The sequence below is a fragment of the Pantoea sp. DY-17 genome, from assembly GCF_019795975.1.
Classification (GTDB): domain Bacteria; phylum Pseudomonadota; class Gammaproteobacteria; order Enterobacterales; family Enterobacteriaceae; genus Pantoea; species Pantoea leporis.
Genome location: NZ_JAIMIG010000001.1, coordinates 1715526 through 1830868, shown reverse-complemented (window position 1 = coordinate 1830868; position 115343 = coordinate 1715526). Strand labels below are relative to the sequence as shown.

The following is a 115343-nucleotide window of genomic DNA, read 5'->3' as shown; positions in this document are numbered from 1 at the left end:
CTGGGTGGCTTGTTCAAATCCAGCCAGAACACGCGTCAGGAGTTTTTGCGCGCGGTTCGTCACAGCTAATCTGTTTGGGCAACAGCCTGTTGCCCGATTTCCTCTCTCCGTCAGGGCACTCGATGCAACGCTATCTCGCGCTGGATTTCATTCGTGGTTGCGCCATTCTCGGCATCTTGCTGCTGAACATTGTCGGCTTTGCGTTGCCATCGGCCGCCTATCTCAATCCGGCGTGGCGCGGCGAGGCTGCTACGTCTGATGCCTGGACGTGGGCGATCATGGATGGCCTGGCGCAGCTGAAATTCCTCACGCTGTTTGCCTTGCTGTTTGGTGCCGGTCTTTATATGCAGGCGCCGCGCGGCAGCCGCTGGATGTCGGCGCGTCTGACGCTGCTAGTGCTGCTCGGATTTATCCACGGCATCTTTTTCTGGGAAGGCGACATCCTGCTGGATTATGGCCTGATTGGGCTGATTATCTGGCGCATGCTGCGTGATGTGCCTTCCGACCGCGCGTTGTTACAAACCGGCGCATTACTCTATCTGGTCGGCTGCGGCGTGCTGCTGATTTTCGGCGCGGTCTCCAGCCCCAATCCCACGCGATCCTGGCTGCCGGGTGCGGCGGACCTGCAGTATGAAAGCTACTGGAAACTGCTCGGCGGTTGGGAAGCGGTGCAGAACCGGCTGGATCATCTGTCATCAGGCCTGATGGCACTGGCGTCACAATATGGCTGGCAACTGGCGGGTTTGATGCTGATTGGTGCGGCATTGATGCGCAGCGGCTGGCTCAGCGGGCAATTTAGCGTGCAGCACTATCGCCGTTCGGCGGCGCTGCTGCTGACTATCGGCTGGCTGATCGCCATTCCCGGCATCGCCGCGCAGTGGATGATTGGCTGGGAATTCCGCTGGACCGGCTTTTTCCTGCAGGTGCCGCGCGATCTCGCCAGTCCGTTCATCAGCCTCGGTTATGCCGCACTTTGCCTGGGATTCTGGCCGCAAATTGCGTCAACGCGCGTCAGCTACGCCATTCAATGCGTTGGCCGCATGGCCTTGAGCAATTACCTGTTACAGACGCTGATTTGCACCACGCTGTTCTACCGCTTTGATCTGTTCCTCAGGTTCGATCGCCTGCAGCTGCTGGCCTTTGTACCGGCTATCTGGCTGGTTAATATCCTGTTTTCCGTGCTGTGGCTGCGCGTCTTCCCGCAAGGCCCAATGGAGTGGATCTGGCGCAAACTGACACGTCTTGCCGCAGGAAAGGCTGATCCTTCCTCCTCGCTCAGATAATGATATTCATCACAAAGGTTGCAGAATTGTATGTAACCGTTTTCATTGCTGTGACGTGATTCACGTAGTCGTTTCACATGCCCTGACAGAATAGCGCCGTTACGCGCTTGTCGCGCATTTTCAGCCTCTGTGGAACAGCTGCATGATAACGATTCGTGATGTCGCCCGTCAGGCCGGTGTGTCAGTAGCCACCGTGTCGCGTGTGCTCAACAACAGCAGTGCAGTCACCGCCGATACCCGGGAAGCCGTGCTGGCTGCCGTTGATGCGTTAGGCTATCGCCCGAACGCCAACGCGCAGGCGCTGGCTACGCAAATCAGTGACACCATCGGCGTGGTGGTGATGGATGTTTCCGATCCCTTCTTTGGCGCGCTGGTGAAAGCGGTGGATACCGTGGCGCAGCGCGTGCATAAACACGTGTTAATCAGCAACTCCTGGCATCAGGAAGAGAAGGAACGTCACGCAATTGAGGTGCTGATACGTCAACGATGTAACGCATTGGTGGTGCACGCGAAAACGCTTTCAGACGCCGAACTGATGCAGTTTATGGATCAGGTTCCCGGTATGGTATTGATTAACCGTACAATTCCCGGTTACGAACACCGCTGCGTCTGCCTGGATAACGTTACCGGCGCTCAGGTAGCCACGCGCATGTTGTTACAACAGGGACATCAACGCATCGGCTTTCTTAGCTCCAGCCACCCGATTGAGGATGTAACGCAACGACGTGAAGGCTGGCTGCAGGCCTTGTCAGAACAGGGAATCCGCCCGCAGGAGTCATGGATTGCGCATGCTGAACCTGATATGCAAGGCGGCGAAGCAGCGATGGTGGAGTTACTGGGTCGTAACTTACATTTAACCGCGGTGTTTTCCTACAATGACGGCATGGCGGCGGGTGCATTGACCGCTTTAAAGGACAACGGCATCCAGGTTCCGCAGCATTTCTCTGTCATTGGCTTTGATGATATTCCCATCTCCCGCTATACCGATCCGCAGTTAACCACGGTCCGTTATCCTATTGTTTCTATGGCGAAACTCGCCACGGAGTTAGCGCTTAAAGGTGCCGCAGGCGAGCTGGATCAGCTGGCTATACACTGCTTTATGCCAACGCTGGTGCGTCGCCATTCTGTCGCCCAGCGGCAAATTGTGGAGTCGGTCACTAATTCAGGCGATAGCGCAGTGTAACCGTTTCCAATCTGTGATTGCATTCACAGTTAATTAACATGCCGCTCACTATGATGGCAGCGTCTTACCGGACTGAAACATCATGTAACGCTGGGAAATCCTCTTCCCAGCCGGTTTCAGTAGCCGATTGAAATAGTTCACAACACTCTTCAGGAAGCGTTTACCTACAGGGAAGTCAGGATTGCGATGGTGGCCCGGCTTTGCGTTACGCGTCCGCCCATTATCAGGTTTACAACCGACGGCGCTGTTTGCCCGCAGGCAAATAGCGCAATGAAATGCCCTACATAAAAACCGGAGATACCATGAATAAGAAGGTTTTCACGCTCACAGCACTGGTTGCCAGCATGATGTTTGGTGCAACTGCGCACGCCGCCGATACCCGCATTGGCGTGACCATCTACAAATACGACGACAACTTCATGTCGATGGTGCGTAAGGACATTGAGAAAGAAGCAAAATCATTGGGCGGCATTCAGCTGTTGATGAATGACTCCCAGAACGACCAGTCTAAACAGAACGACCAGATTGACGTGCTGATGGCGAAAGGCGTGAAAGCGCTGGCCATCAACCTGGTGGATCCGGCTGCTGCGGCAGTGGTGATTGATAAAGCGCGTGGCAACGATGTGCCGGTGGTGTTCTTCAACAAAGAACCTAACGCCAAAGTGCTGGCCAGCTACCCGAAAGCGTATTACGTCGGTACCGACTCTAAAGAGTCAGGCATCATCCAGGGTCAGCTGATTGAGAAGCACTGGAAAGCCACGCCAGCCTGGGATCTGAACAAAGACGGTACCATCCAGTTCGTGCTGCTGAAAGGCGAGCCGGGCCATCCGGATGCCGAAGCGCGTACCAAATACGTGATCGATACCCTGAACAAAGACGGCCTGAAAACGCAGCAGCTGGCGATGGATACCGCGATGTGGGATACCGCACAGGCAAAAGACAAAGTTGACGCCTGGCTCTCTGGCCCGAACGCCAACAAAATTGAAGTGATCATCGCTAATAACGATGCGATGGCGATGGGTGCGGTTGAAGCGCTGAAAGCGCACAACAAAACCAGCATTCCGGTGTTTGGTGTCGATGCACTGCCAGAAGCGCTGGCGCTGGTGAAATCAGGCGCGCTGGCCGGCACCGTGTTGAACGATGCGGAAAACCAGGCGAAAGCGACGCTGGATATTGCTAACAATCTGGCCAATGGCAAAGAGCCAACTGCAGGCACTAACTTCAAGATGGACAACAAAATCGTACGTGTTCCTTACGTACCAGTAGATAAAGAAAATCTGTCGCAGTTTGTGAAGTAATTCATCCTGGGCGCGGCATTTCGCCGCGCCTTATTGCATCTGACCAACGCTTTATTTAGCCAGGTAAATTATGGCCAGTGAGAATCCGACCACACAGCGTGAATATCTGCTGGAGATGACGAATGTCTCGAAATCATTTCCAGGGGTTAAAGCCTTAGATAATGTGAATTTAAAAGTGCGGCCGCACTCTGTTCATGCATTAATGGGCGAAAACGGCGCCGGGAAATCTACATTATTAAAATGTCTGTTTGGGATTTATAAAAAGGATACGGGGAGCATCCTGTTTCAGGGTGAGGAAATTGATTATAAGAGCTCCAAAGAAGCGCTGGAAAATGGCGTTTCCATGGTGCATCAGGAATTAAACCTGGTTCTGCAACGCAACGTCATGGATAACATGTGGCTTGGCCGTTATCCACGTAAGGGCGTGTTTGTCGATCAGGATAAAATGTATCGCGATACTAAAGCGATCTTTGATGAATTAGATATTGATATCGATCCGCGCGATAAAGTTGCCACCTTATCGGTGTCGCAGATGCAGATGATCGAAATCGCCAAAGCCTTCTCCTATGACGCCAAAATCGTCATTATGGATGAGCCGACATCATCGCTGACCGAAAAAGAAGTGAACCACTTGTTCACGATTATTCGTAAGCTGAAAGATCGTGGCTGCGGCATTGTGTATATCTCGCACAAGATGGAAGAGATATTCCAGCTGTGTGATGAGATCACCATTTTGCGTGACGGACAGTGGATCGCCACCCAGCCGCTGGAAGGTCTGGACATGGACAAAATCATCTCGATGATGGTTGGCCGTTCATTGAACCAGCGCTTCCCGGATAAAACCAACGTGCCGGGGGAAACCATTCTTGAGGTGCGTCATTTAACCTCACTGCGTCAGCCGTCGATTCGTGATATCTCGTTCGATCTGCGTAAAGGTGAAATTCTTGGTATTGCCGGTTTGGTGGGCGCCAAGCGTACCGACATCGTCGAAACCCTGTTTGGCATTCGCGAGAAGTCAGGCGGTACGATTAAGCTGCACGGCAAGAGTATTAATAACCACAGCGCCAACGAAGCCATTAACCACGGCTTTGCGCTGGTGACGGAAGAGCGTCGCTCCACCGGTATTTATGCGTATCTGGATATAGGCTTTAACTCGCTTATCTCCAATATTAAAAAGTATAAATCCAGCATGGGGCTGCTCGATAATAAACGCATGAAAAGCGATACCCAATGGGTCATTGATTCGATGCGCGTGAAAACGCCGGGTCATCATACGCAAATTGGTTCGCTTTCCGGTGGTAACCAACAGAAAGTGATTATTGGTCGCTGGTTATTAACGCAGCCGGAAATATTGATGCTTGATGAACCGACGCGCGGGATTGATGTGGGCGCGAAATTCGAAATCTACCAACTTATTGCCGAGTTGGCGAAGAAAGAGAAGGGCATCATTATTATCTCTTCTGAAATGCCAGAGCTGTTGGGTATTACCGATCGTATTTTAGTGATGAGTAATGGCCAGGTAGCAGGCATTGTTGATACCAAAACGACCTCGCAGAATGAAATCCTGCGTTTAGCGTCATTACACCTTTAATGAAGCAAGGGCTTTAACATGAAAGCGACTACTAAAAAGAATGCGCTAACCTGGTTAAAAGAGGGCGGCATTTACGTTGTCCTGTTTGTACTGCTGGCAATTATTATTTTCCAGGATCCAACGTTCTTAAGTTTAATGAACCTGAGTAACATTCTGACCCAATCTTCGGTGCGTATTATTATCGCACTCGGCGTGGCCGGTTTGATTGTCACCCAGGGTACGGACCTTTCAGCGGGTCGCCAGGTTGGCTTAGCGGCGGTGGTGGCAGCCACGCTGCTGCAGGCAATGGATAACGCGAATAAGGTGTTCCCGCATCTGGATACCGTGCCAATTCCGGTGGTTATCCTGATCGTGTGCATCATCGGCGGTGTGATTGGTCTGGTGAACGGGGTGATCATCGCTTACCTCAAGGTAACGCCATTTATCACCACGTTGGGCACCATGATTATCGTTTACGGTATCAACTCACTCTATTACGACTTTGTGGGTGCATCGCCAATTGCCGGTTTCGATCCTGGCTTCTCCAAATTTGCCCAAGGCTTCCTGCGTTTCGGTGATTTTAAGCTGTCATTTATCACCTTCTACGCTGTGATTGCCATCGTCTTTGTTTGGGTGCTGTGGAATAAAACTCGCTTTGGTCGCAATATCTTCGCTATCGGTGGTAACCCGGAAGCGGCGAAAGTGTCTGGCGTGAACGTGCCGTTCAACCTGATTCTGGTGTATGCCTTGTCTGGCGTGTTCTACGCGTTCGGCGGGATGCTGGAAGCAGGCCGTATCGGCAGCGCCACCAATAACCTCGGCTTTATGTATGAGCTGGATGCGATTGCGGCGTGTGTGGTCGGCGGCGTGTCGTTTGCCGGGGGCGTGGGTTCGGTGGCGGGCGTGGTGACCGGTGTCATCATCTTCACCGTGATCAACTACGGTTTGACCTACATCGGCGTTAACCCTTACTGGCAGTACATCATCAAGGGCGGCATCATCATCTTCGCCGTGGCGCTGGATTCATTGAAGTACGCACGTAAGAAATAGTGGGTTTCCCCTCACCCCAACCCTCTCCCGCAGGCGGGAGAGGGAGCAGACCGAATTCTGGCTTAAACCTGCACTACACGGTTCCCTCTCCCGCTCGCGGGAGAGGGCCAGGGTGAGGGACAAACATCACTTCTGCAGTTTCTCTTCCAACTCCAAAAGCTGCTCCGGCGTCACCGCCGGATAACTCTGCGCATCCTCCGGCACTTCATGCACCGCAGGAATCGGCACTAACGGGCCGAGGAAGCGCGGCTCGCGCTTCATCAAATACAAATCCGCCAGCGCACCCAAACGCGCACCCACTTCGCGGAAACGCACCGACAACATGTTCTTCGGCGACGGCACCGCATAGCACTGCGCCTGAATGCCCAAATGCTGCGCGATATACAGCGCTCGCTCGCAGTGGAAGCGCTGAGTAATGATGATGAAATCGTTGGTATCAAACACTTTGCGCGTGCGCACAATCGAATCCAGCGTGCGGAAGCCAGCGTAATCCAGCACGATGTCCGACGGCGCGACGCCCGCTTTGATCAAATCGCGGCGCATGGTCATCGGTTCGTTATAGCTTTGCTGCGCATTATCACCGCTCAGCAGCAGGTAATTGACCTTGCCGCTGTTATAGGCGTTCAACGCGCCCTGAATGCGATAGAGGTAATACTGATTGATCACGCCCGTGCGGTAGTACTTCGCCGTGCCCAAGACCACGCCGACCTGACGATGTGGCAACGAGGTGACATCTTCGTATATAAAGGGCGCGGTTTTCCAGCTGATCCAGCGATCCAGGCCGAGCGCGGTCGCCACCATCAGTAAGATGATGAAAAACAGACCAAAGAAAACGCGTTTAATCATGCGCGCGGGCACTCGGTTGGCAGAATTCAGAATGGATAAAGGCTACTTGAGGCGGGCGGGGGAAGCAAGTAAACGCCCGTTGGCTGACGTTTTTTTAAACGTTGCCGGATCTAAATGATCCGGCAACAAATTTATCAGATCGAAGTACGGCGATAATTACGATACTGCGGCAGCCAGAAATTGTTGCTGACGGCTTTCGACAACACATCTTCCGAGGTCACCACCGCCACGCCCGCCAGCTGCGCGGCTTTACCCACCTCGATGGCAATCAGCTTGGAAACGCCCTGAATGTCTTTGATCTCCGGCAGAACCGGACCTTCGCCATCGTTAACCAGCGGCGAGCAGTCGGCCAATGCACGGCTGGCGGTCATCAGCATCGAATCCGTCACGCGACTGGCCCCCGCGGCGATAACACCCAAACCGATGCCAGGGAAGATATAGGAGTTATTGCACTGGGCGATGGGATAGGTTTTCCCTTTCCAGGTGACTGGCGAGAACGGGCTGCCGGTGGCAACCAGCGCGGCGCCGTCAGTCCAGGCGATGATGTCGGCTGGCGTCGCTTCAACGCGTGAAGTCGGGTTCGACAGCGGCATAACAATCGGACGCTTAGTGTGCTTGTGCATCTCGCGAATGATCTCTTCAGTGAACAGGCCTGGTTGGCCAGACACGCCGATCAAAATATCCGGCTTGGCGTTGCGTACCACGTCGAGCAGAGAAATTGAGTCGCTGCTGGTGTCCCAATCTTTCAGGCTGTCACTCTTCTGCACCAGCTTGCTCTGGAAATTGAGCAGGTTCGGCAGCTTGTCGGTGAGCAAACCGAAGCGATCAACCATCATCACGCGGCCACGCGCTTCATCATCGCTCAATCCTTCCGACTTCATCTGCGCGATGATCTGCTCGGCGATACCGCAACCGGCAGAACCGGCACCGAGGAACACCACTTTCTGCTCACACAGGCGGCTGCCCGCAGCGCGGCTGGCGGCGATCAGGGTGCCGACGGTCACTGCGGCGGTGCCCTGAATATCGTCGTTGAAGCAGCAGATCTCATCGCGATAGCGCTCCAGCAGCGGCATGGCGTTTTTCTGCGCGAAGTCTTCGAACTGCAACAGCACGTTCGGCCAGCGACGATTCACCGCCTGAATGAATTCATTGACGAACTCTTCGTACTCTTCGCCAGTGATACGCGGATGACGCCAGCCCATATAGAGCGGATCGTTCAGCAGCTGCTGGTTGTTGGTACCAACATCCAGCACCACCGGCAAGGTGTAAGCCGGGCTGATGCCGCCACACGCGGTATACAGCGACAGCTTACCGATTGGGATGCCCATGCCGCCGATACCCAAATCGCCGAGGCCGAGAATACGTTCGCCATCAGTCACCACGATCACTTTTACATTCTGCTTGGTGGCGTTCTGCAGCATGTCTTCAATGCGGTCGCGATTGTTATAAGAGATGAACACGCCACGCGCGCGACGGTAGATTTCAGAGAAGTGTTCACAGGCGGCGCCGACCGTTGGGGTGTAGATGATCGGCATCATCTCTTCCAGATGATTGTCGAGCAGGCGGTAGAACAGGGTTTCGTTGGTGTCCTGGATATTGCGCAGATAGACATGCTTGTCGTTGTTGTTTTTAAAATCCAGGAACTGGCGCCAGGCACGTTCCGCCTGCTCTTCGATGGTTTCTACCGCTTCGGGTAGCAGGCCGTTGAGGTTAAATTCGTTACGTTCTTCGAGGGTGAAGGCGCTGCCTTTATTCAACAGCGGAAATTCCAGCAGGATCGGACCCGCATAAGGAATATACAGCGGGCGTTTACTTTCGTAGTCGAGTTCCATGCAGTGCTTGCTCCGGTTGCAGTGTTTTCTGACGTATCGCCGGGAAAAGGTAACGCCAGTCCATCTTGAAGTGAAGAGGTTCTGGCGCCCGATCCTATGAAAATTCCTGCAGATGTACAGCTTTTGTTAACAGGAGGTCACAAAAGCGGTAAAAGGATCACTAAACTGATGTTTTCGAAACTAAAGTAAGTGAGAAATCCTCACATCCTAACGCCTTCAGCGTCGCGCGGGTCGCGTCAAGCTGACTCAGCGTGCTGTCCTGACATTCCGCCAAAACCGCTTGCTGAATTGTCTCCAGCGCTTCGTTGCTCATGTTCATCAAAATCAGTGCAGCCTGCAGCGGCGGCAAGCTGGGGTTGAAGGCGGCGTTTTCCGCATAGCGACCGGTAAAGACCTTGCCGCTCTGGCTGCGCAGCGCCACGCCGCTGTAGCTCTGACTGTAAGGCGCGTGACTGTGATTGGCGGCGGCAATGGCGGCCTGTTGCAATTCATCACCTTGAACCGCAAAACCATGATCGACCGGCGTCAGCAGACGTTCAGTGATGTTTAGATCGGCTGGACCAAACGCATCCGGCAAATAGTCGCCCAGCGTGCTAACCGCGCGTCCCGGCAGGCTGATGCGAATCGCCGTGCCGCTGTTCAGCTCGTTCATAAACTGACGGCAATGCCCGCACGGCGTGTAGTTGACGGTAATCGCTGCCAGCTTCTCTTCACCGCGCAGCCAGGCATGCGTAATGGCACTTTGCTCGGCGTGCACCGTCTGCTGCAGCGGGGTATGCAGGAACTCCATGTTGGCGCCGAAGTACCAATGGCCGCTGACGCCGCGGGAAATCGCGCCGACATTAAAATGAGACACGGTTGCCACGGCGCAGCTAGCCGCCAGCGGTAGCAGTTCCAGCGCCAGCGCATCATCATCCAGACCGGTAAGCTGTTTCAGTTGCGCGACATCCTGCGGACGCAATACGCCATGGAAATCCGGCGCATCCAGCAGCGGCTGAATCGCAGCTTGCAGCGCAGCGGGCAGGGCAGAAAAAGCAGTTAGGAATCGTGAATGCATGATGGGATGACCTCAGTTACGCGTTAGCGGCGATGCGCCGCCTGACGTTTTATATGTGATCCAAGTCGCTCTGACAATGCAAGCTGATTGGGTTGTTTCAACTTTGCGAGATCTCTCGCAAGTTTTAGCCCCACCAATGCATTAATAGCGGAAAAAGCAGCGGCGCCAGTAACGAGGTGATGATGCCGCAAATCACCAGCGCAAGGGAGCTGAACGCGCCTTCCTGATAATCGATCTCGGCTGCGCGCGCGGTACCTAACGCGTGCGATGCGTTACCAATTGCTAACCCGCGCGAGGATTTGTTTTTCACCTTAAACAGATTGAGCAGCATATGGCCAAACACCGCACCCAGCACGCCGGCGATAAGCACGCAGATGGCGCTGATGGCAGGAATACCGTGCAGCGATGCGGAGACCGCCATCGCAATTGGCGTGGTGACAGATTTCGGCATGATGGTGGCGGCGATTTCCGGCGTTGCGCCCATCCACAGCGCAATCGCGGTGCCCGATACCATTGCCGTGATGCTGCCGATGAAGCAGACGCTGATGATGGTTTTCCAGCGCGCGCGAATCTGATGCATCTGCTCATACAGCGGCAACGCCAGCGCTACGACTGCCGGTTGCAGCAACTGATTGAGCAGGCTGCTGCCGGCAAAATAGCGCGTGTATGGCAGGTGAGTCAGCAGCAGAATCGGGATGACAATCGCCATCGCCACTAACAATGGATTAACGATGGAGATATTGATTTTCGCCGCCAGTTTACGCGCCAGAAAATAGGCGATCATCGTCAGCGGCAGCGACCACCATGCATCACTCATTCGGCTTCTCCTGCGGGCGCTGCAGGCGCTCTGCGCTGAGCCCGACAATCAGCAGCACCATAAAAGTACTGACAATGCATGACACCACAATCGGCCCAAACTGCGCGGTGAGGATATCGGTATAGCCCATTACACCAACGCTAATCGGCACAAACAGCAGTGCCATATAGCGAATCAGTAAATGGCATCCGGGTTTCACCCACTCAACCGGCATGATTTGCAGACCCAGCAGCAGGAATAGCAGCAGCATGCCGATGATGCTGCCGGGAATGGTTATTGGGAGCAGGGCAGAAATCCCCATTCCAGCGTAAAGCGCCGCATAGATGATGACGAAGGCGCGCACATAGCGCCAACAAGCAGTGAGAACGGCAGGCATGTCAGGCTCCTGTTTTCGTAGCGCTTTATCATACGCATTAAGCGATTAGCGTGCTAGCGATCACATTGGAATGCAGATTCCAGCTTTTCCATCGCGTTATTTTCCTCCTGCAAACATGGCGTAGGGTAAGCCGATATCGCGAAAGGAAGGGCGATGATGAAAGCGATTACGCGGCGGCGACAACTGCGTCAGGCTATGCCTAAAGCGGAGCATCTTTTGTGGCGTTTTTTACGTAATCGGAATTTATGCGGAGTGAAGTTTCGGCGTCAGCATCCGATTGGCGGTTATATCGTGGATTTCGCTTGTAATGAAAGGAGGGTGATAGTTGAGCTAGACGGCGGGCAGCATAACGAAGATGAAGCGAAGATTTATGATCAACAACGAACGGCTTTTTAGAGCGAGGTGGCTGGAGAGTGATTAGATTCTGGAATCATCAGGTTTTCGAAGAGTTTGATGCGGTGATGGAGGAGATATATCGGCAGTTGATGTTGCCTGGGCCCTCACCCTAGCCCTCTCCCGCCAGCGGGCGAGGGAATGGTTAGGTGGAGCAGGCTAGCATAAAGTGGAGTGAAAAATTAAATGGCTGCTTTGAACGGTTCCCTCTCCCGCGCGCGGGAGAGGGTTAGGGTGAGGGCAACGAAATCCGTTACTTAACTGGCATGCCCGGTACTGCGCCGCTATCGACCGACAGCACAAACAGGTCTTTGCCGCCTGGACCCGCTGACAGCACCATACCTTCGGAAATACCGAAGCGCATTTTACGCGGCGCGAGGTTGGCGACGATGATGGTCATCTTGCCGACCAGCACCGACGGATCCGGATACGCAGCGCGAATGCCAGAGAAAATCTGACGCTTCTCGCCCCCCAAATCCAGCTCCAGACGCAGCAGCTTGTCAGAACCCTCAACCAGCTCCGCTTTCTCGATCAGCGCCACGCGCATATCGACCTTGGCAAAATCATCAATGGTGATGGTGTCGCCAATCGGCGCATCAGCCAGCGGACCGGTTGCTGCAGGCTTATTCGCCGCCGCCGCATCTTCTTTCGAGGCCTCAATCAGCGCGTCGACTTTGGTCATTTCGATACGGCCATACAGCGCTTTGAACGGCGCCACTTCATGATCCAGCAAAGGTTGGGCAATTGCATCCCAGCTCAGTTCGCTCTGCAGGAAGGCTTCGGCACGCTCGCTCAAAGATGGCAGCACTGGCTTCAGCCAGGTCATCAAGACGCGGAACAGGTTAATGCCCATGGAGCAAATTGCCTGCAGGTCGGCATCGCGGCCTTCTTGCTTCGCCACCACCCAAGGTGCCTGCTCATCGACATAGCGGTTGGCCAGATCGGCCAACGCCATGATTTCACGGATCGCGCGGTTATATTCGCGGCTGGCCCAGGCTTCGCCAATCTTCTCTGAGGCCTCCACAAAGGTCTGATACAGCGCGGGATCGGCCAGTTCACTCGCCAGCTTGCCGCCAAAGCGTTTGGTCAGGAAGCCGGCATTACGTGACGCCAGGTTCACCACTTTGTTCACCACGTCTGCATTCACGCGCTGCACGAAATCTTCCAGATTCAAGTCGATGTCGTCGATGCGTGAAGAGAGCTTGGCTGCGTAGTAATAGCGCAGGCTATCGGCATCCAGATGCTGCAACCAGGTGCTGGCTTTAATAAAGGTGCCGCGCGATTTAGACATCTTCGCGCCGTTCACCGTCACATAACCGTGTACGAACAGATTGGTTGGCTTGCGGAAGTTGCTGCCTTCCAGCATCGCTGGCCAGAACAGGCTGTGGAAATAGACGATGTCTTTACCGATGAAGTGATACAGCTCGGTAGTGGAATCTTTCTTCCAGAACTCGTCGAAATCGATATCGCCGCGTTTGTCGCACAGGTTTTTGAATGAACCCATGTAACCAATTGGCGCATCCAGCCAGACGTAGAAGTATTTGCCCGGCGCGCCAGGGATTTCGAAGCCGAAGTAAGGCGCATCGCGGGAGATATCCCACTGCTGCAAGCCAGACTCGAACCACTCTTGCATCTTGTTAGCCACCTGCTCTTGCAGTGCGCCTGAACGCGTCCACGCCTGCAGCATCGCGCTGAAAGAGGGCAGATCAAAGAAGAAGTGCTCGGAATCGCGCAGCACCGGCGTCGCGCCAGAGACCACCGATTTCGGGTCGATCAGCTCGGTTGGGCTGTAGGTTGCGCTACACACTTCGCAGTTATCGCCATATTGATCCGGTGACTTACATTTCGGGCAGGTGCCTTTCACGAAACGGTCCGGCAGGAACATGCCTTTCTCAGGATCGTACAGCTGCGAAATGGTGCGGTTCTTAATGAAGCCGTTCTCTTTCAGGCGACCATAAATCAGCTCGGACAGTTGACGGTTTTCGTCACCGTGCGTCGAGTGATAGTTGTCGTAGCTGATATTGAAGCCAGCAAAATCCGTTTCGTGCTCCTGCTTCATCTCCGCGATCATCTGCTCCGGCGCGATGCCAAGCTGCTGAGCTTTCAGCATGATCGGCGTGCCGTGAGCGTCGTCTGCACAGATGAAGTGAACCTGGTTGCCACGCATTCGCTGGTAACGGACCCAAATGTCAGCCTGAATGTGTTCAAGCATGTGACCGAGATGGATTGAACCGTTTGCGTACGGCAGTGCGCACGTTACCAGAATTTTTTTAGCGACTTGAGTCATGTTTGCGTAGCGTTCCGTTGAAGAAAAATCGGTGTTAGATGTTAACCGAAGCACCCTCTGGCGTAAACACAGCTGGACATCCACGTCACTTTTAGCGCCTATCTGATATTATTGAACAGACACCGCCGCAATCTGGCGTGATGAATAAACAAGGAGAGGGGATGACTTCACAATCCCAGCAACATCATTCACCTGAGGCGCTGCGAGCATTGGTTATCGGCGTGTTGAGTGACTTTGAACATCCGACGCTGCAACATAACCTGACCACGCTGAAAGCCCTGCGCCATGTCGCGCTGCTGGATGACAAGCTGCATATCGAGCTGGTGATGCCGTTCGCGTGGGCCAGCGCTTTTGAAGAGCTGAAAGCGCAAACCAGCGCCGAACTGTTGCGCCTGACGGATGCCAGCGCCATTGACTGGCGACTGCGCCACGACATCGCCACGCTGAAGCGGGTGAAAAACCATCCGGGCGCGACCGGTGTGAAGAACATCATCGCCGTGAGTTCTGGCAAAGGTGGCGTGGGCAAATCCAGCACCGCTGTGAACATGGCGCTGGCGCTGATCGCTGAAGGCGCGCGCGTGGGGATTCTCGATGCGGATATTTACGGTCCGTCGATCCCTAATATGCTCGGCACCGAAAATCAGCGTCCTACCTCGCCGGATGGCACGCACATGGCACCGATAATGGCGCACGGCCTGGCAACCAATTCGATTGGTTATCTGGTCACCGACGACAACGCCATGGTGTGGCGTGGTCCAATGGCCAGCAAAGCCCTGATGCAGCTGCTCAACGAAACCCTGTGGCCGGATCTCGATTATCTGATCCTCGATATGCCGCCAGGTACCGGCGATATTCAGCTGACGCTGGCGCAAAACGTGCCGGTGACCGGCGCGCTGGTGGTCACCACGCCGCAGGACATCGCCTTGATTGACGCGCGTAAAGGGATGGTGATGTTCGAGAAAGTGAGCGTGCCGGTGCTGGGCGTGATCGAGAATATGAGCATGCACATTTGTAGCCAATGCGGACATCACGAGCCGATTTTCGGCACCGGCGGTGCGCAGAAGCTGGTGGAAGATTACAGCACCCGTTTGCTGGCCCAGTTGCCGCTGCACATTACGCTGCGTGAAGATCTGGATGATGGCGAACCGACCGTGGTGCGCCGTCCGGACAGTGATTTCACCGCGCTCTACCGCCAACTGGCGGGTCGCGTTGCAGCGCAGCTCTATTGGCAGGGAGAGATTATCCCTGGCGATATCGCGTTCCGCGCCGTTTAACGCCTTCCAGTTCCGCTGGTGCGCGTCGCCAGCGGAAAATGCATCAGCACATATTTTCCCTGCTCGCTCTCGCCAACCGCTTCGCGCCGCCAGCCGTGTTTGAGATAAAAATCCATCGCCGCCTGATTCTGTTGCAGGCATTTTAAGGCGCCCGTCGAGCTAAATCGCGATTGCACTTTTTCTAACAGCGCGCTGCCCACGCCTTGTCCCTGCGCATCGGGGGCGACATACAGACTATGCAGGAAGTTGTCATTATCCAGCACCGCCGCAAACCCCACGCGATGCCCATTCAGTTCAGCGACCAGCACGGTTTCGCCCAAAATCACCGCATCGAAATCTTCTAACTGCCAATCATCGCCATCCAGCCACGTCCAGTTATGGCGTCGCGCGGCAAGATAGAGCGTGCGCAGAAAAGGCCGATCGGCTTCGTCAAAAAAACGTATATGCACCTGAGAGCTCCATTATGTGAGATGCGCAGAGGCCGTAGCGGCGCAATTTATTGCGCACAATTGACGATTGTTCCGACTGAATGACGCGCGATAAATCGCGCCGCTACAAATCCGTGCGATAACGCAGCTTAAACTAGCAGTTTCATCGCAAAAAGATAAAGCCTGACAGAACCGCGCCCTTTTTGTGTAGAATGCCTCCGCGAGCCGCATGAAATCAGGTGTCGGCGCTTTGATAGCTTTTGGTTATCTGATTGATAACGTCTGCATATTAGAAGTTGGCCCGAAAATTCTGTAGCCTGCATCACATCTTTTAACGGAGGTCACCATGTCCATCATTAATACCAAGATCAAACCATTTAAAAACGCAGCGTTCAAAAACGGCGAATTCATCGAAGTCACCGAGAAAGACGTTGAAGGTAAATGGAGTGTTTTCTTCTTCTACCCGGCTGACTTCACCTTCGTATGCCCAACCGAACTGGGTGACGTTGCAGACCATCACGAAGAGTTCCAGAAACTGGGTGTAGATATCTACTCTGTTTCTACTGACACGCACTTTACCCACAAAGCCTGGCACGGTTCTTCAGACACCATCGCGAAAATCAAATACGCGATGATCGGTGACCCAACTGGCGCGCTGACCCGTAACTTCGAAATCATGCGCGAAGACGAAGGTCTGGCAGACCGCGGTACCTTCATCGTTGACCCGCAAGGTATCATCCAGGCGATCGAAATCACTGCAGAAGGCATTGGCCGTGACGCATCTGACCTGATCCGTAAAGTGAAAGCCGCTCAGTACGTTGCTTCTCACCCAGGTGAAGTTTGCCCGGCAAAATGGAAAGAAGGCGAAGCAACGCTGGCTCCATCACTGGACCTGGTTGGCAAAATCTAAGTTAGCTGCCATTCGATCTTTCTCTATCGGGTGCTACGGCACCCGATTTTCATGACAGGAACTCACTATGCTCGACACCAATTTAAAAACCCAACTCAAGGCTTACCTTGAGAAACTAACGAAACCGGTTGAGTTGATTGCCACATTGGATGATGGCGCCAAATCGGCAGAGATTCGCTCTCTGTTGGCCGATATCGCGGGCTTGTCAGACAAAGTCAGCTTCCGCGAAGAGAACGATCGTCCGGTGCGTAAACCCTCTTTCCTGATCACTAACCCAGGCAGCCAGAGCGGTCCGCGTTTTGCCGGTTCGCCAATGGGTCACGAATTTACTTCACTGGTTTTAGCCCTGCTGCAAGCCGGTGGACACCCGTCGAAAGAAGCGCAGAGCCTGCTGGATCAGGTTGTGGCTTTGGAAGGCGACTTCCACTTCGAAACTTATTATTCCCTGTCGTGCCACAACTGTCCTGACGTGGTACAGGCGCTGAACCTGATGGCGGTGCTGAACCCGCGTATCAGCCATACCGCGATTGACGGCGGTATGTTCCAGAACGAAATCACCGAGCGCAACGTGATGGGCGTGCCGGCGGTGTTCCTCAACGGCAAAGAGTTCGGTCAGGGCCGTCTGAGCCTGGCGGAAATCGTCGGTAAAGTGGACACCAACGCCGACAAGCGCGCGGCGGAAGAGCTGAACAAACGTGAAGCCTACGAAGTATTGATCGTCGGCAGCGGCCCGGCGGGCGCAGCAGCGGCCATCTACTCGGCACGTAAAGGCATCCGTACTGGCCTGATGGGCGAGCGTTTCGGTGGTCAGGTGCTGGACACCGTAGACATTGAAAACTACATCTCCGTACCGAAAACCGAAGGCGCGAAGCTGGCCGGTTCTCTGCGTGCCCACGTTGATGATTACGATGTTGATGTGATTGATACCCAGAGCGCCATCAAGCTGATTCCTGCGGCGAAAGAGGGCGGTCTGCACGCAATTGAAACCGCATCTGGCGCAGTACTAAAATCCCGCAGCATCATCATTGCTACCGGCGCACGCTGGCGCAACATGGGCGTACCTGGCGAAGAGCAGTATCGCACCAAGGGCGTAACCTATTGCCCGCACTGCGACGGCCCGCTGTTTAAAGGCAAACGCACCGCGGTGATCGGCGGCGGTAACTCAGGCGTGGAAGCGGCAATCGATTTGGCCGGTATTGTTGAGCACGTGACGCTGCTGGAATTTGCCAGCGAAATGCGCGCCGACAAAGTGCTGCAGGACAAACTGCGCAGCCTGAAAAACGTCGATGTGATTCTGAACGCACAGACCACCGAAGTGAAAGGCGACGGCAGCAAAGTTACCAGCCTGACCTACATTGACCGTAACAATCAGAGCAGCCACGAAATCGCGCTGAGCGGTATCTTCGTGCAGATTGGTTTGCTGCCGAACACCACCTTCCTGGAAGGTGCGGTAGAGCGCAACAAGATGGGCGAAATTATCATTGATGCCAAGTGCGAAACCAGCCTGAAAGGCGTGTTTGCCGCAGGCGACTGCACCACGGTGCCGTACAAGCAGATCATCATCGCCAGCGGTGAAGGCGCGAAAGCCTCACTCAGCGCCTTTGATTATCTGATCCGCACCAAACCGGCTGAATAAGTTTTGCGATAGCCACGCAATAGCCCTGCAACGCATGTTGCGGGGCTTTTTTTATTTGAAAAAACAATGATTAGCCTAACCAGCGTATGGCTTGCGCATCGCTAATATCGCGGTAATAGATTTTATGCAGCCGTTCGCCACAGCCTTTACATTGTGCTTCAACATGAGTTGAGAAGTAGGCTCGCCCGGTGGGAGAAATAGCGCCTTTGCGGGAAATACGGATGTTATGCCATTTGTGTGCATGCGGAATAAAGCTGAAGAATTTTAATTTCATTATCGCTACCGGAATGGAGTGGGCGGTGTTTATCTTCAAATCCGGAGCGCAATTAGGCCCGTTTTCTGGCCTAATAAATTTGATAAGTATCAAGGTGATTAAAACTTTGCTTATTTCACCGCGCTTCTGTTGCTTCCGGTGCGAATAAAAATAGATTCGCACCGGATTATTTGATCGCGGAAGGATTACAGCGTTAGCGCCATAAACACGATTTCATCACTAAACCGTGCAACCTCCTGTTTCATACTGCTCACCACCTTAAAACCTTTCTTGCGATAGATCATAGCTGCCGGGTTCGATTGCCAGACGCATAAGGTGATGCGGCGCATTTTTTGCTGTTTGGCTTGATCCTTAAGCTTTGACAAAATTTGATTGAAATAGCCTTTTCCCTGTTCCTCTGGCTGCAGCGCCACGCTGCAAATGAAGAAATCGTCCGGCTGGCGATGCTGATTCACGAAACTGTCGTAAGCCACATCCAGTGGAAAAACCTCCTGACGATAGCCATATTGCACCTTGATGCGATCGTAATCCTGAATCGGCGCAGCGTTAACGAAACCCACCATTTTTCCCCGCGGATTATAAATCACGGCAATCTGTTGCAGGAAAGGCTGGATATTTTGCCGCAGCTGTAGGGTGGTTATATCAGTGGCATAAATATTATCGACCGAGCAGTATTCCAGATAGCTGGTGGTGAAAATTAATTTCGCCATCGCGAGCTGTTCTTGCTTGTCTGTAATACTTCCCGGTTTGAAGATCAGTGGCGACGCTTTCTGACCATCAATCGGCTGCCAGAAATCACCTGCTTTAATATTCTTTGCGGTAAGCGCAATTAAAAAATCGCTGAATAATGCATTCACTTTATCCAGTTGCGGATCCTGAGAGAGCACGCCGTAATAGTGATAATAGGGAATTTCAGCACGCAGCTGCGGCGCATAAGCAATTTGCAGGATATCGCATTCAGAAAGCAAAGGTACCAGTTCACCCAACTGCAGAGGATCGCTTAATTGCCAGTCGCGTTGTGCTAGCTGAGTAATCGTATGCTGATAATGCTGCTGCTCTTCACCACTCAGCGGGCGACGTTCACCGCTGAGAATATCCTCAGTCAGGCGCATGCCTTTAATCCCGCTCACGCGATGCTGCTGAACATCAAAACCCCATACGGCAAACCGGCTGAAATCCTGATGGCTGAGCTGCGTGACCTGCAATTGCTCGCACCATAACTGGTAAAAAGGTTCGAAGATGGCGCGTTCGCTTTCCGGTGTTTTAGCTGTGATTGGCTGAGGCCAGCCGCGATACACCGCACTGAGTCGCTGCTGCAAATCCTGCAGCACCGGATTGTTTTGATGGCTGATGATCATGCCGGTTTCATCGGTGAAGAGATTCAGCCAGTTTATTTGCTGCTGTTCTGCCGTAAAATCAGGCAGTTCAGGATGACAGAGAAACAGCGTCGCAGGCTGAGCGGGAAGTGTATCGGCATCCATATAAACGCCGCCGCACCGATTGAGAATCGCCAGGCGGAAGAAGTCAGAGAGCGTAGCGTAATAGCGCTTATCATGCAGTTGCTGCAGCACATCGATCAGGGCGCCATCAAATGACTGCATCAGTGCGCTCAGGCTGTTGACCTGCACCAGCGCATCAGGCAGAAACAGCGTGCCAGCATGAAAGGGGCTATTTCCCTGCTGAGCGACGAAGCGATCCTCTGCCGCCAGCTGCTGTGCATTCCACACCCATAGCGTTTGCCGGAAATCACTGCGACTGGCTTCTATCGCGCGTTGCCATTGGGCGATTGTGCGGTTGACGTTGAGTGGTGATGGTCCGCCGAGCCAGACGCGATGGAGCGTGCATTCATTACCTGTCAGTCGGCTGGTGGGCACCGCGAACATCGAAGAGAGTTCCGCAACGCACACCTCGTGCGGCTGATGTTCCACTTGCCACTGTTTAAACTGCCGTAATGCTTGTTGCCAGTCTGCTGTCGCGGGATAGGTAAAGCGCTTTTTAAGCGCGGCGAGTTGGCGTTCGTAGTGAGGTAAAAACGTTTCGCGCGTCATCATCAGATTTCGCTCCCGGCTGGTTGAGCAACATAGCCTTGCGGATTCTGCGTATGCCAGCGCCATGCGTCGCGCAGCATGTCTTCGAGGCCGCGAGTTGCTTGCCAGCCCAGTTCTTTTTTCGCCTGACCGGGATCGGATAAGCAGATGGCGACATCGCCGGGACGACGCGGGCGCATATCGAGCGGCACGCGTCGGCCGCTCACCTGTTCAAACATCTGCACGATTTCCAGCACCGAGTAGCCTTGTCCGGTACCCAGGTTGTAATGGCGATAGCCCGGTTTGAGATGATTTAGCGCCTGAATATGACCTTCGGCTAAATCCATCACGTGGATGTAGTCGCGCACGCCGGTGCCGTCGGGCGTTGCATAGTCATCACCAAATACCGGCAGATGGCTTCTCAGTCCATTGGCAACCTGAAACAGATAGGGCAGCAAATTGTTGGGAATACCTTCAGGATGCTCACCAAGCTGGCCGGAGGGATGCGCGCCGGCGGGATTGAAATAGCGCAGTGCGGTAATGGCTAACTCAGGTTGTGCATCAACCACTTCACCCATGATCTTCTCCACCATATATTTGGAGGCGCCATAAGGATTGGTGGTATTGCCGGTATCACAGTTCTCACACAGCGGAATCTTTACCGGAATGCCATAAACCGTGGCGGATGAGCTGAAAATGAGTTTTTTCACCTGATGCTGCTTCATGGTTTCCAGCAGCATTAGCGTTCCGGCAATATTGTTTTGATAATACTTCACCGGTTTCTGCAGCGATTCATTTACCGATTTCAGCCCAGCCATATGAATAACCGCATCAATCGGCTGATGGCTAAATACCAGATTTAGATCGGCGCGGCGGCGAATATCGCCCTGATGAAACGTCATTTTCTTTCCGCTTAACGCTTCGACACGCGTTAAGGCCAGCGGTGAGCTATTACACAAATTATCCAGCACGATCACACGATGGTTTTTCTGCAGCAGGCTAAGGGCAATGTGTGAGCCAATATAGCCCGCACCGCCAGTAATTAAGACATTCATTTACGTACACTCCATGTGTTTTGTTGCGCGCAGCGGTGCGCGACGAATGAGGGTGTTTAAACATTGTCGACCTTTGTTATCAGTAGTAATGACATCACCAACAGCACACAGGCTGCCGGCCAGATGGCCAGCGGTGAGACGGTGGTGATAATTCCCTGTAAAACGCCAGCCAGCAGCACGCCGATGGACATCGAATTGGTATACAGCGTGGCCGCCATTCCCTGACGATGTTGCAGTAAATCCTGAAACCAGAACATGCCAACGGTAGCGATGATAGCGATGAAAATGGCATTGAAAATTTGCAGTAACATCAGCGGGATAAAACTTTGACTGAAGTAAATTCCTACATAAAACATCATGCCGCACAGCATGGCTGCCTGCATTTGCGTTTTCTTACCCCAGCGTTTGAGCATGCTGGCGCTGAGCAGCATGATCGGTATTTCCAGCGCCGCGGCGAGGCCAAAAAGCACGCCACTCCAGTCGGCAGACAAGGTTGGCTGCTCTGCCAGATGCAAAGGAAACGCAATCAGATAGAGTGCGCTGCAGCTCCATACCAGCAAGGTGGCAAACATCAGGAAGCAAAGGTTTTGCCCCAGCGGCTGCCGGTCCGGTTGCTTTGCAGGAGTAGCGCTTGCCAGCCGCTCGCCAGGCGGCAAGGTGACAGCCAGCAGCGTCACGCTCAGTAACAGCACGAATATGACGGCATACAGCCAGGTGAAGCCGGCCAACTGAACAATCCAGAATGCCAGCGGTGGGCCGAATACCCACGCCAGCGAAAATTGCGCGCGTAAAATGGCGCTGAAAGCATTGTCACTGCGGGTTTGCCGTGCCAGCGCGAACAGTTGCGGTATCGCCGCACTGCCGCAAGCATTGAGCAGCGAACCGAGCGAAATTAACAGCAGATAATCGCGGCAGAAGATAAACAGCAGCGCATTGAGCGCCTGTGCGAATAAGCACAAGAGCAGGAGCGGGCGACGCTGCGTGACACGATCTGAATAACGGGCAATCAGTAAGCTCATCGCAATACTGCTGAGCGCATTAACGCTGAAGAAGGCGCCGATTTTCCAGGCTGCCACGTTAAGTTCACTGGCTAGAAATAAGCTGAGCGTCGGAATGAACAGGGCGCCGCTTAAACCGGCACCCAGCGCAACAACATAAAAAGAGAAGGTTGAGTGTTTCATCGACATCCTTGTCAGTGTTCGCCCCAGGCACTCCAGCGAGGGGCAGAAAGTTTTTAAAGTGCTTCAGCGCGGCTGAAGCGTTTGCCATCCGGACTCACGCTACGCACCCAGACTTTATCGCTAGCAGTAATTGCCGGTTTAGCATGTGGTTGATAACGCTGCCAGCGCTTACCCTTATCCAGGCTGTACTCCAGCGGCAGACCCGGCAGCGCAATGTTCATGGTCAGTATGCCATTCTCGACGCGCGCCCCCGGCACCGGTAAACGGTAGTGAATACCGGCTTTATCCATCTTGCCCAACTCACGCTGGCCTAACAGGTTGGCGAAACGCTGCCAGTCCTGATTGCGCTGCTGCTGGTTAACGAAGTGGGTTTCACCGCCTTTAAAGGTGCGGCCTTGCTGATAATCCAGCTCCCACTCCGCGCGATGCCAACCGCGTTCGGCCACCGACAGCAGGCGCGGGAATACCATGTAATCCATCTGCTGATCGGTACGCGTGGTTTCACTCCACAGCTGTACGGAAATGCCGTATGCGCCTGACCACGGCTTATTCGAGGTGGCATCAAAGGTCTTCCCGTCGCGATCCACCGAGGTTTCAGCGTTCTGCGGCAGGTTGTCCGGCGCGAAGCCAAACATCTTGCGCTCATCGCTGAAGCGTGTGCCCCAGTAATAGCCGCGCTCGTTAGGATTCACCTCATACGGGAAGTCCATGTAGACGTAATCCGGATTGGAGATCACCACTTCATAATCTTTCAGCGTCCAGTCGTTGGCGGTGTCAAAGCCGCCCCAATAGAGCGTGTCCCAGAAGTTAACGCGTACGCGCGAAGTGGCGAAGGCGTGCGCGTCAGTGGCATCTTTCAATCCATCCTGCCAGGCCTGCATCACCGGAATGCCGTGCGCTTTCACCATCTTGCTCACTTCCAGCGCGAAGTGACTTGGCAAGTGCTCCAGATCTTCCACCTTGCCGGATTTCACCACCGCCTGGCAGACCTGAGATTTTGCCCAGGGTTTGTCCTCTTTGCTTTGGTCTAAAATGCCCGTTCCCGCTTTCGGGTTCTTAACATCGCTGTAGCCGCTACCGAGGCGAATGTTTTTCGCTTCATCACCGCCAAAGTGCCAGGTGGTCAACGGTTGGCCGGCTTCGCGGTGCATCGCCTGCACTTCACCCATCACTTTATCGACAAATCGCTTCGAGGAATCGAGGCAAGGATTGAGATAGCTGGTGCGGTCGTACAGCTGCACGGAACGGGTATTCGAGGTATCCGTGGGATCCACCAATCGATATTCACTGGCCTGCTGCGGTTTACCCGCTTTCATCAGTTGCTGATATCGCGCCTCCATCGAGATCACCGCCGCGCGTGCATGCGCGGGCATATCGATTTCCGGGATCACTTCGATGTTGCGCGCCTGGGCGTATTTAACGATCTCGATATAATCGGCGCGGCTGAAATGTCCGGTTCCGTTGTTATTCGTGAGCGGGCCGGAGCCCAATTGCGGCAGAAGACATTGCTGCTCAGTCAGATCGTGACAACGCTTACTGCCGACGTCGGTCAACTCTGGCAGACCGGGGATTTCGATACGCCAGGCTTCGTCATCGGTCAGGTGGAAGTGGAATTTATTCATCTTCCACGCCGCCATTTGATCGAGCATGCGCAGCACCGCTTGCTTGCTGTGGAAATTACGCGCCACATCGAGGAAGGCACCGCGATAGGCAAAGCGCGGTGCATCTTTCGCTTCAAGCGTGGCGATAATCGGTTTACCTTCAGCCGGCACCAGCGACAGTAACGACATTAAGCCGTAGTAAACGCCAGCTTGATCGTAACCAATGATATCGGTGCCGCGCGGTGTGATGCGCAGTTCATAAGCACCGGAAACCGCCTCTGCGCCGTGGAAATGATTGACGGCGATACGGGTATGAATGTCATAACCCGCTGACTGCGGTTTGAGCCCCATCAAATCGAAACGCTGTTTAACCGCATCGGCCTGGTTGTCCGCCAATACCTCAAGATGCAAGGCAACGCCACGGCTCAGGTCGACATCCGCCGCATGAACTTTCACCGAACGCGGCGTTGGGGTGATTTGTCCGCGCAGCGCGCTGGCAGGCAGTTGCGCCACATCGGCATTCTTTGAGAAGCGACTTTGCGGCAGCATTAGCACGTTTTTATCGTCGGCAATGCGCTTCCATTGGCCGCCAAACGGCTTAACAAAGTCGCTGAGGTTTTCGGTATCGGTGCTGGTGATAATTTTTGGCGTGGCATTGGCGGCGGTGACATACCAGCGCGGCATCACGTCGGTGATAAACAGCTGCCAGTATTCATTGACGATAGGGATCTCAATCGACTCACCCGCCGCGATACCTTTGAATTTCTCCGTCGGTTCCAGACGGGTTAAATCGCCGACGATATGGGTCATTTTGAACTGATCGTTATCCACCCGCAGCGTTTCGTGCACGTTGCTCATGTAGATTGCCCAGTTTTTACTGGTGAGCGCCGGACCGTTGTTGGTCAGCGTGATGGTAGCGGTGTTGCAGGATGCCCAATCGGCACCGAGTTTCGCGCAGTTCACGCCGTGATCGGCCGCCTGGTTGTCAGTGACCTGATACTGCACGCCGAACTGACTGATTTGATCGACGACCTGCTGATTACTGCGCGGGGATGAACTGCAGGCGGCAAGGCTCATCACGCTCAGCGCCAGTAAACTGATTTTTAACTTTTTCATGTTGTTATCCTTCTCCACGGAGGTAAGTCTCTGGCTCCTGCCAGATCGGGGTCAAAACAGGGTGAATGGCGCGACGACCATAAATTTGATGTCTTTCTCGTCCTGGAAGATGTTGCCGTAGCCGCCGCTATAGCTGGGAAGATCGCTGTGATTGTCGTAGCGGGTGTAGTGCAGTTTGAATTGGGTGTCTTTGGCGCGGCCTTGCTGGATGGTGTAAACCAGGTCGAGGCTCCACGCTGATTCTTTCAGGCGCTGATTTTGGTCGTAGAGGGGATTGGTGGAAGGCTTCGCGTCCCAACCGTAGGCGTACGATGTACCGACTTGCCAGCCAGGTAATTGCCAGTGTCCCAGATCCACCATCACACCGGCGAAGAGCGCTTTCTCACCGTTGGCGTTCCAGTCTGAGCGAGAATCCCACCACACGTCCATGCGGCCATTCGAGCTGGCGTAAGACGGCGTCATACGTTGCAGGAAGAAGCCCTGATTACCCTCGGCTTTTACCCATGTGCCTTCGAGGCGGAAATCGAACGCGCCGAGCGTGTAGCCGAACGTCAGCGCCTGCAGCCACGCGAGGCCATCGTAAACATCGTTCACCTGGCCAACGCCGCTGTTGTCACGATCCTTCGCGCCATAAAATTGATAACTGGTGCGCAGCGGTGCATCGGCCAGCGGCAGCTGATAAGAGGCTTTGGCAAAATACTGATCCATGTAATTTGCCGCCTGGCCGTAGGCGCCTTCCAGCACCAGCGCGTTTTTAAAATCGTATTTGGCACCAAAGGATTGCAGCCACGGAATCTCCGTCACGCCATCGGCTTTACGGAAGTTGTACATGTCGCGATACCACGGCGCTTTGTATTCGTCAGTCCACATCCAGGAGACGGAAAGGACGCCGGCGTCGCTAAAATCAAAGGTGGTGCCGGCCTCAACGCCGCGATAGGTGCCGGGCAGGAAGCTCCAGTGCGGTGCCAGCAGCGTCTGCCCGGTGGGCTGCAGATAGCCTGCGCGCAGCCAGTTATCCTGCCATTTTGCCTTGATGGCGGCTTTATAGAGACTTAAGCCGCTCTTATCTCCGCTCCAGTCCTCATCCCAGCGCGTACGGGCATTGCTGAAACCAATTTCATTCGGTGCCGCCGGGCCGCCGTTGCTTAACTCCAGCGCGCCAAACGCTGCCAGATCGAGGCCGATCACCTCACCGGCGTAACCGGATGAGAAGTCGAGATTGGCATTCGCAGAGGCGTGATGCAGATTGGCATCATACTGACCGTACGAGCCTTTTTGCGGATCCATCTCTTTGCGATCGCGCTGGCGTTGCCAGTAAAACAGATTGCCAGAGAGAGTGGCGTCTTCGACAAAACCCACGGCGTGGGCGGAGGGAACCGGCACAAAAGTGCCGGCAAACAGGGCAGAGACAATGGCCGCAGAGAGCGGCGCGCGTGGAATCCGACGCATAGCAAATCCTCCGTGATGCTTCCATAAACAATTAACAAATCCGTATTGTTTCGTCATGAAACAAGTTGCCGGGAATGCTATTTTTCGCGACGCGAATTATCAATGGGATTTATTACAAAGTATGACGCAGCACGCAAAAAAGCGTCGTTTTAAGGCGTTTTATCAATAAGTTACATGAATGTGTAATTTGTTGCTTTGTGAGCCAGATTCCAGGAAAGCGGCGTTTACTTGCTTTACCCCAACTTGTTCCCTATGCTCGCCAACGTAGTTTTGACTCGGGGTGCCCCTTTAATACAGGGCTGAGATACACCCGCCGACCTGATCTGGATAATGCCAGCGTAGCCATGGCAATTATTCAGATTACTATCAATTACTGTCCCGTTTTGTTCAGCCGTATCTCAAAGAGGCTCACCAAATGGGCACAAGACTATTCGTCACACCATCACACGCAACGGGATTTACTACGTCCGTTTTCGCCTGCCGGGCAATACATATTTTCGTAAGTCACTGGAAATAGACAGTCACGCCCAAGCTCATTTGATAATGTCATTTGCTTCCCCTGTGATTCACATGGTGCAGAGCGGTGCAATCCAGCCAGATCATTTTGCTGCTCGTCTTTCAAACTTATCCAAACGTTTGAAACAGCAAACTGATCAATGGATAGCTCATCAATTTTTCGATGATGATCACCGTCTTGCTCAAACTCAGCCAATTGAACTGCATGAATACCGAGATAATGTCACTCCTTTGGAAGTTGCGGAACAAAATCAAGTTACCGAACCAGCAGACGCTTTAACTTTGGCTGGAGCATGGAACATGTACAGAAGTGAGAAGGAAAGTAACTGGACTAAAGCAATCGCCCAAGCCAATGAGCGTTTTATGGAAGTGTTGCTTGTCGTCTTAGGAGGGGAAACTGATGTTACAGAAATCACCAAGCAGGACATAAAGCAAGTGATGGAAGTCGTGGAAAATCTGCCGAAGAGAGTTGTTCAGTCATATCGTTCAATGACCATCCAACAGTTGATCGAATGTGATGATGTTCCACCGGAAGATTTAGTGGGGACTGGGCCATTCATAAGCATCTCAAAATCTATAAATCCTTGTTCAAAACCTTCCTCACTGACAGTAAAAACATCCTACAAAAATCGCCTACACATGGAATTGTTTCAGCACCAACTAAGGCAAGATTCGGTGCGTAGAGTGCGGCTGAAATGCGTAAATTTGTAAGTTGGGCGCTCAAACAGCCCGATGGATGGGAGAAGTGGATCACTTTGCTGCTTGCTTATACCGGAGCCAGAAGGAGTGAGATAGCCAAACTGGTAAAGTCACAGGTCAAATTCGACGAGGACAGCCAACGGTACTATCTGTTAATAGCAGAGGGTGGACAAGGTAAGACCGAAAACGCTACGCGGCAGGTTGTGATCCATCCCAAGTTAATTGAGTGGGGCTTCCTCGATTTTGTTAATCGTCAGTGGAAGGAAAAAATCTTTTCACCAGTAGCGGGTAAGAATATGCCAAAGATTGGCAAGGTCTTAGCTGATGTCCGAGATAAACTTGGGATTTCCTACCTTGATGAATATGGACAGCGGCGGTTGGTACATAGTTTTCGACACACAATGATCTCAACCTGTTTAGCTGGATGGGTTGGGAATTTGCTGCATTTACAGCAAGTGGTAGGTCACGAGAAGAGTGGTTAAGGAATAACTCAGCGATATTTACACACGTTTCCTCTTTCGACGGTGTGTTATGTTATTGATGGATTAATCTGGTATTGAAAGATTGAAAAATAGCACTGATAATCATGATTATCAGTGCTGAGAAATTACTGCTTTTCGAGTTCTTCTTTTTTTTCTTTAGCTTTTTTCAACTCATTTTTTTCGATATAAGCAAGAAGTCTGGTTCCGGTTTCAGTTATTACATATCTACGATACTTGGCACCCGTTACTTTTTCGTTTTCCATAAGTCCGTGAACTTTAAGCATTGGGCTTATTGTGAAATAAAGATATTGTTCAACGTCTTCCATGCCGATATTGTTAGTTATTCCATTAATTAATATGCGCTGGAAGGCAACAAAAACACGGAGAAGATTTGCATCAATTTCATTTCCCGTGTAACTTTGATTTGCAGGGATAGTGATTTTCTTTTCGGCTAAAACATCACGGATTTCTTTGAGTTCACTATCTTTATTGTTAGTTAATGAATTTATTTTCTTGTCTTTGCTATCAACTTCTGATTTTAATTTTCTATTTTCTTCATTTAATTTTTTTATTTCCTCAGCTAAGTCATGAGTATCGATGATTTCATCAGCTGAAACCCAACCCTTAAGTTTCCTGTTAGCACTGAAATCTGACAGGCTTTCATGAACACATAAGCGGATATCTTTAACGTCTTCAAAGAAAGATGACATGTTTGACAATACTTTGTTTTGAAATTCTGCTAAAGACTTGGGTTCCTTTAGTTCAATAAAATCAGTACCATGTTCTTTGACTTTCTTCTCCAACGCATCCTTTGTAATCACAACTGCAAAGAGAGCTTTTCCTTTTTCTACAGCATAGTCATATTCTAATTCAGTATAACTTTTCCCTGTGGTTGGTTCGATCGAACCATAGCGACCACCGAGTATTAGCATATATATATCAGATTCATCGATCCAATTTTTTATGATATCCATTTGCGACCGATCCGCTGCAGTAAACAATTCCATACCTGCGGGAATGTGACCGGCTTTTAGAATTGCACTCACTGCTGCTTGTCTTTCTTCAATTAAATCAGTGAATGTACTGGATACAAAAATCTGTAATTTCCTTTTCATTGTTAACCTTAATTCAATTCTAATACATCGTGATAGGATGGTCGCTTTGAAAATCTGTTTCAACAGTAAACCATGAGGAGATTATTCTCCCCATGATTCGAGTTATTCTTTATCCAGCTTGGCGATAGGACTCGCGTATACCGTCACGATAGCCCTCAGCAAAGGCTGCTTGAGAACTCTTGTGGCGAACTGTTCCTGCCTGGCTATCTGGGAGAGCGGCCAAATCAACCCAAAGTTGATCTGAGCGTATTAGGCCTGCACGATAACCCTGTTCATAGGCGCAACCACAGCATTTATGGCGTCCTTCGCCACCTTGGTCAATAGGCAAGTTAACAAAAACATTGTTGTATCGGTGTGACTGTTTACAGATTGGCATATGCAAATACCTTTGTTTGTTCAAACTGGATGTTTACATGACCAACTAAGCTAGGCACAATCGGGCGTTCAAAACTGATGCACAAGCCAACAATCGTTATGAGTCTGCAAACTCATAGTGGTCATGCGTACTAAGGCCGGATTCTACAAAAGTGAGTCCGGTTTTTTTTGTCTGTATTTCATGAAAATCACTACATGTTGTGGTTTTTTTTCTATTGACCACAACATGTTCACTATTTTAGTGAGCTTTCTTTTGAGCACAAGAGTTGATTTTCACTACATGTTGGGATCGTGGTTGTCTTAAAATCATCCAAGCCGCACCGTGCAAGGCTCGGAGATGTTGTCAATAACGCTGAAAATTTAACGGGGTATATCTTTTTTGGTGTTTTAATAACCACTTGATCACTTGTAGCCGGGCATCTCAACCCATGACTTGCGCATAATCTCTGATCGATTTGAGGAAAAATTATCTCGCCTCAAATCTGATTGCTCTCTTCAAGCCATTGAATTAGGTAGAATACCATCCTGACATTCGCCAGAGCATTCAATACGGCTTGTTGGATCGTGACGTTCTGTTCAATAAGGAAATTTTGCCGGGCTTCTCTACCTTCCTGCTGGACAATGTCCGTGTGGTTGAAGTGACCGATCCACTCTACGGCATTAGTGCTGACCAAGCGTTTTTAGTGCCAAAATTTGGCAAGCCGCTGTCCTCAGACATCGCTCTGCCGTTCGGTTACGTTGCTACCGCAACCAGCCGCAATCTGGATCTGGCGTTCGCTGAACCCGTAGATTTTCGCATTTACAGCCATCAGGACAAGCTCCGCAACGTGGAACTGTTCGCGGAATCGAGCATCCTGCCAGTGATTTACCGTCCAGACTTCGTTACTAAGCTGACGAACCAGGCCGCGTAAGACAGACGCGATATGGACACCGCTTGCAGTAATTGGGGGCATGACTTGCCCCCGCTGCTGATGCAGTGCGTAAGCTCCGCCATTGAGGTGGCGAGGCAAGGGAAAGGAGATTAATAAATGAGATTAAAACTGATTGGGGTTGGCTCCGTGCCAGTTCTGACCCTGCCACTCAAAGGCGACGATGATTCAATCATCAACCTTTCGGCACTTGCACGTTGGCTTGGTATGAAACGAACAACGCTGTTTGACCACATCCAGGCTAAAGGGCTTGAGACAGCAATCAGAGAAGCCGCGACAGCAAAGCGAATGAAGAAGTTAGTGACATAACCGGACGGGAAACTGCCCGGTTTTTTTATGGTTTCTTCGCAGCATTCTTATTCAGATAACGATCGAAGCGCTTCATTTCTTTGTCGAACCATTCAGGCTGGTCGCGCAAATCATCCTTACTTCTGTTTTCAGGAATATTCAGCCAAAACTCTATGATGGCGTCAGCAATATCGGTGAATTGTGCTTCACTCACCTTGAGTTGTTCAGGTCGTGGAAGACTGTTTCTTCTGCCTGCTCTCGGTGTGAAGCTGGGATAATATTGCGGATATTTGCCAGCAAGCTCTGTGTGAGACCGCCCTTTACCATGCTTGTAAACGTTCACAAGTAGCTGACATGCTTCTATTTTTTCATAGAATGGCTTCGATTTTATATCAATGCCTGTCCATTCCAGTAACTCGACCAACTCAGGAAAATCTATATTCCAGATCAGTGGGTCAATCGCTGCTGGCTGCCAGTGGCTAAACTCACGAGCCATCTTCTCACGAAGCGTTTTATCAAACTGATGGAACATACCCGCAGTCATAGCCAAAGTGACAGTGTTCCGCATTTCATCGAGCGCAATGTAATGTGAAATGCCCTCTTGATAAGCTGCTTCGTATGAATCTGCTGGGTCATCTCTATCGGGGTCGAAGAATTGACCAAGTTTCTCGTAATGCTGCTGTTCTACTTCGTCAGCTTCTCGTGAGATGTCATTGAACTGAGACAACAGACGTTTCTTTGCCTGTGAGACATAAAAATCATGTGGTTCAAGAATGACTCGCTGATCAAGTTTATCCAACCAGAATGTATGCATCATGCAACCTCACGAAGATATAAATGGTGACGCCAAAAGGCACACGCGCCACAGCGGATCGCTGGTTCTTGGGAAGGTCTCGCCCTTTTTAACATTCGACACTGAATGAAGGTAACAATCAGTGCGATCTTGCACTAACCAACACGGCAGAAATTAATCTCAAAATTCATGGCTGGGTCACCCGGCCTTTTTTACGTCAGGATTATATCCAATTGGGCCACAATGTGGGTCACAATGTGGGACACATTGTATGTTTTAAGGGGTTGTGTCTTTGACTTCCCGCTGGCATTATCCGGATCAGGGATTAACGGGACGTTAATCGCAAGTAGTTGATTTTGATTTTAAATGACTCGGGGTGCCCCTTTAATACAGGGCTGAGATACACCCGCCGACCTGATCTGGATAATGCCAGCGTAGGGAAGTCAGATGCCTGACCGCATTCGCCTTCTTGATCGCCGGTTGGGAGCCTTATGAAACAGCCTGACCTTCTTTCCCCCGCGCAACTCGCGCACTCTCTGCAACTGCTGCGTCAGCAAGCGCCGCTGGTGCACTGCATGACCAATGACGTGGTGCAAACCTTTACTGCCAACGTGCTGCTGGCACTGCAAGCTTCGCCCGCGATGGTGATCGATCCTGAAGAAGCGGCGCAGTTTGCCGGTTTTGCCGATGCGTTGTTGATAAACGTAGGTACGCTGACGCGCGACCGTCGTGATGCGATGTGGGCGGCGGTGCAAGCGGCGCAAACCGCAGGCACGCCGTGGACGCTGGATCCGGTGGCGGTCGGCGCACTAACGCTGCGCACCGCATTCTGCCAACAGTTACTGAGCCTGCAACCGGCGGCGATTCGCGGTAACGCTTCAGAAATTCTCGCCTTGGCGCAACAGGCTAGCGGCGGACGCGGTGTCGACAGTCTGCATCAGGCCGATGCCGCGTTAAGCGCTGCCCAGCAGCTGGCGCGTGATTACCACACCGTTGTGGCGGTGACCGGTGAAGTGGATTATGTCACTGACGGCGTGCAGACATTCGCCATCCCCGGCGGCAGCCCGCTGATGACGCGCGTGGTTGGCACCGGCTGCGCGTTGACGGCGGTGGTTGCCGCCTGCACCAGCTTGCCGGGCGATCGCCTGCAGCATGTCGCTGCGGCCTGCCGCGTGATGTCGCTGGCGGGTGAGCAGACAGCGCGCCAGGTCGCCGGGCCAGGCAGCTTTGCCGCTGCTTTCCTCGATACGCTGTGGACGCTGGAGGTCGAGGCATGAAACGCATCAATGCATTGACCATTGCTGGCACCGATCCGAGCGGCGGCGCAGGTATTCAGGCCGACCTCAAAGCTTTCTCCGCGCTGGGCGCGTATGGCACCAGCGTCATCACCGCGCTGGTGGCGCAGAACACCTGCGGCGTGCAGTCGGTGTATCGCATCGAACCTGATTTTGTTGGCGCACAGCTCGATTCGGTGCTGAATGATGTGCGCATTGATGCTGCGAAGATAGGCATGCTGTCCGAAACCGCTATTGTCGAGGTGGTCGCCGAGCGGCTGAAACGGGCCAGCCTGCCGTTTGTGGTGCTGGATACGGTGATGATTGCCAAAAGCGGCGATGCGCTGCTGTCGCCGGATGCGGTGGCGAGCGTGCGCGAATTGCTGCTGCCGCAGGTATCGCTGATCACACCAAACCTGCCGGAAGCCGCCGCGCTGCTGGGACGCGCGATGGCGCAGGATGAGAAAACCATGTTGCAGCAGGGCGATGCGCTGCTCGATCTTGGCTGCGAAGCGGTGCTGATGAAGGGCGGACACCTTAGCGATGCCGAAAGCCCGGACTGGCTGATTACCCGCGACGGACGTCAGCGCTTTACCGCGCCGCGCGTCAATACGCGCCACACGCACGGCACCGGATGCTCGCTTTCAGCCGCGCTGGCGGCGTTGCGTCCGCGCCATGATAGCTGGGCGGTAACGGTCGCTGAAGCCAAGGCGTGGCTGCAACAGGCGCTGCTGCACGCCGATTCGCTGGAGGTCGGTAAAGGCATTGGGCCGGTGCACCATTTCCATCAATGGTGGTAGGGCGTAACGCCAGATTGCCGCTTTTTCACTGCGCATCCGTCTGAAAAATGGAGTCAGCAATTTGCCAGCCTGGCGCTTTCCGGTCCAGGCTGTTGGGGGCGAATCGGCAACGGCCGGTTCCAATCCAGCCATTTATCAGGAGCGAACATGACGGACATCGTACAGTTATTGGGCAAAGAGGCGGATAGCCTTCTTCAACATCGCTGCATGACCATTCCAGCGGATAGCCTCTATTTACCCGGCGCGGATTATGTTGATCGCGTGATGATCGACAACAATCGTTCTCCTGCCGTACTGCGCAACATGCAAACGCTGTACAACACCGGACGTTTAGCCGGCACCGGCTATTTGTCGATTCTGCCGGTCGATCAGGGCGTTGAGCACTCGGCGGGCGCATCCTTTGCGGCCAATCCAGCTTATTTTGATCCAAAAAACATTGTTGAGCTGGCGATTGAAGCCGGCTGTAACTGCGTCGCCTCTACCTACGGCGTGCTGGCTTCGGTTTCTCGTCGCTACGCGCACCGCATTCCGTTTATGGTGAAGCTGAACCACAACGAAACGCTGAGCTATCCGACGCAATACGATCAGACGTTGTACGCCAGCGTGGAACAGGCCTTTAATCTGGGCGCGGTGGCGGTTGGCGCCACCATCTACTTCGGTTCTGAACAATCACGTCGCCAGATTGAAGAGATCTCGGCGGCCTTTGAACGTGCGCACGAGCTGGGCATGGTGACGGTGCTGTGGGCCTATCTGCGTAATGATGCGTTCAAGAAAGAGGGCATCGATTACCACGCCAGCGCCGATTTAACCGGCCAGGCCAACCATCTGGCGGCGACCATCGGTGCGGATATCGTCAAGCAGAAGATGGCGGAGAATAACGGCGGCTATAACGCGGTGAAGTTTGGTCACACCGATGAGCGCGTCTACAGCAAGTTGACTTCGGAAAACCCGATAGATTTGGTGCGTTACCAGTTGGCGAACTGCTATATGGGACGCGCAGGTTTGATCAATTCCGGCGGCGCTTCTGCGGGCGAAACGGATATCGCGGAGTCAGTGCGTACGGCGGTGATCAATAAGCGTGCCGGCGGCATGGGGCTGATTCTGGGGCGCAAGGCGTTTAAGAAGACGTTGAAAGAGGGCGTGCAGCTGATTAATGCGGTGCAGGATGTGTATTTGTCGAAGGATGTGACGATTGCTTGATTGAGTGGGGTTGTGCTGATTTTCCCCCTCCTCGGTCCTCCTTAATAAGTGCGTGCTGTCCCCCTCCTCGGTCCTCCCCCATGGATGGGGGAGGAAGATGCTGCCATATGTCAGTGTTAAAGCTGCATGTGGCAGCATCTCCTTCCCCCGCTCGCGGGGGAAGGCCGGGATGGGGGACAGCGAGCACTAAATCAAGGCGCCTCAAACCACTCACTATTACGCTCGGCAATCGGCGTAATGGTCAAAATCATCTCCTGCAGATGACGCCGCATTGCGCTTTCAGCTGCGTCAACATCATGCGCTTTCAACGCGTTATAGATATCTTCATGCTGCTGAATCAAACGCTCCGGCGGTGACACTTCGCTCAGGGTCAGAAAGCGCACGCGGTCCATGGTAGCTTTGATGTTCTCCACCGTTTCCCACGCCAGCAGGCAATTAATCCCTTCAGCAATTAAGCGGTGAAACTCATCGTCCAGCCCCAGGAAAGCCTGGCTGTCATGACGTTCAGCGGCGAGACGCTGCAGCTGCAGGTTATGCTCCAGCGCCATCAATCCGGTCGCACCCATCTCCTGCGCGGCGCGGCGAACCACGGCGATCTCTACCGCTTCACGGATAAAGCGACCGTCGGCCACGCGCTGAGCGGAGATTTTGCGCACGAAGGTGCCGCGCTGCGGTAGCACCTGCACCAGTCCGGCTTCCGCCAGCTTGATAAAGGCTTCACGTACCGGCTGACGTGACACATTAAAACGCGCCGACACTTCCTTCTCCGACAGCAGCGAGCCCGGATGAATAACGCAGGTCACAATATCTTTGCGCAGATAACGATAGATCTGCTGATTTACCGGTTCGCTGGTGGTTATGGTATAGGCAGTCGACATGCAGCAATATCCGTATTACGGCTGGCATCTGCCAGCCCGTTAAGAAAGGTTCAGTCTAATCAGCACGCTGCGTCTGCGCTACACATTTGTGCAGGCGCTTAGCCTTGTGTGACGAGGCTTTGAACGGTGGCGCGCGCGCCCTGTTTAACCAGTTGCTGATAGAGTTCAGTCACGCGTGAGACAAAGGCGGGCTGCTGCTGCAGATCGTCACCGAACACGGCGTTGAGGCTGAGCAACGCCTTAACGCGTGGCGCACCGTCCTCACTGTTTGCCACAATGTCCGCCAGCTGATCTTTCAGTGGATCGCGAATCTCAATGGCCTGACCTTGCTCATTCACACCGCTGACATAGCGCATCCAGCCCGCCACACCCAGCAACACGAAATCGCACGAGGTGCCATTGCGCAGATGCCAGCGCGCGCTATCCAGCAGGCGCTGCGGCAGTTTTTGCGTGCCATCGGTGGCGATTTGATAGGTACGATGTTTGATGGCGCGATTCTCGTAACGCGCAATCAGGGAATCAGCGTAGGCTTCGAGATCGACGCCTTGCGTGCGCAGCGTCGGCGCCTGATCCTGCAACATCAACGCGCGCGCCGCCGCACGATAGCTGGCATCGGCCATGCAATCGCTGATGTGTTCATAACCGGCGAGAAAACCGAGATACGCGAGGAACGAGTGGCTGCCGTTGAGCATCCGCAGCTTCATCTCTTCGAACGGCAGCACATCGCTGACCAGCTCAGCGCCCGCGTTTTCCCACGCCGGACGTCCGTTAACGAAGTTGTCTTCGATGACCCACTGGAAAAACGGTTCGGCTTCAACCGCCACCGGATCGCGGCTGCCCAAACGTTCCGTCAGCGTGTCGAACGCTGCATCGGTCATGGCCGGGACGATGCGATCAACCATGGTCGAAGGGAAAGTAATGTGCGCCTGGATATATTCAGCCAGCGCAGGGTTGTGGCGCTCGGCCAACTGGGTGATCACGTTGCGCGTGACATGACCGTTCTCTGGCATATTGTCGCAGGACATCACGCTAAACGGCGGCAAATTGCGTTCGCGGCGGCGGATAATGGCCGCCAGAATCAAGCCGGGCAGCGAACGTGGCTCACCAGGATGAGCGAGGTCGTGCACAATATCGGGATGATCGGGATTGAGCTTGCCGCTCGACGGCATGTAGCAATAACCTTTCTCGGTTACGGTCATCGAGACAATCGCCACGTCTGGCTGGCTCATCGCCTCAATCACCGCCTCAATGCCGTCGCCTTTGCCATGCAGCGCTTGCGTCACCACGCCAATCACCCGCGTGTGTAAACTCTCATCCGCCATTTCGGTTAGCGTGTAGAGCAGATCCTGCTGACGCAGCGCCTGAATCAGCGTGCCGCTGTTGAGATTCACTTCGCAATAGCCCCAGTCGCTGCCCTGAGCGGCCAGCTTATCGGTCGCCAGCGCCTGATGCGCGCGGTGGAAGGCGCCAAAGCCGATGTGCACCATGCGGGTCTTGAGTTGGCTACGATCGTAAGCGGGGCGTTGGACATCAGCGGGGAGGCGTTCAAGCTCTAACATAGTCATTCCTTTTAGCAAATGGGGCGCTCAGCGCCCCATGAGAATTACACTGAAACCGGTTTATTGGTGGCTTTAGGTTCACGAATCACCAGCAGTACCAGCAGCGCGCCGACGCCAGCCACCGCACCTGCGAGGATAAAGGCGCTGTCAAACTTACCGGAGTGCTGCACGATGAAGCCAGTCACCACCGGGCCGATCACACCGGACAAGCTACCAATCAGATGGATAAAGCCACTGATGCTGCCGACACGGCTTTTGTGCACCACGTCCTGCACAATCGCCCAGTAAATTGCGCCGGTGATGTAGAGGAAGAAGATCGAGATCGACATCATGATCACCGCCGAGTTGACCTCTTTTATCGTACCAGCCAGCGCCACGCAAATCGCCGCGGCGGTAAGTGAAACCACCAGCACAATTTTTCGTGAAAGCAGCAGCTTGCCGGTGATGTTGAAAATCTTATCGGAGATCCAGCCACCCAGCGCCAGGCCCACGAAGCCAACAATCCACGGGATCATGGTGGTGATGCTCATCGCTTTGATATCGAGGCCGTGCGCCTGCACCAGATATGCCGGGAACCAGCTCAGGAAGAAGAACAGAATGTAGTTGTAGCAGAAGAAGGCAAAGGCGGTGACCAGAATGATCGGCTGGCGCAGATAAAAGCCCAAACCATGCGCGGCGCCGCTTGAGTCGATCACGTCGGCCGGTTCTTCGGCTTTCAGTTTTTCTACTAAGGCACGCTCTTCTGCCGAGACGCGCTTACTTTTCGCCGGATTGTCGGACGCGAAGAAGAACCACAGCGCCAGCCAGACGAAGCCAATCGCGGCGATTACCACAAACGCCGGACGCCAGCCGAACGACAGCGCCAGATAACCCACAATCGGGCCGGCAACTGCGCCACCCAGCGGTGAACCCGAGCTGAGTAAGCCCATTGCGGTGGCGGCCTGTTTTTTCGGGAACCAGCCGTTGATGGCTTTGTTCGCTGAGGCAGAGATGGGGCCTTCCGCCATGCCAAACAGCACGCGCAGAATCATCATCGACCAGAAGCCAGTCGCCATCGCGGTCAGGCCGCAGAACAGCGACCACATGCCAACGGCGGTGCCGAGCACGATGGTCGGGCCAAATTTATCCGTCGCCAGGCCACCGATGAAGTTAAACAGGGCATAACCGAAGAAGAAGCTGCCGAAAATCATGCCGAACTGCTCGGCGTTGATCATCAGGTCTTTTTCCACCAGCGGTACCGTCAGAGAGAGGGCGATACGATCAAGGTAGTTGATCATAAACACCAGGAACAACAGCAGTACGAGGGTCCAGCGCAGGTTCTTAAACATAGAAACTCCGTCATCGTCATTTTTTATAGTAATAATGCCGGCGGGTAAGGGACCGGCATGGGGACACCTGGTGTGCGGGTTAACTTAACCCATTTGTAGGATCACTTTGCAGCAGGTGCGGGGATCTTTTTCGAACAGCGTCATGGCTTGCTCAACGTCTGCCAGCGGGAAATAGTGCGTCACCAGTTTCTCCGGCTGGATCTGGCCTTGCTCAATCCACTCAATCACCTGCGGGAAGCGATTGCTGTTGAGACGCGAGGTGAACAGCGACAGCTCTTTGCTGGTGAGACTTTGCTGCGTGATGCTGCACGGCTCGCCAGAAAAACCCAGCAGGCCGATACGCGCCGCCGGTGAGGCGAGGGCGGCGGCTTCTGCCAGGATCGAAGGGTGACAGGCGGCGTCGATAATTAGCGTTGGCTGCACGCCTTCCAGCTGCGCGACGAGTGGAATTTCGCTGTTGTTGAACACCTGATCGGCACCGTTTTCCTGCGCCAGCGCCAGCCGTTCTGGCAGACGATCAACCACCAATACCTGTTCAACGCCATACACGCCTTTCAGCACCTGAATGGCGGTGAGGCCCATTGGCCCGGCACCGTAAATCAGTGCCACATCGTTTGGTTGTGGTTTGAGGAAGGCGGTGATATTGGCCGCGATGGTGAAAGGTTCGACCATGCTGGCGAGTTTGTCGGGAACGCTATCCGGCAGGCGAAAGGCGTTTTTTGCTGGCGCCACGGCATATTCGCTAAAGCCACCGTCGCGGTGCACGCCAATCACCTGCAACGCTGTGCAGACGTTCGGGCGACCAATCGAGCAGGGATAGCAGTGACCGCAGCTGACCACCGGATCGACCGCCACACGTTCGCCAATGCGGCTGGCGGCAACGTCATCGCCGACCGCATCAATCAGGCCGAAGAATTCGTGACCAATCACGCGCGGATATTTAGCGAATGGATTGTGGCCGTGCCAGATATGCACGTCGGAACCGCAGATGCTGGCAAATTGCACCTTCACGCGTACTTCACCGGCAGCGGGTTGCGGCAGCGGACGCTCTGCTACTACCAGTTCACCCGGTTGCTCAATCACTACACTTTTCATCATCTACTCCAACGGGAATGCAATGATGAAAAAATACGCGCACTAATACTACCATACAAGTCGGCGTTAAAGAGTTGTGAAGAGAATCACAGAGGAACAGTTACGTAGGGGCGCCATCATGGCCACCAGGGAATCACGGCCACCCTAAATGGCGATGCTGAAATGACAAAAACCCGCTCAGGTTTCCCTGAGCGGGTTTTTTAAATTTGGCTCCTCTGACTGGACTCGAACCAGTGACATACGGATTAACAGTCCGCCGTTCTACCGACTGAACTACAGAGGAATCGTTTGAACGGGGCGCATATTATCGAGCGGCCCTCGCCTTGTCAAAACTCTTTTTCACAATTCGTTCTGACTGCTGAATAAAGCGTCAATTGCGCGCTATGAGCGGACTCAGCGCGGCAAAATCACGACTGATACAACCTCTTTTGTGACGATGATCACCCTCTCTATGCAAAATTACATTCTGATTTGTCGATTTTGTCAGATACCTCGCATGCATGATCACAGATATTTCATTTCGCCGTTGTCGGGGCCAAAAGCGAAACATATATTCCAGATCAACTCTTAAGCGAATGCGGGAATAGTCATGAACAAAGTCAGAATTGGAATGATTGGCAGTGGTTACATCGGTCGTTGTCACGCGATTGCTTACGCTCAGGCACCTACGGTTTTTGCCCTGAAAGGCGAGATCGTGCGTGAGATGCTGGCGGAAGTGAACTCAGAGCTGGCAGCAAAACAGGCGGCAACTTTTGGCTTTGCCCGTTCTACTGGCGACTGGCACGAGCTGGTGCGCGATCCGAACATCGATGTGGTTGATATCTGCGCGCCAAACTTCCTGCATAAAGAGATGGCGCTGGAAGCGATTCGCAACGGCAAGCACGTTTACTCTGAGAAACCGCTATCGCTATCAGTGGCCGATGCGGAAGAGATGGTACAAGCGGCGCAGCAGGCGGGCGTTAAAACGCTGGTCGGCTTTAACTACATGAAAAACCCCACCAGCCAACTGGCGCGCGAGATTATCGCGCGTGGTGAAATCGGCGATGTGGTGCACTTCTACGGCACGCACAATGAAGATTATCTGGCACGGCCGGAAACGCCGCTCGATTGGCACTGCCAGAAAGCGTTGGCCGGATTAGGCGCGCTTGGCGACCTCGCTGCGCATATTGTGAATATGGCGCACTATCTGGTCGGTGATATTGAAGAAGTCAGCGGCGATATGATGACGGTGATTAAAGAGCGTCCGGATCCGAAGGATGCTTCACGCCTGCTGCCGGTGGAAAACGAAGATCAGGCCAGCGCCTTGCTGCGCTTTAAAAACGGTGCGCACGGCGTGTTTGAAACCTCGCGAATCGCCTGCGGCAGCAAAATGGGCCTGACCTATGTGGTCACCGGTACCAAAGGCACGCTGCGTTATACTCAGGAACGTATGGCCGAGCTGGAGCTGTATATTCACGATGAACCGGCAGGCCGCCAGGGTTTCAAAACCATTTTGACCGGTCCAGCGCATCCGGATTACGCCAACTTCTGCGTCTCTGCCGGGCACGGCATCGGTTTCAACGATCAGAAAACCGTCGAGATTCGCGATTTAATCAATGGCATTGCCGCTGGCGATTGCATGTGGCCAGATTTCGCGGAAGGATTGCAGGTGCAAAAGGTGCTGGAAGCGGTTGCGGTTTCCGCACTGGAACGCCGCTGGATGAAAGTGTAATCACAGTTAACTGAACAACATCGTAGCGGCGCAATGTATTGCGCGCCATTGAAAGCGCGCCGCTACGGTAATGTACGTTAAGCAAGTAACGGGCATTGCGGCGGTAAACGGCAGCTCAGTGCGCCCGCCATCACTTCAATCTCAAACTCACTTCCCGTCAGCGGCTCGCCATCCAGATTAAATGTCATCTCATGCGGTGAACGGATGGTGAGCGACTGCAGCTGCGCCGTGACGATATTCGGATTTTCATCATCACGCGTTAGCGAATGCAGCAATGTTGGCAGCAGCTCTTGCGCGGTGACGATGCTGAGATTGAGCTGTCCGTCATTGATTAAGGCATCCGGGCAGAGCTTTTGTCCGCCGCCAGCCTGACGTCCATTGCCGATGCCAATCACCAGCGCATCGCCTTGCCAGTTAAAGCCGGGGCCGCTGATTTCGCAGCGATCCGGTTTCAGCGCATCGACGCGCATCAAACCATGAATAAAGTACGACACGCCGCCGAGCGCCGATTTCAGCTTTTCAGGCGTTTCGGTGGTGATGCGCGTACCAAATCCGCCGGTCGCCATATTGATAAAGTAGCGATCGCCGTTCACGCGCGCCAAATCGATAGCCGTGGCTTTTCCCACCAGCGCGAGACGTAAAGCCGGTTCCATCCCTTCAGGAATACCGACGCTGGTGGCGAAATCATTGGCGGTGCCGAGCGGTAAAATGCCCAGCGCCGGACGCTGCTGCTCGGGTAATCCCGCCAGCGCGGTGGCGATCTCATTGATGGTGCCATCACCGCCGCCAGCCACCACGGTTTCTGCCTGCAAAGCGACCGCTTCTTGTACATAACGATCGCCATCACCTTTTTCCCAGGTGACGCGCACCGCCAGATTAAAGCCTTCATCACGCAGCGTATTCACCGCAGCGCGCAAATCTTCATTACCTGCGCCTTTCCCGTTGAGGATCAGCAGCGTCAGCGGTTTGTTTTGCATTATCAGTTCCTTGATGCGAGAGACAGAACACTGGTTATAGCATAGCTGGGGAGAGAACTTTATCGGCGGGCGACGAAAAAATCGGTGGGCGATTAAAAAAGAAAACCCGCACGGGGGAGCCGGGCGGGTGAATGAGGTGGTTCCTGGTACTACCTGCTTTTATTCTTACTCGTTAGCAGCAGGCGAGATTCTAAAGCGAGGCGAAGAAAGGGTCTGTGATCCTACTCTAACTTCGCCATTTTCTTTTCTTTATGTGCGATTTTTCCCGTGAGGATCGTAGGTGCTGTGGCCATCGGTGAAGTTACGCAGCAGCAGGGCAAAGGCGAGGTTGACCGATTCCGGGACCGGGATCCACACGCGGTGTCCATCGCCTGGCGCCACGTCCACCGCCGATCCTTTATCGTTCTGCATGGTTTCCAGCGTGCAATTAAGGTTGCCTTCGGGCGTCATGATCTCGACAGAATCCCCGAGCATAAACTTATTCTTTACCGCAATCTGCGCCCAGTCACCGCGACGTTCGCCGGTGAATTCGCCGACAAACTGCTGGCGCTCGGAGATGGAGAAACCTTGCTGGTAGTTCTGATAGCTGTCATGGGTATGACGACGCAGAAAGCCTTCGGTGTAACCGCGATGCGCCAAACCTTCCAGCGTCTCCAGCAGCGCTGGATCGAAGGGTTTACCCGCAGCGGCATCGTCAATGGCACGGCGATAAACCTGCGCGGTGCGCGCGCAGTAGTAGAAGGATTTGGTGCGGCCTTCGATTTTCAGCGAGTGCACACCCATTTGGCTTAGGCGTTCAACGTGCGCCACCGCGCGCAGATCTTTAGAGTTCATGATGTAGGTGCCGTGTTCATCCTCGAAGGCGCTCATCACCTCACCCGGCTTCATCTTCTCTTCCAGCAGGAACACCCGGTCGGTGGTGGCGCCGACGCCCAAAGTCGGCTCCTGCACCTTAACCGGCTCATGGAAACCGACGATATTGCCCATCTCATCCTGCTTGCCTTCTTCCACTTTGTATTCCCAGCGGCAGGCATTGGTGCAGGTCCCTTGATTAGGATCGCGTTTGTTGAGGTAGCCCGAGAGCAGGCAGCGGCCGGAGTAAGCCATGCACAGCGCGCCGTGCACGAAGATCTCAATCTCCATTTCCGGCACCTGCTGACGGATTTCTGCAATCTCATCCAGCGATAGCTCGCGTGAAAGAATCACGCGCGTCAGCCCCATCTGCTGCCAGAATTTCACCGTGGCCCAGTTGACCGCGTTGGCCTGCACCGACAGATGAATCGGCATCTGCGGAAAGGCTTCACGCACCAGCATAATCAGGCCGGGATCGGACATGATCAGCGCGTCCGGCTGCATGGCAATGACCGGCGTTAGATCGCGGATAAAGGTTTTCAGTTTGGCGTTGTGCGGGGCGATGTTGACCACCACGTAGAATTTCTTACCGAGCGCATGGGCTTCATTGATGCCCTGCGCCAGAATCTCGTGGGTGAATTCGTTGTTGCGCACGCGCAGGCTGTAGCGCGGTTGGCCAGCGTAGACGGCATCAGCGCCGTAGGCAAAGGCATAGCGCATATTCTTCAGCGATCCCGCTGGAGAAAGCAGTTCAGGTTTTAACATGGATTTTCTCACTGATGTCAGGTCAGCATGCCATCGTGGATGGCAGGTGCAGCGGCCGCATTATACGGCCCTGCAAAAGGTGGGGAATTGTAGGCAGGCCCGCACCCGATGTAAATTGACCTGGATCAATGTAAGCCGTTGCAGGCTACAGCAAGCGGCAGACGTCGGCTTCCCAGCGATAACCCATGCCGTACACCGCGCGGATAAACGGCTGTTCCGCATCGAGGCTTTCCAGCTTGCGGCGCAGGTTTTTGATGTGACTGTCGATGGTGCGATCGGTGACTACGCGGTAATCGTCGTAGAGATGATTGAGCAACTGCTCGCGCGAGAACACTTTTCCCGGCTCCAGCGCCAGCGTTTTCAGCAGACGAAATTCGGCGGGCGTCAGCTCCAGCTGCTGTTCACGCCAGCTGGCCTGAAAGCGGCTCTCATCAATATGCAAAGGCGATTCCTGCTGCGCCTCTTCCGGCGAACGTTTGACGCGGCGCAAAATGGTTTTGACGCGCGCCACCACTTCACGCGGGCTGAACGGCTTGCAGATATAGTCATCCGCGCCGATTTCCAGCCCCAGCAGGCGATCAATCTCCTCGGTGCGCGCGGTCACCATGATGATCGGCAGTTCCGAGAAACGGCGAATTTCGCGGCACAGCGTTAAGCCGTCGCGGCCGGGCAGCATCAAATCCAGCAGCATCAGGTCCGGCGGCGTGTGCTGAACATAGCTCAACACCGCGTTACCGTCGGCAATGTGGTGCGTGCGATAGTTGGACGCCTGCAGATAATCAATCATCAGTTGCGCCAGTTTGGGTTCATCTTCTACAACAAGGATCAGAGGATCGCTATTTTCCGGGCTCATAAGTGGCGTCTAGTGAGGAACATACGGCAAGTTTAGCGTGATTTGCAGTCCACCTAAATCAGAGTGATCCGCACTGATGCTGCCGTCATGCGCTTCCACGATGTTTTTACAGATCGCCAGGCCAAGCCCAGAGCCGCCGCTGGCGCGATTGCGTGAACTTTCCGCGCGGAAAAATCGTTCAAACAATTGTGCCTGATGGGCCGGATCAACGCCCGGCGCGCTATCCGCAAACCGCAGCTGCCAGTTTTCGCCCGCCAGCTGCATCGAGAGCTGCACCGCGCCACCGCTGTCGGTGTAACGCAGGCTGTTTTCCAGCAAATTGGTGAACAGCTGCATCAGGCGATCGGGATCGCCAAAGCTCTCCGCCTGCGCGGGTAACGTCAGATTGAGTGCCAATCCGCGGCTGCGATAGCGTTCGCCGAAGCTGCCGGCCACCACTTCCAGCAGAGTGACCAGATCAACCGGCTGCTTGCGATAGGCGAGGGCACCCGCGTCGGACAATGACAGCTGATGCAGATCCTCCACCAGTTTGGTCAGCACCACCACTTCGCTTTGTAGCGAGCTGATGGCTTCCGGCGTCAGCTTGCGCACGCCATCCTGCATCGCTTCCAGCTCACCACGCAGAATCGCCAGCGGCGTGCGCAGTTCATGGGAGATGTCGGCCATAAAGGCGCGGCGGTTGCTTTCGTTCTTTTCCAGCGAACTGGCAAGCTGGTTGAAGTCGCGGCCCAGTTGGCCGAGTTCATCGCTGCTGCCGACTTCCACGCGGGTAGCGAAATTGCCCGCCGCCAAATGGTGCGTGCCATCCACCAGCCGTTTTACCGGTGCCAGTAAACCGCGCGCCAGCAGCCAGGTGACCAGCGCGGCGAGTAACCCGGTCAGCGCCACAATCATCCAACTGGTGCGCCGCTGTTGCTGATCAAAGTTGATGTCGGTGCTGCGCGTCAGACGTTCAGCCGGTGAGGCAATCACCCAGCCAACAATTTTGCCGTTGCTGGTGGTGATATTGCGCCGGGTACCTTCCGGCGGCACCGGCTGGCGCGGCCCTGACAGCACTTTGTATTGCTGATCGATAATCCAGAACTGCGTGCGCCAGCCGTGCGGCGGTAACTGATTCACGCTGCCCGGATTCTGCTCCAGCGAGCGCAAAATAGAAAAAATCAGCTTGTCATTGCTGCGCAGAAAATCCCAGCTACCGTGTTGTTCATACTGATCGGCCAGCGCATCGCTCAGCAGGGTTAAGCGCTGCTCGTTGCCTTTTTTGATGTAATCCACAAAGCCGTGCTCAAAGCTGAGCCGCACGCCCCAATGCATGGTGATGATCACCAGCATGCAGGTGGAAAAAATCGCCGCAAACAGCTTGGCGCCAATGCCCCATTTTACCGGCCGCTTCATCCTTTGCTCCTGCCTCTAAGGTCAACGTTTTTACTGACATCCTTCGGTACGCGCCAGAACACCAGCGCCGGCAGCGCAATCACCAGCGCCATGCACAGATAGGTGTAAATGAAGGTTTGATGCGCCGCCGCGCTGTCGGTTACCACGCCGTGGCCAAATGCGCCCAGCAGCAAACCGGCCACGGTGACGCCAATACTCATCGACAGCTGCATGATCATCGATAACAACGAGTTGCCGCTGGAAGCCAGATCGTCCGGCAGCTCTTTCAGCGTCAGCGTGTTCATCGAAGAGAAGCGGATGGCGTTGACCATGCCCTGCAGTAATAACACCATCGGCAGTAGCCAAATCCATCCCAGCAGCGCCACCAGCGGGAACAGCAGCACCACCAGCGCCAGCGCCAGGGTCGCGCCGACCAGCGCATTGCGATAGCCGAACAGGTTGACGATGCGCACCACCACGCGCTTAGTCCCCATATTGCCGAGCACCATTGGAATCATCATCAATCCGGCGTGGAATGGGCTGTAGCCGAGGCCGACCTGCAGGAAAATGGGCGTCATAAACGGCAGCATGCCGCTACCGATGCGGCCGGTAAAACTGCCGATCAGGCCAATTGAATAGATGCGGTTATCAAACAGTTTCAGGCTGAACAGCGCGTTATCGTTGTTGCGGCCGTGCATCAGGTAGAACAGCAGCGAAAACACCCCAACCAGAATCAGTAAGCCGAGCAACAGCGGCGATCCGCCGGCGCTGCGCTGACCATCCAGCGCCAGCGTTAAGGTCGCCATGCCGACGGCCAGCAGCACAAAACCGAGGAAATCGAAGCGCCGCGTCTGCATGGTGTAATTCGGCATCAGCGTCAGCGTGGCAATCGCACCAATGATGCCAACCGGAATGTTGATCAGGAAAATCCAGTGCCAGCTGGCGTACTGCACCAGAATCCCGCCCAGCGCCGGGCCGAGCAGCGGACCAATTTGTCCCGGCGTGGTGACGAAGGTCATCGCCGACATATATTGCTCGCGCGGCACAATTTTCATCACCGTTAAGCGGCCAACCGGCACCATCATCGCGCCACCAATGCCTTGCACCACGCGCGCCATAATCAGCTCATCGAGCGTGGCGGAGAAGGCGCACAGCAGCGAGCCGATGCTGAACAGCACAATCGCGCAGAAGAAGATATTGCGCACGCCAAAACGGTCCGCCAGCCAGCCGCTGATCGGCAACGTAATCGCCACGGTCAGCACATAAGAAACGATCACCGAGTGCATATTCAGCGGGCTGACGTTGAGATCGCGCGCCATCGACGGGATCGCGGTATTGACGATGGTGGTATCCAGCGCCTGCATAAAGAAGCCAAACGCGACGATCCACAGCTGCCAGCGCACGGTGGCGTTTTGAGGTGACATGCAGGTACCCGTTATGTCAGATCCAGTTTTCGCAGATCAGCCCATTCACGCGTGAAAATTCACGCAAATTGTTCGATACCAACGTCAGGGCGGCACTGCGTGCATGAGCGGCGATGTGAAGATCGTTCAGGCCGATCGGCGTGCCATTTTTCTCAAGCTCTGCGCGGATAGCGCCATAGTGGAAAGCGGCTTTGGCATCGTAATTCAGCACATCAAGGCGTGAGACAAAATCTTCAACGGTACGTAGGTTCCGCTCAGGAAAGGCGCTCTTTTCTGAGCCGTGAAACAGCTCCGCCAGGGTGATCGTCGAGATAACCATCCGGCCGACATTGGCGTTAAAACGTTCGAGCACTTCAATCGGCCGCCGCTTGATGACGTAGATAACAATATTGGTATCCAGCATGTAGCGATGCATTAAAACGCTTCCCGCTCAGATTGTTCCTGCGAAGCACGCTCATCCATAAAATCATCGCTCACCGTCGGACCGTCGAGGAAAAAACTGTCCCAGGCGTTATCTATGGGCGTGAGGATGCGCTCCTTGCCGATTGCTCTGACAGTGACGTTTTTCACATCATCAGGAAAACGAACGTCTGCTGGAATGCGAACGTTTTGTGTCCTGTTGCTGGTGAACACGGTACCTTGTGACATATAAACCTCCTCAGTATTGAACGGGTTAAAGTTTACGCTCTTGGTGCTACATAGCAAGCGTATGTAGCAAGTCATTCAGCTTTCAGTTGAACCTTTTTCTTACGCCGCCGCAGCTTATCCATCATCAAATAGACCACCGGCGTGGTGTAGAGCGTCAGCAGCTGGCTCATCACTAAACCCCCGGCGATGGTGATGCCGAGCGGCTGACGCAGCTCCGCGCCGTCACCGCTGGTCAGCACCAGCGGCAGTGCGCCAAACAGCGCGGCGAGCGTGGTCATCAGAATCGGGCGGAAACGCAGCTGGCACGCCTGGAAAATCGCGTCGCGCGGCGACAGATTGCCGTTTCGCTCGGCATCCAGCGCAAAGTCGACCATCATGATGGCGTTCTTCTTCACGATACCGATCAGCAGCAAAATGCCGATCAGCGCAATCAGGCTGAACGGCGTGTTGAACAGCTCCAGCGCCAGCAGCGCGCCGACGCCCGCCGACGGCAGCGTGGAGAGAATGGTCAGCGGATGCACGTAGCTCTCATACAGAATGCCCAGCACGATATACACCGCCGCAATCGCCGCCAGCATCAGGTATAGCTGATTGGATTGCGACTGCTGGAACACCTGCGCGGTGCCGGCAAAGCTGCCGCGCACGCTGGAAGGCACGCCAAGCGCGGTGATGGTGCGGTCAATAGCTTCAGACGCCTGCGACAGCGATACGCCTTCCGGCAGGTTGAAGGAAACGGTGGACGCCGCCGACAAGCCTTCGTGGTTCACCGATAGCGGCGCGTTGGCCGGTTGCCATTTGGCAAACCAGCTCAGCGGAATCGCTTTGCCGTCGCTGTTGATCACAAACATCTGATCGAGTGAACTGATGTCCTGGGTGTAGCGCGGATCAACTTCCATCACCACTTTGTACTGGTTGAGCGGTTGATAAATGGTGGAGATCTGGCGCTGACCAAAGGCGTTATTCAGCAGGGCATTAGCGGCCGAGACATCAATGCCGAGCCGCGCCATGCTTTCACGGTCGTAAGTCAGATTCATTTCGCTGCCGTTGTCCTGCTGATCCGAGTTGACGTCCGTCAGTTCGGGCAGGGCGGCGAACGCCTGACGGATTTTCGGCTCCCATTCGCGCAAATCATTCAGGTTATCTGACAGCAAACTGTACTGATAGCTGGCGTTGGACTCACGTCCGCCAATGCGAATGTCCTGCACCGCGTTGAGATAGAGATTGGCACCGGGCTCTTTCGCCAGCTTGATACGCAGCCGGGCAATCACTTCCTGCGCGCTTTCGCTGCGCTCGGAGAGCGGCTTGAGCGAGACGAACATTGAGCCACTGTTGGTGCGCGAACCGCCGGTAAAGCCGGTGACGTTATCCACTGCCGGATCGGCTTTGATGATGTTCATGAAATCCTGCAGCTTGCCGCGCATCGCCTGGAACGAAATGCTCTGATCCGCCGAGATAAAACCTTGTAAGCGGCCGGTATCCTGCTCCGGCATAAAGGTTTTCGGGATCGAGATGAACAGCCACACGGTGAGCGCCACGGTGCTGAGCAGCAACATCAGCACCCAAATGGCGTGATTCAGCACCCAGCCCAATGAGCGCGCGTAACCGTTTTGCACCTTCATTAGCAGCTTGCCGAAACCGCGGATGCGCGGCTGGCTGCGCTTGACCTGCGGCTTGAGCAGATAAGCGCACATCATTGGCGTCAGCGTGACCGAGATAAACAGCGAGATCAGAATCGCCACCGACAGCGTAACGGCGAACTCCGAGAAGAAGCGACCAATAATGCCGCCAATCATCAGCAGCGGCAGGAACACGGCAATCAGCGACAGGCTCATCGACAGCACGGTAAAACCAACCTCGCGCACGCCGGTTAGCGCCGCCTGCAGCGGTTTCATACCCGCTTCGACGTGGCGCGCAATGTTCTCCAGCACCACAATGGCGTCATCGACGACAAATCCGGTGGCGATGGTCAACGCCATCAGCGACAGGTTATTCAGGCTGAAGCCACACAGATACATGGCGGCGAAGGTGCCAATCAATGAAACCGGCACCGCAGCGGCGGGGATCAGCGTGGCGCGCCAGTCACGCAGGAAGGCAAACACCACCAGAATCACCAGCGCGACGGCGATGATCAGCGACTGCTCCACTTCATGCAGCGAGGCGCGAATCGTTGGCGAGCGGTCCTGCGCAATTTGCAGATCGATGGCGGCGGGGATCACGTCATGCAGTTCCGGCAATTCGCCACGAATGCGATCGACGGTATCGATGATGTTGGCTTCCGGCGATTTACGCACCACCAGCAGCACCGCCGCTTTACCGTTGGTCATCCCGGCGTTGCGCACGTCCTGCACCGAATCCTGCACATTGGCGACATCGCTGAGGCGCACCGCCGCACCGTTGTTGTAATGCACCACCAGCGGCTGATATTCGCTGGCGGTTTGCAATTCTCCGTTAGTACGTAACTGCCAGCGCTGCTGCACGTCATCAATCGCGCCCTGCGGACGGCGCTGGTTGGCGTTGCTGATGGCGGTGCGCACCGCATCCAGTGATACGCCCTGGTTGAACAGCGCCTGCGGATTGAGTTCAACGCGCACAGCCGGCAGCGAACTGCCGCCGACCGTCACATCGCCCACGCCCTCAATCTGCGACAGTTTCTGCGCCAGTTGCGTTGAGGCGTAATCATACAGCTGACCGGGATTATAAATGTCTGAGGTCAGCGTCAGGATCATGATTGGCGCATCGGAAGGGTTGGCTTTGCGATAGCTGGGACGGCTCGGCATGCCGGTTGGCAGCAGGCTTTGTGCGGCGTTGATCGCCGCCTGCACATCGCGCGCCGCACCGTTGATGTCGCGATCAAAATCGAACACCAGAATGATGCGCGTGCTGCCTAGCGAGCTGGTGGAGGTCATTTCGCTGACGCCCGCGATGCGCCCCAGCGAGCGCTCCAGCGGCGTTGCCACCGATGCCGCCATGGTTTCCGGCGACGCACCGGGCAGCGAAGCCGAAATCAAAATCACCGGGAAATCCAGCTGTGGCAGCGGCGCCACCGGCAGCAGACGGAAGCTTAGAATACCGGCCAGCGCAATCGCCAGCGTCAGCAAAGTGGTGGCGACCGGACGATGGATAAACAGCGCGAAAAACTTCACGACTGCGCCTCCGGGCGCTTAAAGCGACGGCGCGTAGCGTGCGACAGGCGATCAAACAGCAGATAGATCACCGGCGTGGTGAACAGCGTCAGCACCTGGCTCACCACCAAACCGCCCACCATGGCGATGCCCAGCGGACGACGCAACTCCGCGCCAACGCCGGTGCTCAGCATCAGCGGCAGTGCACCGAGCAGCGCCGCCAATGTGGTCATCAGAATCGGGCGGAAACGCAGCAAGCACGCCTGATAAATCGCCTCGCGCGGCGGCATGCCTTGCTCACGTTCCGCTGCCAGCGCGAAGTCGATCATCATGATGGCGTTTTTCTTCACGATACCGATCAGCAAAATAATGCCGATAATGGCGATGATATCCAGCTCATTACCGCTCAGCATCAGCGCCAGCAGCGCGCCGACACCGGCGGTGGGCAGCGTCGAGAGAATGGTGATGGGATGGATAAAGCTCTCATACAACACGCCGAGCACGATATACATCGCCACCACCGCCGCCACGATCAGCCACACGGTGCTGGACAGCGCCGCTTCAAAGGCCAGCGTGCTGCCCTGGAACTGCGTCATCATTTCGGCGGGCATGCCCACCTGATCTTCCGCTGCGCTCACCGCTTTCACCGCATCGCCCAACGAATACCCTTCTGCGACATCAAACGAGAAGGTCGCCGACGGGAACTGGTCGAGATGGTTGATGCTGAGCGCGGCGTGGCGCTGCTCAATCTGAGCGATGGCGTTGAGCGGCACGCTGCCGCCGTCGCTGCTGGTCAGGCGAATGCCGTCGAGGCTCGCCAGTCCTGGCGTGGCGTCGCTGTTCTGCTCCAGCACCACGCGATACTGATTAGCCTGGGTGTAAATGGTGGAGATCAGGCGCTGGCCAAAGGCGTTATACAGCGCGTTATCCACGTCGGCCATGCTGATGCCGAGGCGGCTGGCGCTGTCACGATCGACTCTTACAAAAGCTTCCAGACCTTGATCCTGCCAGTCGCTGCTGACGTCGCGCAGTTGTGGCAGCGTGTTAAGTTGCTCCAGCAGTTTCGGCACCCACAAACTCAGCGACTCCAGCGAACCCGATTGCAGCGTGAACTGGTACGGCGTGCGGCTCGCCTGGGTATCAATGGTCAAATCCTGCACCGGCTGCAGCCACAGCGAAATGCCCGGCACTTTGGCTAACGCCTGTTGCAGACGCTGCTGCACAGCCGGAATGCGATCGTCACGCTCATCCAACGGCTTCAGGTTGATTTGCAGGCGCGCGCTGTTGAGCGCGGCGTTGGTGCCATCGACGCCGACAAACGAGGTCATGCTCTGCACCGCCGGATCTTTCATGATGATCGAGGCGACATCGCGCGTGCGCTCAGCCATGTTGGCGTAAGAGACCGACTGCGGCGCCTGCAAGGTGCCCTGAATAATGCTGTTATCCTGCTGCGGGAAGAAGCCTTTGGGGATCATGATCCACAGCAACACGGTGATCAGCAAGGTGCCGAGCGCTACCGACAAGGTGATCCACGGATGCAGCAGCACGCGCGTTAAGCCGCGTCCGTAACGGGCAATAATGTGGTCAAACATCGCTTCGCTGGCCCGCGAGAAGCGGTTCTGCTTGCGCAGCGATTCAGCGCTTAACATGCGGGCGCACATCATCGGCGTCAGCGTCAGCGACACCACGGCGGAGATCAAAATCGCCACCGCCAGCGTCACGGCGAATTCGCGGAACAGGCGGCCAATCACATCGCCCATAAACAGCAGCGGAATGAGCACCGCAATCAGCGAGAAGGTGAGGGAGATAATGGTGAAGCCAATCTCGCCCGCGCCTTTCAGCGCCGCCGTCAGCGGCTTTTCGCCTTTTTCGATATAGCGCGAGATGTTCTCGATCACCACGATGGCGTCATCAACCACAAAACCGGTGGCAATGGTCAGCGCCATCAGCGTCAGGTTGTTGATCGAGAAGCCCAGGAAATACATCGCGGCAAAGGTGCCGACCAGCGACAGCGGCACGGCGACGGCGGGAATGAGGGTCGCCGGAACGTTACGCAGGAACAGGTAGATGATCATCACCACCAAACCCATCGCCAGCATCAGTTCGTGCTGGGTATCGCTGACCGAAGCGCGGATGTTGGTGGTGCGGTCGGTAAGCAGTTTCACCTCCACCGATTTCGGCAGCGTGGCGGTTAATCCGGGCAGCATGGCGCGAATATTATCGGCGGTGGCGATGATGTTAGCGCCGGGCTGGCGCTGCACGTTGAGCACAATCGCCTGTTGACGGTTCGCCCAGGCGCCCAGCCAGCTGTTTTCGGCACCTTGTTCGATGGTGGTCACATCGCCCAGCCGCACCGGCGCGCCGTTGTTATAGCTGATGATCAGCTTGCGATAATCTTCCGCCGAGGTCATCTGGTCGTTGGCCGACAGCGTAATTGAGCGCGTTGGGCCGTCGAGGCTGCCTTTCGCCGAGTTGACGTTAGCGTTGGTAATGGCGGTGCGCACCGATTCGCTGGTCAGGCCGAGCGCGGCCAGCGCCTGGGTGTTCATCTTCACGCGCACCGCAGGACGTTGTCCGCCCGACAGCGTGACTAAACCCACGCCCGAAACCTGAGAAATCTTCTGCGCCACGCGCGTTTCCACCATGTCCTGCACCTGCGTGAGCGGCATGCTGGTGGTGGTGACGGCGAGCGTCATGATCGGCGGGTCGGCCGGATTTACTTTGCTGTAGACCGGTGGATTTGGCAGATCGCTCGGCAGCAGATTGGTGGCGGAGTTGATCGCTGCCTGCACTTCCTGCTCGGCAACATCCAGTGGCAGCGTCAGCTGAAACTGCAATGTGACTACCGACGCGCCGCCCGAACTCTGCGACGCCATCTGCTTCAGGCCGGACATCTGGCCAAACTGGCGTTCCAGCGGCGCGGTAATGGAAGAGGTCACCACATCGGGAGAAGCGCCGGGATAGAGCGTAACCACCTGAATGGTCGGATAATCGACTTCAGGTAACGCGGAAACCGGCAGAAAACGGTAGCCGAGCACGCCGGCTAACAGAATGGCGATCATCAGTAGCGTGGTGGCGACCGGGCGCAGAATAAACAGGCGCGAAGGTCCACCGCTGCTGTCAGGAGGCATCACCTGCATTATTGACGCTCTCCGCGTGCGGGCTGCGCAGCGCGCGTGCTGTGGGTCGCGGCGCTTTGCGGTGCCACCACTTCAACGGTGGCACCTTCCGTCAGGCGATCGAGCCCGTCGGTCACCACGCGTTCGCCTGCTTCGAGGCCCGCGCTGATCACCACTTTCTGGCTGTCCTGTAACCCAGCGGTGACGCGTTTTTTGCTCACTTTGTTATCACTGTTGACCACCCAGACAAAGTGACCGTCGTTGCTCATCTGCAACGCGGCGGTGGGGATCACCACCGCATCCTGCAAGGTGTCCACTTTCAGACGCGCATTGACAAACTGATTAGGGAACAGCGTGTCATCTTCGTTGCTGAAGCGTGCTTTGAGTTTGATGGTGCCGGTGGTGGCATCAATCTGGTTATCGAGGCTTAACAGCGTGCCGCTGGTCAGCAGCGTTTTGTTGCTGCGATCCCAGGCTTCGACGATCAGCGGCTGTCCGCTTTTCTGCGCCTTGAGGATTTGGCTGATGTTGTTCTCGGCGACGCTGAACACCACGTCAATGGGGTGCGTTTCGGTGATCACCACCAATCCGGTGGTATCGCCGGAGGTGATGTAGTTGCCGACATCCACCTGCTTCAAGCCGACGCGTCCACCAATCGGCGCAGTAATGCGACTGTAGGTGAGATTAAGCTGGGCGCTGGCGACGTTGCCTTCATCAGCTTTAAGGGTGCCGAGCGTTTCGCTCACCAGCGAACGTTGCGTATCGAGTTCCTGCTGCGATACCAGCGAGGTTTTCGCCAGTTTTTCATAGCGACTGAGATCGCGGCGCGCGTTGGCAAGCGTAGCCTGGTCTTTTGCCAGTTGGCCCTGCGCCTGAGTTAATGCCACCTGATAAGGGCGTGGGTCGATTTCCGCCAGCAGCGCGCCAGCGGCCACTTGCTCTCCTTCCTGGAAGTGCAGCGCCATCAATTGGCCGTCAACGCGGCTGCGCACCGTAACGGTGTTGGCGGCGGTCACGGTGCCAAGGCCACTGAGGAAATACGGCACGCTTTGGGTGGCGGCAGCGGCAGCTTGCACTGGCGCTAAGGGGCGTTTGCCACCTGCGCCGCGACCACGCTGCTGCTGACCTTCGGCCTGCGGCTGTTTATTCGGTTCCGCTGGATGCTGCCACCAATAATAGCCGCCCGCCAGCACGGCAATCACGGCTACGGCCAGTAAGCTTGTTTTAATTCGACGGTTCATCAAGGCGTGTGCTCTCCAGCATTTTTCGTTTTCCCCAATGCGAAATATAAAAATAGCCATTTCGCAAACGAATGATTGTAGTCGCCCGGACCGGGCAAAAATTGAAGGAAATAAGAATATCGCCCCATTGAAGGTAAGTATTCATATTCTGTAAATATTCTGCCAGCAATAGGCATAAGCGCGGCAATTTCCTTTGCTAAGCTCAATACAGACCTGTCTCGTTTGAATAAGGAGAACAAAATGAGTCAACAGAAACTCCGCCAGCTCGGCGACAGCGGTATTGAAGTTCCCCGTCTCACCTTTGGCGGCAATGTGTTTGGCTGGACGGTGGATGAGAAAACCTCATTTTCCCTGCTTGATGCGCTGGTGGAGAAGGGCTTGTTCTTCATCGATACCGCCGACGTTTATTCGCGCTGGGCGCCGGGTAACGAAGGTGGCGAATCGGAAACCATCATCGGCAAATGGCTGAAGAAAAGTGGCAAGCGCGACAGCATCGTGCTGGCCACCAAAGTTGGCATGGAGCTGTCGCCGGAGAAAACCGGCCTCAAACCGGCTTACATTCGTCAGGCGGTAGAAGATTCGCTGCGCCGCCTGCAAACCGACGTCATCGATCTTTATCAGGCGCACCGCGATGATGACGCGACGCCGCTGCTGGAGACGCTGAAAGCCTTCGATTCGCTGATCAAGGAGGGCAAAGTGCGTGCCATTGGCGCGTCTAACTACAACGCTAAACGTCTGCAGGAAGCGCTGGACGTGAGCAAGCAACATGGCCTGGCGCGCTATGAAACCCTGCAGCCGGAATACAATCTCTACGATCGCCAGGAGTATGAAAGCGGTCTGGAGCAGGTTGCGGTGAAAAATGGCCTCGGCGTGATTAACTACTATTCGCTGGCCAGCGGCTTCCTCAGCGGTAAGTACAAAAAGCCAGAGGATGCCAGCAAAAGTCAGCGCGGGCAGGGCATCGTCGACAAGTACCTGAATGAACGCGGTAAGCGCATTGTTGAAGCGCTGGAAGATGTCGCCGCCTCGCACGATGTGTCGGCAACGCAGGTGGCGCTGGCGTGGCAGATTGCCCGTCCGAGCATTACCGCCCCGATTGTCAGCGCCACGTCGCTGGAGCAGTTGGATGAGTTAGTGAAAGCTACCCAACTCGAGCTCAGCAAGCAAGAGATCGAAGAGCTGGCGAGCGCCAGCAAACTGTAAGGTTTTCAGGGACGCTGCGGCGTCCCGCTATTTTCCAGCTCTGCCTCACAAAAAATGCCATTTCCCACAAAAGATTTTCAATCATCGACAGACGTCACAATTGCGCTAACGCACTATCATCCTGCAGTAAACTGCGCACATATTTGCAAAAACTGACAAATCCTCAGCACTATCCTCTGTTCGATCCATTCCAGTAACTTCATATAAGAATAACCATCATGAACAGAAAAGAAGCAGTGCAGCATTTACCCCGCCTGGCAGCGGGAACTCTGATGTTTGCGATGCTGAGTGCATCTGCGCTGGCCGCTGATGCTTTCAGTTACGACTCTCCCTATATGTTTGGTGATTGGGGCGGTTACCGAACGCAGCTGGAAAATGACGGCATAAAATTCGACGTTAACTACACCATGGAAAGCGGCTCCAATCTGGCGGGCGGCGCCGATACCAACACCTCAATGCGCTACAGCGATCAGTGGGCGTTTGGCGCTAATTTCGACCTGGAAAAACTGCTCAACTGGCAGGATGCGCAATTCCAGATGACGATTACCGATCGTAATGGTCAGAACATTTCCGACCAGGTCGCCGATCGTCGTACCGGCATGTTGTCCTCCACTCAGGAAGTGTACGGACGCGGCCAAACCTGGCGTTTAACCCAGTTCTGGTTAAGCAAAGGTCTGTTCGATAACACCGTGAACCTGAAAGCCGGTCGCGTCACCGTTGGTGAAGATTTCGATAACTTTGACAGTAAGTTCCAGAACCTGGCGTTCGGTAGCGGCCAGGCCGGTAACTGGCGTGGCGATCGCTGGTTCAACTGGCCGGTGTCCCAATGGGGCGGCCGCGTGAAGGTGAATATCACACCTGAAGTGTTCTTCCAGGTGGGCTTCTATAACCAGAACCGCGCCAACTACGATCGCGGCGACGGCTTCCGTCTTGATACCAGCAACTCCGAAGGCAATCTGGTGCCGGTAGAGTTGGGTTGGAAACCGACGTTAGGCGCCGACAAGCTGCCGGGTAATTACCGTATCGGCTATTACTACTCTTCAGCTAACGGCGACAACTACGGCAGCTGGCGCGATGGGGCTTATCAGAGCCAGGATCACGCTTACGGCGGCTACGTGCTGCTGCAACAGCAGCTGACCGCGCAGGGCGGCGATGCCAGCCGTGGTTTGGGCGTCACCGTTCAAGCGGTGATGAACGACCATAAAACCTCGAAAACGGATAACTATCAGTCGGTGAGCTTCACCTGGAAAGGGCCGTTTGATGCGCGTCCGCAGGATGAGATTGGTGTGGGTGCGGCACGTATTCACGTTAACAGCGCTTACACGCGTTCCCAACGTGAGCAGAATAACGCGAACGGTGAGACTGACTTCAATAGCCCAACCTATCTGCCGATTCAGGATGGATCAGAGTATAACTATGAGATCTACTACAACGCGCAGCTGACCAAATGGCTGCAATTGCGTCCGAACCTGCAATATGTGGTGGCGCCGGGGGCGGTAAGTGAAGTGAAAGATGCGTTTGTGGGTGGGATCAGTGCGAACGTGAATTTCTAATCTGGCAGAATCTGTGGCTTTGCCCTCTCCCTTTGGGAGAGGGCAGGGTGAAGGGGATAATCGTACGGAGCGGTCTGACCCTCACCCTAACCCTCTTCCGCAAGCGGGAGAGGGGATTATCTGAACATCACTTCAGCCCAGCGGGCGAGGCCGGCGGTCACCGAGGCGAAGTCATCGCCGCTGGCGATAGGCGTATCGGGCAGCGCCTGCTGTAACGCCGCGCGCAACACCGGAGAACGTGCGCTACCGCCGGTGAGATAAATCACTTCCGGCTTGGTTTCGCAGGTGGCGAGCGCCAGATGCACTTGCTCCAGAATGCGTTCCAGCGGTTGATTAATCGCTTCTTCCAGCTGCGCAGCACTAATTTGCGCCTGCAATTGCGCGGCGATAAACGCCAGCGAGGCATCGGTCTCTTTCACCTCCGACAGCGCAATCTTGCTCTCTTCCGCCGCACGCACCAGACGATAGCTCAGCTTCTGCTGCCACACTTTCAGCAAGTGCGCCACTTTGTCGCTGTGTTCAGCATCGCGGATCAAATCGCGCAGCAGTTTGCCGCTGGCCGCGGAATAGAAGTCGCTCTGTGCCGGGACGTCGTTGATCGCCACCGCATTCCACCACGGCAGCGCGGGCAGCGCGGTGCCTTTCTGCGTATTGCCACCGAGGCCCAGCAGCGGCATCAGGGTTTTGAACGCCAGCATAATGTCGAGATCGTTCCCGCCCACGCGGCATCCGCTGTGGCCAAGTAAACTTTCACGCCGATCGGTTTTATGACGCCATTCCGGGCCCATCAGCAGCATCGAGCAGTCGGTGGTGCCGCCGCCGATATCGACGACTAATACGCGCGTCTCTTTCTGCAGCGTGGCTTCGAAATCCAGGCCCGCCGCCACCGGCTCAAACTGGAACTCGACATCACGGAAACCGGCGCGCTGTGCCGCACGCAGCAGAATGCCTTGCGCCTGCTGGTTAGCTTCTTCGCCGCCTAAACCCTGGAAGTTAATCGGGCGGCCAATCACCGCTTGCTCAATCGGGCGATCGAGCTGGGTTTCGCCTTGCTGACGAATGTGCAGCATCATCGCGCACACCAAATCTTCAAAGAAGGCGATCTGCTGTGGCTTCAGGCCGTTAGCGCCGAGGAAGGATTTCGGTGACTTCACGAACCATACTTCTTCGGGATCGACCATATATTGCTGCAGCGCGGTCAAACCGAACTGCACGCTGCCTGGCGTGACGTCGATATCTTCTTCGCGGTTATAGCGCAGCGCACGCTGCAATAAGGCGATGCCTTCGCTGTCCGGCGTTGGCACCTGATGATGGCGATGCAGCCATTCGCTGATCGCTTCACGCGTTGGCGCGCAAATCATGGAGGGAAGCAGGCGCTGACCATTCTCCAGTGTCAGCAGGCGCGGCGTGCCATTATCGCTGACCGCAATTGAGCAGTTTGCTGTGCCGTAATCGAATCCGATAAACATATTTATCCCCCATGCCGGAAAAAAGGGGGCGACTTTAGCGCAGCCAGCGCGGGCTGGCAATGGGCAGACGTGGCAGATTACATCTGCACTTCCTGATAAACGTGATACTGACCACGGCCCGCGTGTTTTGCGCTGTAACAGGCGACATCGGCCTGTGACATCACCACATTGCTGATGCAGTTACGTTGATCAATTTGCGTGATGCCGGCACTCGCGCCGACGTGATAAGTCTGCTCCTGCCACATAAAGCGATATTCGCTCACGGCGGTGACGATACGCTGCACCACGTCGCGCACCTGATCCACTTCGCAATTCGGCATTAGCACGCCAAATTCGTCGCCGCCCAAACGCGCCAGCATATCGCTGCTGCGCAGATGATGCGGCATCAGCTCTGCCAGTTCGCGCAGCAGCGCATCCCCGGCGGCATGCCCGGCGGTATCGTTCACCGCCTTGAATTTATCCAGATCGATAAATACCAAGCCGTGATGGGTGTGGTTGGCCGCCGCATCGTTCACCAACTGCTTCAAACGCTGCTCGAAGCTGTGGCGATTTGGCAGGCGCGTCAGCATATCGTGTGAAGCGCTGTAGCTCAGGCGCTTCATCACCTTGCGCGATTCACTGACGTCCTGAATAACCATCACCGCGCCGATGCTAGCGCCGGTCAGGGTTTTCAGCGGCGTGATGCTGTAGTGGATCTCCACGCGCGTGCCGTCTGGTGTATGCAGCACCAGCTCTTCATCGAGTTCGGGAGAGATTTTTTCGTCCGGCAGCTGGCACAACAGCAAATTATCGACGCGCGGGCCGCTCGCGCCGCGCGTGATGTTAAGCAGTTCGGTAATGGGTACGCCTGCGGCTTTTTCCTGTGGCCAGCCGCTCAGCGTTTCGGCAACCGGATTCATAAAGGTGACGCGCATTTCATCATCGGTACTGATCACCGCTTCACCGATGGAATCGAGGGTGATCGCCATGCGCTCTTTTTCCTGGAACAGCGCTTCATTCAGCGCGCGCAGCGGCGTGATGTCCTGACAGATGCCGAGCATACGTTCAATCTGACCATCCTGACTCAGAATGCGGTTGGCCTCAGAGCGCACGTAGCGCGGGCCTTCCGGTAAATTAATCCGGTATTCCAGCTGGAAAGCGCTGCGGCGTTCGATGGCCTGCTGCACCACAAGCGTGGCGGTTTCCCGCTCGGCCGGATCAAGCAGATGCACCCACAGATCGTAGGTGGGCGTCTGGTGCGGACTTAAGCCAAACAGCTCATACATGCGCTTGTCCCACAACATCTCGCCGGTCAGCAGATTCCACTCCCACACGCCAATGCCGCCAGCTTCATTGGCCAGCGTGATGCGCTCCATCAAGCGTCGATTAATCTGCTCACTCTGCTTCAATTCGGAGATATCGATAATCTGCGCGATGAAGTAGTGCGGCTGTTGCGCGGCGTCGCGCACCATCGATACCGTCAGGCGCGCCCAGACGATTTCGCCATCCTTGCGGAAATAGCGCTTCTCCATGGTGTAGGTCATGATTTCACCCGCCACCAATCGCTCCAGCTGCTGTAAATCGCTGTTGAGATCGTCGGGATGGGTGATTTGCTGGAAGGTGAGCTTTTTCAGCTCATCGGCCGGGAAACCCAGCGTCTGGCACAGTGAATGATTGACCTGCTGCCAACCGCCATTCGGCGAAACCAGCGCCATGCCAATCGCGGAGTATTCCATAGCGTTACGGAAGCGGGTTTCACTCTCGCTGATATGATGCTTCTCGCGCTGGAAGGCATCCATCACCAGCGCCATCACGTGGCTCGGCAGCAGCACCAACAGAAATGGCAGCCAGGTGCTGACCTGGCCGAGCAGCATGCCGTTTTGCGCCAGGTTGACCCAGTTAAAGGCCAGCAGAATCGAGATGAAACTGGCGTTGAGGAAGAACAGCAGAAACGCTTCGAACTTGGGTAGCCGCACCGAGCACCAAAAAAGAATCACCACAATAAAAGTGAAGGGCCACGGCAGAAAACGCAGCGACAAATAGCTGGCGAGCAGCGTGACAAGCAGCGTCAGGCCGGTTTCCAACTGACGGCCTGGCGTCAAAATCTGGCGCAGCGGTTTATTTGGCCACAGCAATAACACCGGGCCAAACGCCAGCACGCCGATCACCTCAGAAATCACCCACGTCGAGAAGAAGGGCAGTGACGCATTGCTGCCCACATGCAGCATCCACAATGCCACGACGCCACCTAACAGCGGCGCAATCAGGCCGGCGCACAGGGCAAAGCGCACCCAGTCGAGTAACGAATTGAGCGGGGCGCGGCGATCGAGCAGCGCGCGCAGCATCACGCCGCCCAGAATCGCCTGTACCATATTTAAGATGGCGAACTTAATGTTACTGAGTGCGGGACCAATAATGATCAGATTGGCCAACGCGGTACCCAGTACGCAGGCAAGCAGCAGCAAGGGAACGTGTTTGGAGTGGGCGCGAAACACGATCACCGTCATCAGCGCGGTGGAGTACCAAAGCGGCGAAATACGGCCACTGACAACAATCAGTTCCAGGCAAAATAGCGTCAGTAGAAAAGTGAGCCCGCCAATGAGCAAGGCATTGAGCCAGGTTCGCTGTGGCCTTTCCTGTGAAGTTAGTATCTCGAGGGTCATGCAAGAATCCAGCAGCGCGCACCTGATTCACGATGGAAAATGCGCCAATCAATCACTATTTTGCATGCTAGCACATCTGTTTGAGATGTCTGCGGGGAATTCGACTTTAGTCGTTATTCACTGAATTGATTGGCCCTTTGCGCGCAAAGGGCCAAACGGGATTAGCGAAAAAGATCGGCGCGGGTAAACGGCTTTTCTAAGCCGGCAAGATTGGCAGAGAAGCGTTCGAGGAACTGTTGCGTGGTGGCGACGCGGCCGTGGCTCAGCAGCAACAGCGGCACCAGCAGCGCGACGCCAATCTGCGGCAGGCTAAAGCCCTTTAGTGAAGTGCGGCGCTGCGTCAGCAGGAATGCGGTGCTAAGCGTAAAGCCAAGCATCAGGCCCGCCAGCACTTCGCTTTTGGAGTGCGCGTGGATGACCAGGCGCGACAGGCCAACCATCAACGGAATCAGATAGCCGATGCCAATGGTAAACAGGCGCCAGCGCGGCGACCAGCGGCCGGAGATCAGCCACATCATCACCGGCCAGAGCGTGGCCGACATTGCGCTGTGGCCGCTGAAGCCGGTAAAGTTGAATCGGGCACTACCAATGCCAAAGCCGAGAAACAGGATTTTCGAGACGCTCACCACCAGGCCAGCCAAACCAAACGCCAGCACCCAATACCAGACGGTTTGGCGGTTGTCGCTTTTCCATGGCAAGACCAGCGCGATGATCACCGCGGTCGGGATCAGCAACATGCTGTCGCCAAAATAGGTCAGGGTTTTCCAGCTCATACTTTTCCTTGCGGCTATATTAGGAGTGCCAACGCCGGCTGCAGTGTTGGCAGATGAACAGTGTATCGATTAAGCGTCTGGCTGCAAAAGGGGATATTCTGAAAAGCCGTTGGCCCATTTCTCTGGCATCAACCCGGTGAAATACCTATAATTGCCGCCAACTAACCCTCTCATTCGGCCCGTTGCAGCTTCGGCTTAGGCAGGCTCCAGTTATCAGGTCTTAAAAAAGTATGACTGACAAGTCTCATCAGTGCGTGATCGTTGGCATCGCAGGTGCATCCGCATCCGGAAAAAGTCTTATCGCCAGCACGCTCTATCGTGAAATCCGTGACCAGGTCGGTGACGAGCATATCGGTGTGATCCCCGAAGATGCCTACTATAAAGATCAGAGCCACCTCACCATGGAAGAGAGGGTGAAAACCAACTATGACCATCCGAGTGCGATGGATCATGATCTGTTGTTGCAGCACCTGCGCGCGCTTAAAGCTGGTCAGGAAATTGAGTTGCCGGTTTACAGCTATGTTGAGCACACCCGCACCAGCGACTGTATTCATCTCAAATCGAAGAAAGTTATCATTCTCGAAGGCATCTTGCTGTTAACCGATGCCCGCCTGCGTCAGGAGATGAATTTCTCTATCTTCGTCGATACGCCGCTGGATATCTGTTTGATGCGCCGCATGAAGCGCGATGTGAATGAGCGCGGTCGCTCCATGGATTCGGTGATGAGCCAGTATCAGAAGACCGTGCGTCCGATGTTCCTGCAATTTATTGAACCTTCCAAGCAGTACGCTGACATCATTGTGCCGCGCGGCGGAAAAAACCGTATCGCCATTGATATCCTCAAGGCCAAGATTAATCAGTATCTTTGACGACATGGCGTCCGCCCCGGCGTGACGCGCTGTCGTAGCCATTCGCTACACTTAATTCATGGAGTACCTGCGATGAGATTATGCGATCGCGATATTGAAGCCTGGCTGGACAACGGAAAGTTGGCGATTGAGCCGCGCCCGCCAGTGGAACGCATCAACGGCGCCACGGTGGATGTGCGCCTCGGCAATCAGTTCCGCACTTTTAGCGGTCATACGGCGGCGTTTATTGATTTGAGTGGTCCAAAGCATGAAGTCAGTGCCGCGCTGGACCGTGTGATGAGCGACGAGATTGTGCTGCCGGAAGGCGAAGCCTTTTTCCTGCATCCTGGCGAGCTGGCGCTGGCGGTGACGCTGGAATCGGTCACCATTCCTGACGATCTGGTCGGCTGGCTGGATGGCCGCTCTTCGCTGGCACGCCTGGGTTTAATGGTGCACGTCACGGCGCACCGTATCGATCCGGGCTGGCAAGGCCGCATCGTGCTGGAGTTCTATAATTCAGGCAAACTGCCGCTGGCGCTGCGTCCAGGCATGTTAATTGGTGCACTGAGCTTTGAGCCTCTGTCGGGCCCGGCTGCGCGACCGTATAACCGTCGCGAAGATGCCAAATATCGTGGTCAGCAGGGCGCGGATGCCAGCCGCATCGACAAAGACTGACTACAAAATGCTTGCCAAAATACGTCGAGGTGCAGCAAGGCGGCAAGCGAGTAAATCCCCGGGAGCTTACATCAGTAAGTGCCGGGGTGAGCGAGCGCAGTCAACGAAGCTGCACCTTGAATTATGACGGCAATGAGGATGTGATGAGAAGAGTGATAACTACGCTGGCCATCCTGTTAGTGGTGGTCGTAGCGGGCATGACGGCATTGGTGTTGCTGGTCAATCCCAACGACTTTCGTACCTACATGGTAAAGCAGGTTGAACAGCGCAGTGGTTATCAGCTTCAGATAAGCGGCGATCTGCGCTGGCACGTCTGGCCACAGCTCAGCATTCTCGCCGGGCGCATGAGTCTGACCGCGCCTGGCGCCACGCAGCCGATGGTCACTGCCGATAATATGCGCCTGGATGTCCATCTCTGGCCGCTGTTGTCGCATCAGCTGAGCGTCAGTCAGGTGATGCTGAAAAACGCTATCATCCGCGTCACGCCAGACAGCGCCGCGCAAAAGCCCACCGGCGCGCCGGTGGGGCCGGGTGATGCCGAGCCGATGAGCAGCAGCAATAACGGCTGGTCATTCAACATTGGTAAACTGCGTCTCGCCGACAGCCTGCTGATTTGGCAGCAGCCCGGCGGCGACGAATATAATTTCCGCGACCTCAATCTCAACCTCGATCAGGATGCCAGCAAACAGGCCAGCATCAATTTGGCTACCCGGATTTCGCGTAATCAGCGCAACGTCAGCGTCAATCTCAAAGGGCAGATGAATGTGGCGCAGTATCCACATCGTCTGGTCGGACAGCTGGATGAGTTGAATTACGCCATCGACGGCGCCAATCTGCCGACGCAGGGGATCAAAGGCACCTTGAGCGGTCAGGGCGAATGGAACGGCGACAATCAGCGTTTCTCCCTACAGAAGATGCAGCTCACCGCCAATGACAGCGCACTGGATGGCAGCGCCGAGGGGCGTCTGGCGCTGCCGCAGCAGCTTAATCTGGCGCTACACGCCACCCGTTTAGACATCGACGCGTTGATGGCGAATGCACCGGTGACGGATAGCAGCGCGCCGCAGCGAGCCAATGTGGTGAGCACGCCAGTGATTGCTGAACCGCGAATGCGTGATAACAGCAACTCGCCGCTGAATCAGCTGGATTTGACGCTCAATCTCACCGCCGATAGCAGCGTGTGGCGCGGCCTAACGCTGACCAACTTGCAGATCGATGCCAGCAATCAGCAAGGTTTGATGACGCTGAGTAAGCTGCAAGGCAAATTTGGCGAAGGCCATTTCTCCGTTCCCGGTTCGGTGGATATCCGCAAACCGGTGACGCAAGTGGCATTCCAGCCTGAGCTGGATAACATCGCCATTGCGCCGCTGCTGAAAGCATTAGAACTGCCAGAAACGCTGCAAGGCACGGTTTCACTGCAAGGCGATGTGAGCGGTGCTGGATTGAGCATTGAAGAGGCAAAACGTAACTGGCAGGGCAGAGCGGATCTGGAAGCCACTAATTTGCAGCTTTCGCAGCTGAATCTGCAGCAGATGGTGCGCCGTGCGGTGGCGCGCGTCAGTAATCGTGTCACCAACGATCAACCCGACGATCAGGGCATTCAGCAGTTGAGTGGGCGCGTGAGTCTCAAGCAAGGCATCTTCAGCTTGCCGGATCTGCAGGGCGGCAACAGTCGTCTGGCGGTGCAGACCAAAGGCAATGTCGATATGGTCAAACAGCAGCTCGACGTCACCATTAATATGATGCTGCGCGGCTGGCAGGGCGACGATAAATTAGCTGCGCTGCTGAACCAGCAAACTATTCCGCTGCGCATGTACGGCGGCTGGAATAATCTGCAGTACTCGTTGCCGGTGGATGATGTGGTGCGTCAGCAACTGCAAAGCGAAGCGAAGTCGCGTCTGAATCAGTGGCTGGATCGCCAGCAACCGGCAAAGCAGCCGTAACTTGGGTCGCCATTCAGGGCGGAATGCTGAACACTTAAGCGCAGAGCGACTTTCGTTCGCCTTGCGCTGAGGCAGTTGCAGCACGTTCGCGCGGCGACCGAGCAGAGGACGCCTGGCCGCGCCCTCTGCACTCCCGGGCCTTGCGCCAGCCCAACTCGCCGCTACGCGGTACCTTCACTCACTCACGATTCCTTACGGACCGGTGGCGATTCGCTCCTGCTCAGCGCCACCTCTCGCCGCATCCCTGCGGCTCGCCCTGGAATCCCTCACTCGTTCAGCGAGATGGGATGTCGCCTCAACACCCGCGCTGCAGCTGCAATGCATTATCCTGCCTCACCATCGCTGTAAATCCCGTAGGGTCGCCATTTATGGCGACCTGGCTAATTACGGTGCTATCGGCACTATCTCCACTTTCTGTACACGGTGGTTTTCTACCTGCAACGTACGCAGCAGATAATCGCCGATCTGCAACTCTTCACCTTCCTGCGGCACATGTTGCAGGCTATCCATCAGTAATCCCGCCAGCGTGTGGTAATTGCGCTTTTCATCGTACGGCAGCTGCACGTAGACGGCTAAATCCTCTAACGGCATATGACCATTCGCCACCCAACCGCCGTCGGGCAGCACTTGAATATCGTAGCGCGCATCGATTTTTTCCCCTTCATTCGGCAGATTGCCGGCGATGGTTTCCATCAGGTCGCTCAGCGTGACCACGCCTTCCACCGAACCAAACTCATCCACTACAAAGGCGAAGTGGGTGCGCGCGTTGCGGAACTGTTCCAGCGCCTGTAATAAGGTGACGCGCTCAGGAAAGATTAACGGCTGGCGAATCAGCGAGCGTAAATCCAGTGATTTGCTGTGCAACGATTGATGCAGGAGGTCAATCACGTGCACCACACCGAGCGGGTCGCGGCCCTGTTCGGTCACCAGAATACGCGTGTGTTGATTGCGATCGAGCTTCGCCATGATCTCCGCCGGATCTTCGGTGAGGTCGATATGCTCGACGTCGTGGCGCGACGTCATGATGCTATTAATCTGGCGCTGACCCAGCCCCAGCACGCGCGCAATCATGCGCCGTTCCTGACGGTTAAATAGCGCGCCTTCTTCGCTGTCGCTGACCAGTGAAGCAGTATCGGCGTCCAGTTCCGCACGCTGCGCCTCGCCGCGCAGAATGCGCAAAACGGCTTCTGACGTGCGCTGACGCAGTGGACGGCCGGCAGTGAGAAAGCGGCGGCGATTGAACATCGCCAACTGATTGAGTATCTCGATGACGATAGAGAAACCAATCGCCGCGTAGAGATACCCTTTTGGAATAATGAAGCCTAACCCCTCGGCCACCAGGCTGAAGCCGATCATGAGCAGGAAGCTCAGACAGAGAATCACGATGGTCGGATGGCCGTTAACGAAACGCGTTAGCGGCTTACTCGCCAGCAGCATCAGCAGAATCGCCACCGTTACTGCCGCCATCATCACCGGCAGCTCGTTGACCATGCCAACGGCGGTAATCACCGAGTCCAGCGAGAAGATGGCGTCCAGCACCACTATTTGCGCCACCACCGGCCAGAATTTAGCACCGTTCTTATTTTGACCGGTTTCCTCGTCAGCGCCTTCCAGACGACTGTTTAACTCGGTGGTGGCTTTATAAAGAAGAAAGAAGCCTCCGCACAGCAGCAGCAGATCGCGGGCGCTGAAGTCGTGGTGCAACAGAGTAAACAGCGGTTGTGTCAGGGTTACCAGCCAGGATAGTGAGGCGAGCAGCGCTAAACGCGACACCAGCGCGAGAAGCAGGCCGATAATACGCGCACGGTCGCGTTCCTTCGGCGGCAGCTTTTCGACGAGGATGGCAATGAAAACCAGGTTATCAATGCCCAACACCAGCTCCAGAACGATTAGCGTTACTAATCCTGCCCAGAGCGTCGGATCAATGATCCACTCCAACATGTGTTAATCACCTTAATGTCTGTGTTATGCGCTTAATCTGATGATAGTGAAACGGCGTTAAGCCTGTAAATAGCCGCTGACTCGGTCAATTGGCGGGTCAGCCATGAGAGAAGAATATCCCTGATTGCCGATTTGCACCGATAAGATGAAAGTATGGATAAAGATTGCACCTGAATGAAAGAGACAATTATTTTTTTTCAGCAGATAACCACGTGCATTTTTAATGCAGTCTATTGCGTGGTTGAGTATCGAATTAATCTGAATTTTGCAGGGGAATGGCCTGAAAGGGCTGGCATCAATACTTATCGCTGGTAGTCTTTTTCCTAAAATAGTGCAGGGAACACGGGGCCTACTTGTAAACAAGCCAGTAATAACTAGTATAGCAACGTGTTAGTAAATGTCTGCGCCAAAGTTGTTTATAGCGTGCTCCTTAGCCTCTTAATGTTGCGAACTGTGATCGCACGCGGACCACGGCCAGTAATTAGCGCAAAAATGCCGCATAAAACAAGTTGTAATTAGGATGAAAGCGGTATTGGCAGCGACAGCCAAGGGCGGTAGCGTGCCTAAAGCGCCTTTCTCTTGGTTTAATGGTCTGCCACTGTGGTAAGGGAAGTCGGACTAATCTGTTGGTATTAATCACAATTCTCTTGCTTACTATTGTGAGAATTGATTTGGCCTCAGAGAATTTACCGCAGATTGCCTCAACAAATGCAGTGAATATTTCGCTCATTTATCAAACAGCGTTGAGGCATTAGGGATTAAAGAAATAATATAAAAGAGTTAACTATGCGCGATAACGAAATTACATATAAAAGTCTTCTGACAAAAATTTTACTGGCGTGCTCGGATTTAATTTGTTTCAACGCAGCATTATTTATTGCGATGGCATTGATTAATTCGTTTACCCATTCTCCACTGGCAGATATATCTGAAAAATACCTGCATTTAAAAATTGCTACGCACATTGCGCTTTCCGTTATTTGCGTGGGCTGGTTCTGGGTTCGCCTGCGTCATTATACCTATCGCAAGCCATTCTGGTTCGAGCTCAAAGAGATCTTTCGTACCATTCTTATTTTCTCTGTCATCGACTTGTCAATTTCAGCCCTTTCACAGTGGCAAATGTCGCGCTTTGTCTGGGTAGCGACCTGGGTTCTGGCGTTGATTATGATTCCTTTAGCGCGCGCCATCTCTAAGCGTGTGCTGAATCATTATGGCATGTGGAAGAAGCAAACCATCATCATCGGCAGCAGCCGCAATGCCCAGGAAGCCTGGCAGGCGCTGCAGAGCGAAGAGGTGATGGGCTTCGATGTTATCGCCTTCTTCGATGTCGATAAGAGCAGCCCACAGGCCAGCATCTCAGGCGTGCCTGTGCTGCACAATGAACAAGAGTTGTGGCAGCTGACCAACAGCGAAACCCAATTCATCGTGGCGGTGGAGTTCGAACAGAGCCAGCACCGCGACCACTGGCTGAAAACCCTGGCGATGCACAATTGCCGCTCGGTTTCTGTTATTCCAACACTGCGCGGTGTACCGCTGTACGGCACCGACATGGCTTACATCTTTAGCCATGAAGTGATGATTCTGCGTGTGAATAACAATCTGGCGAAGCGCACGTCACGTTTCCTTAAGCGTGCATTCGATATCGTCGGCGCGCTGAGCATTATCCTCGCGCTGTCCCCGGCGTTGCTGGTCCTTGGATTTATGGTTGGCCGCGATGGCGGACCACCGATTTACGGTCATGAACGTGTGGGCTTAGGCGGCCGTAAGTTCAAATGCCTGAAATTCCGCTCAATGGTGATTAACTCGAAAGAGGTGCTGGAAGAGGTACTGCGTACCGATCCTGTTGCCCGCGCCGAGTGGGATAAAGATTTCAAACTGAAGAACGATCCGCGCATTACCAAAGTCGGCCATTTCATCCGTAAAACCAGTCTGGATGAGCTGCCGCAGCTGTGGAACGTGGTACGTGGCGATATGAGCCTGGTGGGGCCGCGCCCGGTGATTGAAGATGAGCTCTGCCGTTATGCCGGTGATGTCGATTATTACCTGATGGCGAAACCAGGCATGACGGGATTGTGGCAGGTTAGCGGTCGTAACGACGTTGACTATGAAACACGCGTCTATTTCGACTCGTGGTATGTCAAGAACTGGTCGCTGTGGAATGACATCGCGATTCTGTTTAAGACGGTTGGCGTAGTGCTGAAACGCGATGGCGCCTATTGATAGACAGCGAAGCCTGGGAGGGCAGCAAGCTCCCCGGTTGAAAACTGCGGGTGCTGGGTGTGTCGTTATTAGACAGCTGCACTGATTGAGTCTGTATAACCATTTTAATTGATGTCGTCTTTAGACTCGGTGACAACATAAAACCAAGGGAGCGCATAATAATGACCCACAGTTTCAGTGTTTAACCCGTCACATTCCATTTTTGTAAGACGCTACACAGCGGGCGATTTCGCCTCTATCAATCAATAACTGATAGCGAAGAATCAGATGATAATGAAAATTAAATTGATACCTTTACTGGTATCCGCGACTTTTCTCTCCGGATGCACCATTGAGCCGGGTTCTCACCTTTCCACCAGTGGAAAAGATGTCATAGAGCAACAGGATAGCAACTATGACATCGACAAATATGTCAACGTCTTCCCGCTGACGCCGCGTCTGGTTGAACAGATGCGTCCGAAGCCGTTAGTCGCGCAGGCTAACCCGATGCTGCAAAATGAAATTCAGAGCTACGAATACCGTATCGGTGTCGGCGACGTGCTGAACGTCACCGTCTGGGATCACCCAGAGTTGACCACACCTGCCGGTCAGTACCGTAGCGCCAGCGACACCGGTAACTGGGTACAGGCAGATGGCACCATTTTCTACCCGTACATCGGTAAAGTGCGCGTAGCAGGCCGAACGGTTACCGAGATCCGCAGCGAAGTGGCGCGTCGTCTGGCGCAATACATCGAAAGTCCGCAGGTTGACGTTAACGTCGCCTCGTTCCGTTCGCAGAAAGCGTACGTCACCGGTTCGGTCACCACCTCCGGACAGCAGGCGATCACTAACGTGCCGCTGACCGTGCTGGATGCCGTCAACGCCGCCGGCGGTTTAGCGGCTGACGCTGACTGGCGCAACGTGGTGCTGACGCACAACGGCAAAGAACAACGTCTTTCGTTGCAGGCGCTGATGCAAAACGGCGACCTGAGCCAAAACCATCTGCTCTATCCGGGCGACATCCTTTACGTGCCACGTAACGACGATCTCAAAGTCTTCGTGATGGGTGAAGTGAAGCAGCAGTCAACGCTGAAGATGGACCGCAGCGGCATGACGCTGGCTGAAGCACTGGGCAATTCGCAGGGTATGGATCAGACCACCTCTGATGCCACCGGCGTGTTCGTGATTCGTCCGATTCGCGGCGCCAACCGCACCAAGATCGCCAACATCTATCAATTGAATACCAAAGATGCGGCATCGATGGTGATGGGCACCGAATTCCAACTGGAGCCGTACGACATCGTCTATGTCACCGCGACACCAATCACCCGTTGGAACCGTGTGATTTCGGGCCTGCTGCCGACCATCGTAGGTATTGACGATGCCAGCTCCTCGGCCCTTCGTTTCCGCAACTGGTCGAACTAAGGGTTCGCCATGATTAAGTCCGTGTTAGTCGTCTGCGTCGGCAATATCTGCCGCTCCCCCACCGGGGAGCGTCTGTTCAAACGCGCGCTACCAAACATCCGGATTGCCTCCGCAGGGCTCAGCGCGCTGCAAGGCTATCCGGCGGACCAGAAAGCCCTGGCTGTGGCCGCCGAACACGGCGTGTCGCTGGAAGGGCATCAGGCTCAGCAGTTAACGGCCAGCATGTGCCGTGACTATGACCTGATTCTGGTAATGGAAAAGCGCCACATTGAACAGGTGAATCGCATCGATCCAGCCGCACGCGGAAAGACCATGCTGCTTGGCCACTGGCTCAATCAGCAGGAAATTGCGGATCCGTACAAAAAAAGTCGCGAGGCCTTTGAAGAGGTCTACGGGTTACTGGAAAACGCTACCCAGAAATGGGTCAACGTATTAAGCCGATAGTTGGGAATATCCATGAATATCAAAAACAAGGTTATGACCGCGCCAAAGGAAGATTCGAATGGATGGGATCTGGCGCATCTTGTGGGACAGCTGATTGATCATCGCTGGATCATTGTTGCCGTTACCGCCTTCTTCATGCTGGTAGCCACGCTCTACACACTGTTTGCTACACCAATCTACAGCGCGGATGCGTTAGTCCAGGTTGAACAGAAGAACGCCAGCTCAGTACTGAATGAGTTAGACAGCATTCTGCCGCCAACGCCGGCGTCCGATACCGAGATTCAGATTCTGGAATCGCGCATGGTTATCGGTAAAACCGTTGACGATCTGGGTCTGGACACCGTTGTCACCCAGAACTATTTCCCGGTAATTGGTAAAGGTCTGTCGCGTTTGATGGGTAACAAGCCATCAACTGTCGCCATCTCCCGCCTGGAAATTCCACGCACCATCGATAAACGTACCGTTGAACTGGAAGTGACCGGTCCTGACTCGTATACCGTGTCAGCGGACGGTGATGAGCTGTTCAAAGGTAAAGTCGGTCAGCTGGAAACGCACGGTGAAGTGACCATGCTGGTAAGCGGCATCAATGCCGATGAAGGCACCAGCTTCAGCGTTACCAAACTGAACGAGCTGCAGGCGATTAACTCGGTGCTGGCCAACCTGACCGTTGCGGATAAAGGCAAAGATACGGGCGTGCTGGGTCTGGAGTATCTGGGTGAAGATCCAGAGCAGATCAGCAAAGTGCTGAACCAAATCGTCAATAACTACCTGCTGCAGAACGTTGAGCGTAAATCTGAGCAAGCGGAAAAGAGCCTGGAATTCCTGCGCAACCAGCTGCCGCAAGTGCGTGGCAAACTGGATGATGCCGAAGACAAGCTGAATACCTTCCGTCGCCAGAACGAGTCGGTTGACCTGTCGCTGGAAGCCAAATCGGCGCTGGATTCTTCTGTCAGCGTGCAGAGCCAGTTGAACGAACTGACCTTCCGTGAAGCCGAAGTGTCTCAGCTGTTTACTAAAGATCACCCAACCTACCGCGCGTTGCTGGAAAAACGCAAAACGCTGGAAGGTGAGCAGGCGCAGCTGAATAAAAAGATTTCTCAGATGCCACAAACGCAGCAAGAGATCTTGCGTCTGACGCGTGATGTGCAGTCTGGTCAGGAAATCTACATGCAGTTGCTGAACCGTCAGCAAGAGCTGGGTATCAGTAAAGCCAGCACCGTGGGTGATGTACGCATCATCGATGGCGCAGCAACCGGCAACAGCCCGGTGGCACCGAAGAAACTGCTGATCATCGCGGCGAGCGTGATTCTGGGTCTGATGGTTTCTGTTGGTCTGGTGCTGCTGAAAGCGCTGCTGCATCACGGCATCGAAAATCCAGAGCAACTGGAAGAGCTGGGCATGAACGTCTATGCCAGCGTACCGCTGTCAGAATGGCAACGTAAGAAAGATACCGAAGCACTGGCGCGTCGTGGCAACAAGGTGAAAACCGATCCCCACGAAACGCTGCTGGCGCTGGGCAATCCAACTGATCTGTCAATCGAAGCGATTCGTAGCCTGCGTACCAGCCTGCACTTCGCGATGATGGAAGCGAAAAACAACATCCTGATGATCACCGGCGCCAGCCCAGGTATTGGTAAAACCTTTATCTGTGCCAACCTGGCAACGCTGGTCGCCAAAGCGGGCCAACGTGTGCTGTTCATCGATGGTGATATGCGTCGCGGTTACACCCACGAACTGCTGTCAGCCGATAACAAATCCGGTCTGTCTAACGTGTTGTCAGGCAAAACCGAGTTCAGCCCGGCGCTGATTCAGAAAGGCCCGTACGGTTTTGACTTCCTGCCACGCGGTCAGGTGCCACCAAACCCATCTGAGCTGCTGATGCATCGTCGCATGGGTGAGCTGCTGGATTGGGCGAGCAAGAACTACGACCTGGTGTTGATTGATACGCCTCCGATTCTGGCGGTCACCGATGCGTCTATCATCGGTAAGCTGGCCGGTACGTCGCTGATGGTGGCGCGTTTCGAAACCAACACGCCGAAAGAACTGGATGTCAGCTTCAAGCGCTTTGCCCAGAACGGTATTGAGATTAAAGGTGTGATCCTCAACGCCGTGGTGCGTAAAGCCGCCAACTCTTATGGTTACGGTTACGACTATTACGACTACGAGTATGGCAAACCGACCAAAAGTTAATTTGCCCGTCATTCACAGTTAATGATGAGGGTAATCCGGTGAAGAAAGGGGCGGGTTGACCGCCCCTTTTGATCGCACCGTTTGAATGACGACACGCAACGATTTACACAGGTGATTCTCTCTATAACGCCATTAAAAGCCACCGCTGGCACGAGAACTTGTGGAATTAAGGAATCACACCATGGCTCCATATTGGTATTTATCAGGGTTTTTGCTGTTGCTTGCGCTGGTCGAAATCCTGTTGAAGAAAGACGAACGCACCACCCATATTCTGACTTACCTGCTGTGCATCGCCACGGTCACGCTGATTATTTTCGCCGGTATTCGCGGTCTCGGTACCGGGATGGACGACTATCAATATCGCAGCTTCTTTGCCGACTTCGTCCGCCGTATTGAGGTCAACGGTTTTGCCAACACCGTCGCCTTCTTCCGTTATGAACCGCTGATTTTTGCTATCGCGTGGATCACCAGCCTGTTTTCACACAATGCCAGCGTGTTCCTGTTTGTGTTCAGTATTTTGGCAGTTTCAACCAATGCCATCTTCTTCAAAAAGATGTCACCGTATCCGGTGTTGGCATTGGCGCTTTACTCGGCGCATATCTTTATCAACAAAGACGTAAACCAGATTCGTTTTGGCCTCAGCTCGGCGCTGTTCCTTGGCGTGATCTGGACTATTTACCTCAAGCAATACTGGTGGGCGTTTGCCTTCTTTATTCTGTCCTTCCTCAGCCACAACACCGCAGTAATGGTGGTGACCATCATTCCGTTCCTGTTTATTCGGGAATCGCGCTGGTGGCCGGTGGCCATCATCCTGTTCAGTGTGCCACTTTCGGTGGTGGGCGGGACCGGCTTTATTGCCTTGATCGCCGGACATCTGGGATCGATGGGCGAGAGGGCCGCAGGCTACAGTAACGAAGCCTCGAATGCCGGTGACGGCAGCGTGGTGTCAGTGTCCAACCTGAAAAACATCATGCTGGTGTTTATCTTTGTCTACTTCATGCTGAGCAACCAGCTCAAGCGCGAACAGTACGACGTTTGGAAGCTGAACTACCTGTTGATTCTCACTTTTGCCATCGGCGGTGGCATCAGGATCTTCTTCTACAACTACTCATCGGGTGCGCGCCTGTCGAACTACCTGCTGCAGGTCGAACCGATTATTTTGACGTCGCTAATCTTCCAGTCAAAACGCGTACTGAAACCCGCGATGTTTGCGATGTTCGCTTTCTTCCTTGTTTATTACCTCTACTACAACACGATCTCACTGAAGCAGGCCGTTGTGGGCTATGAAGTTGCTCGTGAATTCAAATTGTTTCATTAACCGATGAGAGGAAATATGCGGAAGACTTTACTGGCAGTTCTGATCACCTCTGCGCCGTTTCTGGCGCAGGCAGAGGATCATCCCGGCATCTTTATCATCGCCGCCTACGGTGACTCCACCACCGCCGGCGTTACCGCGTCGGGCAATCGCAATATCCTCAGTAAAAATAATGAAGTGAGTTTTTTGCAGCAGATGTTGCGTGAGAGATACGGCAACAACATTGAGGTGAAGAACCACGGCATGCCGGGCGCACAGGTTTCGGTGCTGGTGTACAACAAAGACAATACGCCGATGGATTGGTCAGAACGCATGGCGAAATCCGATGCCAATATGATTTTGATTAACTATGCCATCAACGATGCGCGCATCAACTTCTTCAAAGACAAAGGCGAGCGCATTGAAACGCCGCAAGAGTATAAGCGCATTATCACCGAGCTCGTAAAAGGCGCCAAAGCGAATAACAAGCTGGTGGTTCTACAGGAACCGAATCCCATTTGTGGCAAAGCCGAGCGCTGGAACGTCTGGCCGTATGTTTATCAGTTAAATGAAGTGGCTAAAGAGCAGCAGGTGCCGATTGTGAAGCAGTACAGCGTCATCAAGCAGAACCGTGACTGGCAATCTGAGATGTCGCCTGATTGCATTCACCCGAACGAGATGCTTTATAAGCAGAAAGCAGAAAGAACCTTCAACGTCTTAAGCAGCACTTTCGATAGCGTTTTGTCGCGGCACAGCAGCTAACCCAACTCAGATTCAGGAGCTGACATGTATGTATTAATCATGGTGCTGTCATTTTGTCTGGCGCTAATCATTCTGCGAGTATTCTCCTTCCACAAAGGCGTGTACAACAGTAGCGGTATTAAAAGTATCTCTGGTATGCGCGCGCTGCTGGCCAGCATCGTGGCGTTCTCACACTTCGCGCACTACATCTATTCGCTGGATGGTCAGTGGGTGTTCGATAAAGACTATTTTGCCTGGTTCTCCGAAGGCAACTTCTTCGTTAACTCCGGTAAATTCGGTGTACTGCTGTTCTTCATGATCTCCGCCTTCCTGTTCTATCGCTGGCTGGATAATGAAACCCTGACGCCAGGGCAGCTGACGCACAAGCTGCTGAAGTCGCGTATCCGCCGTATCGTCCCGATGTTCTGGTTCTCCGGTTTTGTCATCATCGCGGTAGGCGTTGTGCAGGGCGACCTCACTTACAGCCTCACGGCGGTGAAAGATGCCGTGCTGTGGTTGCTGTTTATTGGCAGCTACCGCATGGGTGATTTCCTGACGGCGGATGTCAACGCCGGTGTGGAATGGACGCTGCGCCTCGAATGGTTGCTGTACCTGTCGATTCCGCTGATTTACGTGCTCAACCGCGCCACCAAAGGTAAATACAAAACGCTGCTGATTCTCGGCTCGATCGGCGTGATTTTCTGCGTGGCGGTTGGCCTGCGTCTGTGGGGCAAAACCTATACCGATCCGCGTCCGGTGCTGGGCTTCGCCATGGGTTATCTGGCGTATAAGTATCGCGACATGTTTGCGCACTACAGAACCTCCAGCCTGGCCGGCTTTGCGGTGATTGTGCTGTCGCTGTTCTCGCTGTCGTTCACCAGCAACACCTTCTGGTATCTGATTTTCCTCTGCTGCCTGACGGTAATCTTCTTTATTGTCAGCAGCGGCAACGCGGTGTTTGGCATTCTGGAAAACAAAACCCTGATGTCGATTGGTGAGGTGAGTTACAGCCTGTATCTGATTCACGGTGTGGTGCTCTATTTCATCAAGCAGATCCCGGAAACGCTCTATCCGCATTCGTTCCTGTTCTACACCTTGCTTTCAACGTTGTTCTTTGTCGCCTCCTTCTATGTGGCGAAATTGACTTACCTGTTTGTCGAGAAACCGTTTATCGGCAGTAGCAACAAGAAGAAAGTGGCGATGAAGACCTCGCCGACAAATTAGGACATCACCCATTATTCTTTTGAGCCCACAAGTTATATCATTGATTTTGTAACTTTTTTAATGAGGTGCTGGCAATGCAGGAGATTCGCTTCTCAATTGTTATTCCCGCGTATAACGCGTCGAAATCGATTGTCACGACGCTAGATTGCGTCAAAGCGCAAACCTATCGCAATTTTGAAGTCATTATTGTTGATGACAAATCGGCCGATGCGGCTGAACTGGCGCAGGTGGTACGCAGCGAACGTTATCAGGATTTGGCTATCAAACTGGAGCTGTCTGAGGTCAAACTCAACGGCGCTGGCGCCCGTAACAAAGGTATTGAGCTGGCAACCGGCGACTTTATCAGCTTCCTCGATGCCGACGATGAGTGGCATCCGGACAAGTTATTGGTGGCGAGTGAAACCATCGCCAAACTGGAAGCGCAGGGCAAATCGCGCTACGTCATCTTTAGTCAGGTGAACATCCATCAGGATGGCAGCTTCCTCAAGGTGATGCCGATGCAACCGCCCGGCAAAAACGAAACCGTGGCCGAGTATCTGTTTGGCTGTTACGGCTTTATTCAAACCAGCACCATTGTGCTGAAGCGCGAAGATGCGGCGCAAATCCAGTTTGACGCGCGCTATATTCGCCATCAGGATTATGACTTCTGCATCCGCGCTGACCGCATGGGTTATGCCTTCGTGATGATCGATAAGCCGCTGGCAACCTACCATCTGGTGACCAAATTTGGTTCCAAGCACAAAGGCGAATCGGTCAAATACTCGTTCTTCTGGCTCGATACCATGAAGCCGCATCTGACCACGCGTGACATCCATACTTATAAGGCGTTCAAGCTGCCGCTGCGCTACAAGATGGATGGTAAATCGCTGCAGGCCAGCCTTAGCTTTGCACGCTACTTCTTCCTCACCAACCGTGACAATCGCGCCTACTTCATGAATCGCCTGCTCGATAAGGTGAAGTCGCGCTTCTCGGGCAGAAGAGCCGTCTCCTGATCCACTTTTAAACACTTTCACTTGCTCCCTACACGGGGGCAATTTTTTGGTTCCTGAAACTCCGGGTAGACAAATGACAAATCATGTTGGCACCGTCGGTATTGTGATGCCGATGTATAACGCGCGAAATACCGTTCTGCGCGCGGTTGAGTCGATCATCAACCAGACCTACAGCGACTGGCATCTTTACCTGATCAACGACAAATCCACCGATGATTCACTGGCTTTAGTGCGTGAACATTGTCAGGACGCGCGTATCACCATTCTCGACAACGAGGTCAATCAGGGCGCAGCCGAAACCCGTAACGTGGGGCTGCGCGCGGCGAAAGAAGCGATCATCGCGTTTCTCGACAGCGATGATGAATGGCACCGCGAAAAACTGGCCGAACAGACGGCCGCGATCGCCGCCGGCGACGATTTCGTGATCACGCATTATCACTACAAAACCAAAACCGCTGACCACGATATCAACTACAGCAAACCCTACCTGCAGCAGGAAAACTTCGTGAAGAAGCAATATCGTGTTTGCTTCTCCTCGGTGTGTTTCCGCCGTCCTCCACAGGGCATCTTCTTCCAGCGTAAAGGCCACGAAGACTTCCTGTTCCTCTATGAGTTGTTCCTCCGCTACAAACAAGCCCGCGTGATCCAGAAAACCCTGGTCAACTATTACGAGTTGGGCGATTCACTGTCGCGCAACAAAAATAAAGCGGCGAAGTGGCACCTCGAATTATTAAGAATTATCTATAAAAACAATCCGTTAAAAGTATATTACTATTATACATGGTACATGGTGAACGGGGTTCTTTTTGCCTTAAAACACCGCTAAGCGCAACGGTGATTTAGCTGCTTATATATTTTTGAGGTGGAAAGGATTGTATGAAAAAGATCGTTTTGGTGATTAAAGATGCCTACTCGTATGCGGGCACGGAAAACATCTGCAACTTTATGTCTGAGTGCCTCGGCGAGCAGCATGAAGTCACCATTTACTCGCTGGAAGGCCATGGCAAAACCTTTTATCCGTTCGAACGGGTGAAAAAAATTGTCAGCTTTGAAGGCCACAGCAACCCAATTAAAAGCGCCGTTAGCAGCATTCATCAGGAAGGCTTCGACAGCGTATTCCTGATCAGCATGGGCCGCCTGAGCGTGATGTTCGCCTTCTGGAATCTGATGGCGCTGAAGAAGAAGCGCTTCAAGGCGTATGCCTGCGAACACATCGCGATTAACTCGTTCAGCAAGCCGATTAAACTGCTGAAGTGGCTGATGCTGCGCTATTACGACCAGGTGATCGTCCTGACCGACAAAGATCATCAGGTGTTTAACCGCTGGAATATTGCCAGCCAGCAAATCCCCAATCCGGTGGTGTACAAAGCGTTTCAACGTCAAACGCGCAGCCGTCAGGCGCTGGCGGTGGGACGTCTTGATAACCAGAAAGGCTTCGACCTGCTGCTGGATATCTGGGCCGACTTCAGCAAGAAACATCCCGAGTGGAAACTGGTGATTGCCGGTGACGGCGAACTGCGCCAGCAGCTGCACGATCAGGCTGCGGCGTTAGGTATCACTAATAGCGTTAACTTCGTCGGCAAAGTCAGCAACATCAACGATTACTACCGCGAAAGCGACATGGCGCTGATGACTTCGCGCTATGAAGGCTTGCCGCTGGTGCTGCTGGAAGCCAAATCCTGGTCGCTGCCGGTGGTGGCGTACGATTGCCCAACCGGGCCGCAGGAGATCATCAACCACGGTGAAGATGGCTTCCTGGTGCCGATGAATGACAAAACCACCTTTATCAAGCGGATGGAGCAGCTCGCCAGTGATGATGGCCTGTTCTACGCCATGAGTGAAAAAACCAAAGAAACCGCGCTCAAGTTTGACGGTAATCAGATCAAGCAGAGCTGGCTCGCCCTTGTTTAGCGACAATTATCGTGCCTCGGGAATCCTTTTTGGCCGCACAACCACGGGAATTGAAGCATGAAAAGAAGAGAAGTCTTGCAGGCCGCAGCCTCCTCGATTGTTACTGCGCTCTCAGTGAGTGCGTTTTCCAGCTACGCCGCAAAAAGTGGTCAGCCAACGTTAAAATCCGTCGATCCCGCCAGCGTTCCGGCGGGCGACGTGCCGATTCTGACGCCAGAAAACGTCTATACCATGCCGCCGCAGTTCTGGCAGAACTTCGAGGGCAAACTGTGGATCGGTAAAGCGGGCAGCGATGCCAGCCAGGCCGGCAATCAGATCCCGGTGTTTCTGCGCGATGCCAATGGCAAAGTGTCACAAATCAGCCAGCCGATTGCGCTGAACAAAGGCAACTTCGCCCAGTTCATTCACGACAATGCGGCGTTGATCGCCAATCCCGCGCACTCAATGGTGGTGGAGGACGATCAGGGCCATACGCTGTTTTCTATCAGCGATGTCTCGCGCCCTAATCAAAGCAACTTCAGCCAGCGTCTGGCGCAGCCGAACGGCTACCAGCTGATTGGTGAAATCCCATCGGTTGAAGAGCTGCGCAAAACCCGTCCGCTGTTTGCCGGTGCCAAAATCAAGCTGAAAAGCTGGCACGAAGGGCTGGAAGTGGGCGGCGGCGAGTTCGTCGGCACCTTCGGCGATGGCAAAGATGATGGCGGCGTGAACTTCAGCGGCAACGGTTTTACCTGGCGTCGCGTGGTGGAAGATTTTAATCGCCTGACGCTGTTTGATTTCGGTGCTATTGCCGACGGCAAAACCGACACGGCACCGGCGATCAAAGCCATGTATCAATGGTCGATTGATGCCAGCCAGCAGATTTGCGTGCAATTCCCGGCCGGCACCTTCTTTGTCTCTGAATGTGATTTCGGTGACGAAGGACGTCGCTTCTTCCGCATTTCCGGCGCGATGGTCAACTTCGGTTACTTCCCGGCGACCACGCTGGTTTCCGACGGTCGCTCCGAATTCCTGTTCCAGGTAAATGCGCGCTGGACGGAAATCTCCAACCTGAATTTCAACGGCAATACCGACAAGCGTCCGAACAAACAGGGTTTGTTCCGCAATACCTGTCCGGGCGGCCAGTTCTTCCGTGGTGCCTGCTTGCGCTTCAATCAGGTGGGCGGCGTTTCGCTTAGCCTGCTGGATACGCTGGATTGCAAAATCGACCAGTGGTACGCCAACGCCTGTACCGGCGATGTGATTAAAGCCAGCTGGTCGGGGCAAAAGGCCGGTGCCTGGGATCACAGCACCGCGATTGAGCTCTCCAACTTCAACGCCCAGCACTGTAAAGGCGGCATGGTGTTGAATCTGCCGCGCTGCAGCCAATCCATCATCCACAACGGCTGGATTGAGCACAGCGATTTCCCTGGCGACATCTCGAACGGCCAGTGGATTGTCGATGCGCTAAGCATTGAGGATTGTAAGAACCCGCTTAACGCGCGTAACTCGCGCCTTAATATGCGCCAGACCAATCTGCAGTCGGGCAGCTGGATTGATAACTCGCTGGAAGGCGAGCGCTGGCTGAACATCTGGGAAATGGGCTCAACGCGCGTTGAATCTTACGGCGTCGCCATTGATGGCAGTCTGAAATACAACTACATCACCTCGCGCTTCCGCCTGACCAACAACAGCGATCAGCAAACCTGGTTTGAACTCGGCAACTTCTACTCGCCTACGGTGGGCGATAGCTGGGAGATCGAGGTATTTGGTCAGTCACAGTTTAATAACGGTACTGCCAATCAGCCGCTGATGGATGTCATCGACGGTAAAGGCACCGGCGGTCGCGCGGTGATTCATCTGCAGCGCAAGAAAAACAAAGCGGAAGCCTGCTGGTCAGCGGAAGGTAGCTCGCCGGTGGTGGAGGTACGTTTCGAACCGCGCACCGATACCGACACCAAAGTGTTCGTGAAGTTAGCGGGCTGGACGCCGACCACCGCTGTGCTGATCAAAAGCACCGCCAAGGATCGCTTCCTGACCGGTCGCTGCGCGCGCGTTGACGCCGTGATGGACAAAGGCGCGCCGGGCAGCGCAGCGCAACAGGCCCCGCAGCGTTTTAGCCTGCACAACGGCAAAGCCGGCATCGGCGGTAACGAGCAGGGCGATCTGCTGCTGGCCTCGCGCGCGCTGAAGCCGGAACAGGTGGATACGCGCGAACCTAAAGGTTTCATCTCGGTGGTGATCAATGGCGAGCAGGTGGCTATGCCTTATTTCGCCGTTAAATCGTAACGCACACTAATCGTAGCGGCGCAATTCATTGCGCAATGCCAATTTCAGGTACGCGCGATGAATCGCGCCGCTACGGAATGTGCATAGTTTGTAAGCAGTACTGAATAGAAATGCAATTAGCACCACTTTTTTGGGGTTTACTCCCATTGCAGTCCTTTGAATCAGAGTTCACTTTGCCAGTGCAGCTATTGGCGGCTTGTAAAAATTACAAAAATTTTTCCGGAGTTTTTTTATGAAGATTTTATTGGTAGGAAACCATACCTGTGGAAATCGTGGGGATGGCGCGATTTTACGTGGGCTGATTGATTCACTCAAATCCGCGCGTGCGGATTTGGATATCGATGTGATCAGCCGTTATCCAACAAGCTCTGGCTATTTACTGCAGCAGGATATCCAGCAGGATTCCCTGTTCCTGCACAACAGCAAGTCGGGCAAAGGGTTAGTGGGCAGCCTGAAACGCAAGGTGGCAAACCGCTTGATGCCGGACATCATGATGGCGCACCTTGGCAAAGGCGGCGTATACAAATCCTTCTCGGTGCCACCGCATCTGGCGGCGTTCACCCAAAGCCTTGCGCAGTACGACGCGATTATTCAGGTTGGCGGCTCGTTCTTCGTCGATCTCTACGGCGTGACCCAGTTCGACCACGCGCTTTGTGCGCTGATGGCGAAAAAGCCGCTGCATATGGTCGGTCACTCGGTCGGTCCGTTCGAGAACCCGCGCGTTAATGCGCTGGCGAACTTTGTCTTCGACCGCGTTGACAGCCTGGTGCTGCGCGAAGAGGTGAGCTACGACCGCCTGAAGCAGGATGGCGTGACCACAAGCAAAGTGAAGAAGGGTGTTGATACCGCGTTCCTGGTTGAAGCGCGTGAAGTGGCCAATCCAAGCCATAACCTGCTGCACTGGCAGGCGATTATCAGCGCACGCAAAACCATTGCGATTACCGTGCGTGAACTGGCGCCGTTCGACAAACGTCTTGGCGTAACACAGAAAGAGTATGAAGCTGCCTTTGGCCGCGTGATTAACGCGATGATTGCCGAAGGTTATCAGGTGGTTGCCTTCTCTACCTGTACCGGTATTGATAGCTACGCCAAAGACGATCGCATGGTGGCGCTGACGTTGCGCGATCATGTCGAGCATCCCGAGCATTACCATGTCATCATGGACGAGTTCAACGACCTCGAACTCGGCATCCTCCTCAGCCATTGTCATCTGACCATTGGTACCCGCCTGCACTCCGCCATCATCTCCATGAACTTTGGTACGCCAGCCGTGGCCATCAACTACGAGCACAAGTCGCTCGGCGTGATGAAACAGCTTGGCCTGCCGCAGATGGCCACCGATGTGCAGAGCCTGATGGACGGTTCGCTCATTGATAAAGTGCAGACGGTGCTGGCCGACTACGACAACGTGAAACACAAAGTTGATACCGCGGTGGCGCAGGAGCGTGAGATTGGTAACCGCATTACAGCAGAAATTCTCAACGTCCTGGGGTGAAGTGATGAAGCTGACCTTTTTCACCATGCGTTTTCCTGTTGCCTCTGAGACCTTTGTGCTCAATCAGGTGACGCATTTCATCGATGCAGGCTACGACGTGGAGATTATCTCCGTGTTTCCGGGCGATATGATTAATCGCCACGCCGCGTTCGATGACTACAATTTGGCAGCGAAAACCCACTATTTACTGCCGGAAGAGAAAGTATCTAACCTTGATAAGCTGACGCAGCGTATCGGGTTGATACTGCCGAAAATCACCAAAGGTGCGCTGCTCAAGTCGCTGAATGTGCGTCGCTACGGCGCACAGGCCAGCAAACTGCTGCTGCCGGCGATTGTCGCCAACACTAAACAGCCTTACACCGCCGATGTGTTTCTGGTGCACTTTGGCTATGCCGGCGCGCTGGCTAACAAGCTGCGCGAACTCGGCGTGCTAAAAGGCAAGCAGGCGACGGTGTTCCACGGCGCGGATATCTCGCGTCGTCACATCCTGGAAGAGCACAAGCTCGACTACGTCAACCTGTTTAAACAGAGTGAATTGATGCTGCCTATCAGCCACTTGTGGGAGAACAAGCTGATTGAGATGGGTTGTCCGCGCGCCAAGGTGCATGTCACGCGTATGGGCATCGAGCCGGAGAAGTTTAACTTCCGTCCGCGCGAGGCGTTCCATCAACCGCTGCGCATCGTCTCAGTGGCGCGTCTGACCGAGAAGAAAGGGTTGGATGTGGCGGTGAAAGCCAGCGAAATCCTGCGTAATAATGGCGGCCAGTTCCAGTTCACCATCATCGGTAACGGCGAACAGGATGGCATGATGCGCGAGCACATCGCGCGCGCTGGATTGCAGGATTACGTCACCATGCCGGGCTTCAAGCCGCAGGATGAAATTCGTCAGGCGCTGAACGAGGCGGACATCTTCCTGCTGCCGTCTAAAACCGCCGCAGATGGCGATATGGAAGGCATTCCGGTGGCCCTGATGGAAGCGATGGCGGTTGGCTTGCCGGTGGTGTCGACCTATCACAGCGGCATTCCTGAGCTGATTGAGAATGACGTCAGCGGATGGCTGGTGGCCGAAAACGATCCTGACGAGCTGGCAGCGACGTTGCTGCGCCTGTCGCGTGGCGACGTGGATGTGGCACCGGTGGTCGCCGCTGCGCGGCAGAAAGTCGAAACTGAGTTCAATCAGCACATCGCTTACGGTGAGCTGGCGAAAATTCTGGAGCGCATGGTGTGAGCGGATTAAAAAAACAGGCCGTTTGGCTGTTTGGTAGTACCTGTTTTGCCGCATTGCTTCAGGTGTTACAGCTCGCCGTGCTGGCGCGCAAACTGGAAACGCACGAGCTGGGTTTACTGGCGATCATCAATGCGATTCTGGCGGTGGCGACCGTGCTGCAGGATATGGGCATGAGCAGCTATATCGTGCATCGCCAGGATATTAATCGCCGCGAGCAGAGCACTATTTACTGGGTGAACGTGTCGCTCAGTTTCTGCACCGGCTTGATTATGCTGGCGATTGCCTATCCGGTGGCGTGGTTCTATCACTTGCCGGAGTTGGTGGGCCTGATCATGCTCACCAGCCTCAACTTCCTGGTGCTGGGACATCTGTCGCAGTATCAGGCGCACTATGTGAAAACCAAACGCATGGTAACGCTGGCGAAGATTGAGATGGCCACCAAGCTGTTTGCGTTCCTGTGTACCGTGGCGATGCTGTATTACACCTCGCTTACCGTGGCGGCGGCGATTCTTGGTCTGTTCATCAACGCCTTCACGCGCATTCTTTGCATGATCTACTTCGGCGAGAAATCCTGGCGTCCGACCTGGGAGTTCGACGGCAAAACCTTCGTCAGCGCCGTGCGTTATGGCGTGTATCAGCTCGGTTCGCAGACCATCAATCAGCTGCGTACCCAGGCCGATGCGCTGATCGTCGGTAAAGTGATGGGTGCGGAGATGCTGGGGATTTACTCGCTGGCAAAAGAGCTGATTCTGCAACCGCTGAAGCTGGTTTCGCCGGTGATTAACCGCCTGGCATTGCCGCGCTTCGCTGAGAAGCAGCACGATCCAGAGCAGCTGAAAAAGCTGTTCCTGAAAGGCACCTTCGTCATCATGCTGTTCAGTAGCGCGATGTATCTGGCGATTGGCATCCTTTCCCCGGTCATTGTGCGCGTGCTTTACGGCGCTTCGCATGAGCAGGTTTACCATCTGATTCCGCTGATGCTGCTGTTTGGCATGCTGCGTCCGATGGGCGGCTTAACCGGCGCGATTTCCCAAGCCAACGGCCGCACCAATGTTGAGTTCTACTGGAACATTGTGGCGAGCTTAGTGGTGGTTGCGGTGCTGGCGACAACCTACATCTGGCCGAACGTGCTGTATGTGGCGCTGACTCTGTCGATCTCGCAGGTGCTGATCTCAGCCTTTGCCCATCCGTTCTTCATCAAGCCGGTGATTGGCATCCGCTTTATGCCGTATGCGCGTCAGTGGGTTTCGGTGTCGGTGGTGTTTGTTGCGCTGATGATGCTGGTAAACCACTTCAACCTGTTCGTGATGCCGGAATGGTTTGAGGGCTGGCTGTAGCCATCAACATCCAACCCGCGTGATGAATCGCGCCGCTACAGATGACTCAATGTTTACACGGTCCGTAGCGGCGCCATTTATGGCGCATTATCGACACAGCTTTCAGTCAATCTCTGGTCTCGTCATCTCAAATCCTTTCACGATTTTTCAGCGGTTTAGCGCATCGGTTCCTCATTGGTATTTCGGCGTTTTTACCGGCCAAATTGGCGATTTTTGATGGTGTGACAGAGAGTTAGTGCCGGTTTTTCAGATAAAGATTATACTTGCTCGACCGGCCGATCCTGCATAATCGACCCCACGTATTCACTTCATGAAATGGAATAAATATGACCAAGCTTAAAGCAGTAATCCCCGTTGCGGGTCTCGGTATGCATATGCTTCCTGCGACGAAAGCCATTCCGAAAGAGATGCTGCCAATTGTCGACAAACCAATGATTCAATACATTGTTGACGAATGCGTCGCGGCTGGCATCAAGGAGATTGTGCTGGTCACCCATGCTTCCAAAAATGCAGTGGAAAACCACTTCGATACCACTTACGAGCTGGAAGCGCTGCTTGAAGCGCGCGTTAAACGTCAGCTGCTGAGCGAAGTGCAGTCAATCTGTCCGCCGGGCGTGACCATCATGAACGTGCGTCAGGCCAACCCGTTAGGCCTGGGCCACTCTGTGCTGTGCGCGCGTCCAATGATTGGCGACAACCCATTTGTGGTGGTGCTGCCAGACGTGCTGCTGGATGACTCCACCGCTGACCACCTGCGTTATAACCTTGCCTCAATGGTTGCGCGTTTCGAAGACACCGGCCACAGCCAGGTGCTGGCGAAACACATGCCGGGCGAAGATCTTACTGAATATGGCGTGCTGACTACCGAAGAGCCGATTGATAACCCAGGCGATATCAGCACCATCACCAGCTTTATTGAGAAGCCAGAAGCGGGTTCTACCGACTCTGACCTGACAGCAGTTGGCCGTTATGTGCTCTCTGCGGATATCTGGGAAGAGCTGGAGCGCACTGAGCCGGGCGCATGGGGCCGTATTCAGCTGACCGATGCTATCGCCTCTCTGAGCAAGAAGAAGCCAGTTGATGTGCAGCTGCTGACCGGTACCAGCTACGACTGCGGTCGTAAACTCGGTTATATGCAGGCATTCGTCTCTTACGGCTTGCGTAACAACGATCAGGGCCGCGATTTCCGCGAATCTATTCAGAAAATCCTGGCGAAATAAGCTTTCTCATTCTCTACCGCGCCTTTAGCGCGGTTTAAAGGAGTACACATGGCTATTTTGGTAACGGGCGGAGCGGGTTACATCGGCTCCCATACGGTGCTGGCGCTGTTAGAGCGCGGCGACGACGTTGTGGTCCTGGATAACCTTTGCAATGCTTCCCGCGAAGCCATCAACCGCGTGGAAAAGCTCTCAGGCAAAAAAGCGGTGTTCGTTGAAGGCGATATCCGCGATCGCGCCTGCCTGCGTGACCTGTTTGCCACTAACGATATCAGCGCTGTGATTCACTTCGCCGCACTGAAGGCCGTTGGTGAATCCACGCGCATGCCGCTGGAATACTACGAAAACAACGTGGCTGGCACCGTGGTGCTGCTGGAAGAGATGCGCGCTGCTGGCGTGTGGAACTTCATCTTCAGCTCATCTGCGACCGTTTATGGCGCCGATGCACCGGTTCCTTACGTGGAAACCACGCCAATTGGCGGCACTACCAGCCCGTATGGTACTTCGAAACTGATGATCGAATTCGTGATGCGCGATTTCGCTAAAGCCGATCCGAATTTCAAAGCCATCGCACTGCGCTACTTCAACCCGGTTGGCGCGCATGAGTCTGGTGAAATCGGTGAAGATCCATCCGGCATTCCTAACAACCTGCTGCCGTACATCGCGCAGGTGGCGATTGGCCGTCTGGAGAAGCTGGGCGTGTTTGGCGATGACTACGACACGCCGGATGGCACCGCACAGCGCGACTACATTCACGTTGTCGACCTGGCAGAAGGGCACCTGAAAGCGCTGGACCACTTAGCCAAAGTCGAAGGCTACAAGGCTTACAACCTCGGTGGCGGCGTGGGCTTCTCCGTGCTGGAGATGATCAAGGCGTTTGAGAAAGCGTCTGGTAAGCCAATTCCGTTTGAGTTTAAGCCTCGCCGTGATGGCGATCTGCCGGCGTTCTGGGCAGATGCCACGCTGGCGAACAACGAACTGGACTGGCGCGTGACGCGCGGGATCGATGCCATGATGCGTGATACGTGGAACTGGCAGTCGAAGAATCCGAATGGATTTGAGTAACATTACAGCGGGCCCAGCGCCCGCATTTTTAACACCTCGTCTGAAAATCACTTCTAAGCTTTCATCAAAATCTGATTGAGTTGAATTATTGACTCAGCAAACATCACCTCCGACCCAAAGCGGTCAATACTTAAACTAACACCCCGGTAAAATCTGTAATTTGTTCGTCATTGAACTTTACGAGTGGTAGAATTCTTAGCTGCTTACCGTTAAACCCTATTTATCGGTTTCGGTAATAAAGAATAGAGTTAACAGCAAGATAGCAGCATTAAAGCCGGTGCGCTTTTAATTAAATTTTGCCTTAAACATCAGCTATGTGGGAGCTGCAACCCAAGGGCGGTAGCGTGGCTGAATGACACAGTAGAATAATTCCAATTGGTATAAGCCTCACTGAGCGAGTCAGGAAAAACGGGACGTTATGAAAATCTTAATTACAGGTGGTGCAGGATTTATCGGTTCGGCAGTAGTTCGTCATATTATCAACCATACCAATGATGAAGTGATTAACGTCGATAAATTGACCTATGCTGGCAACCTTGAATCACTGAAAGCTGAAAGCCAAAACGCGCGTTATAACTTCAGAAAAGTTGATATTTGCGATGGTGTATCTTTACTGAACGTATTCAACGAATTTCAGCCTGATGCGGTAATGCATCTGGCAGCAGAGAGCCATGTTGATCGCTCTATTACTGGACCTTCAGAATTCGTTCAGACTAATGTCGTCGGAACCTATGCGTTACTGGAAGCAAGCCGCCAATATTGGGCTGCATTGGACGCTGATAAAAAACAGGCTTTTCGTTTCCACCATATCTCTACAGATGAAGTGTATGGCGACTTACCTCATCCTGATGAAACATCAGGTGAGCTTCCATTGTTCACTGAAGAAACCCCGTACGCACCAAGCAGCCCGTACTCTTCTACCAAAGCCGCAAGCGACCATCTGGTTCGCGCATGGGGCCGCACCTACGGCTTGCCGATCGTTGTGACCAACTGTTCCAACAACTACGGCCCTTATCATTTCCCGGAAAAACTCATCCCGCTTATCATCAGCAATGCGCTGGAAGGAAAACCGCTGCCAATTTATGGTAAAGGTGACCAAATTCGCGATTGGCTGTATGTAGAAGATCATGCTCGTGCGCTTTATACCGTAGTGACGCAGGCGAAAACTGGCACCACTTACAACATCGGCGGCCATAACGAGAAGCAAAATCTCGAGGTGGTGCACAAGGTATGTGAACTGCTGGATGAGCTGCGTCCGAAAGAGACTTCATACGCTCAGCAAATTACCTATGTTGCAGATCGTCCGGGCCACGATCGTCGCTACGCGATTGACGCTTCGAAAATTGAACGCGATCTCGGATGGAAACCGCAGGAAAGCTTTGAAACCGGCTTACGTAAAACCGTGCAGTGGTATCTCGACAACCAGCAGTGGGTTGAGCATGTGAAAAGCGGGGCGTATCAAAACTGGATTGAGCAAAACTACGAGAAGCGTAGCTAATGAAAATTTTGCTATTAGGTAAAAATGGGCAGGTTGGTTGGGAACTGCAGCGTGCTTTGGCACCGTTGGGTGAGATCATTGCTTTAGATCGTCATTCAACAGATTACTGCGGCGATTTAACTGATCCTACTGGCATTGAAAAAACTGTACGGGATATTAAGCCTGACGTGATTGTGAATGCCGCGGCTTATACGGCTGTCGATAAAGCTGAAAGCGATTTGCACAATGCTGAGTTAATCAACACAACCAGCGTAAAAGCATTGGCTTGCGCGGCGCGTGATGTTGGGGCGTTACTGGTTCACTACTCAACGGATTATGTGTTTGATGGCAGCGGCGAGCGTCCGTGGAACGAGGACGATGCGACTGCACCACTAAATGCTTATGGCAAGACTAAGCGTCAGGGTGAAGAAGCGATCATCGCCGATGCACCTCACTATTTAATTTTGCGCACCAGTTGGGTCTATGCCGCCAAAGGCAATAACTTCGCTAAAACGATGATTCGTTTGGCGCAGGAACGAGAAGCCCTATCTGTCATCAACGATCAATTTGGTGCGCCAACCGGCGCAGAATTGATTGCGGACAGTACTGCGCATGCAATCAAAGCGACTCTGGCTAATCCTGAAAAATCGGGCATTTATAATCTTATCGCTTCAGGCGTGACAACCTGGCACGCCTATGCTGAGTTCGTGATTAATTGTGTCCGTGAAAAAGGTCTAGAGCTGAAAGTAAAAGCGGTGAATACTGTTGAAACTGCAGCTTTCCCAACGCCAGCTAAACGCCCATCTAATTCAAGGCTCAATACCAGCAAATTCACCAGCGCTTTTGAATTAACGCTTCCGGAATGGAAGGTTGGTGTAAAACGTATGCTGGATGAACTTTATAATTAAGCAGTATTGAATCAGATTAATAAATTAAAGGATAACGTTGTGAATAGTAAAAAAGGAATCATCCTTGCTGGCGGTTCAGGAACACGCCTTTATCCAGTGACGATGGCCGTCAGTAAGCAGCTATTGCCAATCTACGATAAGCCAATGATTTACTATCCGCTCAGCACTCTGATATTAGCGGGTATTCGTGACATTTTAATTATCAGCACGCCGCAGGATACGCCGCGTTTTGAAAGCCTGCTTGGCGACGGTTCCCAATGGGGCTTAAACATTCAGTACAAAGTGCAGGAAAGCCCAGACGGTTTGGCGCAAGCTTTCATTTTGGGTGAAGAGTTCATCGGCAACGATAACTGCGCGTTGATTCTGGGCGATAACATTTTTTATGGTCACGATTTACACAAGCAGCTCGAAGAAGCCTCAAGTAAAAAAAGTGGTGCGACAGTATTCGCTTATCATGTTCACGATCCAGAACGTTATGGTGTTGTTGAGTTTGATGAAACTGGGAAAGCTGTTTCATTAGTAGAAAAGCCTACTGAACCTAAAAGTAGCTATGCGGTAACGGGCTTATATTTCTATGACAATAGCGTTGTTGAATTGGCTAAAAATCTTAAGCCTTCACCACGTGGTGAGTTAGAAATTACTGATATTAATAACTTGTATTTAGAAAAGGGTGAATTGTCAGTGTCCATTATGGGGCGCGGTCACGCCTGGTTAGATACAGGGACTCACCAAAGCCTGATTGAAGCGAATAACTTTATACAAACTATCGAAACCCGCCAGGGCCTTAAAGTTGCATGCCCGGAAGAAATTGCGTTCCGTATGGGCTTTATTGATGCTGAAAAATTGAAAGAGCTGGCACAGCCACTGCTCAAAAATGATTATGGGAAATACCTGATGGCGCTCTATAACGGAAAGCTCTAATGAAGATTATTGATACTGATATTCCTGATGTGAAAATCATTGAGCCAGCAGTTTTTGGTGATGAAAGAGGTTTCTTTATGGAAACCTGGCAACAGAAGAAATTTGAAGAGCTGGTGTGTCCACGTAGCTTCGTACAGGATAACCATTCGAAATCTTCTAAAGGTATTTTACGTGGCTTACATTATCAAACCACAAATACACAAGGTAAACTCGTCAGGGTTGTCTCTGGTGAAGTGTATGATGTGGCAGTTGATATGAGAAAGTCCTCACCAACTTTTGGAAAATGGGTTGGTGTATACCTGTCAGCTGATAATAAGCGTCAGCTGTGGGTTCCAGAAGGCTTTGCGCATGGTTTTTATGTTACATCTGAAAGTGCTGAATTTGTTTATAAATGTACTGATTATTATAATCCTAAAAATGAACATTCATTACTTTGGAACGATTCAGATCTCAATATCACCTGGCCAATCGATGCAAATGAAACCCCCGCGCTTTCTGCTAAAGATAAAGACGGAACGCCATTTGCACAAGCAGTGACATTTGATTGATTCCCGAAACTAAGGATGAGGATTAACTCATCCTTTTTTTATATAGCTGATGATGATGAGCGATAAAGGAAAAATAAGTATCCTGATGGGTACTTATAATGGTGAAAAATATTTAGAAAAGCAACTGCGTTCCATTGCTTCTCAAAATTATACTAATTGGACGCTCATTGTTTCTGATGATGGTTCAACAGATAGCACCTGTGAAATCATTACCCGTTTTGCCAAAGAATTTTCTGAAGGCAGAGTTATCCTGTTTCAGGGGCCAGGTAAAGGATTTGCTGCCAATTTCTACAACCTGCTTAATAGAAAAGATATTGATTCGCCGTTCTATGCCTTTTGTGATCAGGATGACATTTGGTGTGACAATAAGCTGGAAGAGGCTATTAATCAGTTAACAACAAATGATTTCTCTCCTGACAACTATGCTTTATATGGCTCCCGCACAAAGCTAGTTGATTCTGACGAAGTTAATATTGGTTATTCACCCTGTTTTCTCAAAGAATTTACTTTTAGTAATGCACTTTTGCAAAGTTATGCGGGCGGCAACACGATGGTTTTTAGTCGTGGACTAAAAACGGTGTTTGAGACATTCCCTGCCAACCTTCCGATTGTTTCTCATGACTGGATTTTGTATATCATATGCAGTGCAATGAATGGAACAGTAATCTACGATCGTGAACCAAAAATTCTCTACCGCCAGCATGGGCAGAATTTAGTGGGCAGCAACACGGGTATTTTGTCTAAGCTCACAAGATTTAATCGTTTGTTTGCAGGTGAATTTAAATGCTGGAGCGAGAAAAATTGTATGGCGCTTGAGTGTTTGAAAGACAGAATGCCGGCTGACAACAGACGTGATTATGAAAGATTTAGTGCTTTGAATGGAAGTCTTTTGAAACGAATTACTAACTTTATTAAAGGTGGATTTTATAGACAAAGCTTCATTGAAACATGTGCTTTCTTTATCATGAATCTCTTTAGGAAATTAGTTTAACCATCGACGGTGTTAAAATGAAAAGAATTATTTATATGATTACTAGGTTGTTCCTGAAAATCGTAATTTATCTATATTATGGCGTGCTATCAATTCGTGATGATATAAAGACAAAGAAATATACAAATGTCAAAATTAAGAATGAGTTCACGGGTGGGAAAGTTATGCTCCTTGCGCTCTATGAGAAATCATTACTTAGAAATGATACACTTGAGCTTTTAAAAGAAGCGAAGCGCAATGGTGTATTTGTTATTGCTGTGAATACCTTAAGATTGGAAGAGCAAAATTACCCTTCTGAATTAGCCGATGTCTATATAGAGCGTGATAATTATGGGCGTGATTTCGGCAGTTATAAAGCAGGAATGAAATATTTCTTCGATAAAAATTTCGATGAAAAATGTGAGCGATTGCTCATTATCAACGACAGTATATTTTTCTCAAAAATTGGCTTATCAGAGTTTGTAAGGAGTCTCTTCGAAACAAACGTTGAAGTGCTTGGTGCAACAGAAAATAGTCAACATTCTCATCATCTTGGTTCTTTCTGCATATCAGTTGCTGGTAAAATTACACGTAATGCTAAGTTTAAAAGTTTTTGGTCAAAATACAAGCTATCGAATGTTAGACCACTTGTTATTAAAAGAGGCGAATTTGGGCTTAGTAAACTTCTTAAGTCTTTAGTAAGTTCGGAACATCATTTTAAGTCAATCTTCAATGTCTCGTTTATGGAGAAAAAACTTAATAATGATAAAAAGTTCTATGAAAACTATTATTACTATCGTCGTGAGGGTGAAAGTTCATGGAGAAACCGCTCAATCACTGGATTGATTGCTAATGATGAAGTTTTGTCTTCATATTATAATAAATATATATTAGCTAATCAACGTGCTGAAAAACTAGCATTTGCCAGTAAAGACATTAATGAGTTTAACGTTATTGCCAAAGAATATGAAAACTATGAGTCGAGTAAAGTCGATTATTTGGAAGCGGTGGTTTTCTTTAAAAATACTGTCCATAAAGAATCCATATTAAGCGAACAGTTTAAGAAAAGATTGATTTCTTTATACTTAGATGAATTCACACTAGGCTCTCAGATACATATCAACTGTCTTGCTTTACATCATTGCGGATTGCCGATAATAAAACTCGACCTTATGTTCCGTTGTGTTTGCAATATGAATGATATTATTAAGCTAAGAGATCAGCTTGAAGAGTCCCAAAGGGAAGAGTTTATGACACTAATATTAGCTCGTCTGTGCGGTGATAAGTTCCTTGTCGGATTAAATCGTCTGGCATACCAATTTGGAATTTTGTAATGTCGATTAAGCAAAAATCAGTGGGGTGGGAAGACTTTACCTCGGCGCTTAAAAACTTTCACGTTGTGAAAGTGATGGGTGGTCAGGACATTAAGATGCGATACAAACGGTCTAAGATGGGGCCGTTTTGGATCACAATCAGTATGGCTGTTATGATCACGACCATGGGTTTAGTCTTTGGTAATCTCTTTAAAACTAACGTCAAAGAGTTTTTGCCCTATCTAACTCTTGGTTTGATTACATGGAGCTTTATTCAAAGCTCCATCTCAGAAGGTTGTGATGCCCTGATATCTTCAGAAGGGATTATTAAGCAGTTACCTGTTCCATTACATGTTCACGTGATGCGTGTAATTTGGAAAAACTTCATCATCTTCCTGCACAATATTGTTATATTTCCTCTGGTCTTGATTGCAGTGCAGAAAAGCATAGACTGGAGTGTTCTCTTGGTGATACCTGGTTTTATCCTTCTTATTTTGAATTTGACTTGGGCGTTAATGATTCTTTCGATGATATGTGCGCGCTTCCGTGATATGACACAAATAGTGTTAAGTATTATGCAGGTTATCTTCTATTTGACTCCAGTAATTTGGATGCCGAAACTTCTTTCGCACAGTGCTGCCGCAGCATTACTCACCTTTAACCCTCTTTACCATTTGATTGATTTGGTTCGAGGTCCATTATTAGGTGAAATTCCAATGATGAGCAGTTACATCATTGCAGCCGTTATGGCTGTAGTCGGTTTGGCTCTATCGATTGCGATGACGAGCAAATATAAATATCGCGTTCCTTATTGGGTGTAATGTAATGGCTAACATAAAATTTGAAAATGTGGGCATTGACTTTCCAATATTTGACGCCCAGGCAAGATCGATTAAAAAGAACTTTATCAATTTTGCTACCGGTGGAAAGGTTGGTCAGCATGATGGTAAAGTTGTGGTTTCGGCCCTCAATAACCTTAACTTCGAAATTAAAGATGGTGAGCGAGTTGGATTAATTGGCCATAATGGTGCGGGTAAAACAACGCTGCTGAGGATGTTTAGTAAGGTCTATCATCCAACCAGTGGCAGCGCTAAGATTGAAGGGGATATTGGTTCTTTAATTTCTATATCATTAGGGATCAATCAGGAATTTACAGGCAGAGAAAACATCTACATTCGTGGTGCCCTATTAGGACTGCGCAAAAAAGAAATTGATGCCCGAATTCAAGAGATCATTGAATTCACCGATCTGGGTGACTTTATTGACATGCCTGTTCGAACATACTCCTCTGGCATGCAAATGCGTTTAGGGTTTAGTGTTAGTACTATTTTTACTCCCGAAATTCTCCTTATGGATGAATGGTTGTCTGTAGGCGACGAAGGCTTTAAAGAAAAAGCCGAAACACGATTAACCAATATTATTAATGCAACGAAGATATTGATTCTTGCAAGCCATAGTAACGAATTGTTGAGAAAAACCTGTACAAGGATTCTTTGGTTAGAGCATGGCACGGTAAAAATGGACGGTACTCCAGAGGAAGTACTGCCGTTATATTTCAAGTCAGATATCAAAAAAGGTGATTTGTTAACCAATACATAATCATCCACAATTCTTGTGTGTTTTATCATCGCACCATTCACTACCTTTATTGGTGATAGATGAGTTAACATATTTGCCACTTCAATCACAAACTTGTGTTTGTGACGGTAACTTCAGACAGGAGTAGATAATGTCCAAGCAACAAATCGGTGTTGTAGGTATGGCAGTGATGGGCCGTAACTTGGCTCTTAACATTGAGAGCCGCGGTTACACTGTTTCTATCTTCAACCGTTCGCGCGAAAAGACTGACGAAGTCATCGCGGAGAACCAGGGCAAGAAACTGGCACCTTTTTATACTGTTGAAGAGTTCGTTGAATCTCTGGAAAAACCACGTCGTATTCTTTTGATGGTACAGGCTGGTGAAGCTACAGATAAAACGATTGCTTCATTGACCCCGCATTTGGACAAGGGCGACATCCTGATTGATGGTGGTAACACCTTTTATAAAGACACCATCCGCCGTAACAAAGAACTGTCTGACCAGGGCTTCAACTTCATCGGTACCGGCGTCTCCGGTGGTGAAGAGGGCGCATTGAAAGGCCCATCCATCATGCCTGGTGGCCAGAAAGAAGCGTACGAGCTGGTTGCACCGATCCTGGATAAGATTGCAGCACGTGCGGAAGATGGCGAAGCCTGTGTGGCTTACATCGGTCCGAATGGTGCGGGCCACTATGTGAAGATGGTGCATAACGGCATCGAATACGGCGACATGCAGTTGATTGCGGAAGCCTACGCATTGCTCAAAGGTGCATTGGGCCTGAATAATGAAGAGCTCGCTGAAAACTTTACTGAGTGGAACAACGGTGAGCTGAGCAGCTATCTGATCGACATCACTAAAGATATCTTCACTAAGAAAGATGAAGACGGTAAATATCTGGTTGATGTAATTCTGGATGAAGCCGCTAACAAAGGCACCGGTAAATGGACTAGCCAGAGCTCATTGGATCTGGGCGAGCCACTTTCCTTGATCACCGAATCAGTGTTTGCACGCTATTTGTCTTCTCTGAAAACTCAGCGTGTTGCAGCTTCCAAGGTACTCAGCGGCCCGCAGGCGAAAGCCTTTGCCGGAGATAAAGCTGAGTTCGTAGAAAAAGTGCGCCGTGCATTGTACCTGGGTAAAATCGTCTCATATGCTCAGGGCTTCTCTCAACTGCGTGCTGCTTCCGAAGAAAACAACTGGGATCTGCATTACGGCGAGATTGCGAAGATCTTCCGTGCTGGTTGCATCATCCGTGCTCAGTTCCTGCAGAAAATTACTGATGCTTATGCTAATGATGCAGACATCGCAAACCTGCTGCTGGATCCATACTTCAAGAATATCGCTGATGAGTACCAGCAGGCGCTGCGTGATGTAGTGTCTTACGCTATACAGAACGGTATTCCGACGCCGACCTTCTCTGCTGCTATTGCATACTACGATAGCTATCGTTCAGAAGTTTTGCCGGCGAATCTGATTCAGGCTCAGCGTGATTATTTCGGTGCGCATACTTATAAGCGTATTGATAAGGATGGCGTATTCCACACCGAGTGGTTGGATTAAGTAATAGTAAAAAAAAGCCTCAATAAGAGGCTTTTTTTTAAACTGACATTGGCAGTGCCAAAAATGATGACAAATAATTATGTTTTAAATTGTCTGAAATAATAATTTCTTCTGAGAGAAGATGATCATAGGTTTCAGGATCAAAGTCCTTGAGGTAGCCTGTTCTGAAAAAACATGCGTCAGGTGATATTTCTGATGATTTTGAGAATGTATGCTTTTCAGCAATGACTTTAATTAGGTCATCTACGCCATCACATCTAAATAGATTAACCCTTTTGTTGTATAATTCGTAATCTAATAAACACGTTGTGACTGTAGAAATACCATACTCACAGTACGGTATTAGATCATCAGAACCGCCAATCCCACTGAAATAAATATCCTTATCTATTCCATATAAATATATGTTTCTTGGTCTGTAATCTAACGCATTTGAGCTGAATGCTTGTTCAGATAATTCTGCAGGATGAACACACCAAATAAAAATTTCTGCAGGATTACTGTTAGCGTAATCAAATATTTCAGCGTAAAAGGTTCTTTTATCTTTAGGTGAGTATAGATACCAATTAGTATTAGAAGTAATTAAAGTAAATTTTGGTAACTGCCTTGTTTTATAAGATCCTTTTTTTATCGTCCTTGGGTATCCAAATCCTTTATCGCCAAACCACTGTAGCTTTTTATCAGAAATTGATGGCAACATACCACCAAAACCAAAATAATGTGAATGTGTGCTAATTAGTTTTGAGTCATCAGCTAAGTTTATTCCTGTCTGGAACATGCCATGTGGGATTTCATATATAGGCAATTTAACCTTCAGACAAGCAGAGACAATTTCATTAATTGTAATAGGAATGAATGGAAGTACATACCCCAAAAAAACTACTGCTTTATCCATATTTGGTAAAAGTCCAGCAGCCGAGTTTTTGTCGAGTATGAATTTTATTTTACTTTTAGGGTTTAAAGTCAAATACTCTTTTGCAATTAATTCAAAGTTTTCGGAATATATATAGCTTTCATAAAGACTTTGCTCTGCAACTATTAAAGCAAGTTCAAAGTGAGACTTATTAAATGGCAAGTAGATAATATGACTATCAGACCTGTTATTTCCAGTGGAAGTAAAAGTGCCTTTGACAATAAAATTATTCATAAACTGTAACCTGCAATAGCTGAGTCATACGCTTTAAGCGAAGCGTTAGTAATTGCTTCTGGATTATCGAATAAATATGAAAGAGTTGCAAACCATTCATCTTCAGTGGAGCATATCCAACCGTTTTCGTTATTAGTTATGCAATCATCGTATTCTGTAACGGAAGATGCGATAACAGCAACGCCCTGTGATGCAGCTTCTATAAACTTGATATTAGATTTAGCATCATTAAAAACAGTTTTTTCTAACGGAACTAAAACGATATCATGTTTATTAATTTCGGCGAGCATTTCATCAAAATTAACTAATGGCATAAGATTACACTCTACACCCATATGTGAGAATATAGACGTTTGGTCGCTAACCATACCTAATAAACTTAAACTAAATTTATTAGGATAGTTTTGTGCCAGTTTAATTAGGGGGCCACTAATTGTACTATAATCTTTTAAGTGAGTTTTTGATCCTGATAAGTATAATACGCGCACTTTACTATTAATAATTTTATTGGCTACTTTCTCTCTGGGAATAAAGTACTCGCGAGGTAATTTATTCTTAGAAATCGAAATATCCTTAATTAAATCAGAGTGTAATCCTGCAATAGTTTTAGTTGAGCATATCATCTTATCTACGCCTAATAAAATAGATGAATCTTGAGTCCTCTCTTTGAGTGTTTGATGGTAGTCCGAAATACCTGATCGCACAGCCCCTTCGTATTCCGAGTAATCCGGAAGTAAAAGGTCATCCATATCAATCGTGATTGTTACATTCAAAGTACGACAAAGTTGTACAAAGTATTTTGTTTTACGGCTACCACTACTGGGACGGATGAATACCACTTCTTTTGCAATAAATATCTCTTTGACTGAGTCCAGAAAACTCATGTCTCGATCGATGATTACGGAAGACTTTTTCCGCACTTCAGGGAAGTACCCGCGATAGAGATTAGAAGCATTTGTCTTGTCAGAATCGAAAAAAATTATTGACTGGCCAGATTCAAAATGTTTTGTTTTTTTTATGGCTCGAAAATTGGGTTCAAAAAACTCGCGACCTTCCTTAAATCCATATGTATAGTAATGATGAATCCCCGACAATCCTGAGTTTCTTATATCTTCATAGAATGAGAGATATTTTTTTTCATCTAATAAAAGACTTTTAATATATGCATCTGATAAGTCCGGACGCAACCTTACAAGATTAGATAAAAAATCTTCGAAGTGGTTATGTGAGGGCACATGCGCAATATTCTGTGATTGTGAGTCCAAAACTGGGTCACTTCTAAGTAATTTAAAAAAAGATGAATATTTCATAGGGGTTCAATCTATTATCAGGTTGAAAAAAAGGATAAATTGCCATCCTTTATCCTCACGCTTTAGGGTTTTCAAATTCGAATGTTATGCTGATATCTTTATAAGTGCATAATTATATTTCCTTGAAGCTTTCATATCAAGGTTTATTATGTGTGGAACACATAATATTAAAATGTTTATATGCTAGAATAGCAAAGTAATTAATGTTAATAACAGTCATTTTTATGTTACTTTTCCAGTTGATAAAAAAAGATGTTTATTCCGATATTTATAATGAACTTTCCCCTTTAATTGCACTACTTTGCGTCAATTTACTTAGAAATTGGCATGAAAAATGATGGTTCGCTTGAATATTGGAATGATCATTTTTGAACGTCTCAGTATCTATTTGGCTGTAATATAAATCCTGATTGCGTAAAATTAAACTGAAACAATGCTTCAAATGAAGTGGGAATGTGAAAGCCCTCAAAATTTTATATAAAGAAACAGTTGTATCAATTTTCTCTGCTTTCAACCGAATGTCGATAATGCCTTGAATTTTTCTTTGGATATAACAATCATTGCTTTGCTTTCCATTAATTTCTGATGATTGAATTTGTATCATTGAAGATTTTCAAGCGAGTTGTTAGTTGAAAATTAGAGGAGTGCTTATACTACATTAACTCTTTAACGTCATTTGTAACGGATCTCGCAGATGTTCCAAATCAGGAGCATTGGGGGTGTTAAGCGTAATGGGAAAGATTATTTATCTCCATTTTTATCGTTTTTATGATTGTGAATCCATTGATACTGTCGACTACTTAACTATTTACTCAGTTAATTTTGTGAATTCATTATGTATTTTAAAAAAGAAAAAATCAGAAAGTAACATATTTGGCTCTCTTCATATCACAATAACTGACTACGATGTTTTTTCAAGAAATAAAAGTTCGCAGGGTCTAAAAAATGTATACCACAAGAGAAAAACATCTAGAGCTAACTTGAGACATTCCCTGAAATGGAATGGGCAAAGTTAGTTACGAATGGAGTTGATAACGAAAATATTAATATTTCTTTGCAACAACAAATTGAACTTTCTCAACATGAATTAAATGTAAAGATTAAAAATTTGCTCAATGAGATTAGTCAAAAAGAGTTATCTTACGAAAACTTATTAGAAGAAAATGCTCGTATTTCTATGCAGCTAAAAAATATTACTACAGAAAACCATGCAACATTAACCTCTAATAGCTGGAGGATTACCCAGCCTCTAAGAGCTTTAATGAGAAAGTTTAAACGTAACTGAGTACTGGTTTTTATTGAAATTGAACAAAATTTGTTGGCCCACTTATCTTGTTGGGCCAAATATTCAACCCTCTTTAGTTCTAGAATTACCCCACCAACAACTCCCCCCGTCTCCCCGCATTCTCACCAGCCAACCGCACCACCAACATCCCCGCCGTCACAAACTTGGTCAAATTCCTCGCATACAACACGCCACCAAACTCTGCCACCAGCGGCATCACCTGGTCATTAATCGGATCAACAACCTCCGCCACTACTTCTCCAGCCTTAATCCACTCGCCCAAATTACGTCGGTAAAACACCAATCCAGATTGTGCCGCATGGATATACTCACATCCCGCCAGCGCCGTCGCCGGATGAATCAGGGCAGGGGATTCACCCACCTCACCGGTAATATATCCGCCCTCAATCAGTGCATTGATAATCGCGTCAGCATCTTTCTCCGCCATCTCAGGCGATACATCCGCCACACCGCGCAGTTCCAGCGTCACCGGCAGCAAGCCGCGCGGCATTGGATACTCATCACCAAAACGCTCTGCCAATGTTAGCCACGGCTCACAGCAAGCCTCATCAAACGGTTCACCGCCAGATATCTGCGCCAGCAACTGCACTTCACTGCCTAACCAACGCGCCAACGGTTCAATGTCCGGCCATGCGTGCGGCGTGGTGTAGAGGTGTGGCAGCGCATCCCAGTCACAATGCAGATCAATCATCAAATCGGCTTGGCTCGCCATACGCATCAGCGTAAAGCGCTGGGCATCCAGTTCGGTGCGGGCAATGCGGTCACGATAATGGCGATCAATCGCTTCCCTGATCAGGCGTTTATTTTCGTATTCACTTTGTGTCAGTGAGCCAGCGAGTTCTTCAACTAAGGCTTCACCCAATGCCGGGAAGCGGCGGTTAAAGTCTTGTCCTGATAACGTATGGAAACGCCCCAAATGGCTACCATGCCAATGCTGTCCCATGGCTAAAGGATTGGCCACCGGCACCAATGTGATTTTGGCTTTGAGTTGTCCAGCAGATTCCAGCGCCAGCAGTTTCTGTTTCAAGTACCACGCCACCGCCATACCCGGCAGTTCATCACCGTGCAGCGCAGCCTGAATATAGACGCGTTGCTGCGAATCGGTGCCGAAGTGGAAGCTGACAATTTCGCGTTGCGTGCCCAGCGAGGCGCTTAATAGAGGATGATGTTGTTGTTGCATAACGCTATCGATGTCCTTTATTCGTGGCACGCTTTCAGCGACGCCAGATGCATTTTCTGATGGAATTATAGTGCTGAGTGCAAAAAGGGCGGCAAAAAAGCCGCCCAAAAGATTACTGCTGAATGGAGATGTCCGTCGCGAAGTACTGTTTCTGAATTTTATCGAAAGTGCCGTTCTTCTTCAGTTCGGCAAACGCGTTATCCAGTGCGGTTTTCAGTTCGGTGTCGCCTTTACGCAGGCCAATCGCGGTGCCCGGACCGATAATTGGGTCCTGCACAATCGGGCCGGCCAATTCGAAATCTTTGCCCTGCGGATGTTTCAGGAAACCATTGGCGGCTTGAGCAGCATCGGTAAACACCACATCAAGACGACCCGAAATCAAATCGCTCTCAACTTGTGCCTGATCGCCATAAGGTACAACCTGCACGCCATGCGGCTGCCATTTTGCCAACGCATAACGCTCCTGCACGGTGCCTTGCTCAACGCCCACGGTTTTGCCTTTTAGCGATTCAGCAGTTGGCAGCAAGCCAGAACCTTTACGCGCAATCAGCTGGGTATGGGTGTCGTACAGCGGCACGGTGAAATCAATCTGCTTCAGACGTTCTTCGGTGATACCCATATCAGACAAGATGGCGTCGAACTTACGCGCTTTCAGCGCCGGGATCATGCCATCGAACTGGCTCTCCACCCACACGCATTTGGCCTGCATCTGCTGGCACAGCGCATTACCGAGGTCGATATCGAAACCAACCAGTTTGCCCTGTGGCGTTTTGGATTCAAAAGGAGGGTAGGTGGGATCCACTGCGAAACGCACCTGATCAATTTTTGCCTGCGCGCCAAACGCGCAACTTGCCAGCACAGCCAGCGCCAGCGTGTGACGCAGGCGGGCGGTTAAATGAGAACTTGCCATAATATCGGTCTTCTTTTGATGTGATGTTGAGTCAGAAAGAGTACCGCTCAGGGCCTGGCAAGGCAATTAGAGGATTATTTTCATCACGTTACCATTATGCAGTGCCTGGTAATCTGCAATGTTGAGCACTACCGATTGCTCCAGCAATCCGGCATTGAAGGCGATTTCGTCATAGCGTTCAAGCAGCAGCGGATCGACCACCAGCTGTAAATCAGGATGGAAGCTAAACGGCGGAATAGCCCCAAATACGCAGCCTGTCAGCGTATCCACTTCCGCAGGCGAGGCCAGCGAAGCGCGTCGACCGCCAACCGCTGCAGCAACCTTGCTGAGATCCGCTTGCTGATCGGCAGGCAGCACCGCCAGCACATGTTGCTTGATGCCGTTGCCTTTCACATGACACACCAGCGCCTTCGCGCCTTGCCCAACTTCCGTGCCGCGAATCGCCGCCACCGCTTCGCACTTGCCGGTCGCTTCATGCTCCATCACGCGATAGCGCGCCTGATGTTGGTCAAGCAGGGCGATCAGTTTTTCATGGGTGGTCATGGTGTTTTCCATGCTGATGAATAGCGTAGGGTGCGCATTTATGCGCGCCTGGGACATTGGTCGCCATGAATGGCGACCCTACGAAACGTTATTTATGACGTGCGCGCAGATTATTGATGATGGTGCTCAAATCCAGCTCCTGATCTTGCAACAGCACCATCAGGTGATAAAGCAGATCCGAAGCTTCATTGGTCAGCTCGTGACGATCGTTAACCGTTGCCGCCAACGCCGTTTCCACGCCTTCTTCACCCACTTTCTGCGCGATACGCTTGGTGCCACTGGCATAAAGCTTCGCGGTATACGAACTCTCGGGATCGGCGCTTTTGCGCGAAGCCAGCAGCTGCTCGAGCTGATAGAGGAACGTCCAGTCTGGCGCAGCCGGTGAGAAGCAGCTGGAAGTGCCGAGATGGCAGGTTGGGCCAATCGGATTGGCCAGCACCAGCAAGGTATCGTTGTCGCAGTCCGGCGTAATGCTCGCCACTTGCAGGAAGTGGCCCGAGGTTTCGCCTTTGGTCCATAAACGGTTTTTGGTGCGAGAGAAGAAGGTGACGTTGCCCTCGCTGAGGGTTTTTTGCAGCGCTTCTTCGTTCATATAACCGTGCATCAGCACTTCGCCGGAAACGTTGTGCTGGACGATAACGGGCATCATGCCCGCGGTTTTGACCCAATCCAGCCTGGCCAGTTGTTCTGCAGTTAACACGCGCGAATCTCCACACCGTTGTCGATCAGGAAGTTTTTCAACTCGCCGATATTGATAATTTGTTTGTGAAACACCGAAGCTGCCAGCGCACCATCGACGTTCGCCTGCTCAAAGGCGTCGAGGAAGTGCGGCATAGTGCCTGCGCCGCCGGAGGCGATCAGCGGCACTTTGCAGACATCGCGCACTTTCTTCAGCTGCACCAGATCGTAGCCGTTACGCACGCCATCCTGATTCATCATGTTGAGGACGATTTCACCCGCGCCCAGCTTCTGCACTTCCTGCACCCAATCCAGAGTTTCCCACGTGGTCACTTTGGTACGTGCTTCGTCACCGGTGTATTGATTGACGTGATATTTGCCGCTCGCTTCGTCAAACCAGGTATCGATGCCCACCACGATGCACTGCACGCCAAAGCGATCGGCCAGGCGCGTAATCAGCGTCGGGTCGGCTAAGGCCGGCGAGTTGATGGAAATCTTGTCGGCACCAAACTGCAGAATGCGCGCCGCGTCTTCTTCGCTCTTAATGCCGCCCGCCACGCAGAAAGGAATATCGATCACTTCCGCCACGCGCGACACCCAGCTTTTGTCCACGACGCGGCCATCCGATGAGGCGGTGATATCGTAGAACACCAGCTCGTCCGCACCTTCCTGCGCATAACGCTGCGCCAGCGGCACAATGTCACCAATGATTTCGTGGTTGCGGAACTGAACGCCTTTCACCACTTGCCCGTCACGCACATCGAGACAAGGAATTATCCGTTTTGCCAGCATGCGATTGCCTCCGCCACCGTGAATTTATCTTCCAGTAACGCGCGACCAACGATCACGCCCTGTGCGCCGCTGCCGCGTAACGCCGCGATGTCATCCAGCGAACCGATGCCGCCTGAAGACTGAAAAGCGATGTCCGGGAAGGCCGCAGACACTTCTTTATACAGCGCGACGTTGGATCCGCTCAGCGTACCGTCGCGCGAAATGTCAGTGCACAACACATGCCTGAGGCCAACCGGCTGATACCAGCCAATCACCTCTTCCAGCGTCACGCCCGCCGCTTCCTGCCAGCCGCTGATCGCCACCTCTTTGCGGTTGTTGGCATCAATGCGCACATCTAATGCCAGCACAATGGCGTCGGCGCCAAACTCGTTAAACCAGCTTTTGACTTCTTCCGGTTGCTTCACCGCGGTGGAACCGACCACCACGCGCGTGGCACCCGCTGCCAACAGCGCCGCCACGTCATCGCGATTGCGGATGCCGCCGCCAACCTGCACCGGCACGGTCACGCCGCGCAGTAAGGTGGTGAGCAGGGGAATCTGACGTTTGGCCGGATCTTTCGCGCCGGTCAAATCCACCAGATGCAGCACTTCAGCACCCTGGCGTTGGTAATCCTGTAAACGCGGCAGCGGATCGCTGCCGTAATCGCGCTGCTGGCCGTAATCGCCCTGATGCAGGCGCACCACTTTGCCGTCGATTAAATCTAATGCGGGGATAATCATCACATCTCCAGGAAATTTTTCAGCAGCTGCGCGCCGGCTTTGCCCGAACGCTCCGGGTGGAACTGCACGCCGAAGAAGTTATCTTTCTGCAGGGCAGCAGTGAACGGATAACCGTAATCGCACTGGGCGATGGTTGCGGCATTCACCGGCATGGCGTAGCTGTGCACGAAGTAGAAGTAGCTGCCATCGGGAATGTCGCGGAACAGATGGTGGCCCGCTTTAGCGGTGATCTGGTTCCAGCCCATGTGCGGCAGCGGTAAATCCTGCGTGTCCATTAGCGTCACCGGCTCATCAACCAGGCCGAGCGTGGTGACGCCGCCGTTCTCATCACTACCGCGACCGAGCAGCTGCATGCCGAGGCAAATACCGAGCACCGGCTGAGTACAGGCTTTGATTAAGTCGATGAGATCGCGCTCCTGCAGCTGATTCATCGCCGCCTGCGCGGTGCCCACGCCGGGCAGCAGCAGCTTGTCGGCATGCAGCACCACATCCGGGTCGCGGCTCACCTGCGGCGTATAACCGAGGCGCTCAATCGCCCACTTCACTGAAGACAGGTTGGCGCAGCCGGTATCGAGGATCACCACGTTCATCACAGCACTCCTTTCGAGCTCGGCAAGGTGTTGCCTTCCACGCGGATCGCCTGGCGCAGCGTGCGGCCAAAGGCTTTAAACAGGCTTTCCACACGATGGTGATCGTTGCGGCCTTTGGTTTTCAGGTGCAGCGTGCTCATCATGGCGTAGGAGAGAGAGCTGAAGAAGTGCTCGACCATCTCGGTGCTGAGATCGCCCACGCGCTGGTAGCTGAACTCGGCTTTGAATTCGATGTGCGGACGGCCGGAGATATCCAGCGCGCAGCGCGCCAGGCACTCATCCATGGGCAACACAAAGCCGAAACGGCCGATGCCACGTTTGTCGCCGAGCGCTTTCAGCAGCGCTTCGCCGAGCGCCAGACCGGTATCTTCCACGGTGTGGTGATCGTCGATGTAGAGATCGCCTTTCACATCAATGTTCATGCGAAAGCCGCCGTGCACCGCAATCTGGTCCAGCATGTGATCAAAGAAGCCGACGCCGGTGTTAATTTTGCTGCCGCCTTCACGATCCAGCCACACTTCGACTTTGATCTGCGTCTCTTTGGTGTTGCGTTGCACCAGCGCGTAACGATCGCGCTTGGTCAGGCGCGCCTGAATCGCATCCCAATCTTCGCCTTCCGCGCCGTAACGCAGGCCCTGAATGCCCATGTTCTGCGCCAGCTGAATATCAGTGAGACGATCACCAATTACGTAGCTGTTGGCGGTATCGAGCGCACCGGCGGCCAGCCAGGCTTCCACCATTTTGGTCTTCGGCTTGCGGCAATCGCAGTTATCTTCCGGCATATGCGGGCAGATCAGGATGTCGCTGAAATTCACGCCTTGTGAGCGGAGAATCTGCATCATCAGGTTGTGCGGGCCGTCAAAATCGGCCTGCGGGAAGCTGTCGGTGCCGAGGCCATCCTGATTGGTGATCATCACCAGCTGATAGCCCGCTGCCTGCAACGCCAGCAGAGCCGGAATGGCGTTCTTCTCAAACGCCAGCTTCTCCATGCGATCCACCTGATAATCAGTGGGTGGCTCAGAAATGATGGTGCCGTCGCGGTCGATAAAAAGGATCTTCTGACTCATGCTTGCTCCACTGATAAGGCTTGCAGCGCGGCGATCAGGCGCTCGCACTCTTCACGGGTGCCGATGGAGATGCGCAGGCATCCCGCAAGGCCGGGGTTTTTGTTTTGGTCGCGCAGAATAATGCCTTGATCCCACAGCGTTTTAAACACTTTTGGCGAATCAGTGAAGCGCGCCAGAATGTAGTTGGTTTCACTCGGGAACACCTGCTGCACCACGCTTATCTGCGGCAACTGCTCAAACAGCCAGGCACGATTGGCGTTCAACTCGGCAACGTGTTGACGCATCAGCGCAATGCCTTGCTCGCTCAGCGCTTGTCCCGCCACATCCGCTACCGGCGTCGCCAGCGGATAGGGCGCAATCACCTTCATCAGCAAATCGATTACCGGCGGGTTCGCCAGGGTAAAGCCGCAGCGTAAACCGGCCAGCGCGAAGGCTTTGGACAGCGTGCGCAGAATCACTAAGTGCGGATATTCCTGCAGCCAGCCCGCCAGCGTCGCGTCCGGGCAGAACTCGATATAGGCTTCATCGGCCACCACCAGCGCTTTACCGGCGGTCATCGCCAGCAGCGCGCGGATGTCATCCTGATTGATCAGGTTGCCGGTCGGATTGTTCGGGCTGCACATATAGACGACTTTCACGCCGTCGAGCTGGTCAGCAATTGCCGGCAGATTCAGCTGCCAGTCATCGAGTGCCGCCACGGTGCGGTATTCAATGCCGATGGTTTCGGCGCTGACGCTGTACATGCCGTAGGTTGGCGGGCAGAACAGAATCGCATCTTTGCCCGGCTCACAAAACGCGCGCATCAGCAGTTCGATACCTTCATCCGCACCGCGGCTGACCAGAACCTGCTCCGGCGTCAAACCGGCGTAAGCGGCATAGCGCTCAATGACAATCTTTGGCTGGCATTCCGGATAGCGGTTCAGCGTCTGTTGCGACAGCTCAAACGGTACCGGCAGCGGGAATTCGTTGGCATTCAGCCACACATCACCGTTACCACCCAGACGACGCGCCGATTGATACGGCGTCAGCGCTCGCACATTGGCGCGCGCTAACTCTTCAATATTCAGGCTCATGCTTGCTCCTTCAGCGCGGCAACACGCAGGGTAACGGCATTTTTATGGGCTTCCAGCTGCTCGGCGGCGGCCAGCGTTTCAATCGTCGCGGCAAGATTGAGGAAGCCTTGCGGCGTCAGCTCTTGCACCGTCATACGTTTCTGGAAATCGGCCAGGCCAAGGCTGGAACAGGTCGCGGTGTAGCCGTAGGTCGGCAGCACGTGGTTAGTGCCGGACGCATAATCGCCCGCGGATTCCGGGGACCAGTCGCCAAGGAATACCGAACCGGCGCTGGTGATGCTTTCGACCAGATCGCGCGGCTGACGCGTCTGAATGATCAGGTGCTCCGGGCCGTACAGGTTGGAGATCTCGATGCACTGCTCTAAATCGCGCAGCACAATCAGGCGGCTGCTCGCTAACGCCTGACGCGCGGTAGCCGCACGCGGCAGCTGCGCCAGTTGCTCTTCAACCGCTTGCGCCACGTCTTCGGCCAGTTGCAGCGACGGCGTCAGCAAAACCACCTGCGAATCCGGGCCGTGTTCCGCCTGCGACAGCAAATCAGATGCCACGAACGCGGGCGTGGCGCCTTCATCGGCAATCACCAGCACTTCCGATGGACCGGCTGGCATATCAATTGCCGCGCCATCTAAACGCTGGCTGACCTGACGTTTGGCTTCGGTGACATAGGCGTTGCCAGGGCCAAAAATCTTGTCCACTTTCGGCACGGTTTCGGTGCCGAAGGCGAGGGCGGCGATGGCTTGCGAACCGCCCACCTGAAACACCTCTTTCACGCCGCACAGCTGGGCGGCGTAAAGAATTTCATCGGCAATCGGCGGCGGCGAGCACAGCACCACGCGACCGCAACCGGCGATGCGCGCCGGTGTCGCCAGCATCAATACGGTTGAGAACAGCGGGGCGGAACCGCCAGGAATGTACAAACCCACCGATTTCACCGGACGGGTAATCTGCTGGCAGCGCACGCCAGGCTGAGTTTCCACATCCACTTCCGCCAGAATCTGCGCGTTGTGGAAGGTCTCGATATTACTCACGGCCACGGCCATCGCCTGCTTCAGCGTGTCGCTCAGACGATCGCTGGCCGCTTGCATCTCTTCGGCGCTGACGCGCAGGTTATCCACCTGCGCTTTATCGAAGCGTGCGCTAAATTCACGCAGCGCCGCATCGCCACTCTCTTTCACTTGCACTAATACGTCGCGCACGATCTGGCTGATAGTTTCTGAAGCCGAAATCGCCGGACGCATCAGCAGCGCTTGCTGCTGCTCTGCGCTGCATTGCTGCCAATCAATGGGTGTCATCAGCGTGCTCATCGTATTACTCCAACATTTTTTCAATTGGCAGCACGAGGATCGAGCTGGCACCCAGCGACTTCAGCTTTTCCATGGTTTCCCAGAACAGCGTTTCGCTGCTCACCATGTGCATCGCCACGCGGCTCACATCGCCGGCCAGCGGCAGCACGGTTGGACGCTCAGCGCCCGGCAGCAGCGCAATCACTTCATCCAGACGCTCGCTTGGCGCGTGCAGCATGATGTACTTGGATTCACGCGCTTTAATTACGCCCTGAATACGCGTCATCATTTTGTCGACCAGCTCTTGCTTGGCGGCCGGCAGTTCGCCATCGCGCTGGATCAGCACTGCTTTAGAGCGGTAGATCACTTCCACTTCGCGCAGGCCGTTGGCTTCCAGCGTGGCGCCGGTTGAAACCAGGTCACAAATCGCATCGGCCAGGCCAGCGCGAGGAGCAACTTCGACAGAACCGTTCAGCAGGCAGGATTTAAAGGCGACGCCTTGTTTATCGAGGTATTTCTTCAGCAGGTGTGGATAAGAGGTGGCGATGCGGGCGTTATTCAGGCATTGCGGGCCGGTGTACTCTTCATCAACCGGCATCGCCAGCGACAGGCGACAACCGCCGAAATCCAGACGACGCAGCGTGAAGTAACGCGGATCTTCGCCCTGAGCACGGCGATTCAGCAGCTCCTCTTCCAGCACGTTTTCACCGACGATACCGAGATCGACCACGCCATCCATTACCAGGCCAGGGATATCGTCATCGCGCACACGCAGGATGTCGATCGGCATGTTCTCCGCAAACGCAATCAGACGCTGCTGCTGAAGGTTAATTTTGATACCGCAGCGTGCCAGCAGTTCGCGTGATTCATCACTTAAACGGCCAGATTTCTGCATAGCTATGCGAATACGGGTGTTATCTAACATGGTTCCTGTCCTCTTATTCAATCCTGTCTGAACGTGTTGGTTGGCGTTCGCCCATAAAAAAACCCCCGGAAGATGATCTTCCGGGGGCTCTCTTTGCGTTCGCACCACTGGAAGATCCTAATCGTCTCCCAGCACACATCGCCTGAAAGACTAGTCAGGGTGATGGTGATGATGGTGGTTGAACTGAACGCGTGTCATAGTAAATTCCGTTGCTGAATGAGTATTCATTTGCGTGCTGAATAACCTAACGAAGATGGTGACAATTGGCAACCCTTTTTTAACCGTCAATTTCCGGAATCTCCCGAAACAGTTTGCGCTGGTTTGGCACATCTACCCGCACTAAGATGAAGTGTGAGCCCATAGCAGGAGTCGATATGAAAAAGGTCGCGATTGTAGGTCTGGGATGGCTGGGTATGCCTCTGGCGATGGCGCTAACGGCACGCGGCTGGCAGGTCACCGGCAGTAAAACCTCGCCAGATGGCGTGGACGCCGCACGCCGCTGTGGCATCGAAGCCTTCCAGCTGGTGCTAACCCCCGAACTGGAGTGTGAAGCCGAAGAGTTAGATACGCTGATGGCAGTCGATGCGCTAGTGGTGACCTTGCCCGCCAGTCGCACGGTGAAAGGCGGTGAAGATTACATGCAGGCGGTGCAGAACGTGGTGGATACCGCGCTGGCGAAGAAAGTGCCGCGCATTATTTTCACCAGTTCAACGTCAGTGTACGGCAGCGGTGAGGAGGTAATGAAAGAGAGCAGTCCGCTGCAGCCGGAAACCGTCGCCGGCAAAACGCTGGTGGAGCTGGAAAACTGGCTGCACGATTTGCCCGGCACCAGCGTGGACATTGTGCGTCTGGCGGGATTAGTGGGGCCGAATCGTCATCCGGGGCGTTTCCTTGCCGGCAAAACCGGGCTGGAAAACGGTGGTCATGCGGTCAATCTGGTGCATCTTGATGATGTGGTTGATGCGATTGTGCTGTTGCTGCAAACCCCGAAAGGCGGGCATGTTTACAATTTATGTGCCTCGAAACACCCGTCGCGGGATAGCTTTTATCCTAGCGTTTCGAAGCAGCTAGGGCTTGAGCCACCGACGTTTGTCGCTGAGCCGGAGCGTTCTAACGGGAAAGTGATTGATGGCTCGAAGATCGCGAGTGAGCTGGGGTTTGAGTATACGTATGACGACCCGATGAAAATGCCGCTGGAATAGCAATATTAAAAAGAGCTGTTCAAGTTGTGTTTCAATTTGAGTTGATTAAGCAAAGTACGTTACATCAGCGACATTAAAAAAATTTTTTTCCATTTATTAATCACAAAAGGAAAGGCTGTAGATATTCTCAGCCTTTCCTAAATAGTTTCAGCATGCGCTATCTATTGTAAGGGCTAAGTTTATCACTGAGCTTCACAACCACCACTCCATCAAATATCTTTATTGAGTTCCTGTTAGGCCAGGATGGCATATCTTTAGCTGCCACAATGGAATTTTTGACTTGTATTTCATTTGGCTCTTTTAACTTAATTAAGTTGGCCGTAGACAAGTACATATACATTCTTCGATTATTCCCACCATCCCAGTCAAAAAATGAAGAGCCGAATACATCCGCTGATGGTATTTTCCAGGAGTTTAATGGTGAGTAACTTCCATAAAAGAATACTGGTGTAACCTTTTCATCGAAGTTAGGGATATTATTATATATAGTAGTGATAATTTGATTTGAAAGATTTTGGTCAGCTTCTCTTGCCATAAAATCACTATAAAATAGCTTATTGGATGCGGCGGAACCAATGCATAAGAATATGATTGATATTATTAATCCAATATATCTTACTCTTGAAATAACTAATGCTGCAGCAAATAAACCTGCAAATACAAGAGGGATTTGGGTCATAGCTCTTGGCGGCATACCTGAACCTATAGCGAAGTTTAATAAAAAACCTGACAGTAGAGTTGCAAAACCCATTAAAATTATTAGAGGGGCACCTCTTTTTCTTTTAATTGATAAGATAATAATGGTAATAAGAGAAAGTAAAACAAATGGGAAAGCGTTTATACCGTACGCTGATTTAAAGGTGAGATAATCTCTCATGAAAATTAAAACACTTTTTAAGACCTCA

The 115343-nt window shown here is 52.8% G+C and carries 95 protein-coding genes, 1 tRNA gene, 2 pseudogenes, 2 riboswitches and 1 other annotated feature (2 of these 101 cut by a window edge); of the genes and pseudogenes, 49 read left to right on the top strand and 49 right to left on the bottom strand.

From position 1 onward, the window contains the following. The 6 genes from folE to mglC all read left to right on the top strand — a co-directional run. Window positions 1–69 carry the 3' end of a GTP cyclohydrolase I FolE gene (gene folE, locus K5Y33_RS08600; protein WP_049852430.1) on the top strand. 597 nt of this gene lie to the left of the window's left edge, so only the last 69 of its 666 coding nucleotides appear in the window; the start codon falls outside the window, past its left edge; the stop codon is at window positions 67–69. Between the two features lie 53 nt (window positions 70–122). Beyond that, window positions 123–1283, top strand: coding sequence for a DUF418 domain-containing protein YeiB (gene yeiB / locus K5Y33_RS08595; RefSeq protein ID WP_101763713.1), 1161 nt, complete (start codon window positions 123–125; stop codon window positions 1281–1283). A 142-nt stretch (window positions 1284–1425) separates the two neighbouring features. Then, window positions 1426–2466, top strand: coding sequence for an HTH-type transcriptional regulator GalS (gene galS, locus K5Y33_RS08590; RefSeq protein ID WP_222233711.1), 1041 nt, complete (start codon window positions 1426–1428; stop codon window positions 2464–2466). Window positions 2467–2768: 302 nt separating this feature from the next. Continuing rightward, window positions 2769–3764 (top strand): galactose/glucose ABC transporter substrate-binding protein MglB, encoded by a 996-nt coding sequence (mglB, locus tag K5Y33_RS08585; RefSeq protein ID WP_101763715.1) that lies wholly within the window; start codon window positions 2769–2771, stop codon window positions 3762–3764. 70 nt (window positions 3765–3834) lie between these two features. Further along, window positions 3835–5355, top strand: a complete 1521-nt coding sequence (mglA, locus tag K5Y33_RS08580; RefSeq protein WP_110866613.1) for a galactose/methyl galactoside ABC transporter ATP-binding protein MglA — start codon at window positions 3835–3837, stop codon at window positions 5353–5355. A gap of 18 nt (window positions 5356–5373) precedes the next feature. Next, window positions 5374–6384: a galactose/methyl galactoside ABC transporter permease MglC gene (mglC, locus tag K5Y33_RS08575; protein WP_222233710.1), complete on the top strand. Its 1011-nt coding sequence runs from the start codon at window positions 5374–5376 to the stop codon at window positions 6382–6384. 126 nt (window positions 6385–6510) lie between these two features. Here mglC and sanA read toward each other — a convergent pair whose 3' ends face one another. The 5 genes from sanA to K5Y33_RS08550 all read right to left on the bottom strand — a co-directional run bounded on the left by sanA (window position 6511) and on the right by K5Y33_RS08550 (window position 11312). Continuing rightward, window positions 6511–7230: an outer membrane permeability protein SanA gene (gene sanA / locus K5Y33_RS08570; RefSeq protein ID WP_008104952.1), complete on the bottom strand. Its 720-nt coding sequence runs from the start codon at window positions 7228–7230 to the stop codon at window positions 6511–6513. 134 nt (window positions 7231–7364) lie between these two features. Beyond that, window positions 7365–9062: an NAD-dependent malic enzyme gene (locus tag K5Y33_RS08565; protein ID WP_101763321.1), complete on the bottom strand. Its 1698-nt coding sequence runs from the start codon at window positions 9060–9062 to the stop codon at window positions 7365–7367. A gap of 160 nt (window positions 9063–9222) precedes the next feature. Further along, on the bottom strand, window positions 9223–10119 hold the full coding sequence (gene cdd, locus K5Y33_RS08560) for a cytidine deaminase (RefSeq protein ID WP_222233709.1): 897 nt from the start codon (window positions 10117–10119) through the stop codon (window positions 9223–9225). Between the two features lie 124 nt (window positions 10120–10243). Further along, window positions 10244–10936: a CidB/LrgB family autolysis modulator gene (locus K5Y33_RS08555; RefSeq protein WP_222233708.1), complete on the bottom strand. Its 693-nt coding sequence runs from the start codon at window positions 10934–10936 to the stop codon at window positions 10244–10246. Next, window positions 10929–11312, bottom strand: a complete 384-nt coding sequence (locus tag K5Y33_RS08550) for a CidA/LrgA family protein (protein WP_110866616.1) — start codon at window positions 11310–11312, stop codon at window positions 10929–10931. Before K5Y33_RS08550 ends, K5Y33_RS08555 begins: the two co-directional genes overlap by 8 nt. A gap of 153 nt (window positions 11313–11465) precedes the next feature. Between K5Y33_RS08550 and K5Y33_RS08545 the strand changes: the two are divergent. After that, window positions 11466–11821, top strand: a pseudogene (locus K5Y33_RS08545) (endonuclease domain-containing protein). A gap of 137 nt (window positions 11822–11958) precedes the next feature. Here the strand turns inward: K5Y33_RS08545 and metG are convergent. After that, on the bottom strand, window positions 11959–13992 hold the full coding sequence (metG, locus tag K5Y33_RS08540) for a methionine--tRNA ligase (RefSeq protein ID WP_222212035.1): 2034 nt from the start codon (window positions 13990–13992) through the stop codon (window positions 11959–11961). Between the two features lie 161 nt (window positions 13993–14153). Between metG and apbC the strand changes: the two genes are divergently transcribed. After that, complete coding sequence (apbC, locus tag K5Y33_RS08535) at window positions 14154–15266, top strand: iron-sulfur cluster carrier protein ApbC (protein WP_110866619.1); 1113 nt, start codon at window positions 14154–14156, stop codon at window positions 15264–15266. Here apbC and K5Y33_RS08530 read toward each other — a convergent pair. Further along, the gene (locus tag K5Y33_RS08530) at window positions 15263–15715 is read right to left on the bottom strand and encodes a GNAT family N-acetyltransferase (RefSeq protein ID WP_222233707.1); all 453 of its coding nucleotides are present in this window, start codon (window positions 15713–15715) and stop codon (window positions 15263–15265) included. The two genes, apbC and K5Y33_RS08530, sit on opposite strands and share 4 nt — an antisense overlap. A gap of 325 nt (window positions 15716–16040) precedes the next feature. Between K5Y33_RS08530 and ahpC the strand changes: the two genes are divergently transcribed. Together ahpC and ahpF are read left to right on the top strand one after the other, a co-directional pair. Beyond that, complete coding sequence (gene ahpC / locus K5Y33_RS08525) at window positions 16041–16604, top strand: alkyl hydroperoxide reductase subunit C (protein ID WP_101763328.1); 564 nt, start codon at window positions 16041–16043, stop codon at window positions 16602–16604. A 67-nt stretch (window positions 16605–16671) separates the two neighbouring features. Further along, the gene (ahpF, locus tag K5Y33_RS08520) at window positions 16672–18240 is read left to right on the top strand and encodes an alkyl hydroperoxide reductase subunit F (protein ID WP_222233706.1); all 1569 of its coding nucleotides are present in this window, start codon (window positions 16672–16674) and stop codon (window positions 18238–18240) included. Between the two features lie 70 nt (window positions 18241–18310). On the opposite strand, the gene K5Y33_RS08515 is transcribed toward ahpF, so the two are convergent. The 6 genes from K5Y33_RS08515 to K5Y33_RS08490 form a co-directional block, all read right to left on the bottom strand. Next, entirely contained in the window at window positions 18311–18514 is a 204-nt protein-coding gene (locus tag K5Y33_RS08515) for a hypothetical protein (protein ID WP_101763330.1), read from the bottom strand. Window positions 18515–18699: 185 nt separating this feature from the next. Beyond that, on the bottom strand, window positions 18700–20565 hold the full coding sequence (locus tag K5Y33_RS08510; RefSeq protein WP_222233705.1) for a GNAT family N-acetyltransferase: 1866 nt from the start codon (window positions 20563–20565) through the stop codon (window positions 18700–18702). Next, entirely contained in the window at window positions 20565–21596 is a 1032-nt protein-coding gene (galE, locus tag K5Y33_RS08505) for a UDP-glucose 4-epimerase GalE (RefSeq protein WP_222233704.1), read from the bottom strand. Before galE (K5Y33_RS08505) ends, K5Y33_RS08510 begins: the two co-directional genes overlap by 1 nt. Window positions 21597–21652: 56 nt before the next feature. Next, complete coding sequence (locus tag K5Y33_RS08500; RefSeq protein WP_222233703.1) at window positions 21653–22777, bottom strand: sugar efflux transporter; 1125 nt, start codon at window positions 22775–22777, stop codon at window positions 21653–21655. Window positions 22778–22830: 53 nt separating this feature from the next. Continuing rightward, on the bottom strand, window positions 22831–25494 hold the full coding sequence (locus tag K5Y33_RS08495; RefSeq protein WP_222233702.1) for a beta-N-acetylhexosaminidase: 2664 nt from the start codon (window positions 25492–25494) through the stop codon (window positions 22831–22833). Between the two features lie 51 nt (window positions 25495–25545). Then, window positions 25546–26943, bottom strand: coding sequence for an OprD family outer membrane porin (locus K5Y33_RS08490; protein ID WP_222233701.1), 1398 nt, complete (start codon window positions 26941–26943; stop codon window positions 25546–25548). A 266-nt stretch (window positions 26944–27209) separates the two neighbouring features. Continuing rightward, window positions 27210–27305, top strand: a riboswitch (TPP riboswitch). A 181-nt stretch (window positions 27306–27486) separates the two neighbouring features. On the opposite strand from K5Y33_RS08490, the pseudogene K5Y33_RS08485 reads away from it, so the two are divergent. Beyond that, window positions 27487–28718 (top strand): annotated as a pseudogene (locus K5Y33_RS08485) (integrase). Window positions 28719–28765: 47 nt separating this feature from the next. On the opposite strand, the gene K5Y33_RS08480 reads toward K5Y33_RS08485, so the two are convergent. Beyond that, window positions 28766–29755 carry a DUF4062 domain-containing protein gene (locus K5Y33_RS08480; RefSeq protein WP_222233700.1) on the bottom strand — a complete coding sequence of 330 codons (990 nt, stop codon included), beginning with the start codon at window positions 29753–29755 and terminating at the stop codon, window positions 28766–28768. 929 nt (window positions 29756–30684) lie between these two features. On the opposite strand from K5Y33_RS08480, the gene K5Y33_RS08475 reads away from it, so the two are divergent. Then, on the top strand, window positions 30685–31041 hold the full coding sequence (locus tag K5Y33_RS08475) for a hypothetical protein (RefSeq protein ID WP_255610245.1): 357 nt from the start codon (window positions 30685–30687) through the stop codon (window positions 31039–31041). A 117-nt stretch (window positions 31042–31158) separates the two neighbouring features. Then, window positions 31159–31368, top strand: coding sequence for a hypothetical protein (locus K5Y33_RS08470; protein ID WP_222233699.1), 210 nt, complete (start codon window positions 31159–31161; stop codon window positions 31366–31368). Between the two features lie 25 nt (window positions 31369–31393). On the opposite strand, the gene K5Y33_RS08465 is transcribed toward K5Y33_RS08470, so the two are convergent. After that, window positions 31394–32164 (bottom strand): hypothetical protein, encoded by a 771-nt coding sequence (locus K5Y33_RS08465; protein WP_222233698.1) that lies wholly within the window; start codon window positions 32162–32164, stop codon window positions 31394–31396. 338 nt (window positions 32165–32502) lie between these two features. Beyond that, a riboswitch (TPP riboswitch) is annotated at window positions 32503–32598 on the top strand. Between the two features lie 33 nt (window positions 32599–32631). Between K5Y33_RS08465 and thiM the strand changes: the two genes are divergently transcribed. The 3 genes from thiM (at window position 32632) to fbaB (ending at window position 35414) form a co-directional block, all read left to right on the top strand. Continuing rightward, window positions 32632–33417 (top strand): hydroxyethylthiazole kinase, encoded by a 786-nt coding sequence (gene thiM / locus K5Y33_RS08460; protein ID WP_222233697.1) that lies wholly within the window; start codon window positions 32632–32634, stop codon window positions 33415–33417. Continuing rightward, entirely contained in the window at window positions 33414–34214 is an 801-nt protein-coding gene (thiD, locus tag K5Y33_RS08455; protein ID WP_192411518.1) for a bifunctional hydroxymethylpyrimidine kinase/phosphomethylpyrimidine kinase, read from the top strand. The genes thiM and thiD overlap by 4 nt, the downstream gene beginning before the upstream one ends. A 147-nt stretch (window positions 34215–34361) precedes the next feature. Then, entirely contained in the window at window positions 34362–35414 is a 1053-nt protein-coding gene (fbaB, locus tag K5Y33_RS08450) for a class I fructose-bisphosphate aldolase (protein WP_222233696.1), read from the top strand. A 191-nt stretch (window positions 35415–35605) separates the two neighbouring features. Here the strand turns inward: fbaB and K5Y33_RS08445 are convergent, their stop codons facing one another. From K5Y33_RS08445 to K5Y33_RS08425, 5 genes are all read right to left on the bottom strand, one after another. Continuing rightward, window positions 35606–36292, bottom strand: coding sequence for a GntR family transcriptional regulator (locus K5Y33_RS08445; protein WP_101763339.1), 687 nt, complete (start codon window positions 36290–36292; stop codon window positions 35606–35608). Window positions 36293–36390: 98 nt separating this feature from the next. Beyond that, entirely contained in the window at window positions 36391–37851 is a 1461-nt protein-coding gene (locus K5Y33_RS08440; RefSeq protein WP_222233695.1) for a mannitol dehydrogenase family protein, read from the bottom strand. Between the two features lie 44 nt (window positions 37852–37895). Continuing rightward, window positions 37896–39179 (bottom strand): MFS transporter, encoded by a 1284-nt coding sequence (locus K5Y33_RS08435; RefSeq protein WP_101763341.1) that lies wholly within the window; start codon window positions 39177–39179, stop codon window positions 37896–37898. 84 nt (window positions 39180–39263) lie between these two features. Beyond that, complete coding sequence (locus K5Y33_RS08430) at window positions 39264–40274, bottom strand: Zn-dependent oxidoreductase (RefSeq protein ID WP_222233869.1); 1011 nt, start codon at window positions 40272–40274, stop codon at window positions 39264–39266. 207 nt (window positions 40275–40481) lie between these two features. Next, window positions 40482–40557 (bottom strand) — tRNA-Asn (locus K5Y33_RS08425). 306 nt (window positions 40558–40863) lie between these two features. Between K5Y33_RS08425 and K5Y33_RS08420 the strand changes: the two genes are divergently transcribed. Next, a complete protein-coding gene (locus K5Y33_RS08420) occupies window positions 40864–41985 on the top strand; it encodes a Gfo/Idh/MocA family protein (RefSeq protein ID WP_222233694.1) in 1122 nt (373 codons plus the stop codon). A 77-nt stretch (window positions 41986–42062) separates the two neighbouring features. Here the strand turns inward: K5Y33_RS08420 and yegS are convergent, their stop codons facing one another. From yegS to K5Y33_RS08370, 10 genes are all read right to left on the bottom strand, one after another. Next, window positions 42063–42962, bottom strand: coding sequence for a lipid kinase YegS (gene yegS, locus K5Y33_RS08415; protein ID WP_110866633.1), 900 nt, complete (start codon window positions 42960–42962; stop codon window positions 42063–42065). A 249-nt stretch (window positions 42963–43211) separates the two neighbouring features. Further along, window positions 43212–44579 carry a tRNA 5-hydroxyuridine modification protein YegQ gene (yegQ, locus tag K5Y33_RS08410; RefSeq protein WP_101763345.1) on the bottom strand — a complete coding sequence of 456 codons (1368 nt, stop codon included), beginning with the start codon at window positions 44577–44579 and terminating at the stop codon, window positions 43212–43214. Between the two features lie 145 nt (window positions 44580–44724). After that, window positions 44725–45432: a two-component system response regulator BaeR gene (gene baeR, locus K5Y33_RS08405; RefSeq protein ID WP_101763346.1), complete on the bottom strand. Its 708-nt coding sequence runs from the start codon at window positions 45430–45432 to the stop codon at window positions 44725–44727. Between the two features lie 9 nt (window positions 45433–45441). Then, a complete protein-coding gene (baeS, locus tag K5Y33_RS08400) occupies window positions 45442–46827 on the bottom strand; it encodes a two-component system sensor histidine kinase BaeS (RefSeq protein WP_222233693.1) in 1386 nt (461 codons plus the stop codon). Then, window positions 46824–48230, bottom strand: coding sequence for a multidrug transporter subunit MdtD (gene mdtD, locus K5Y33_RS08395; protein ID WP_222233692.1), 1407 nt, complete (start codon window positions 48228–48230; stop codon window positions 46824–46826). Before mdtD ends, baeS begins: the two co-directional genes overlap by 4 nt. Window positions 48231–48246: 16 nt before the next feature. Beyond that, window positions 48247–48645, bottom strand: a complete 399-nt coding sequence (locus tag K5Y33_RS08390) for a type II toxin-antitoxin system VapC family toxin (protein ID WP_061717750.1) — start codon at window positions 48643–48645, stop codon at window positions 48247–48249. Then, a complete protein-coding gene (vapB, locus tag K5Y33_RS08385; protein WP_222233691.1) occupies window positions 48645–48878 on the bottom strand; it encodes a type II toxin-antitoxin system VapB family antitoxin in 234 nt (77 codons plus the stop codon). Before vapB ends, K5Y33_RS08390 begins: the two co-directional genes overlap by 1 nt. Window positions 48879–48949: 71 nt before the next feature. Then, the gene (gene mdtC, locus K5Y33_RS08380) at window positions 48950–52021 is read right to left on the bottom strand and encodes a multidrug efflux RND transporter permease subunit MdtC (RefSeq protein ID WP_222233690.1); all 3072 of its coding nucleotides are present in this window, start codon (window positions 52019–52021) and stop codon (window positions 48950–48952) included. Further along, window positions 52018–55140, bottom strand: coding sequence for an MdtB/MuxB family multidrug efflux RND transporter permease subunit (locus K5Y33_RS08375; protein WP_222233689.1), 3123 nt, complete (start codon window positions 55138–55140; stop codon window positions 52018–52020). Before K5Y33_RS08375 ends, mdtC begins: the two co-directional genes overlap by 4 nt. Further along, window positions 55140–56360 carry an MdtA/MuxA family multidrug efflux RND transporter periplasmic adaptor subunit gene (locus K5Y33_RS08370; protein WP_222233688.1) on the bottom strand — a complete coding sequence of 407 codons (1221 nt, stop codon included), beginning with the start codon at window positions 56358–56360 and terminating at the stop codon, window positions 55140–55142. The genes K5Y33_RS08375 and K5Y33_RS08370 overlap by 1 nt, the downstream gene beginning before the upstream one ends. A gap of 240 nt (window positions 56361–56600) precedes the next feature. Here K5Y33_RS08370 and K5Y33_RS08365 point away from each other — a divergent pair, with 240 nt between their 5' ends. Continuing rightward, a complete protein-coding gene (locus K5Y33_RS08365; protein ID WP_101763353.1) occupies window positions 56601–57563 on the top strand; it encodes an aldo/keto reductase in 963 nt (320 codons plus the stop codon). 218 nt (window positions 57564–57781) lie between these two features. Next, a complete protein-coding gene (locus K5Y33_RS08360) occupies window positions 57782–59116 on the top strand; it encodes a carbohydrate porin (RefSeq protein WP_167391199.1) in 1335 nt (444 codons plus the stop codon). Window positions 59117–59232: 116 nt separating this feature from the next. Here K5Y33_RS08360 and yegD read toward each other — a convergent pair whose 3' ends face one another. The 3 genes from yegD to K5Y33_RS08345 form a co-directional block, all read right to left on the bottom strand. Beyond that, window positions 59233–60585 (bottom strand): molecular chaperone, encoded by a 1353-nt coding sequence (yegD, locus tag K5Y33_RS08355; RefSeq protein ID WP_222233687.1) that lies wholly within the window; start codon window positions 60583–60585, stop codon window positions 59233–59235. Between the two features lie 77 nt (window positions 60586–60662). Then, window positions 60663–63227, bottom strand: a complete 2565-nt coding sequence (locus K5Y33_RS08350; protein ID WP_222233686.1) for a diguanylate cyclase — start codon at window positions 63225–63227, stop codon at window positions 60663–60665. A 161-nt stretch (window positions 63228–63388) separates the two neighbouring features. Next, the gene (locus K5Y33_RS08345; protein WP_101763357.1) at window positions 63389–64000 is read right to left on the bottom strand and encodes a phosphatase PAP2 family protein; all 612 of its coding nucleotides are present in this window, start codon (window positions 63998–64000) and stop codon (window positions 63389–63391) included. Between the two features lie 230 nt (window positions 64001–64230). Between K5Y33_RS08345 and udk the strand changes: the two genes are divergently transcribed. From udk to asmA, 3 genes are all read left to right on the top strand, one after another. After that, entirely contained in the window at window positions 64231–64869 is a 639-nt protein-coding gene (udk, locus tag K5Y33_RS08340; protein WP_008104883.1) for a uridine kinase, read from the top strand. 72 nt (window positions 64870–64941) lie between these two features. Next, a complete protein-coding gene (dcd, locus tag K5Y33_RS08335) occupies window positions 64942–65523 on the top strand; it encodes a dCTP deaminase (RefSeq protein WP_007888946.1) in 582 nt (193 codons plus the stop codon). 143 nt (window positions 65524–65666) lie between these two features. Next, on the top strand, window positions 65667–67466 hold the full coding sequence (gene asmA, locus K5Y33_RS08330; protein ID WP_222233685.1) for an outer membrane assembly protein AsmA: 1800 nt from the start codon (window positions 65667–65669) through the stop codon (window positions 67464–67466). Window positions 67467–67850: 384 nt separating this feature from the next. Here the strand turns inward: asmA and K5Y33_RS08325 are convergent, their stop codons facing one another. After that, the gene (locus K5Y33_RS08325; RefSeq protein WP_222233684.1) at window positions 67851–69407 is read right to left on the bottom strand and encodes a TerC family protein; all 1557 of its coding nucleotides are present in this window, start codon (window positions 69405–69407) and stop codon (window positions 67851–67853) included. Between the two features lie 786 nt (window positions 69408–70193). Here K5Y33_RS08325 and wbaP point away from each other — a divergent pair. The 25 genes from wbaP (at window position 70194) to gndA (ending at window position 99713) form a co-directional block, all read left to right on the top strand. Further along, window positions 70194–71627 (top strand): undecaprenyl-phosphate galactose phosphotransferase WbaP, encoded by a 1434-nt coding sequence (gene wbaP, locus K5Y33_RS08320; RefSeq protein WP_101763360.1) that lies wholly within the window; start codon window positions 70194–70196, stop codon window positions 71625–71627. A gap of 273 nt (window positions 71628–71900) precedes the next feature. After that, window positions 71901–73031, top strand: coding sequence for a polysaccharide export protein (locus K5Y33_RS08315; RefSeq protein WP_101763361.1), 1131 nt, complete (start codon window positions 71901–71903; stop codon window positions 73029–73031). A 9-nt stretch (window positions 73032–73040) separates the two neighbouring features. Next, window positions 73041–73475: a protein tyrosine phosphatase gene (locus K5Y33_RS08310; protein WP_101763362.1), complete on the top strand. Its 435-nt coding sequence runs from the start codon at window positions 73041–73043 to the stop codon at window positions 73473–73475. 12 nt (window positions 73476–73487) lie between these two features. Next, a complete protein-coding gene (wzc, locus tag K5Y33_RS08305) occupies window positions 73488–75665 on the top strand; it encodes a tyrosine-protein kinase Wzc (RefSeq protein ID WP_192411528.1) in 2178 nt (725 codons plus the stop codon). A 181-nt stretch (window positions 75666–75846) separates the two neighbouring features. After that, window positions 75847–76983 (top strand): EpsG family protein, encoded by a 1137-nt coding sequence (locus K5Y33_RS08300; protein ID WP_217548638.1) that lies wholly within the window; start codon window positions 75847–75849, stop codon window positions 76981–76983. Between the two features lie 15 nt (window positions 76984–76998). Next, complete coding sequence (locus K5Y33_RS08295) at window positions 76999–77721, top strand: SGNH/GDSL hydrolase family protein (RefSeq protein WP_222233683.1); 723 nt, start codon at window positions 76999–77001, stop codon at window positions 77719–77721. Window positions 77722–77745: 24 nt separating this feature from the next. Continuing rightward, window positions 77746–78924 carry an acyltransferase gene (locus tag K5Y33_RS08290; protein WP_101763366.1) on the top strand — a complete coding sequence of 393 codons (1179 nt, stop codon included), beginning with the start codon at window positions 77746–77748 and terminating at the stop codon, window positions 78922–78924. A gap of 74 nt (window positions 78925–78998) precedes the next feature. Continuing rightward, window positions 78999–79916: a glycosyltransferase family 2 protein gene (locus K5Y33_RS08285; RefSeq protein WP_101763367.1), complete on the top strand. Its 918-nt coding sequence runs from the start codon at window positions 78999–79001 to the stop codon at window positions 79914–79916. Window positions 79917–79989: 73 nt separating this feature from the next. Next, window positions 79990–80742 (top strand): glycosyltransferase family 2 protein, encoded by a 753-nt coding sequence (locus K5Y33_RS08280; RefSeq protein WP_210081884.1) that lies wholly within the window; start codon window positions 79990–79992, stop codon window positions 80740–80742. A gap of 50 nt (window positions 80743–80792) precedes the next feature. Then, window positions 80793–81827, top strand: a complete 1035-nt coding sequence (locus tag K5Y33_RS08275) for a glycosyltransferase (protein ID WP_101763369.1) — start codon at window positions 80793–80795, stop codon at window positions 81825–81827. A 57-nt stretch (window positions 81828–81884) separates the two neighbouring features. Continuing rightward, window positions 81885–84095 (top strand): phage tailspike protein, encoded by a 2211-nt coding sequence (locus tag K5Y33_RS08270; protein WP_222233682.1) that lies wholly within the window; start codon window positions 81885–81887, stop codon window positions 84093–84095. Between the two features lie 232 nt (window positions 84096–84327). Further along, window positions 84328–85590, top strand: a complete 1263-nt coding sequence (gene wcaK, locus K5Y33_RS08265) for a colanic acid biosynthesis pyruvyl transferase WcaK (protein WP_101763371.1) — start codon at window positions 84328–84330, stop codon at window positions 85588–85590. Window positions 85591–85594: 4 nt separating this feature from the next. Then, window positions 85595–86818: a glycosyltransferase gene (locus K5Y33_RS08260; protein ID WP_192411955.1), complete on the top strand. Its 1224-nt coding sequence runs from the start codon at window positions 85595–85597 to the stop codon at window positions 86816–86818. Then, the gene (locus tag K5Y33_RS08255) at window positions 86815–88155 is read left to right on the top strand and encodes an MOP flippase family protein (RefSeq protein ID WP_008104858.1); all 1341 of its coding nucleotides are present in this window, start codon (window positions 86815–86817) and stop codon (window positions 88153–88155) included. Before K5Y33_RS08260 ends, K5Y33_RS08255 begins: the two co-directional genes overlap by 4 nt. 326 nt (window positions 88156–88481) lie before the next feature. Then, entirely contained in the window at window positions 88482–89375 is an 894-nt protein-coding gene (galF, locus tag K5Y33_RS08250; RefSeq protein WP_008104857.1) for a UTP--glucose-1-phosphate uridylyltransferase GalF, read from the top strand. A 48-nt stretch (window positions 89376–89423) separates the two neighbouring features. After that, entirely contained in the window at window positions 89424–90437 is a 1014-nt protein-coding gene (galE, locus tag K5Y33_RS08245; RefSeq protein WP_222233681.1) for a UDP-glucose 4-epimerase GalE, read from the top strand. Window positions 90438–90855: 418 nt separating this feature from the next. Continuing rightward, complete coding sequence (rfbB, locus tag K5Y33_RS08240; RefSeq protein WP_222233680.1) at window positions 90856–91935, top strand: dTDP-glucose 4,6-dehydratase; 1080 nt, start codon at window positions 90856–90858, stop codon at window positions 91933–91935. After that, complete coding sequence (rfbD, locus tag K5Y33_RS08235; RefSeq protein ID WP_222233679.1) at window positions 91935–92822, top strand: dTDP-4-dehydrorhamnose reductase; 888 nt, start codon at window positions 91935–91937, stop codon at window positions 92820–92822. The genes rfbB and rfbD overlap by 1 nt, the downstream gene beginning before the upstream one ends. A 39-nt stretch (window positions 92823–92861) precedes the next feature. Next, window positions 92862–93743, top strand: a complete 882-nt coding sequence (rfbA, locus tag K5Y33_RS08230; RefSeq protein WP_222233678.1) for a glucose-1-phosphate thymidylyltransferase RfbA — start codon at window positions 92862–92864, stop codon at window positions 93741–93743. Further along, window positions 93743–94291 (top strand): dTDP-4-dehydrorhamnose 3,5-epimerase, encoded by a 549-nt coding sequence (rfbC, locus tag K5Y33_RS08225; protein WP_222233677.1) that lies wholly within the window; start codon window positions 93743–93745, stop codon window positions 94289–94291. The genes rfbA and rfbC overlap by 1 nt, the downstream gene beginning before the upstream one ends. A gap of 49 nt (window positions 94292–94340) precedes the next feature. After that, window positions 94341–95282 carry a glycosyltransferase family 2 protein gene (locus K5Y33_RS08220; RefSeq protein ID WP_370634099.1) on the top strand — a complete coding sequence of 314 codons (942 nt, stop codon included), beginning with the start codon at window positions 94341–94343 and terminating at the stop codon, window positions 95280–95282. Window positions 95283–95299: 17 nt separating this feature from the next. Beyond that, on the top strand, window positions 95300–96595 hold the full coding sequence (locus K5Y33_RS08215; protein ID WP_222233675.1) for a rhamnan synthesis F family protein: 1296 nt from the start codon (window positions 95300–95302) through the stop codon (window positions 96593–96595). Next, on the top strand, window positions 96595–97395 hold the full coding sequence (locus K5Y33_RS08210) for an ABC transporter permease (protein WP_222233674.1): 801 nt from the start codon (window positions 96595–96597) through the stop codon (window positions 97393–97395). Before K5Y33_RS08215 ends, K5Y33_RS08210 begins: the two co-directional genes overlap by 1 nt. A gap of 4 nt (window positions 97396–97399) precedes the next feature. Beyond that, window positions 97400–98173, top strand: coding sequence for an ABC transporter ATP-binding protein (locus tag K5Y33_RS08205; RefSeq protein ID WP_222233673.1), 774 nt, complete (start codon window positions 97400–97402; stop codon window positions 98171–98173). Between the two features lie 130 nt (window positions 98174–98303). Next, window positions 98304–99713: an NADP-dependent phosphogluconate dehydrogenase gene (gene gndA / locus K5Y33_RS08200; protein WP_222233672.1), complete on the top strand. Its 1410-nt coding sequence runs from the start codon at window positions 98304–98306 to the stop codon at window positions 99711–99713. A 37-nt stretch (window positions 99714–99750) separates the two neighbouring features. Here the strand turns inward: gndA and K5Y33_RS08195 are convergent, their stop codons facing one another. Further along, on the bottom strand, window positions 99751–100860 hold the full coding sequence (locus K5Y33_RS08195; RefSeq protein ID WP_222233671.1) for a hypothetical protein: 1110 nt from the start codon (window positions 100858–100860) through the stop codon (window positions 99751–99753). Next, window positions 100857–102170 (bottom strand): glycosyltransferase, encoded by a 1314-nt coding sequence (locus K5Y33_RS08190; protein ID WP_222233670.1) that lies wholly within the window; start codon window positions 102168–102170, stop codon window positions 100857–100859. The genes K5Y33_RS08195 and K5Y33_RS08190 overlap by 4 nt, the downstream gene beginning before the upstream one ends. A 997-nt stretch (window positions 102171–103167) precedes the next feature. Between K5Y33_RS08190 and K5Y33_RS08185 the strand changes: the two genes are divergently transcribed. Next, on the top strand, window positions 103168–103455 hold the full coding sequence (locus tag K5Y33_RS08185) for a hypothetical protein (protein ID WP_222233669.1): 288 nt from the start codon (window positions 103168–103170) through the stop codon (window positions 103453–103455). 85 nt (window positions 103456–103540) lie between these two features. On the opposite strand, the gene K5Y33_RS08180 is transcribed toward K5Y33_RS08185, so the two are convergent. The 12 genes from K5Y33_RS08180 to hisL all read right to left on the bottom strand — a co-directional run bounded on the left by K5Y33_RS08180 (window position 103541) and on the right by hisL (window position 113434). Beyond that, window positions 103541–104656, bottom strand: coding sequence for a succinylglutamate desuccinylase/aspartoacylase family protein (locus K5Y33_RS08180; protein ID WP_222233668.1), 1116 nt, complete (start codon window positions 104654–104656; stop codon window positions 103541–103543). A 112-nt stretch (window positions 104657–104768) separates the two neighbouring features. Further along, window positions 104769–105566 carry an ABC transporter substrate-binding protein gene (locus K5Y33_RS08175; protein ID WP_222233667.1) on the bottom strand — a complete coding sequence of 266 codons (798 nt, stop codon included), beginning with the start codon at window positions 105564–105566 and terminating at the stop codon, window positions 104769–104771. A gap of 66 nt (window positions 105567–105632) precedes the next feature. Further along, a complete protein-coding gene (locus tag K5Y33_RS08170; protein WP_222233666.1) occupies window positions 105633–106109 on the bottom strand; it encodes a YbaK/prolyl-tRNA synthetase associated domain-containing protein in 477 nt (158 codons plus the stop codon). Between the two features lie 88 nt (window positions 106110–106197). After that, on the bottom strand, window positions 106198–106809 hold the full coding sequence (hisIE, locus tag K5Y33_RS08165; RefSeq protein ID WP_101763386.1) for a bifunctional phosphoribosyl-AMP cyclohydrolase/phosphoribosyl-ATP diphosphatase HisIE: 612 nt from the start codon (window positions 106807–106809) through the stop codon (window positions 106198–106200). After that, complete coding sequence (hisF, locus tag K5Y33_RS08160) at window positions 106803–107579, bottom strand: imidazole glycerol phosphate synthase subunit HisF (RefSeq protein ID WP_137386100.1); 777 nt, start codon at window positions 107577–107579, stop codon at window positions 106803–106805. The genes hisIE and hisF overlap by 7 nt, the downstream gene beginning before the upstream one ends. Further along, on the bottom strand, window positions 107561–108298 hold the full coding sequence (gene hisA, locus K5Y33_RS08155; RefSeq protein WP_222233665.1) for a 1-(5-phosphoribosyl)-5-[(5-phosphoribosylamino)methylideneamino]imidazole-4-carboxamide isomerase: 738 nt from the start codon (window positions 108296–108298) through the stop codon (window positions 107561–107563). Before hisA ends, hisF begins: the two co-directional genes overlap by 19 nt. Continuing rightward, window positions 108298–108888, bottom strand: coding sequence for an imidazole glycerol phosphate synthase subunit HisH (hisH, locus tag K5Y33_RS08150; RefSeq protein ID WP_101763389.1), 591 nt, complete (start codon window positions 108886–108888; stop codon window positions 108298–108300). The genes hisA and hisH overlap by 1 nt, the downstream gene beginning before the upstream one ends. Continuing rightward, the gene (gene hisB, locus K5Y33_RS08145) at window positions 108888–109955 is read right to left on the bottom strand and encodes a bifunctional histidinol-phosphatase/imidazoleglycerol-phosphate dehydratase HisB (RefSeq protein WP_137386098.1); all 1068 of its coding nucleotides are present in this window, start codon (window positions 109953–109955) and stop codon (window positions 108888–108890) included. Before hisB ends, hisH begins: the two co-directional genes overlap by 1 nt. Next, window positions 109952–111028: a histidinol-phosphate transaminase gene (gene hisC, locus K5Y33_RS08140; protein WP_222233664.1), complete on the bottom strand. Its 1077-nt coding sequence runs from the start codon at window positions 111026–111028 to the stop codon at window positions 109952–109954. Before hisC ends, hisB begins: the two co-directional genes overlap by 4 nt. Beyond that, the gene (gene hisD, locus K5Y33_RS08135; RefSeq protein WP_222233663.1) at window positions 111025–112332 is read right to left on the bottom strand and encodes a histidinol dehydrogenase; all 1308 of its coding nucleotides are present in this window, start codon (window positions 112330–112332) and stop codon (window positions 111025–111027) included. The genes hisC and hisD overlap by 4 nt, the downstream gene beginning before the upstream one ends. A 4-nt stretch (window positions 112333–112336) precedes the next feature. Next, window positions 112337–113236 carry an ATP phosphoribosyltransferase gene (hisG, locus tag K5Y33_RS08130; protein WP_008104821.1) on the bottom strand — a complete coding sequence of 300 codons (900 nt, stop codon included), beginning with the start codon at window positions 113234–113236 and terminating at the stop codon, window positions 112337–112339. A 53-nt stretch (window positions 113237–113289) separates the two neighbouring features. Next, window positions 113290–113411, bottom strand: a sequence feature (His leader region). Then, window positions 113387–113434, bottom strand: a complete 48-nt coding sequence (hisL, locus tag K5Y33_RS08125; RefSeq protein ID WP_100396937.1) for a his operon leader peptide — start codon at window positions 113432–113434, stop codon at window positions 113387–113389. It overlaps the preceding feature by 25 nt. Window positions 113435–113610: 176 nt before the next feature. On the opposite strand from hisL, the gene K5Y33_RS08120 reads away from it, so the two are divergent. Next, window positions 113611–114438 (top strand): SDR family oxidoreductase, encoded by an 828-nt coding sequence (locus K5Y33_RS08120; protein WP_222233662.1) that lies wholly within the window; start codon window positions 113611–113613, stop codon window positions 114436–114438. Window positions 114439–114595: 157 nt separating this feature from the next. Here the strand turns inward: K5Y33_RS08120 and K5Y33_RS08115 are convergent, their stop codons facing one another. Continuing rightward, window positions 114596–115343 carry the 3' portion of a glucosyltransferase domain-containing protein gene (locus tag K5Y33_RS08115; RefSeq protein WP_222233661.1) on the bottom strand. Its footprint extends 722 nt past the window's final position, so the window shows 748 of its 1470 coding nt (coding positions 723–1470); its start codon lies beyond the right edge, outside the window — the gene reads right to left on this strand; the stop codon is at window positions 114596–114598.

Excerpts from the sequence above, each read along its gene's own strand:
- yeiB (WP_101763713.1), top strand. The coding sequence starts at position 123 with ATGCAACGCTATCTCGCGCTGGATTTCATTCGTGGTTGCGCCATTCTC.
- galS (WP_222233711.1), top strand. The coding sequence starts at position 1,426 with ATGATAACGATTCGTGATGTCGCCCGTCAGGCCGGTGTGTCAGTAGCC.
- mglB (WP_101763715.1), top strand. The coding sequence starts at position 2,769 with ATGAATAAGAAGGTTTTCACGCTCACAGCACTGGTTGCCAGCATGATG.
- mglA (WP_110866613.1), top strand. The coding sequence starts at position 3,835 with ATGGCCAGTGAGAATCCGACCACACAGCGTGAATATCTGCTGGAGATG.
- mglC (WP_222233710.1), top strand. The coding sequence starts at position 5,374 with ATGAAAGCGACTACTAAAAAGAATGCGCTAACCTGGTTAAAAGAGGGC.
- sanA (WP_008104952.1), bottom strand. The coding sequence starts at position 7,230 with ATGATTAAACGCGTTTTCTTTGGTCTGTTTTTCATCATCTTACTGATG.
- K5Y33_RS08565 (WP_101763321.1), bottom strand. The coding sequence starts at position 9,062 with ATGGAACTCGACTACGAAAGTAAACGCCCGCTGTATATTCCTTATGCG.
- cdd (WP_222233709.1), bottom strand. The coding sequence starts at position 10,119 with ATGCATTCACGATTCCTAACTGCTTTTTCTGCCCTGCCCGCTGCGCTG.
- K5Y33_RS08555 (WP_222233708.1), bottom strand. The coding sequence starts at position 10,936 with ATGAGTGATGCATGGTGGTCGCTGCCGCTGACGATGATCGCCTATTTT.
- K5Y33_RS08550 (WP_110866616.1), bottom strand. The coding sequence starts at position 11,312 with ATGCCTGCCGTTCTCACTGCTTGTTGGCGCTATGTGCGCGCCTTCGTC.
- metG (WP_222212035.1), bottom strand. The coding sequence starts at position 13,992 with ATGACTCAAGTCGCTAAAAAAATTCTGGTAACGTGCGCACTGCCGTAC.
- apbC (WP_110866619.1), top strand. The coding sequence starts at position 14,154 with ATGACTTCACAATCCCAGCAACATCATTCACCTGAGGCGCTGCGAGCA.
- ahpC (WP_101763328.1), top strand. The coding sequence starts at position 16,041 with ATGTCCATCATTAATACCAAGATCAAACCATTTAAAAACGCAGCGTTC.
- ahpF (WP_222233706.1), top strand. The coding sequence starts at position 16,672 with ATGCTCGACACCAATTTAAAAACCCAACTCAAGGCTTACCTTGAGAAA.
- K5Y33_RS08515 (WP_101763330.1), bottom strand. The coding sequence starts at position 18,514 with ATGAAATTAAAATTCTTCAGCTTTATTCCGCATGCACACAAATGGCAT.
- K5Y33_RS08510 (WP_222233705.1), bottom strand. The coding sequence starts at position 20,565 with ATGATGACGCGCGAAACGTTTTTACCTCACTACGAACGCCAACTCGCC.
- galE (WP_222233704.1), bottom strand. The coding sequence starts at position 21,596 with ATGAATGTCTTAATTACTGGCGGTGCGGGCTATATTGGCTCACACATT.
- K5Y33_RS08500 (WP_222233703.1), bottom strand. The coding sequence starts at position 22,777 with ATGAAACACTCAACCTTCTCTTTTTATGTTGTTGCGCTGGGTGCCGGT.
- K5Y33_RS08495 (WP_222233702.1), bottom strand. The coding sequence starts at position 25,494 with ATGAAAAAGTTAAAAATCAGTTTACTGGCGCTGAGCGTGATGAGCCTT.
- K5Y33_RS08490 (WP_222233701.1), bottom strand. The coding sequence starts at position 26,943 with ATGCGTCGGATTCCACGCGCGCCGCTCTCTGCGGCCATTGTCTCTGCC.
- K5Y33_RS08480 (WP_222233700.1), bottom strand. The coding sequence starts at position 29,755 with ATGAAAAGGAAATTACAGATTTTTGTATCCAGTACATTCACTGATTTA.
- K5Y33_RS08470 (WP_222233699.1), top strand. The coding sequence starts at position 31,159 with ATGAGATTAAAACTGATTGGGGTTGGCTCCGTGCCAGTTCTGACCCTG.
- K5Y33_RS08465 (WP_222233698.1), bottom strand. The coding sequence starts at position 32,164 with ATGATGCATACATTCTGGTTGGATAAACTTGATCAGCGAGTCATTCTT.
- thiM (WP_222233697.1), top strand. The coding sequence starts at position 32,632 with ATGAAACAGCCTGACCTTCTTTCCCCCGCGCAACTCGCGCACTCTCTG.
- thiD (WP_192411518.1), top strand. The coding sequence starts at position 33,414 with ATGAAACGCATCAATGCATTGACCATTGCTGGCACCGATCCGAGCGGC.
- fbaB (WP_222233696.1), top strand. The coding sequence starts at position 34,362 with ATGACGGACATCGTACAGTTATTGGGCAAAGAGGCGGATAGCCTTCTT.
- K5Y33_RS08445 (WP_101763339.1), bottom strand. The coding sequence starts at position 36,292 with ATGTCGACTGCCTATACCATAACCACCAGCGAACCGGTAAATCAGCAG.
- K5Y33_RS08440 (WP_222233695.1), bottom strand. The coding sequence starts at position 37,851 with ATGTTAGAGCTTGAACGCCTCCCCGCTGATGTCCAACGCCCCGCTTAC.
- K5Y33_RS08435 (WP_101763341.1), bottom strand. The coding sequence starts at position 39,179 with ATGTTTAAGAACCTGCGCTGGACCCTCGTACTGCTGTTGTTCCTGGTG.
- K5Y33_RS08430 (WP_222233869.1), bottom strand. The coding sequence starts at position 40,274 with ATGAAAAGTGTAGTGATTGAGCAACCGGGTGAACTGGTAGTAGCAGAG.
- K5Y33_RS08420 (WP_222233694.1), top strand. The coding sequence starts at position 40,864 with ATGAACAAAGTCAGAATTGGAATGATTGGCAGTGGTTACATCGGTCGT.
- yegS (WP_110866633.1), bottom strand. The coding sequence starts at position 42,962 with ATGCAAAACAAACCGCTGACGCTGCTGATCCTCAACGGGAAAGGCGCA.
- yegQ (WP_101763345.1), bottom strand. The coding sequence starts at position 44,579 with ATGTTAAAACCTGAACTGCTTTCTCCAGCGGGATCGCTGAAGAATATG.
- baeR (WP_101763346.1), bottom strand. The coding sequence starts at position 45,432 with ATGAGCCCGGAAAATAGCGATCCTCTGATCCTTGTTGTAGAAGATGAA.
- baeS (WP_222233693.1), bottom strand. The coding sequence starts at position 46,827 with ATGAAGCGGCCGGTAAAATGGGGCATTGGCGCCAAGCTGTTTGCGGCG.
- mdtD (WP_222233692.1), bottom strand. The coding sequence starts at position 48,230 with ATGTCACCTCAAAACGCCACCGTGCGCTGGCAGCTGTGGATCGTCGCG.
- K5Y33_RS08390 (WP_061717750.1), bottom strand. The coding sequence starts at position 48,645 with ATGCATCGCTACATGCTGGATACCAATATTGTTATCTACGTCATCAAG.
- vapB (WP_222233691.1), bottom strand. The coding sequence starts at position 48,878 with ATGTCACAAGGTACCGTGTTCACCAGCAACAGGACACAAAACGTTCGC.
- K5Y33_RS08375 (WP_222233689.1), bottom strand. The coding sequence starts at position 55,140 with ATGCAGGTGATGCCTCCTGACAGCAGCGGTGGACCTTCGCGCCTGTTT.
- K5Y33_RS08370 (WP_222233688.1), bottom strand. The coding sequence starts at position 56,360 with ATGAACCGTCGAATTAAAACAAGCTTACTGGCCGTAGCCGTGATTGCC.
- K5Y33_RS08365 (WP_101763353.1), top strand. The coding sequence starts at position 56,601 with ATGAGTCAACAGAAACTCCGCCAGCTCGGCGACAGCGGTATTGAAGTT.
- K5Y33_RS08360 (WP_167391199.1), top strand. The coding sequence starts at position 57,782 with ATGAACAGAAAAGAAGCAGTGCAGCATTTACCCCGCCTGGCAGCGGGA.
- yegD (WP_222233687.1), bottom strand. The coding sequence starts at position 60,585 with ATGTTTATCGGATTCGATTACGGCACAGCAAACTGCTCAATTGCGGTC.
- K5Y33_RS08350 (WP_222233686.1), bottom strand. The coding sequence starts at position 63,227 with ATGACCCTCGAGATACTAACTTCACAGGAAAGGCCACAGCGAACCTGG.
- K5Y33_RS08345 (WP_101763357.1), bottom strand. The coding sequence starts at position 64,000 with ATGAGCTGGAAAACCCTGACCTATTTTGGCGACAGCATGTTGCTGATC.
- udk (WP_008104883.1), top strand. The coding sequence starts at position 64,231 with ATGACTGACAAGTCTCATCAGTGCGTGATCGTTGGCATCGCAGGTGCA.
- dcd (WP_007888946.1), top strand. The coding sequence starts at position 64,942 with ATGAGATTATGCGATCGCGATATTGAAGCCTGGCTGGACAACGGAAAG.
- asmA (WP_222233685.1), top strand. The coding sequence starts at position 65,667 with ATGAGAAGAGTGATAACTACGCTGGCCATCCTGTTAGTGGTGGTCGTA.
- K5Y33_RS08325 (WP_222233684.1), bottom strand. The coding sequence starts at position 69,407 with ATGTTGGAGTGGATCATTGATCCGACGCTCTGGGCAGGATTAGTAACG.
- wbaP (WP_101763360.1), top strand. The coding sequence starts at position 70,194 with ATGCGCGATAACGAAATTACATATAAAAGTCTTCTGACAAAAATTTTA.
- K5Y33_RS08315 (WP_101763361.1), top strand. The coding sequence starts at position 71,901 with ATGAAAATTAAATTGATACCTTTACTGGTATCCGCGACTTTTCTCTCC.
- K5Y33_RS08310 (WP_101763362.1), top strand. The coding sequence starts at position 73,041 with ATGATTAAGTCCGTGTTAGTCGTCTGCGTCGGCAATATCTGCCGCTCC.
- wzc (WP_192411528.1), top strand. The coding sequence starts at position 73,488 with ATGAATATCAAAAACAAGGTTATGACCGCGCCAAAGGAAGATTCGAAT.
- K5Y33_RS08300 (WP_217548638.1), top strand. The coding sequence starts at position 75,847 with ATGGCTCCATATTGGTATTTATCAGGGTTTTTGCTGTTGCTTGCGCTG.
- K5Y33_RS08295 (WP_222233683.1), top strand. The coding sequence starts at position 76,999 with ATGCGGAAGACTTTACTGGCAGTTCTGATCACCTCTGCGCCGTTTCTG.
- K5Y33_RS08290 (WP_101763366.1), top strand. The coding sequence starts at position 77,746 with ATGTATGTATTAATCATGGTGCTGTCATTTTGTCTGGCGCTAATCATT.
- K5Y33_RS08285 (WP_101763367.1), top strand. The coding sequence starts at position 78,999 with ATGCAGGAGATTCGCTTCTCAATTGTTATTCCCGCGTATAACGCGTCG.
- K5Y33_RS08280 (WP_210081884.1), top strand. The coding sequence starts at position 79,990 with ATGACAAATCATGTTGGCACCGTCGGTATTGTGATGCCGATGTATAAC.
- K5Y33_RS08275 (WP_101763369.1), top strand. The coding sequence starts at position 80,793 with ATGAAAAAGATCGTTTTGGTGATTAAAGATGCCTACTCGTATGCGGGC.
- K5Y33_RS08270 (WP_222233682.1), top strand. The coding sequence starts at position 81,885 with ATGAAAAGAAGAGAAGTCTTGCAGGCCGCAGCCTCCTCGATTGTTACT.
- wcaK (WP_101763371.1), top strand. The coding sequence starts at position 84,328 with ATGAAGATTTTATTGGTAGGAAACCATACCTGTGGAAATCGTGGGGAT.
- K5Y33_RS08260 (WP_192411955.1), top strand. The coding sequence starts at position 85,595 with ATGAAGCTGACCTTTTTCACCATGCGTTTTCCTGTTGCCTCTGAGACC.
- galF (WP_008104857.1), top strand. The coding sequence starts at position 88,482 with ATGACCAAGCTTAAAGCAGTAATCCCCGTTGCGGGTCTCGGTATGCAT.
- galE (WP_222233681.1), top strand. The coding sequence starts at position 89,424 with ATGGCTATTTTGGTAACGGGCGGAGCGGGTTACATCGGCTCCCATACG.
- rfbB (WP_222233680.1), top strand. The coding sequence starts at position 90,856 with ATGAAAATCTTAATTACAGGTGGTGCAGGATTTATCGGTTCGGCAGTA.
- rfbD (WP_222233679.1), top strand. The coding sequence starts at position 91,935 with ATGAAAATTTTGCTATTAGGTAAAAATGGGCAGGTTGGTTGGGAACTG.
- rfbC (WP_222233677.1), top strand. The coding sequence starts at position 93,743 with ATGAAGATTATTGATACTGATATTCCTGATGTGAAAATCATTGAGCCA.
- K5Y33_RS08220 (WP_370634099.1), top strand. The coding sequence starts at position 94,341 with ATGATGATGAGCGATAAAGGAAAAATAAGTATCCTGATGGGTACTTAT.
- K5Y33_RS08215 (WP_222233675.1), top strand. The coding sequence starts at position 95,300 with ATGAAAAGAATTATTTATATGATTACTAGGTTGTTCCTGAAAATCGTA.
- K5Y33_RS08210 (WP_222233674.1), top strand. The coding sequence starts at position 96,595 with ATGTCGATTAAGCAAAAATCAGTGGGGTGGGAAGACTTTACCTCGGCG.
- K5Y33_RS08205 (WP_222233673.1), top strand. The coding sequence starts at position 97,400 with ATGGCTAACATAAAATTTGAAAATGTGGGCATTGACTTTCCAATATTT.
- gndA (WP_222233672.1), top strand. The coding sequence starts at position 98,304 with ATGTCCAAGCAACAAATCGGTGTTGTAGGTATGGCAGTGATGGGCCGT.
- K5Y33_RS08195 (WP_222233671.1), bottom strand. The coding sequence starts at position 100,860 with ATGAATAATTTTATTGTCAAAGGCACTTTTACTTCCACTGGAAATAAC.
- K5Y33_RS08190 (WP_222233670.1), bottom strand. The coding sequence starts at position 102,170 with ATGAAATATTCATCTTTTTTTAAATTACTTAGAAGTGACCCAGTTTTG.
- K5Y33_RS08185 (WP_222233669.1), top strand. The coding sequence starts at position 103,168 with ATGGAATGGGCAAAGTTAGTTACGAATGGAGTTGATAACGAAAATATT.
- K5Y33_RS08180 (WP_222233668.1), bottom strand. The coding sequence starts at position 104,656 with ATGCAACAACAACATCATCCTCTATTAAGCGCCTCGCTGGGCACGCAA.
- K5Y33_RS08175 (WP_222233667.1), bottom strand. The coding sequence starts at position 105,566 with ATGGCAAGTTCTCATTTAACCGCCCGCCTGCGTCACACGCTGGCGCTG.
- K5Y33_RS08170 (WP_222233666.1), bottom strand. The coding sequence starts at position 106,109 with ATGACCACCCATGAAAAACTGATCGCCCTGCTTGACCAACATCAGGCG.
- hisF (WP_137386100.1), bottom strand. The coding sequence starts at position 107,579 with ATGCTGGCAAAACGGATAATTCCTTGTCTCGATGTGCGTGACGGGCAA.
- hisA (WP_222233665.1), bottom strand. The coding sequence starts at position 108,298 with ATGATTATCCCCGCATTAGATTTAATCGACGGCAAAGTGGTGCGCCTG.
- hisH (WP_101763389.1), bottom strand. The coding sequence starts at position 108,888 with ATGAACGTGGTGATCCTCGATACCGGCTGCGCCAACCTGTCTTCAGTG.
- hisB (WP_137386098.1), bottom strand. The coding sequence starts at position 109,955 with ATGAGTCAGAAGATCCTTTTTATCGACCGCGACGGCACCATCATTTCT.
- hisC (WP_222233664.1), bottom strand. The coding sequence starts at position 111,028 with ATGAGCCTGAATATTGAAGAGTTAGCGCGCGCCAATGTGCGAGCGCTG.
- hisD (WP_222233663.1), bottom strand. The coding sequence starts at position 112,332 with ATGAGCACGCTGATGACACCCATTGATTGGCAGCAATGCAGCGCAGAG.
- hisG (WP_008104821.1), bottom strand. The coding sequence starts at position 113,236 with ATGTTAGATAACACCCGTATTCGCATAGCTATGCAGAAATCTGGCCGT.
- K5Y33_RS08120 (WP_222233662.1), top strand. The coding sequence starts at position 113,611 with ATGAAAAAGGTCGCGATTGTAGGTCTGGGATGGCTGGGTATGCCTCTG.